99 protein-coding genes (2 of these 99 only partly in view) are annotated in these 111,850 nt (G+C 72.5%); 42 read left to right on the forward strand and 57 right to left on the reverse strand.

The features are described from left to right. The 4 genes from aspS to HJG45_RS15250 all read left to right on the forward strand — a co-directional run. Positions 1–1,699, forward strand: the 3' portion of a protein-coding gene (gene aspS, locus HJG45_RS15235) for an aspartate--tRNA ligase (protein ID WP_171612961.1). The gene continues 161 nt to the left of window position 1, outside the view; 1,699 of the gene's 1,860 nt are visible here — the last part of the coding sequence; the start codon falls outside the window, past its left edge; the stop codon is at positions 1,697–1,699. Between the two features lie 135 nt (positions 1,700–1,834). Then, positions 1,835–2,668, forward strand: a complete 834-nt coding sequence (locus HJG45_RS15240; RefSeq protein ID WP_254452544.1) for a cell envelope integrity EipB family protein — start codon at positions 1,835–1,837, stop codon at positions 2,666–2,668. Between the two features lie 200 nt (positions 2,669–2,868). Further along, positions 2,869–3,831, forward strand: coding sequence for an isopenicillin N synthase family oxygenase (locus HJG45_RS15245; protein ID WP_171612963.1), 963 nt, complete (start codon positions 2,869–2,871; stop codon positions 3,829–3,831). 16 nt (positions 3,832–3,847) lie between these two features. Next, the gene (locus tag HJG45_RS15250; protein ID WP_254452545.1) at positions 3,848–5,419 is read left to right on the forward strand and encodes an ABC transporter substrate-binding protein; all 1,572 of its coding nucleotides are present in this window, start codon (positions 3,848–3,850) and stop codon (positions 5,417–5,419) included. A 61-nt stretch (positions 5,420–5,480) separates the two neighbouring features. Here HJG45_RS15250 and HJG45_RS15255 read toward each other — a convergent pair whose 3' ends face one another. From HJG45_RS15255 to HJG45_RS28820, 6 genes are read right to left on the reverse strand one after another with little or no spacing between them, the layout of a single operon-like run. Beyond that, entirely contained in the window at positions 5,481–6,995 is a 1,515-nt protein-coding gene (locus HJG45_RS15255) for a Ppx/GppA family phosphatase (RefSeq protein ID WP_171613175.1), read from the reverse strand. 14 nt (positions 6,996–7,009) lie between these two features. Next, positions 7,010–9,193 carry an RNA degradosome polyphosphate kinase gene (locus HJG45_RS15260; protein WP_171612965.1) on the reverse strand — a complete coding sequence of 728 codons (2,184 nt, stop codon included), beginning with the start codon at positions 9,191–9,193 and terminating at the stop codon, positions 7,010–7,012. A 33-nt stretch (positions 9,194–9,226) separates the two neighbouring features. Next, complete coding sequence (locus tag HJG45_RS15265; RefSeq protein ID WP_171612966.1) at positions 9,227–9,988, reverse strand: HdaA/DnaA family protein; 762 nt, start codon at positions 9,986–9,988, stop codon at positions 9,227–9,229. Continuing rightward, positions 9,988–11,187, reverse strand: a complete 1,200-nt coding sequence (locus HJG45_RS15270) for an AI-2E family transporter (RefSeq protein WP_254452546.1) — start codon at positions 11,185–11,187, stop codon at positions 9,988–9,990. Before HJG45_RS15270 ends, HJG45_RS15265 begins: the two co-directional genes overlap by 1 nt. A gap of 7 nt (positions 11,188–11,194) precedes the next feature. After that, entirely contained in the window at positions 11,195–11,806 is a 612-nt protein-coding gene (locus HJG45_RS15275; RefSeq protein ID WP_254452547.1) for a CDP-alcohol phosphatidyltransferase family protein, read from the reverse strand. After that, entirely contained in the window at positions 11,790–12,581 is a 792-nt protein-coding gene (locus HJG45_RS28820) for a hypothetical protein (protein WP_254452548.1), read from the reverse strand. The genes HJG45_RS15275 and HJG45_RS28820 overlap by 17 nt, the downstream gene beginning before the upstream one ends. Before the next feature lie 263 nt (positions 12,582–12,844). On the opposite strand from HJG45_RS28820, the gene purM reads away from it, so the two are divergent. From purM to HJG45_RS15290, 3 genes are read left to right on the forward strand one after another with little or no spacing between them, the layout of a single operon-like run. Continuing rightward, a complete protein-coding gene (gene purM, locus HJG45_RS15280; protein ID WP_171613177.1) occupies positions 12,845–13,942 on the forward strand; it encodes a phosphoribosylformylglycinamidine cyclo-ligase in 1,098 nt (365 codons plus the stop codon). A gap of 1 nt (position 13,943) precedes the next feature. Next, a complete protein-coding gene (gene purN, locus HJG45_RS15285; protein WP_171612968.1) occupies positions 13,944–14,636 on the forward strand; it encodes a phosphoribosylglycinamide formyltransferase in 693 nt (230 codons plus the stop codon). Positions 14,637–14,647: 11 nt separating this feature from the next. Then, positions 14,648–14,803: a hypothetical protein gene (locus tag HJG45_RS15290; protein WP_171612969.1), complete on the forward strand. Its 156-nt coding sequence runs from the start codon at positions 14,648–14,650 to the stop codon at positions 14,801–14,803. A gap of 292 nt (positions 14,804–15,095) precedes the next feature. Here the strand turns inward: HJG45_RS15290 and HJG45_RS15295 are convergent, their stop codons facing one another. Continuing rightward, positions 15,096–16,022 carry a tripartite tricarboxylate transporter substrate binding protein gene (locus HJG45_RS15295; RefSeq protein ID WP_171612970.1) on the reverse strand — a complete coding sequence of 309 codons (927 nt, stop codon included), beginning with the start codon at positions 16,020–16,022 and terminating at the stop codon, positions 15,096–15,098. A gap of 118 nt (positions 16,023–16,140) precedes the next feature. Then, positions 16,141–16,563 (reverse strand): nucleoside-diphosphate kinase, encoded by a 423-nt coding sequence (ndk, locus tag HJG45_RS15300; protein ID WP_171612971.1) that lies wholly within the window; start codon positions 16,561–16,563, stop codon positions 16,141–16,143. A gap of 100 nt (positions 16,564–16,663) precedes the next feature. Here ndk and HJG45_RS15305 point away from each other — a divergent pair, with 100 nt between their 5' ends. Then, positions 16,664–16,846, forward strand: coding sequence for a hypothetical protein (locus HJG45_RS15305; protein WP_171612972.1), 183 nt, complete (start codon positions 16,664–16,666; stop codon positions 16,844–16,846). A gap of 243 nt (positions 16,847–17,089) precedes the next feature. Then, positions 17,090–18,955 carry an ABC-F family ATP-binding cassette domain-containing protein gene (locus HJG45_RS15310; protein ID WP_171612973.1) on the forward strand — a complete coding sequence of 622 codons (1,866 nt, stop codon included), beginning with the start codon at positions 17,090–17,092 and terminating at the stop codon, positions 18,953–18,955. Positions 18,956–19,096: 141 nt separating this feature from the next. Here the strand turns inward: HJG45_RS15310 and HJG45_RS15315 are convergent, their stop codons facing one another. Beyond that, the gene (locus HJG45_RS15315; protein ID WP_171612974.1) at positions 19,097–19,570 is read right to left on the reverse strand and encodes a DUF1203 domain-containing protein; all 474 of its coding nucleotides are present in this window, start codon (positions 19,568–19,570) and stop codon (positions 19,097–19,099) included. 297 nt (positions 19,571–19,867) lie between these two features. Here HJG45_RS15315 and HJG45_RS15320 point away from each other — a divergent pair, with 297 nt between their 5' ends. Further along, positions 19,868–20,206, forward strand: a complete 339-nt coding sequence (locus HJG45_RS15320) for a hypothetical protein (RefSeq protein WP_171612975.1) — start codon at positions 19,868–19,870, stop codon at positions 20,204–20,206. A gap of 325 nt (positions 20,207–20,531) precedes the next feature. Here HJG45_RS15320 and HJG45_RS15325 read toward each other — a convergent pair whose 3' ends face one another. From HJG45_RS15325 to HJG45_RS15345, 5 genes are all read right to left on the reverse strand, one after another. Further along, a complete protein-coding gene (locus HJG45_RS15325) occupies positions 20,532–21,500 on the reverse strand; it encodes a tripartite tricarboxylate transporter substrate binding protein (RefSeq protein ID WP_171612976.1) in 969 nt (322 codons plus the stop codon). A gap of 132 nt (positions 21,501–21,632) precedes the next feature. Then, a complete protein-coding gene (locus tag HJG45_RS15330) occupies positions 21,633–25,127 on the reverse strand; it encodes an AAA family ATPase (RefSeq protein ID WP_171612977.1) in 3,495 nt (1,164 codons plus the stop codon). Then, positions 25,124–26,347: a DNA repair exonuclease gene (locus HJG45_RS15335; RefSeq protein WP_171612978.1), complete on the reverse strand. Its 1,224-nt coding sequence runs from the start codon at positions 26,345–26,347 to the stop codon at positions 25,124–25,126. Before HJG45_RS15335 ends, HJG45_RS15330 begins: the two co-directional genes overlap by 4 nt. Before the next feature lie 30 nt (positions 26,348–26,377). Then, positions 26,378–27,370, reverse strand: coding sequence for an asparaginase (locus HJG45_RS15340; RefSeq protein ID WP_171612979.1), 993 nt, complete (start codon positions 27,368–27,370; stop codon positions 26,378–26,380). Further along, a complete protein-coding gene (locus HJG45_RS15345; protein ID WP_171612980.1) occupies positions 27,367–28,068 on the reverse strand; it encodes an isochorismatase family cysteine hydrolase in 702 nt (233 codons plus the stop codon). Before HJG45_RS15345 ends, HJG45_RS15340 begins: the two co-directional genes overlap by 4 nt. A gap of 184 nt (positions 28,069–28,252) precedes the next feature. Between HJG45_RS15345 and allE the strand changes: the two genes are divergently transcribed. The 3 genes from allE to HJG45_RS15360 are packed head-to-tail and all read left to right on the forward strand — an operon-like array spanning position 28,253 to position 30,947. Beyond that, on the forward strand, positions 28,253–29,020 hold the full coding sequence (gene allE, locus HJG45_RS15350) for a (S)-ureidoglycine aminohydrolase (protein WP_171612981.1): 768 nt from the start codon (positions 28,253–28,255) through the stop codon (positions 29,018–29,020). Between the two features lie 17 nt (positions 29,021–29,037). Then, on the forward strand, positions 29,038–29,937 hold the full coding sequence (locus HJG45_RS15355; RefSeq protein ID WP_171612982.1) for a fatty acid desaturase: 900 nt from the start codon (positions 29,038–29,040) through the stop codon (positions 29,935–29,937). Beyond that, a complete protein-coding gene (locus HJG45_RS15360; RefSeq protein ID WP_171612983.1) occupies positions 29,934–30,947 on the forward strand; it encodes an alpha/beta fold hydrolase in 1,014 nt (337 codons plus the stop codon). Before HJG45_RS15355 ends, HJG45_RS15360 begins: the two co-directional genes overlap by 4 nt. 38 nt (positions 30,948–30,985) lie before the next feature. Here the strand turns inward: HJG45_RS15360 and HJG45_RS15365 are convergent, their stop codons facing one another. Together HJG45_RS15365 and HJG45_RS15370 are read right to left on the reverse strand one after the other, a co-directional pair. Then, a complete protein-coding gene (locus HJG45_RS15365) occupies positions 30,986–31,177 on the reverse strand; it encodes a hypothetical protein (protein WP_171612984.1) in 192 nt (63 codons plus the stop codon). 22 nt (positions 31,178–31,199) lie between these two features. Then, a complete protein-coding gene (locus HJG45_RS15370) occupies positions 31,200–32,906 on the reverse strand; it encodes an FAD-dependent monooxygenase (RefSeq protein ID WP_171612985.1) in 1,707 nt (568 codons plus the stop codon). Positions 32,907–33,015: 109 nt separating this feature from the next. Between HJG45_RS15370 and HJG45_RS15375 the strand changes: the two genes are divergently transcribed. Continuing rightward, positions 33,016–33,783 carry a helix-turn-helix transcriptional regulator gene (locus HJG45_RS15375; protein WP_171612986.1) on the forward strand — a complete coding sequence of 256 codons (768 nt, stop codon included), beginning with the start codon at positions 33,016–33,018 and terminating at the stop codon, positions 33,781–33,783. Positions 33,784–33,807: 24 nt separating this feature from the next. Here HJG45_RS15375 and HJG45_RS15380 read toward each other — a convergent pair whose 3' ends face one another. Both HJG45_RS15380 and HJG45_RS15385 read right to left on the reverse strand, forming a co-directional pair. Continuing rightward, complete coding sequence (locus tag HJG45_RS15380; RefSeq protein ID WP_171612987.1) at positions 33,808–34,587, reverse strand: DUF305 domain-containing protein; 780 nt, start codon at positions 34,585–34,587, stop codon at positions 33,808–33,810. A 100-nt stretch (positions 34,588–34,687) separates the two neighbouring features. Continuing rightward, on the reverse strand, positions 34,688–35,194 hold the full coding sequence (locus HJG45_RS15385) for a hypothetical protein (protein WP_171612988.1): 507 nt from the start codon (positions 35,192–35,194) through the stop codon (positions 34,688–34,690). A 74-nt stretch (positions 35,195–35,268) separates the two neighbouring features. Here HJG45_RS15385 and phaZ point away from each other — a divergent pair, with 74 nt between their 5' ends. Together phaZ and folE are read left to right on the forward strand one after the other, a co-directional pair. Beyond that, positions 35,269–36,474: a polyhydroxyalkanoate depolymerase gene (gene phaZ / locus HJG45_RS15390; protein WP_171612989.1), complete on the forward strand. Its 1,206-nt coding sequence runs from the start codon at positions 35,269–35,271 to the stop codon at positions 36,472–36,474. A 308-nt stretch (positions 36,475–36,782) separates the two neighbouring features. Beyond that, positions 36,783–37,427 (forward strand): GTP cyclohydrolase I FolE, encoded by a 645-nt coding sequence (folE, locus tag HJG45_RS15395; RefSeq protein WP_368040602.1) that lies wholly within the window; start codon positions 36,783–36,785, stop codon positions 37,425–37,427. A gap of 54 nt (positions 37,428–37,481) precedes the next feature. Here the strand turns inward: folE and HJG45_RS15400 are convergent, their stop codons facing one another. Continuing rightward, a complete protein-coding gene (locus tag HJG45_RS15400) occupies positions 37,482–37,865 on the reverse strand; it encodes a RidA family protein (protein WP_217362932.1) in 384 nt (127 codons plus the stop codon). Between the two features lie 138 nt (positions 37,866–38,003). Next, positions 38,004–38,546, reverse strand: a complete 543-nt coding sequence (locus HJG45_RS15405; protein ID WP_171612991.1) for a ferritin-like domain-containing protein — start codon at positions 38,544–38,546, stop codon at positions 38,004–38,006. Positions 38,547–39,147: 601 nt separating this feature from the next. Here HJG45_RS15405 and HJG45_RS15410 point away from each other — a divergent pair. Continuing rightward, positions 39,148–40,167 carry an alpha/beta fold hydrolase gene (locus HJG45_RS15410; protein ID WP_217362933.1) on the forward strand — a complete coding sequence of 340 codons (1,020 nt, stop codon included), beginning with the start codon at positions 39,148–39,150 and terminating at the stop codon, positions 40,165–40,167. Positions 40,168–40,185: 18 nt separating this feature from the next. Here the strand turns inward: HJG45_RS15410 and HJG45_RS15415 are convergent, their stop codons facing one another. Next, the gene (locus tag HJG45_RS15415; protein ID WP_171612993.1) at positions 40,186–40,980 is read right to left on the reverse strand and encodes an SDR family NAD(P)-dependent oxidoreductase; all 795 of its coding nucleotides are present in this window, start codon (positions 40,978–40,980) and stop codon (positions 40,186–40,188) included. Positions 40,981–41,126: 146 nt separating this feature from the next. Between HJG45_RS15415 and HJG45_RS15420 the strand changes: the two genes are divergently transcribed. Then, positions 41,127–42,233 (forward strand): catalase family protein, encoded by a 1,107-nt coding sequence (locus HJG45_RS15420; protein ID WP_171612994.1) that lies wholly within the window; start codon positions 41,127–41,129, stop codon positions 42,231–42,233. A gap of 49 nt (positions 42,234–42,282) precedes the next feature. Beyond that, positions 42,283–44,574 carry an FdhF/YdeP family oxidoreductase gene (locus HJG45_RS15425; protein WP_171612995.1) on the forward strand — a complete coding sequence of 764 codons (2,292 nt, stop codon included), beginning with the start codon at positions 42,283–42,285 and terminating at the stop codon, positions 44,572–44,574. 153 nt (positions 44,575–44,727) lie between these two features. Here the strand turns inward: HJG45_RS15425 and HJG45_RS15430 are convergent, their stop codons facing one another. From HJG45_RS15430 to HJG45_RS15445, 4 genes are all read right to left on the reverse strand, one after another. Next, complete coding sequence (locus tag HJG45_RS15430) at positions 44,728–46,347, reverse strand: GMC family oxidoreductase (protein ID WP_171612996.1); 1,620 nt, start codon at positions 46,345–46,347, stop codon at positions 44,728–44,730. A gap of 88 nt (positions 46,348–46,435) precedes the next feature. Further along, positions 46,436–46,828, reverse strand: coding sequence for a hypothetical protein (locus HJG45_RS15435; RefSeq protein WP_171612997.1), 393 nt, complete (start codon positions 46,826–46,828; stop codon positions 46,436–46,438). Then, positions 46,828–47,784 carry a D-2-hydroxyacid dehydrogenase gene (locus tag HJG45_RS15440; RefSeq protein WP_171612998.1) on the reverse strand — a complete coding sequence of 319 codons (957 nt, stop codon included), beginning with the start codon at positions 47,782–47,784 and terminating at the stop codon, positions 46,828–46,830. Before HJG45_RS15440 ends, HJG45_RS15435 begins: the two co-directional genes overlap by 1 nt. A gap of 74 nt (positions 47,785–47,858) precedes the next feature. After that, the gene (locus HJG45_RS15445; RefSeq protein ID WP_171612999.1) at positions 47,859–49,100 is read right to left on the reverse strand and encodes an MFS transporter; all 1,242 of its coding nucleotides are present in this window, start codon (positions 49,098–49,100) and stop codon (positions 47,859–47,861) included. Positions 49,101–49,336: 236 nt separating this feature from the next. Here HJG45_RS15445 and HJG45_RS15450 point away from each other — a divergent pair, with 236 nt between their 5' ends. Genes HJG45_RS15450 through HJG45_RS15460 form a run of 3 tightly spaced genes read left to right on the forward strand, consistent with a single transcriptional unit; the run spans position 49,337 to position 53,200 of the window. After that, entirely contained in the window at positions 49,337–50,989 is a 1,653-nt protein-coding gene (locus HJG45_RS15450) for an NAD(P)/FAD-dependent oxidoreductase (RefSeq protein WP_171613000.1), read from the forward strand. A 10-nt stretch (positions 50,990–50,999) separates the two neighbouring features. Further along, a complete protein-coding gene (locus HJG45_RS15455; protein ID WP_171613001.1) occupies positions 51,000–52,172 on the forward strand; it encodes a serine hydrolase in 1,173 nt (390 codons plus the stop codon). Between the two features lie 53 nt (positions 52,173–52,225). Further along, positions 52,226–53,200, forward strand: a complete 975-nt coding sequence (locus tag HJG45_RS15460) for a tripartite tricarboxylate transporter substrate binding protein (protein ID WP_171613002.1) — start codon at positions 52,226–52,228, stop codon at positions 53,198–53,200. Positions 53,201–53,334: 134 nt separating this feature from the next. On the opposite strand, the gene HJG45_RS15465 is transcribed toward HJG45_RS15460, so the two are convergent. Together HJG45_RS15465 and HJG45_RS15470 are read right to left on the reverse strand one after the other, a co-directional pair. After that, entirely contained in the window at positions 53,335–54,234 is a 900-nt protein-coding gene (locus HJG45_RS15465; protein WP_171613003.1) for an LLM class F420-dependent oxidoreductase, read from the reverse strand. A 62-nt stretch (positions 54,235–54,296) separates the two neighbouring features. Beyond that, complete coding sequence (locus tag HJG45_RS15470) at positions 54,297–55,442, reverse strand: aminotransferase class V-fold PLP-dependent enzyme (protein WP_171613004.1); 1,146 nt, start codon at positions 55,440–55,442, stop codon at positions 54,297–54,299. 58 nt (positions 55,443–55,500) lie between these two features. Between HJG45_RS15470 and HJG45_RS15475 the strand changes: the two genes are divergently transcribed. Then, positions 55,501–56,328, forward strand: a complete 828-nt coding sequence (locus tag HJG45_RS15475) for a tryptophan 2,3-dioxygenase (protein ID WP_368040604.1) — start codon at positions 55,501–55,503, stop codon at positions 56,326–56,328. Positions 56,329–56,334: 6 nt separating this feature from the next. On the opposite strand, the gene HJG45_RS15480 is transcribed toward HJG45_RS15475, so the two are convergent. From HJG45_RS15480 to HJG45_RS15500, 5 genes are read right to left on the reverse strand one after another with little or no spacing between them, the layout of a single operon-like run. Further along, on the reverse strand, positions 56,335–56,730 hold the full coding sequence (locus HJG45_RS15480; protein WP_368040605.1) for a RidA family protein: 396 nt from the start codon (positions 56,728–56,730) through the stop codon (positions 56,335–56,337). Then, positions 56,727–58,370 carry a benzoate-CoA ligase family protein gene (locus tag HJG45_RS15485; protein WP_171613006.1) on the reverse strand — a complete coding sequence of 548 codons (1,644 nt, stop codon included), beginning with the start codon at positions 58,368–58,370 and terminating at the stop codon, positions 56,727–56,729. Before HJG45_RS15485 ends, HJG45_RS15480 begins: the two co-directional genes overlap by 4 nt. A 57-nt stretch (positions 58,371–58,427) precedes the next feature. Continuing rightward, on the reverse strand, positions 58,428–59,237 hold the full coding sequence (locus tag HJG45_RS15490; RefSeq protein ID WP_171613007.1) for an enoyl-CoA hydratase family protein: 810 nt from the start codon (positions 59,235–59,237) through the stop codon (positions 58,428–58,430). Further along, positions 59,234–59,746: a MarR family winged helix-turn-helix transcriptional regulator gene (locus HJG45_RS15495; protein WP_171613008.1), complete on the reverse strand. Its 513-nt coding sequence runs from the start codon at positions 59,744–59,746 to the stop codon at positions 59,234–59,236. Before HJG45_RS15495 ends, HJG45_RS15490 begins: the two co-directional genes overlap by 4 nt. Continuing rightward, entirely contained in the window at positions 59,746–60,528 is a 783-nt protein-coding gene (locus tag HJG45_RS15500) for an SDR family NAD(P)-dependent oxidoreductase (protein WP_171613009.1), read from the reverse strand. The genes HJG45_RS15495 and HJG45_RS15500 overlap by 1 nt, the downstream gene beginning before the upstream one ends. 115 nt (positions 60,529–60,643) lie before the next feature. Here HJG45_RS15500 and HJG45_RS15505 point away from each other — a divergent pair, with 115 nt between their 5' ends. Together HJG45_RS15505 and HJG45_RS15510 are read left to right on the forward strand one after the other, a co-directional pair. After that, positions 60,644–62,962, forward strand: a complete 2,319-nt coding sequence (locus HJG45_RS15505) for a bifunctional salicylyl-CoA 5-hydroxylase/oxidoreductase (protein WP_171613010.1) — start codon at positions 60,644–60,646, stop codon at positions 62,960–62,962. Between the two features lie 58 nt (positions 62,963–63,020). After that, a complete protein-coding gene (locus HJG45_RS15510) occupies positions 63,021–64,247 on the forward strand; it encodes a flavin-dependent oxidoreductase (RefSeq protein ID WP_254452549.1) in 1,227 nt (408 codons plus the stop codon). A gap of 182 nt (positions 64,248–64,429) precedes the next feature. On the opposite strand, the gene HJG45_RS15515 is transcribed toward HJG45_RS15510, so the two are convergent. The 10 genes from HJG45_RS15515 to HJG45_RS15560 all read right to left on the reverse strand — a co-directional run bounded on the left by HJG45_RS15515 (position 64,430) and on the right by HJG45_RS15560 (position 72,960). Next, positions 64,430–64,882, reverse strand: a complete 453-nt coding sequence (locus HJG45_RS15515) for a cupin domain-containing protein (protein ID WP_171613011.1) — start codon at positions 64,880–64,882, stop codon at positions 64,430–64,432. Positions 64,883–64,897: 15 nt separating this feature from the next. Next, positions 64,898–65,614 (reverse strand): ABC transporter ATP-binding protein, encoded by a 717-nt coding sequence (locus HJG45_RS15520; protein WP_171613012.1) that lies wholly within the window; start codon positions 65,612–65,614, stop codon positions 64,898–64,900. Next, positions 65,614–66,369, reverse strand: coding sequence for an ATP-binding cassette domain-containing protein (locus HJG45_RS15525; RefSeq protein ID WP_171613013.1), 756 nt, complete (start codon positions 66,367–66,369; stop codon positions 65,614–65,616). Before HJG45_RS15525 ends, HJG45_RS15520 begins: the two co-directional genes overlap by 1 nt. Then, the gene (locus HJG45_RS15530; protein ID WP_368040606.1) at positions 66,362–67,312 is read right to left on the reverse strand and encodes a branched-chain amino acid ABC transporter permease; all 951 of its coding nucleotides are present in this window, start codon (positions 67,310–67,312) and stop codon (positions 66,362–66,364) included. The genes HJG45_RS15525 and HJG45_RS15530 overlap by 8 nt, the downstream gene beginning before the upstream one ends. A gap of 5 nt (positions 67,313–67,317) precedes the next feature. Continuing rightward, a complete protein-coding gene (locus tag HJG45_RS15535) occupies positions 67,318–68,241 on the reverse strand; it encodes a branched-chain amino acid ABC transporter permease (RefSeq protein WP_368040607.1) in 924 nt (307 codons plus the stop codon). A gap of 10 nt (positions 68,242–68,251) precedes the next feature. Further along, the gene (locus HJG45_RS15540; RefSeq protein ID WP_171613014.1) at positions 68,252–69,433 is read right to left on the reverse strand and encodes an ABC transporter substrate-binding protein; all 1,182 of its coding nucleotides are present in this window, start codon (positions 69,431–69,433) and stop codon (positions 68,252–68,254) included. A gap of 45 nt (positions 69,434–69,478) precedes the next feature. Then, complete coding sequence (locus tag HJG45_RS15545) at positions 69,479–70,288, reverse strand: alpha/beta hydrolase (RefSeq protein ID WP_171613015.1); 810 nt, start codon at positions 70,286–70,288, stop codon at positions 69,479–69,481. Between the two features lie 40 nt (positions 70,289–70,328). Then, entirely contained in the window at positions 70,329–71,549 is a 1,221-nt protein-coding gene (locus HJG45_RS15550; RefSeq protein WP_171613016.1) for a CaiB/BaiF CoA-transferase family protein, read from the reverse strand. Then, the gene (locus tag HJG45_RS15555) at positions 71,546–72,478 is read right to left on the reverse strand and encodes a CoA ester lyase (RefSeq protein ID WP_171613183.1); all 933 of its coding nucleotides are present in this window, start codon (positions 72,476–72,478) and stop codon (positions 71,546–71,548) included. The genes HJG45_RS15550 and HJG45_RS15555 overlap by 4 nt, the downstream gene beginning before the upstream one ends. Before the next feature lie 149 nt (positions 72,479–72,627). Continuing rightward, positions 72,628–72,960: an SWIB/MDM2 domain-containing protein gene (locus HJG45_RS15560; protein WP_171613017.1), complete on the reverse strand. Its 333-nt coding sequence runs from the start codon at positions 72,958–72,960 to the stop codon at positions 72,628–72,630. A 300-nt stretch (positions 72,961–73,260) separates the two neighbouring features. On the opposite strand from HJG45_RS15560, the gene HJG45_RS15565 reads away from it, so the two are divergent. Genes HJG45_RS15565 through HJG45_RS15575 form a run of 3 tightly spaced genes read left to right on the forward strand, consistent with a single transcriptional unit; the run spans position 73,261 to position 77,856 of the window. After that, positions 73,261–74,397, forward strand: a complete 1,137-nt coding sequence (locus tag HJG45_RS15565) for an efflux RND transporter periplasmic adaptor subunit (RefSeq protein ID WP_217362936.1) — start codon at positions 73,261–73,263, stop codon at positions 74,395–74,397. Continuing rightward, positions 74,394–77,573: an efflux RND transporter permease subunit gene (locus HJG45_RS15570; RefSeq protein WP_368040608.1), complete on the forward strand. Its 3,180-nt coding sequence runs from the start codon at positions 74,394–74,396 to the stop codon at positions 77,571–77,573. The genes HJG45_RS15565 and HJG45_RS15570 overlap by 4 nt, the downstream gene beginning before the upstream one ends. Before the next feature lie 58 nt (positions 77,574–77,631). After that, positions 77,632–77,856: a hypothetical protein gene (locus HJG45_RS15575; protein WP_171613019.1), complete on the forward strand. Its 225-nt coding sequence runs from the start codon at positions 77,632–77,634 to the stop codon at positions 77,854–77,856. Positions 77,857–77,874: 18 nt separating this feature from the next. On the opposite strand, the gene HJG45_RS15580 is transcribed toward HJG45_RS15575, so the two are convergent. The 8 genes from HJG45_RS15580 to HJG45_RS15615 form a co-directional block, all read right to left on the reverse strand. Next, complete coding sequence (locus HJG45_RS15580) at positions 77,875–79,329, reverse strand: HWE histidine kinase domain-containing protein (RefSeq protein ID WP_171613020.1); 1,455 nt, start codon at positions 79,327–79,329, stop codon at positions 77,875–77,877. Beyond that, positions 79,326–79,799, reverse strand: a complete 474-nt coding sequence (locus HJG45_RS15585; protein ID WP_171613021.1) for a response regulator — start codon at positions 79,797–79,799, stop codon at positions 79,326–79,328. The genes HJG45_RS15580 and HJG45_RS15585 overlap by 4 nt, the downstream gene beginning before the upstream one ends. A gap of 1 nt (position 79,800) precedes the next feature. After that, positions 79,801–82,059 (reverse strand): ATP-binding protein, encoded by a 2,259-nt coding sequence (locus HJG45_RS15590; RefSeq protein WP_217362937.1) that lies wholly within the window; start codon positions 82,057–82,059, stop codon positions 79,801–79,803. Between the two features lie 421 nt (positions 82,060–82,480). Continuing rightward, complete coding sequence (locus HJG45_RS15595; RefSeq protein WP_217362938.1) at positions 82,481–85,186, reverse strand: histidine kinase dimerization/phosphoacceptor domain -containing protein; 2,706 nt, start codon at positions 85,184–85,186, stop codon at positions 82,481–82,483. A 388-nt stretch (positions 85,187–85,574) separates the two neighbouring features. After that, the gene (locus HJG45_RS15600) at positions 85,575–86,150 is read right to left on the reverse strand and encodes a hypothetical protein (protein WP_171613023.1); all 576 of its coding nucleotides are present in this window, start codon (positions 86,148–86,150) and stop codon (positions 85,575–85,577) included. Between the two features lie 143 nt (positions 86,151–86,293). Continuing rightward, on the reverse strand, positions 86,294–86,641 hold the full coding sequence (locus HJG45_RS15605; RefSeq protein ID WP_171613024.1) for a hypothetical protein: 348 nt from the start codon (positions 86,639–86,641) through the stop codon (positions 86,294–86,296). 116 nt (positions 86,642–86,757) lie between these two features. Continuing rightward, complete coding sequence (locus HJG45_RS15610) at positions 86,758–87,192, reverse strand: hypothetical protein (RefSeq protein ID WP_171613025.1); 435 nt, start codon at positions 87,190–87,192, stop codon at positions 86,758–86,760. 68 nt (positions 87,193–87,260) lie between these two features. Further along, positions 87,261–87,878 carry a hypothetical protein gene (locus HJG45_RS15615; protein ID WP_171613026.1) on the reverse strand — a complete coding sequence of 206 codons (618 nt, stop codon included), beginning with the start codon at positions 87,876–87,878 and terminating at the stop codon, positions 87,261–87,263. A gap of 195 nt (positions 87,879–88,073) precedes the next feature. On the opposite strand from HJG45_RS15615, the gene HJG45_RS15620 reads away from it, so the two are divergent. From HJG45_RS15620 to HJG45_RS15635, 4 genes are all read left to right on the forward strand, one after another. After that, entirely contained in the window at positions 88,074–89,477 is a 1,404-nt protein-coding gene (locus HJG45_RS15620) for a mechanosensitive ion channel family protein (RefSeq protein ID WP_171613027.1), read from the forward strand. A gap of 117 nt (positions 89,478–89,594) precedes the next feature. Beyond that, positions 89,595–90,317 (forward strand): OmpA family protein, encoded by a 723-nt coding sequence (locus HJG45_RS15625; RefSeq protein WP_171613028.1) that lies wholly within the window; start codon positions 89,595–89,597, stop codon positions 90,315–90,317. A 5-nt stretch (positions 90,318–90,322) separates the two neighbouring features. After that, the gene (locus HJG45_RS15630) at positions 90,323–90,661 is read left to right on the forward strand and encodes a hypothetical protein (RefSeq protein ID WP_171613029.1); all 339 of its coding nucleotides are present in this window, start codon (positions 90,323–90,325) and stop codon (positions 90,659–90,661) included. An 89-nt stretch (positions 90,662–90,750) separates the two neighbouring features. Further along, on the forward strand, positions 90,751–92,601 hold the full coding sequence (locus tag HJG45_RS15635) for an adenylate/guanylate cyclase domain-containing protein (RefSeq protein ID WP_171613030.1): 1,851 nt from the start codon (positions 90,751–90,753) through the stop codon (positions 92,599–92,601). Position 92,602: 1 nt separating this feature from the next. Here HJG45_RS15635 and HJG45_RS15640 read toward each other — a convergent pair whose 3' ends face one another. Both HJG45_RS15640 and HJG45_RS15645 read right to left on the reverse strand, forming a co-directional pair. Continuing rightward, positions 92,603–93,307: a Crp/Fnr family transcriptional regulator gene (locus HJG45_RS15640; RefSeq protein ID WP_171613031.1), complete on the reverse strand. Its 705-nt coding sequence runs from the start codon at positions 93,305–93,307 to the stop codon at positions 92,603–92,605. Positions 93,308–93,447: 140 nt separating this feature from the next. After that, on the reverse strand, positions 93,448–94,065 hold the full coding sequence (locus HJG45_RS15645; protein ID WP_171613032.1) for a hypothetical protein: 618 nt from the start codon (positions 94,063–94,065) through the stop codon (positions 93,448–93,450). Positions 94,066–94,417: 352 nt separating this feature from the next. Between HJG45_RS15645 and HJG45_RS15650 the strand changes: the two genes are divergently transcribed. Together HJG45_RS15650 and HJG45_RS15655 are read left to right on the forward strand one after the other, a co-directional pair. Beyond that, entirely contained in the window at positions 94,418–95,950 is a 1,533-nt protein-coding gene (locus HJG45_RS15650; protein WP_171613033.1) for a DUF4384 domain-containing protein, read from the forward strand. Next, complete coding sequence (locus HJG45_RS15655) at positions 95,947–98,505, forward strand: SUMF1/EgtB/PvdO family nonheme iron enzyme (RefSeq protein ID WP_171613034.1); 2,559 nt, start codon at positions 95,947–95,949, stop codon at positions 98,503–98,505. The genes HJG45_RS15650 and HJG45_RS15655 overlap by 4 nt, the downstream gene beginning before the upstream one ends. Before the next feature lie 118 nt (positions 98,506–98,623). Here HJG45_RS15655 and HJG45_RS15660 read toward each other — a convergent pair whose 3' ends face one another. Together HJG45_RS15660 and HJG45_RS15665 are read right to left on the reverse strand one after the other, a co-directional pair. Beyond that, positions 98,624–99,172 carry a DUF4399 domain-containing protein gene (locus tag HJG45_RS15660; RefSeq protein WP_171613035.1) on the reverse strand — a complete coding sequence of 183 codons (549 nt, stop codon included), beginning with the start codon at positions 99,170–99,172 and terminating at the stop codon, positions 98,624–98,626. 14 nt (positions 99,173–99,186) lie between these two features. Further along, entirely contained in the window at positions 99,187–99,546 is a 360-nt protein-coding gene (locus tag HJG45_RS15665; RefSeq protein ID WP_254452550.1) for a DUF4399 domain-containing protein, read from the reverse strand. Between the two features lie 292 nt (positions 99,547–99,838). Between HJG45_RS15665 and HJG45_RS15670 the strand changes: the two genes are divergently transcribed. Continuing rightward, complete coding sequence (locus HJG45_RS15670) at positions 99,839–100,987, forward strand: DUF4384 domain-containing protein (protein ID WP_171613037.1); 1,149 nt, start codon at positions 99,839–99,841, stop codon at positions 100,985–100,987. Between the two features lie 14 nt (positions 100,988–101,001). Here HJG45_RS15670 and HJG45_RS15675 read toward each other — a convergent pair whose 3' ends face one another. Beyond that, positions 101,002–102,543, reverse strand: coding sequence for an acyl-CoA carboxylase subunit beta (locus tag HJG45_RS15675; protein ID WP_171613038.1), 1,542 nt, complete (start codon positions 102,541–102,543; stop codon positions 101,002–101,004). After that, the gene (locus HJG45_RS15680) at positions 102,540–103,499 is read right to left on the reverse strand and encodes a tripartite tricarboxylate transporter substrate binding protein (protein WP_171613039.1); all 960 of its coding nucleotides are present in this window, start codon (positions 103,497–103,499) and stop codon (positions 102,540–102,542) included. Before HJG45_RS15680 ends, HJG45_RS15675 begins: the two co-directional genes overlap by 4 nt. Before the next feature lie 158 nt (positions 103,500–103,657). On the opposite strand from HJG45_RS15680, the gene HJG45_RS15685 reads away from it, so the two are divergent. Genes HJG45_RS15685 through HJG45_RS15715 form a run of 7 tightly spaced genes read left to right on the forward strand, consistent with a single transcriptional unit; the run spans position 103,658 to position 111,007 of the window. Next, positions 103,658–105,310: an AMP-binding protein gene (locus HJG45_RS15685; RefSeq protein ID WP_171613040.1), complete on the forward strand. Its 1,653-nt coding sequence runs from the start codon at positions 103,658–103,660 to the stop codon at positions 105,308–105,310. Beyond that, complete coding sequence (locus tag HJG45_RS15690) at positions 105,310–106,272, forward strand: tripartite tricarboxylate transporter substrate binding protein (RefSeq protein ID WP_171613041.1); 963 nt, start codon at positions 105,310–105,312, stop codon at positions 106,270–106,272. The genes HJG45_RS15685 and HJG45_RS15690 overlap by 1 nt, the downstream gene beginning before the upstream one ends. Next, positions 106,262–106,942, forward strand: a complete 681-nt coding sequence (locus HJG45_RS15695) for a nitroreductase (RefSeq protein WP_217362939.1) — start codon at positions 106,262–106,264, stop codon at positions 106,940–106,942. The genes HJG45_RS15690 and HJG45_RS15695 overlap by 11 nt, the downstream gene beginning before the upstream one ends. 12 nt (positions 106,943–106,954) lie before the next feature. Beyond that, positions 106,955–107,176: an acetyl-CoA carboxylase biotin carboxyl carrier protein subunit gene (locus HJG45_RS15700; protein WP_171613042.1), complete on the forward strand. Its 222-nt coding sequence runs from the start codon at positions 106,955–106,957 to the stop codon at positions 107,174–107,176. A gap of 5 nt (positions 107,177–107,181) precedes the next feature. Next, complete coding sequence (locus HJG45_RS15705) at positions 107,182–108,819, forward strand: AMP-binding protein (RefSeq protein ID WP_171613043.1); 1,638 nt, start codon at positions 107,182–107,184, stop codon at positions 108,817–108,819. Next, positions 108,819–109,457, forward strand: a complete 639-nt coding sequence (locus HJG45_RS15710) for a TetR/AcrR family transcriptional regulator (RefSeq protein WP_171613044.1) — start codon at positions 108,819–108,821, stop codon at positions 109,455–109,457. The genes HJG45_RS15705 and HJG45_RS15710 overlap by 1 nt, the downstream gene beginning before the upstream one ends. Then, positions 109,454–111,007, forward strand: a complete 1,554-nt coding sequence (locus HJG45_RS15715) for an acyl-CoA carboxylase subunit beta (RefSeq protein WP_171613045.1) — start codon at positions 109,454–109,456, stop codon at positions 111,005–111,007. The genes HJG45_RS15710 and HJG45_RS15715 overlap by 4 nt, the downstream gene beginning before the upstream one ends. A gap of 15 nt (positions 111,008–111,022) precedes the next feature. On the opposite strand, the gene HJG45_RS15720 is transcribed toward HJG45_RS15715, so the two are convergent. Continuing rightward, on the reverse strand, positions 111,023–111,850 hold the final stretch of the coding sequence (locus HJG45_RS15720; RefSeq protein WP_171613046.1) for a thiamine pyrophosphate-requiring protein. The gene runs 963 nt beyond the window's last position; 828 of the gene's 1,791 nt are visible here — the last part of the coding sequence; its start codon lies beyond the right edge, outside the window — the gene reads right to left on this strand; the stop codon is at positions 111,023–111,025.

Consider the following 111,850-nt stretch of genomic DNA (forward strand, 5'->3'; position numbering starts at 1 on the left):
GGGCTCGCCGGTCTTCGCCGCCGCCGACCGGCTGCGGCCGGAGAGCGTCGTCACCCTGACCGGCGAGGTGGTGCCGCGCGAGCCCGGCACCGTGAACCCGCGCCTGCCGACCGGCGAGATCGAGCTGCGGGTGCGCGAGCTCGCGGTGCAGTCCGAGGCCGGGGTGCTGCCGATCCAGGTGGCGGGCGAGGCGGAATTCCCCGAGGACCTGCGGCTGCGCTACCGCTTCCTCGACCTGCGGCGGGAGAAGCAGCACCGCAACATCCTGCTGCGCAGCCGGGTCATCACCTCGATCCGGCGGCGGATGATCGAGCAGGGCTTCACCGAGTTCCAGACGCCGATCCTGACGGCCTCCAGTCCGGAAGGCGCCCGCGACTACCTGGTGCCGTCCCGCCTGCATCCCGGCACCTTCTACGCCCTGCCGCAGGCGCCGCAGCAGTTCAAGCAACTCGCCATGGTGGCGGGCTTCGACCGCTACTTCCAGATCGCCCCCTGCTTCCGCGACGAGGCTTCCCGCGCCGACCGCTCGCCCGGAGAGTTCTATCAGCTCGACTTCGAGATGAGCTTCGTCACGCAGGAGGACGTCTTCGCCGCCATCGAACCGGTGCTGGCCGGCGTCTTCGAGGAATTCGCCGATTTCACCGGCACCCGGCGGGCGGTGACGCCGGCCCCCTTCCCGCGCATCCCCTTCGACACGGCGATGCTGGAATTCGGCTCCGACAAGCCGGACCTGCGCAACCCGCTGCGCATCCGCGACGTGACCGAGCAGTTCCGCGGTGGCGCCTTCGGCCTGTTCGCCCGCAACATCGAGAAGGGCGCGGTGGTGCGCGCCATCCCGGCGCCGGGCGCCGGCGGCAACCCGCGCAGCTTCTTCGACAAGCTGAACGAATGGGCGCGCGAGAGCGGCGCCGGGGGTCTCGGCTACATCACCTTCGCGAATGGCGAGCCGCAGGGCCCGATCGCCCGCAACCTCGAGCGCGAGCGGGCGATCGCCATCCGCGACGCGATAGGCCTGAAGGATGGCGACGCGGTCTTCTTCGCCTGCGACAAGGAAGCGGCGGCGGCCAAGTTCGCCGGCCAGGTCCGCACCCGGCTCGGCAACGAGCTCGGCTTGATCGAGAAGGACGCCTACCGCTTCTGCTGGGTCACCGACTTCCCGATGTACGAGCTGAACGAGGAGACCGGGCAGATCGACTTCAGCCACAATCCCTTCTCCATGCCGCAGGGGGAGCTGGAGGCGCTGAACAGCCAGGACCCGCTGACCATCAAGGCCTATCAGTACGACATCGTCTGCAACGGCATCGAGCTCTCCTCGGGCGCCATCCGTAACCACAGGCCGGACATCATGATCCGCGCCTTCGAGATCGCCGGCTACTCGGCGGAGGTGGTGGAGCAGCGTTTCGGCGGCATGCTGAACGCCTTCCGCTACGGCGCGCCGCCGCATGGCGGCTCGGCGCCGGGCATCGACCGCATTGTCATGCTGCTGGCCGACGAGCCGAACATCCGCGAGGTCATCCTCTTCCCGATGAACCAGCAGGCCGAGGACCTGATGATGGGCGCCCCGGCGCCGGTCGAGCCGGCCCGGCTGAAGGAGCTGCACATCCGCCTCGACCTGCCGCCGGCGAAGGGCCCCGGCGAAAAGGGTTCTGGCGAAAAAGGTTCCGGCGAGAAGGGTGCCGCGCCGGCCAAAGCCTCCTAGATCGATCCCTGGCTGTCCCTCGACAGCCCGGGCATGCTCCCGGAAGGTGATGACGGAGCCGCAGGCGTCCCGAGGGCCGATCCGCCCCGCGGCGCCCGGCTTCGGCTGCGATCGATGAACCGAAGGATCCACCCGATGCCGCTGCGTCGCTTCCTGATCGCCGCGTTGACCGTCCCCCTGGTCGCGCTCGGCGCGGCGGTCGCCCTGCCCGGCCGGGCGGCGGAGCCGGGCGTGGAGGCCATGGTCGGCCACCGCGCCGCCTATCGCCTCACCCTCGACAAGGTGCGCGACAATTCCGACATCGCCCGCGCCGAGGGCGTGATGCTCTACGAGGTGGTCGATTCCTGCGATGGCTGGGCGACGCGGCAACGCTTCCAGCTTCGCCTGACGGATCGCGACGGGCAGGATGTGGAGACCGCTTCCGACTATTCGACCTTCGAGACGAAGGACGGAAAGAAGATCCGATTCAGCCTCACCCAGACCAGCCAGGGCGCCGTTTCCCAGCGCGTCGCCGGCGAGGCGGAGGTGACGCCGGATGGCGGCACCGTCACCTATACCGAGCCGGAGCAGAAGGAGGAGGCGCTGCCCAAGGGCACGCTGCTGCCGATGCTCCACACCATCCGCAGCCTCGCCGCCGCGCGCGCCGGGACGCGCATGATGGTGGTGCCGCTCTTCGACGGCACCAGCCCGGACGGCGCGCAGGACACGACGACGGTGATCTCCGCCTGGACCCCGCCGCAGCCGAATGCCCGTTTCCCCGACCTGGCGAAGCTCGGCAGCGCGCGGATGCGCGTCGCCTTCTTCGACCGCAAGGATGATGGCTCGGGCGGCGGCGCCAGCGCGCCGGATTACGAGGTGGGGCTGCGTTACTACGAGAACGGCGTCGCCGACGAGATGTCGATGGATTTCGGCGAGTTCAGCGTGAACGGCGCCCTGCAGGAGCTGGCGATCCTGCCCAATCCCTGCTGAGGCCGGCACCGGCCACGCAGATCCCAGGCATCCCCGATGAAGCCCCGGCCCCGCGCCGGGGCTTTTTCGTTGCGTCGCCGGCCGGGGAATGCGGCGGGGCGGTTTGACGCATCGCAGCACGGCGTGATTACCTGCCTGTCAGGAACGCCTCCGCCACACGGTTCGAACAATCATACCCATACCCGTGCAGGAGACCCGCCATGGCCGCGGCAGCCGCAAACGCGTCCACCATTCCCGTCCTCGATCTCGGTCCCTACCTGGCCGGGGCGCCGGGCGCACTCGAGGCCACCGCCGCGCAGCTTCGCCATATCTGCGAGACCATCGGCTTCCTCTTCGTCGTGAACCACGGCGTGCCGGCCGGCCTGGTCGCCGAGACCTTCGAGGCGGCGGCGCGTTTCCACGCCCTGCCGCTGGAGGAGAAGCTGGCGGTGAAGGTGAACCCCGTGCTGCAGGGCTACATGCCGCTGCGCGGCAGCACCACCCGCACCTCCAGCCTCAGCACCGGCAACAAGCCGAACGAGAACGAGGCCTTCTTCATCAAGCGCAGCGGCGGCGATGCCGGTCCGGAGGACCGCTGGCCCGCCAGCCTGCCAGCATTCCGCGAGACGGCGCTGCGCTACTACGATGCGATGGACGGGCTGGCGCAGCGGATGCTGCCGCTCTACGCCACCGCGCTCGACCTGCCCGCCGACTATTTCGCGCCGCTCTGCGACACGCCGCTGACCGGCCTGCGGCTGACCCATTACCCGCCCGCCGCCTATGGCGCGAACGAGTACGGCATCGCCCCACACTCCGATTCCAGCTTCATCACCCTGCTGGCGCAGAACAAGGTGCCGGGGCTGCAGGTGCGCACGCCGGAGGGCGAATGGATCGACGCGCCGGTGGTGCCGGACAGCTTCGTCGTCAATACCGGCGACATCCTGCATCGCTGGAGCAACGGCCGCTTCATCTCCACGCCGCACCGCGCCTTCAACACCTCCGGCGGGCCGCGCTACGCCATCCCCTACTTCTTCCACCCCAATCCCGACACGCTGATCGACTGCCTGCCGAGCTGCGCCGTCTTCGGCGAGGCGCCGCGCTACGAGGCGATGACGACGGACCAATACATGGCCTGGTTCCGCGGGCAGAATTACGACCATGTCCGCAAGGCGAACGCGGCCTGAGGCGAGGCGCCCCGCCATGCGCCGCATGCGCCCGCTCCTCCTCGCCGTCGCGCTCGCCCTGCTGCCCTGCTTCGCTGGCGCGCAGGAGAAGACGCTCCGCGTCTCCCTGAACACCGAGCTGCAGGTGCTCGACCCGATTGTCACGACCATCAACGCGACGCGCGTCTTCGCCTACATGGTCTATGACACGCTGGTCGGCATCGACAGCGCCGGCCGCTACCATCCGCAGATGCTGGAAGGCTGGGAGGTGAGCGAGGACCGCCTCACCTGGCGCTTCCGCCTGCGCGAGGGACTGGAATTCTCCGACGGCACGCCGGTGACGGCGGAGGATTGCGTCGCCTCGATCCGCCGCTGGGCGAAGCGCGAGGCGCTCGGCCGCCTGATGCTCACCGGCGCCCGGGGCTTCGAGGTGGTGGATGCGCGCAGCTTCGTGCTGACCCTGAACCGGCCTTTCGCCTTCGTCATCGAGGCGCTCGGCAAGCCGGGCCACACCATTCCCGTCATCATGCCGGCACGGCTGGCCAACCTGCCGGCCGACAAGGCGGTCCCCGAGGTTGTCGGCTCCGGCCCGCTGCTGTTCCGCCAGGCGAGCTGGCGCCCGGGCGACCGCGCCGTCTTCGAGCGTAACCCGCGCTACCGCCCGCGCGCCGAGCCGCCGGACGGGCTGGCCGGCGGCAAGGCGATGAAGCTCGACCGCGTGGAGCTCATCAGCATGCCCGACCAGGCGACGCGCGTGGCGGCGCTGCAGGCGGGCGAGCTCGATATGCTCGAGATCGTGCCCTTCCACTTCATCCCCATGTTGCAGCGGAACCGCGGCATCACCATCGCCAGCCAGCGCGGCGTGGAGCAGATGGTCTCCATCCTCAACGTCAACCACGCCCAGCCGCCCTTCAACGACATCAAGGTCCGCCGCGCCCTGCAGGCGGCGATCGAGCAGCCGGACGTCATGGCCTCGCTCGGCCTGCCCGCCGGCATGTCGATGGAGTGCCACTCGATCTACATGTGCGACGCGCCCCTCACCAGCGATGCCGGCACCGGGGTGTACAAGGGCGCGGGCATCGAGCGCGCCAGGGCGCTGCTGAAGGAGAGCGGCTACAAGGGCGAGCCGGTCGTCTTCCTGCATGCGGAGAGCTCGGCGCTGCTCAACCCGATCGGGCTGGTCATGGCCGACCAATTGCAACGGGCGGGCTTCAACGTCGATCTGCGCACCTCGGACTATGCGACGGTGGCGCAGCGGCGGCTGAGCCGCGCGCCGGCGGAGGCCGGGGGCTGGAGCGTGGCGCCGATCGTCTGGAACGGCATCGACCTCATCAACCCGCTCGCCAATCCGGCGGTGTCCTATGACTGCTCGGAGTACAATCCGGGCTGGTATTGCGACGAGGAGACCAAGGGGCTGCTGGCGCAGGTGGCCGAAACCGCCGATCCGGCGGCGCAGAAGGCGATCGCGGCGAAGCTTCAGGCCGCCTTCCACCGCAACGTCAACTACGTGCTCGGGGGCCAATTCTCGGCGCCCGTCGCCTACCGCTCGGACCTCGCCGGCGTCGTGCCCTTCGCCTTCCCGGTCTTCTGGAACATCGCGCGGAAATAGCACCGATCGCGGTGGATGCGCGACCGGTGCATCCACCGCGATCGGGCCGCCCCTCGCAGCCTTAACCGTCCTCGACCACCACCACCGCCTCGAGCCCCAGCGCGGCGCCGAGCGCCTCCACCCGGCGCAGCACGCTGTCGCCGGCAAAGACGCCGCCGCCCTCGGCGAGGCGCAGCACCAGCCGGCCACCGTCCCGCCGCAACGAGACGCCGGCGAGCAGCGCCGGCGTGCCGCCGCAGAGCGTATAGGCAAGGCGCAGCGCCGCCGCGAGCGCCTCGGCCCGGCGGATCGCCGGGATGTCCAGCAGCACCCGGGTCGGCGCCATGAAGGGCGCGTTCGGCTCGGCCTCGTAGCGCAGCGCGGCGACCAGGGCGAGGAAGGCGCGGGCATGGTGGTCGAGCCCGACGCCGTTCTGCCGCAGCACCCGCAGGAAGGCCTGTTCGGCGCGGTATTCCGGATGGTCGTGGCTGCCGATATCGGAGAGCCAGCAGGCCGCCTCCCGCAGCTTGCGCGAGGCGCTGTCCTGCTCGGCGAAGACCGGATCGACCCAGGCGAGCAGCGCCGGCGGCAGGCCAGGATCGCGCCCCCAACGCAGCGCCAGCTCCCGCGCCGCCGCCAGCAACGGGTCCTCCGCCCGCGTCTCGGGCGGCAGCAGCCTGGCATACCAGCCCTCGCGCAGCCCATTGGCCGAGAAGACCACGCGCCCCGCCCCGGTCGCGCGCAACAGCCGCCGCAGCGCCACCGCCGCGAAGGGGAGGTCGCCGAGCCGCTTCTGCGGCGCGCCCGGCATGCGCTCGAGCGTCCGGCGCGAGGCGGCCATGACGACGCCGGCGAGATCGCGCGCCTCCTCCCGCCGCAGCACGTAGTGGTGGACGATGGCGAGCGGGTAGCCGGTCTGGGCGATGTGCATCCGCGCCAGCGCCCGCCACGCACCGCCGACGAGGTAGAGATCGCGCCCGGCGCCCTCCGCGAGCCAGGGCACGCCGCCGAGCTCCTTCTCGGCCACCGCCCGTGCCCGCACCACGTCGCCGCCCGCCCGCTCGGCGAGGCGGATGACGCCGAGCGGCAGCGAGGCGGCCCGGGTCGCGCGCCCCGTCTCCAGCCGCACCACCTCGAGGCTGCCGCCGCCGATATCGCCGAGAATGCCGTCGGCATCGGGAAAGCCGAGCAGCACGCCCTCGGCCGAGAGGGCGGCCTCCTGCTCGCCGGGCAGGATGCGGATCGGCACGCCGGGCAGCCGCTTCTGCAAGGCGGCGACGAAGCCCGGCCCGTTGCTCGCATCGCGCACCGCCGCCGTCGCCAGCACTTCCAGCGGTTCGGCATGCATGGCCCGTGCCACGGCCTGGTAGCGCGCGAGTACGGTGAGGGCCTGGCCGATCGCATCCTCGTTCAGGCGGCCGCTCGCCTGCAGCCCGCGGCCAAGGCCGAGAACGGCCTTCTCGTTGAAGATGGCGAGCGGGTTGCGCCCGGTGCCCTCGAAGATGACGAGGCGCACGGAATTCGAGCCGAGATCGACGACGCCGCTGCGGCCGGGGCTGCCGGCGGCGGGCCTGCTACCCGGATGGGAAGGAACCATGGTGTCCAAGCGGATCAGTCCTGTGCCACGCGATCCTGCCGGGCGCGGCGGCTGCCCTGCGTGGTCGTCCGCCGCAAGGCGCTGCCGCGGCCCGACAGCGAGGGGTTGGTCATGAAATACTCGTGCGCCGAGACCGGGTTCGCGCCGGGATCGACGCGCACCCATTCGCCGCCCGGCTGCAGCTGCCAGCTCTGCGCCGTGTCCTTCAGGTTCACCACCATGATCTGGTCGAGCACCTGTGCATGCACCGTGGGATTCTCCACCGGCACCAGCGTCTCGACGCGCCAGTCCATGTTCCGGGCCATCCAGTCGGCCGAGGAGATATAGACCCGGGCGCGCCGCGAGGGGAGGCGGTGGCCGTTGCCGAAGGCGATGATGCGCGAATGTTCCAGGAAACGCCCGACGATCGACTTCACCCGGATGGTCTCGGACAGGCCGGGGACGCCCGGCCGCAGGCAGCAGATGCCGCGCACCACGCAATCCACCTTCACCCCGGCCTGGCTCGCCCGGTAGAGCGCGTCGATGAGCTGGGTGTCGACCAGGCTGTTCATCTTCAGCCAGATGCCGGCCGGCTTGCCCTCGCGCGCGAAGCGGATCTCCTGCTCGATCAGGCCGAGCAGCGTCGGCCGCGTCGTCAGCGGCGAGAAGGCGAGCGCCTCCATCGTCTCCGGCCTTGCATAGCCGGTCATGTAGTTGAACAGCTTCTGCGCGTCCCGCGTCAGCGCCGGATCGGCGGTGAAGAAGGAAAGGTCGGTATAGATGCGCGCGGTCACCGGATGATAATTGCCGGTGCCGAAATGCGCGTAGGAGCGCAGCGCCACGCCCTCGCGGCGCACGACGAGGCTGACCTTGGCATGGGTCTTCAGCTCGACGAAGCCGAAGACCACCTGCACCCCGGCCGCCTCCAGCTCACGCGCGAGGGCGATGTTGCGCTCCTCGTCGAAGCGGGCCTTCAGCTCGACCATGGCGGTCACGCTCTTGCCGGATTCCGAGGCCTCGATCAGCGCCCGGGCGATCGGGCTGTCGCGGCTGGTGCGGTAGAGCGTCTGCTTGATGGCGACGACGTTCGGATCGCGCGCCGCCTGCCGCAGGAACTGCACCACCACGTCGAAGCTCTCATACGGATGGTGGACGATGATGTCCTTGGCGCGGATCGCCGCGAAGCAGTCGCCGCCGAAATCGAGGATCCGCTCCGGGAAGCGCGGGGTGTAGGGCGTGAAGAGCAGGTCGGGCCGGTCGTCGACGATGAGCTGCTTCAGGTCGGCGATGCCGAGCAGCCCGTCGACCACCACGACGCTGCCGGGCGAGGCGTCGAGCTCCTCGACGACGAACTCGACCATGTCGGCCGGCGTCGCGGCGGTGACGGTGAGGTGGATCGGCCGGCCGCGGCGGCGCCGCTTCAGCGCCGTCTCGTAGGACCGCACCAGGTCCTCCGCCTCCTCCTCGAACTCCACGTCGGTGTCGCGGATCAGCCGGAACAGCCCGTGCTCGGCCGGGATGAAGCCGGGGAAGAGCCGGCCGAGGGAGAGGGTGATCGCATCCTCGAGCAGCAGGAAGCGGATCACCTTCTCGCCCTCCGTCGCGGGCAGGCGGATGAAGCGGTCGATCTGCGGCGGCAGCGGCAGCAGCGCCCGCATGGTGCCGCCATCCTCCTCGCGCACCAGCTTCAGCACCATGCAAAGCGCGAGGTTGGTGATGAAAGGGAAGGGATGCGCCGGATCGACTGCGAGCGGCGTGAGCACCGGGAAGACCCGCTCCATGAACCAGTTCGAGAGCCAGTCCCGGTCGGCCTCGCTCAGCGCCTCGGGGGTCGCCAGCACCAGCCCGGCCGAGGCGAGCAGGCCGCGCAGCTCCCGCCACTCGCGCTGCTGGTCATCGATCAGCTCCTTCGCCCGCGCCAGGATCTCGGCCAGTTGCTGCGAGGGCGTACGGCCGTCCGGCGACAGGGTGGCGATGCCCGCCCGCTCCTGCCCGATCAGCCCGGCGACGCGGACGGAATAGAACTCGTCGAGGTTGGACGCCGAGATCGCCACGAAGCGCAGCCGCTCCAGCAGCGGGTGAGTCGCGTTCGCCGCCTCCTCCAGCACCCGGGTGTTGAAGTCGAGCCAGGAGAGCTCGCGGTTGATGAAGCGCGCCGGTTGATCAAGGGCGACCGCCGGCTCGGCCTCGGCGGATGGCAGCACTTCGGCGAGCGACATGGGATGGAGCCTCCGGCGTCGATGCCGCCGACCCTACAGCAGGGTCGGGGTCGACGGCCAATCGGCTTCCCTGACTGCCATCGAATCGTCATCCGCGATTGTTTCGGCAAGTTCCGGCCATTCCGCCAGCACCGCCCGCGCCAGGGCCCGGGTGACGCGGCCGCCGGCGGCGAGCGCGGCGCGGTCGAGCCGGGCCGCGGCCTCGGCCATGGCCGCCGCCTCGCGCGGCAGGCGGGCGAGCAGCCAGTCCTGTACGCCGCGCTCGACGCGGAGTTGGCGCAGCCGGAAATGCCGCCGCAGCAGGGCGGCGAGCAGCGCATCGCTTGGCGGATGCAGCGCCACGGCCCCCATGGCGCGCAGTCGGCTGCGCAGGTCGGGCAGCCCGACGCGCCAGCGGGCCGGCGCCTCCCGCCCCGCGAGCAGCAGGCGCTGGCCACGCTCGGCGCAGAGGTTGAGCAGGTGCAGCAGCGCCTCCTCCTCCGGCGCGCAATCCGCATCGTCGAGGACGAGGCCGGCGCCGGCCGGCACCTCGGGCAGGCCGCGCAGCGCGAGGCCGTCCATCGCCGGCCAGCGCCGCGCCGCGGCGAGGCCGCGCAGCATGTGCGTCTTGCCGGTCGCCGCCGGCCCGTAGAGGCCGAGCCGCCCGCCGGGCCAGCGATCCGGCCGCTGCAGCCAGGCGAGCGCCTCGGCATTGGAGCCGTCCTCCAGCACCTCCTCCTCCGCCCAGGTCGCGGCGATGGGCAGGGGCAAGGCGAGCTGCCGCGGCGGGATGGGCGGGCGGTCCTCCGGTGGCATCAAAGCCCCGTGCGTGGCGGGTCGAGATAGAGCGGGCTCTCGAGGTAGCGCCGCAGCCAGTAGCGGGCGATGACGCCGGCCACCGCCGCGATCGGCACGGCGAGCAGCACGCCGAGGAAGCCGAAGGCGACGCCGCCGGCGAAGAGGGCGAAGATCACCCAGACCGCGTGCAGCTCCACCCGGTCGCCGAGCAGGCGTGGATAGATGATGTAGCCCTCGACCACCTGCCCGGTGAGGAAGATGGCGAGCACCGTCAGCACCCCGTTCCAGGTGCCGAATTGCGCCAGCGCCAGGCCGAGCGCCGTCAGCAGCCCGGTGATGGAGCCGATATAGGGGATGAAGGACAGGATGCCGGAAAGCAGCCCGACGGTCAGGCCAAGCTCGAGCCCGATCGCCGAGAGCGCGGCGGCGTAGTAGACGGCGAGCAGCGCGCAGCAAAGAAGCTGCCCGCGCAGCCAGGCCGAGAGCAGGCGGTCGGTGTCGCGGGCGAGCTGGCGCAGCGTCGAGGCGGAGCGCCGCGGCAGCCAGGCATCCACGCGCAGCACCATGCGCGGCCAGTCGCGCAGCAGGTAGAAGGCGACGACCGGCGTCACCGTGACCAGGGTGAAGACGTTGAACAGCGCGACGCCGCCGCCGAGCAGCCGCGCGACCGAGGTGCCGAGCCAGGAGATGATCGCCCCGGCCTGGCCCACCGCGAGGTCCTGCAGCCGCGTGTCGAAGACATCCGGGCCGAGCCGGGCGGAGAGCAGGATCAGCGCGTCCCGCACCGCCTGGCCGACGCCGATCACGTAGCTCGGCAGGCGTTGCAGCAGCACCGTCACCTGCGAGATCAGCAGCGGGTAGAGCAGCAGCAGGCCGAGCAGCGCCACCGCCACCATGCCGAGCACCAGCAGCAACGCGGCCAGGCCGCGCGGCAGGCCGATGCGGCTCAGCCGGGCCGCCACCGGGTCGAGGAAATAGGCGATCACCGCCGCCAGCACGAAGGGCGTCAGGATCTGCGAGAACAGCCAGAGGGCGAGCAGCAGGGCGGCCCCGAGCCCGGCGAAGAGCGCGATGCGCTGGCCGCGGGTGGAGACGCGCGCCGCCCCGGCCGGCCGCGCCGGCTCCGGCCGGGGCCGCAACGGCGGCGGCGGCGCATCAGCGGGCATGCCGCCCGCCGGGGGTCGCGCCACGCCGCGCTCGGCGGGCAGCCGCGTCATCGCCGCCTCACGGCGCATCCGGCGTCGCGCGCGGACGCCGCAGGGTCGCGGCGACGTAGAGGGCGCCCGAGGCGAAGGTGGAGAGCGCGACGGCCCAGATCATCAGCCTCAGCAGGCCGCTCGCGGAGAGGCCGAAGCCCGCCAGCAGCAGGGCGAGCGCGGCGAGGGCGATCTGCAGCGCAGTGTTCACCTTGGAGACGATGAGCGGGCGGATCGCCGGCGGCTGGCCCAGCACCCAGAGCACGAGCACGCCGCCGACGATCAGCAGGTCGCGGAAGACGACCAGGATCGCCAGCCAGTCCGGCAGCACGCCGATGGCGGCGAGGGTGACATAGACCGAGACCAGCAGCGCCTTGTCCGCCACCGGGTCGAGCAGGGCGCCAAGCGCGCTGCGGGCGTTCCGCGCCCGCGCCAGCCAGCCATCGACGGCGTCCGAGATGCCGGCGCCGACGAAGAGCAGGAAAGCGAGGTCGAGCCGGTGCTGCAGGATCAGCCAGACGGTTGCCGGCACGGCGCAGAGCCGCGCCAGGGTGATGAGGTTGGGCAGGGTGACGAGCACGGCGGGCGCCGCACCCTCCGGCTCCCCACCCTCCCGCCCGGGCTCAAGGCCCGCTGGCAAGGACCAGACGCCAGGCTTCGCCCGGCCGCGGCCCGGCGGCGGGGGCGAGTTGGATGCCGAGCCCGGCGAGGTCGCCGGCCGCGACCTCCGTCGGCACCCGCAGCCCGAGCCGCACCCGGGCCGCATCCACCGCGATGGCGCGGAGCTCGACCGAGGCCACCGGGCCCGCGCCCTTCAGCCGCCGCAGCAATTCCAGCCACTCGCCCATGGAATGATAGATGGCGACGGCATCCACCCAATTCGAGGCCGGCCCGCCGGGCGAGGCTCCGCCTGCCACCGGGGCCGGCGCGGGCGGCGCCAGCCCCGGCACCCGGCCGGCCAGCGCGCTCCGCACCCGGTTGCCGTTGAAATTCACGGTGATCCGGCCGGCATAGCGGGTCGGGGAGGTGCGCTCCTGCTCGATGACGATCGAGTTCACCATGTTGTCTATCTGCGAATCGGAGAGGTTCGGCGCCGTGGTCCCCGCCTCGGTGGCGAGCTTCTCCCAGGCGGCGCGGCGGCCGGCGGCCAGCGCGCGCTCCTTCGCCAGCACGCCGTTCTCGGCGCTCGCCTCGGCCGGGATGCCGCGTTGGGTGAGGTTCAGCGTCGGGCCGGCCGATTCGGGCGGCGTGACCAGCCCAACAGATGGTGCGGTGGCCGGCTCGGCGGGAAGCTGCGCCGCGGCGGGGAATGCGGCCCCGAATGCGACCGCCAGCGCTCCTGCCAACACGACCGCCAGGCGGCCTGCCCTGCCGCGCGCCATGCCTGCCGCCCCAACCCTGCGGATCCCCGCCATCGGCCCTCTCCTGCCCCGGGATCGCCCCCGGCCGCAACCTTGTCCGCGCCGTGGGCCCCGCCTCGCGCCGGGACCGCCGATGCGGTTCGACTGGACCGTGAGCGACCGGCGCGGCCAAGCTGGCCGCAGCCGGCGGATGCCGGTCTGGACACGGCCTGCATCCGAGGCCAGCGAGTCTCTGGACTCCGGCGCGCGGCGCGCGTAGGGCGCGGCGACCACGGCCGTGACGCCGCCTTGAATCCCATAGCCGATCGGAGGCCGCCCTGACCAGTTCCCCTGATGTCACGTCCGGTACGAATGCCGGCGGCAGCCTGACCTATCGCGAGGCCGGGGTGGATATCGAGGCCGGCGATGCGCTGGTCGAGGCGATCAAGCCCCTGGCGAAGTCGACCGACCGCCGCGGCACGATGGGCGGGCTGGGCGGTTTCGGCGCGCTGTTCGACCTGAAGGCCGCGGGCTTCGCCGATCCGGTCCTCGTCTCCTCGACCGATGGCGTCGGCACCAAGCTGCGCCTGGCGATCGAGGCCGGGCGGCATGCGACGGTCGGCATCGACCTGGTGGCGATGTGCGTCAACGACCTCGTGGTGCAGGGGGCGGAGCCGCTCTTCTTCCTCGACTACTTCGCCACCGGCCGGCTGCAGCCGGACCAGGCGCGCGACGTCATCGCCGGCATCGCCGCCGGCTGCCGCGAGGCCGGCTGCGCCCTGGTCGGCGGCGAGACGGCGGAGATGCCGGGCATGTATGCCGCGGGCGATTACGACCTCGCGGGCTTCGCCGTCGGCGCGGCGGAGCGCGGGGCGCTGCTGCCGAAGCCGGTCGGGCCGGGCGACGTGCTGCTCGGCCTCGCCAGCAGCGGCGTGCATTCCAACGGCTTCTCCCTGGTGCGGCGGGTGGTCGCGGCCGGCGGGGCGGCGCTCGACGCCGCCGCCCCCTTCGCCCCCGGCCAGACCCTGGCCGAGGCGCTGCTGGCGCCGACGCGCCTCTATGTGCGGCCGCTGCTCGCCTTGCACCGCGCCGGGCTGCTGAAGGCGGCGGCGCACATCACCGGCGGCGGCCTGCCGGGCAACCTGCCGCGGGTGCTGCCCAAGGGCGTCACCGCGGTGATCGACGCCACCGCCTGGCCGGTGCCGCCGGTCTTCGCCTGGCTCGCCCGTACCGGCAATGTCGCGGCGGATGAGATGCTGCGGGTCTTCAACTGCGGCATCGGCATGGTCGCCGTGGTCGCGGCGGCCGAGGCCGAGGCGGCGATGCGGCAGCTCACCAAGGCGGGCGAGCGCGTCTTCCGCATCGGCGCGCTGGAGGCCGGCGCCGGGCCGGCCGGGCTGCGCATCGAGAAGCTGCCCGCCGCCTGGCCGCGCTGAGATGCCGCGCCTGCGCACCGCCATCCTGATCTCCGGCCGCGGCTCCAACATGGCGGCGCTGTTGGCCGCCGCGCGTGACCCGGCCTATCCGGCCGAGATCGCCCTGGTGCTGTCGAACCGCGCCGAGGCGGCCGGTCTCGCCCGCGCCGCCGAGGCCGGCGTGCCGACCGCCGTGATCGAGAGCCGGGCGCATCGCGGCGACCGCGCCGGCTTCGAGGCGGCGATGCAGGCGGTGCTGGAGCGGCACGGCATCGGGCTGATCGCGCTCGCCGGCTTCATGCGCGTCCTCACCCCAGGCTTCGTCGAGCGCTGGGCTGGCCGGCTGGTGAACATCCACCCCTCGCTGCTGCCCGCCTTCCCCGGGCTCGAGACGCATGAGCGGGCGCTCGCCGCCGGCGTGCGGCTGCATGGCTGCACCGTGCACCTCGTCAGCGCCGGGGTGGATGAGGGGCCGATCCTCGTGCAGGCCGCGGTGCCGGTGCTGCCGGCGGACACGCCCGACTCGCTCGCCGCCCGGGTGCTGGCGGAGGAGCACCGGATCTATCCGGCGGCGCTGGCCTGGCTGGCGGCGGGCCGGGTGCGGGTGGAGGCGGGCCGCGTCACCGTGGCCGATGCCCCGGCGCCGCAGGCCGCGCTCGTCAACCCCTTGCCGGAACCCGCGCCGCTTCCTACACCCTCGCACCGGATCGGATGAGGGAAGCGGCCGTGGCCCAGCAGGAGAGCTACGATTTTTCGGCGGTCGAGGCGAAGGACATCATCGCCGACCGCGAGCGCGGCTGGGTGGGCTTCACCAAATTCCTCACCTGGGCGATCATCATCACCGCCGTGGTGCTGCTCGGCCTGCTGATCTTCGTCGCCTGAGCCGGCGCGGCTGGCCCAAGGGCTGGCCGCCGCCTTGCGTCCCGAACACTGTCGTTCGCGGGGTTGAGCCGTGCCTTCAGCGCGCTTCTGGCCTAGTTGCGTCTATCAGAACCGTCGCTGCCCGTTGCCCTGCCGCGGCAGGCTGTGGCGTGCTCAGGGCATGAGGCGAATCACGCCCCCCCGCAAAGCCGCGAAGCGGTTTTGCGGGGAATCCTAATCGACATAGGCCTCGGCGGCCCGGACCACCTCGCCCCAGGCCAACCGCTCGCGCCGGCCGAACGCCGCCAGTTCCTCACGGCGTCGAGGGCTGCGGCACCGCCCCCTGCTGCCGCACCACCTCGATGAAGGCCGGCGCCCGCATCGCCTCCCGCACCGCCTCGTTCAGCCGGTCGAGGACCGGCCGCGGCGTCCGCGCCGGGGCATAGATCGCCTTCCACAGGCCCGAGGTAAGATCGATCCCGAAGCCGGTGACCGGCGGCGCGCCGGGCAGGATGGCAAGCGGCCCTTCGGCGACCACTGCGACCGCGCGCGTCCGGCCGTCCCGCGTCAGGCTCTCCGCCCCGCCGGCCGGCAACGCCATGCAATCCACCTGCCCGGCCATGATCGCCTGCATCGCCGGCGACTGGCTGGTGAAGGGGACGTGCAGCATCTCCACCCCCTTGGCGCGCAGGATGCGCTCCATCGCCAGGTGCGAGGTGCTGGCAACGCCCCAGGAGGCGAAGGTGAGCTGACCGGGCGCCCTCTCCCCGGCGGCGAGCAGCGCCGGGAAGTCGCGCAGGCCAGGCTGCGAGGGCCCGACCACGACGGCGAAGGGGAAATGCGCGACCAGGCTGATCGGCGCGAAGTCGCGCTCCGGATCATAGTGCAGCGCGCGGTAGGAGCTCGGGTTGATCGCCTGGGTGTCGACGATCCCCATCCAGAGCGTGCTGCCATCCGGCGCCGCCCGCGCCGCCGCGGCAGCGCCGACGCCCCCTCCGGCCCCGGGGCGGTTCTCCACCACCACCGGCTGGCCGAGCACCGGGCTGAGCGCCTGCGCCATGGCGCGGCTGACGATGTCGTTCAGCCCGCCCGGCGCGAAGCCCGAGAGGATGCGGACGGGCCGGTCGACCATGGCGGCCCGGGCAGGGCTGCCGATCGCGGCGGCGATGAGGACGGGGGCAACCAGCGGCAGGCCGAGGCCGGCGCCGAGCAGGGCACGGCGGGGGGTGGGAGGGGACATGGGGTCTCCAGCATCAGGGCCGAGACCGGCATTTCCATTTCCCCACGCCCGGCAGGGTGCCGCGCCACCCCTCCCCGATCAAGGGCCTGATCGGAAGGCGATGGCGCGGCGGCGCGGCTCAGCCGACGATCTCGATGCCCGAGAAGAAGAAGGCCACCTCGGTCGCGGCATTCTCGGCGCTGTCGGAGCCGTGCACGCTGTTCGCCTCGATGCTCTCGGCGAATTCCTTGCGGATGGTCCCCGGCGCGGCATTGGCCGGGTTGGTCGCGCCCATAATCTCGCGGTTCTTCGCGACGGCGTTCTCGCCCTCCAGCACCTGCACCACCACCGGGCCGGAGGTCATGAAGGCGACCAGGTCCTTGTAGAAGGGCCGCTCCTTGTGGACGGCGTAGAAGGCGCCGGCCTGGGCCTCGGACAGGTGCAGCCGCTTCTGGGCGACGATGCGCAGGCCCGCCTCCTCGAACTTGGCGTTGATCTTGCCGGTCAGGTTCCGGCGCGTCGCGTCCGGCTTCAGGATGGAGAGGGTGCGCTCGACGGTCATGGGATGTTCCTTCGGGGTTCCGGGGAGTCGGGCCGCCGGATAGGCGGGGTTCCCGATGGATGCAAGCCCAACCCGACGCGGCCCGGCGCGTTGAGGCGGCATGAGCGACGACCGGCGCACCCAGGACCCGAAGCCCCGCCAGGGCTATATTCCCCGCCCGCCAAGCCAGGCCGATCTCGACCTGGTCAGCGGCCAGCAGGGCATGATCGAGGATGAGTGGAGCGGCGAGCCGCCGAAGCCGGCCGCCCAGCCGGTGACGAAGACCGAGCCGCCGCCCGGCTGACCGGCCCCTCGCGGCCTGGCCATCGGTGGCCATAGCGGCGTCACGAGCCCTGGTGCGACAACGCAAAACGCGGCGCATGATCCGCCAGTGGCTGGGATCATCATGGGCTGCGTGGTAAGCGGCTGACCCTCCGCTGCGGAACCGGGCCAGGGCCATTCGCGTGCCGCCGCCGAGCGAGAGGCCAGCATCGCCGGTTGGAATGCTGCTCACCTTCCGCCGCGATCCGCTGTAGAAGCGCCGGCCATGACCATCCTCGCCATCCGTGACCTCACGCTCCGCATCGCCGGCCGTGCCCTGCTGGAGGGCGCCGATCTCGGCGTGGATCCCGGCCGCAAGATCGGGCTCGTCGGACGGAACGGCGCCGGCAAGTCCACCCTGCTGCGCGCCATCATCGGCGAGATCCAGCCCGATGGCGGCGAGATCCGCCTCGCCGCCCGCGCCCGGCTCGGCCATGTGGCGCAGGAGGCGCCGGGCGGCCCGGCCAACCTGCTGGAGACGGTGCTGGCCGCCGATGCCGAACGGGCGGCGCTGCTGGCCGAGGCCGAGGGTCAACCAGAGCCGCACCGGCTGGGCGAGATCCACGAGCGGCTGATCGCCATCGGCGCCGAGAGCGCTCCGGCCCGCGCCGCTACCATCCTCGCCGGGCTCGGCTTCGACGCCGCGGCGCAGGCGCGGCCGATCGCCGAGTTCTCCGGCGGCTGGCGCATGCGCGTGGCGCTCGCCCGCGCCCTCTTCCTCGAGCCTGACCTGCTGCTGCTGGACGAGCCGACCAACCATCTCGACCTTGAGGCGACGCTCTGGCTGGAGGGCTGGCTGCAGCGCTTCCCCGGCGCGGCGATCGTCGTCAGCCACGACCGCGGGCTGCTCGACCGCTGCGTCGACGCCATCGCGCATCTCGATCGCGGCCGGATCACCTTCTATCCGGGCGGCTTCGAGAATTTCGTCCGCGTCCGCGCCGAGCGGCAGGCGCAGCAACTAGCGCAGAACGAGAAGCTCATCGCCGAGCGGGCCCGCATCCAGACCTTCGTCGACCGCTTCCGCGCCAAGGCCACAAAGGCGCGGCAGGCGCAGTCCCGCCTGAAGGCGCTGGAGCGCATGCCGGCGATCGAGGCGGTGGTCGAGGATACGGTGACGCGCTTCGCCTTCCCCGAGCCGACCGCCCTGCCGCCGCCAGTGCTCTCCATCAGCCGCGGCAGCGCCGGCTATGATGGGCGCATCGTGCTGCAGGGGCTGAACCTGCGGCTCGACCAGGAGGACCGCATCGCCCTGCTCGGCGCCAATGGCAACGGCAAGTCCACCCTGGCGAAGCTGCTGGCCGGGCGGCTCGACCTCATGGCCGGGGAGATGCACCGGGCGCCGAAGCTCCGCGTCGGCTATTTCGCGCAGCACCAGTCGGAGGAGCTGGATCCGCGCGGCACGCCGCTCTCCCACATGCAGGCGGCGCTGCCGCGGGCGACGGAGACGCAGTGCCGCAGCCAGCTCGCCCGCTTCGGCCTGGATGCCGACCGCGCCGAGACGCTGATCGGCGCCTGCTCGGGCGGCGAGAAGGCGCGGCTGCTGCTCGCCCTCTGCACGCGCGAGGCGCCGCACCTGCTCATCCTGGACGAGCCGACCAACCATCTCGACATCGACGCGCGCGAGGCGCTGGTCAAGGCGCTCGCCGAATATGGCGGCGCCGTCGTGCTCATCACCCACGACCCGCATCTGGTCGAGCTGGCAGCGGACCGGCTCTGGCTGGTCGCCGACGGCACGGTGCGGAGCTTCGAGGGCGATCTCGACGAGTACCGCGCGCTGCTCGCCGAGCGCGCCCGCGGGCCGGCGAAGCTCGAGGCCGCGCCGACGCGGCGCGACGAGCGGCGCGAGCGGGCCGAGGCGCGCACCGCCCTCGCCCCGCTGCGCGAGCGGCTGAAGCGCGTCGAGGCGCAGCTCGGCAAGCTGCAGGCGGAGGCGGCGACCATCGACGGCGCGCTGAACGACCCGCGGCTTTACGCCAACAACAATGCCGAACTCGTCACCCGCGCCACGGCGCGGCGCGCCGTCATCGCGCGCGAGGTCGAGGCGCTGGAGACGGAGTGGCTGGAGCTGCAGGAGAAGCTCGAGCTCGCCTGAGCAAAGCAGAACTTGTAGTGCCTTTCGCGACCCGCTGCCTGTTGCCCTGCCGCGGCTTCGCCACGATAGGCTGTGACGCCCCTTGGGCCCGGGGGACTCCATGGGGCCCCGCAAAGCCGCGAAGCGGTTTGTGGGGCGTTCCTACAGGCGCTCCACGGCCGTCAGCAGGCAGCCCGGCCGGGCGGTGTGGATGTTGATCCAGCGCGCCCGCGCATCCGCCAGCGCGCGTTCGAGCGCCGGCGCGACCGAGGCGCCCTCACTCACCGCCCCCAGCGCGTAGAGGCACAGCCCCGCCGCATCATAGGCGCGGACCGAGACGAGGCCATTGGCCAGCACGATCGGCGCGATCTCGTCGCGCGCGGTGAAGCGGGTGCAATCGCGCGCATGCAGGAAGATCGGGCTCGGCGTCCAATAGACGCCCTGCGGGTTCGGCAGGTGGTAGCTGCCGAGCAGCATCGCCTCGCCCGCCTCGCCCAATTGCAGGCAATGCCGGCAGGGGAAGCCGGGCCCGTCGACGAGGCGGCGATGCAGCGCCAGGCCGCGGTCGTCATGGCCGGTGGCGCGCCAGCGTGTCGCGGTCTCGGTCGGGATGGGGAGGCAACGGAAACCGGGCATGGCGGGGTGCTCCTTCGGTGCGGCATTCCCGCTCGGCCGGGCCGATGCCGCCATCCGCCGGTTGCGTCGCTGCGTACGGGTGGTCGCAACGTCTCCCTGGTGGCTCCCACAGGCGCGATCCGGTGTCGGAACCAAACGCCCATTGCTTCCTCTGCATGCAGCGCACGCCTGCCATGTCATCAGCCTGGCAAATCATCGGCATCCACGATCAGCATTGGGATGATGGGGGAATAAGGCGCATCTCAACTGGCGAAAGGGCGGCACGAACGCCCTGACACACCAAAGGACGTTTTCATTATGTTTCGCACCATGCTTCTCGCTTCCTCCCTCGCGCTGGGCCTGACGGGCGCCGCGCTGGCCCAGGGCGGACCGCGGATGGTTGGTGGCGGCCCGGATGCCCAGGTGGTCTACGACGCGCCGGTGGACAACGTGGTCGGCGGCGGCACCGCCACCATCGTCGGCGGCGCCAATGACCAGCGCCTCGTCTATGGCGGTGGCCTGACCACGATCGCGCCGAACGGCATGGTCGCCGAGATCGTCGGCGAGGCCGGCAACCGGCACGTGATCTACCATCCGGCCGCCCAGGCCAATAACGCCGGCCTCTATGCCAGCAGCGTGCGCGGTCAGCGCGGCTGAGGGCCCGGTCGCGTCGGAGCCGGCGCGATCCTGACCAGGACCTGCCCCAAGGATCCTCATCGGAGCAGCCCCTGCCGCGTCGCGGCAGGGGCTGGTGCCGTTCCGGCTCCACAAGCCAGCGGGCAGGTCACATTCCTCCATCCGGTTGGGGGGAATGTGCCCTAAAGCGTGATCGCTTGAGGTGGACTCACCGAAAAGCGTGCGTCACGCGATCAAACAACGGCCTGGACCACGATCCGCGACCCTGTGTGAGCGGATCATGGTCTAGCGCGATCCGTGTCGGTGGATTGCCTCCCGATACGGTCACGCACCGGGCCTGGAAGCCTCAGTTCAGTTTCAGCCCCAGCTTCTCGATCATCGCCCGGTCCTCGGCGACCTGCTGGCGGACGAAGGCGGCGTATTCCTCAGGGCCCTTGTACATCACCGGCATGTCGAAGCGCTCCAGCACCGCCAGATGCGCCGGATCCTCCAGCGCCGGGCGGAAGACATCGTGCACCGCCCGCACCAGACCGGGATCCATGTTTTTCGGCCCGGCGATGCCGTAGGGCGAGGCGCTGACGATGTCGATGCCGACCTCGCGCAGGGTCGGCGTCTCCGGGAAGCGCTTCGCCCGCTGGTCGCCCCAGGTGACCAGCAGCCGCGCCCGGCCGTCCTCGACCAGTTGCGCCCAGCCGCTGCTGTCGGCCAGCGCGTCGATCTGGCCGCCGAGCAGGGCATTCATGTTCTCGGCAAAGCCGCGGAAGGGGACATGCGTCCAGTCGATCCCCCGCTCGGCGGCGATGCGCTCCATCGTCAGGTGCAGCGAGGTGCCGATGCCGGGCGAGCCGTAATTCAGCTTGCCGGGATTGGCCTTCGCGTAGTCGAGGAATTCCGGGAAGGTCTTCCAGGGGGCGTCGGTGCGGACGACGACGCCGAAGAGATAGCCGCAGAGATGGATGATGTAGGTGAAGTCGTTCACCGGATCGTACATCGGCCGGGTCGACATCAGCGGCGTGCGCCAGACCGTGACCGGCATCTGGCCGAGCGTGTAGCCGTCCGGCTTCTCGTTCAGCATCGCCTGCGCGCCGAGGATGCCGCCAGCGCCCGACTTGTTCTCGACCACCACCGGCTGGCCGATGCGGCGGGAGGCGGCGTCGCAGAGGGCGCGCATCTGTACGTCGGTCGTGCCGCCCGGTGCCCAGGGCACGAACATCCGCAGCGGGCGGCTCGGGAAGGCAGGTTGGCCGAGGGCGGGCGCGGTAAGGGCGGCGGCGCCGAGCGCCAGCGTGGCGCGACGGCCGAAGAGGGGAAGCATGGCTGTCGTCTCCCGGTGGGACGGCGTCGGGACGCGTGGCGCCGCGACGGATTGGCGTTCGGGGCAGAACGCCGGGGGGCTGTAGAACAGGCCCCCTCCCGGGGCAATGCCCTGGGCGCGGACGGGCCCCGCTCAGGCGGCGGAACGCGCCGCCAGGCCGCCCGCCTGCGCCGGCAGGCGCTGCAAATGCACCCCGGCCTGCCGCGCCGCCAGGGCGGCGATATGGTCGTGATGGGTGAAGAGGATCACCTGGGTCCTCGCGCCGAGTTGTGCCAGCAAATCGAGCGCCGCGGCGGCCCGGGCATCATCGAAATGCACCAGGAGATCGTCGGCGACGAAGGGCAGCGGCGCGGCATGCGCGGCATGGTGCTCGATCCAGGCGACGCGCAGCGCCAAGTAGAGTTGGTCGCGCGTGCCCTCGCTGAGCGCCTCGACGGCGCAGTCGCTGCCATCGCTGCGCACCGCCCGCAGCAGCACCCGCCCCTTCTCGTCCTCCTCGGCGGCGAGCCGGGCATAGCGGCCGCCGGTCAGCAGGGCGAAATGCCCGCCGGCCGCCCGCAGCAGCGGCGTCTGCTGCTCGTTGCGGAAGCGGTCGATGCCGGCCTGCAGCAGGCGCCGCGCCAGGTGCAGCCGGCCGTAGCGCTCGGCGGCGCCGCGGGCCTCGGCAAGGGCCTGCTCAGCGGCCTGGGCATGCGCCGCGGCGTCGCGGCCGCGCTGCATCCCGGCCAGCCGCTCCTCCACCGTCGCCTGCTCGCCGCCGAGCCGGCGCAGCCCCTCGGCGAGCGCCACCTGCTCACCCTCGATGGCGGCGAGCCGCGCCTGGGCGGCATCGGCATCGAGGCTCGCCGCCTCGGCCCGCAACTCTGCCTCGGCGAGGCCATCCCCCTGCTCGGCCAGGAGCCGTTCGAGCGCAGCGAGTTCGGCCTCCAGCCCGTCGCGGCGCCGCGCCTCGCCGATCGCGGCCTCCAGCGCGGCCTCGTCGGCGAGGCCGGCCGCCGCCTGCAAGGCCGCGATCTCGGCGCCGGCTGCCGCGCCGCGCCGCTCGGCCGCTGCCGCCGCCGCGGCATGGGCGGCGGTCTCCGCGTCGAGCCGCGCCGCCTCCTCCGCCGTCTTCCGCGCGGCCTCCAGGCGCCGGGACAGGCCCTGCGCCAGCACCGCGGGCGTCGCCTCTGCCGCGGCCTCCGGCAGGCGCGCCAGCACCGCGCGCAGCCCCGTCTCGAAGCCGGCGATGACCTCCTCCAGCGCGGCGATGCGCTGCTCGGCCGCGCGCCAGGCCTGCGCCGCCTCGGCGATGCGCGCCCAGGCGGCGAGCGCCGCCTCGACCCTGTCGGTCTCCGCCATGGGCGGCAGGCCGAGCGAGGCCAGCGCCTCGGCCCAGCCCGCTTCCAGCGCCGCCACGGCGCGCGCCGCCTCCGCCGCCGCCTCGCGCCGGCCGGGCAGCCGCGCCTCCTCCGCGGCCAGGGCCTCGGCGCGGGCGCGATGCGCCAGCAGCGCCGCTTCCGCCTCGCGGCAGGCCTCGTCCGCCGCCGCCAGCAGCGGGGCGAGCGCCGCGCCCTCCGGCGCCGGGGCGAAAAGACTGGCCAGGGCGCCCCGGGCGGCCTCGCGCCGGGCGGCGAGCTCGGCACAGGCCTGCCGCGCCTCGCGCTCGGTGGCGGCGCGGGCCAGCACCCCCTCGCGCGCCCGCCGCCATTCCGTCATCGCCTCCGGCGCGGCGGGGCGCAGGCCGGCAGCGGCCCAGAGCGCCTCCCAGCCGGCCCGGGCCTCGGCGAGCCCGGCCTCGGCCGCCTGCCGCGCCGCCGCCGCCGCATCCCGCCGGCGCTGCGCCTGCACCAGCCGCGCCTGCCGCAGCGCGTAGTCGGCGACCCGCTGCGCCTCCTCCGCCCGCCGGTCGGCGAGACGGTCGGCGGCATCGCCCAGGGCCTCGAATTCCGCCGTCGCGGCCGGCCCGGCCGCCACACCGTCTTCCAGCCCGCGCCGCAGCCGCCGCCAGGCGGCATCGCGCGCCGTCCGCGCCGCCGCCACCGCCTCGCGCGTCGGCACCGCGCCATCGGCGGCAAGGCTGGCGGCGAGCGCCGCCTGCTCGGCCTCGAGCGCCTCGATTTCGGCGGCCAGCCCGGCCTCCTCCTCCCGCGCCCGCTCCCGCCCCTGCTCCGCGGCGGCGAGGCGGCCGGCGGCGGCGGCCTCCTCGGCCAGCAGTGGCAGCGGGCAGGCGGCGAGCGCCGCGGCATCGCCCTGCCAGAGCGGCAGCGCGGCCAGGGCGGCCCTCGCCTCCTCCGCCGCCCGGTCCAGGGCGTGCCGGGCGCGCTCCAGCTCGCGGTCCAGCGGGCCCTCGCCGCGCGCCGCCTCGATCGCCCGGCGCAGGGGCCTGGAGGGTGGCGGCGCCGGCAGGGCGGCGAGCGCGGCGGATGCGGCATCGCGCTGCCGCTCGGCCTCGCGCAGGTCGCGCAGGACATGCGCCTGCCGGGCCTGGCACGTCGCCCGCTCGGTCAGCAGGGCCTGGGCGCGGCGTCGGTCCGACTCGGGCGGCAGCCGCTCGCGCAGGGATTCGACCGGCTCGGCGGCGCCCAGCTCGCGCGCCGCCGCCTCGGCCGCGGCGCGGTAGTCGGCGCGTTCCGCCCGCAGCCGGGGCAGCTCGGCCTCGGCCTGCAGCAGCAGCGGGCGCTGCGCCGCCAGGGTGTCGATGCCGTCCTGCACCGCGAGGACGGCCGGGTCCTCGGCCAGGGCGGCCCGGGCCACGGCGAGGCGCCTCGCCACCTCGGCCTCCCGCGCCGCATCCTGCGCCGCCGCGCGCCGGGCCTCGGCGGCCTGGCGCAGCCGTTCCTCGGTGCCGGCGGGCAGGCGGGGCGCTGCGGCGACCGCGGCCAGCGCCTCCCGCACCCGGTCGAGCTCGGCGAGGCGCGGCCGCACCCGGCGGATGCGCTGCAGCCGGCTGGCCTCGGCGACCAGGGCCTGGTTCTCCGCCCTGGCCCGCGCCACTGCCTGCAGGATGGCCTCTCGCGCCGCGACCGCCTCCTCCCAGTCGCGCGGGCGGATGGCCGCCTCCTCGGCCTCGCGGCGCGCCTGCTGCCAGGCCTCGAGCGCCGCAGCGAAGCGGCGGGCGGTGCGGCGGTCGCCGACCAGCGACTTCGCTTCCTCCTCCAGCCGGCCGAGCGCCTTGTGGAGCTGCGGCATCCCCATGCCGGCGAGCAGGCTCTCGCCCGCCTCGCCGCCGCTTTCGAGCAGGCTGCGGCCGCCGCGGCGCAGCCGCTCGCCATCCAGGCCGAAGCCGCGCTCGAAGAGCTCGCGGCTGGCGCCGCCGAGGAAGCGGCGCAGCGCCTCCTCCGGCAGGGGGTTCTCCGCGGCGTCGAGCAGCGTGCCCTGGCGGCCCTTGCGGCGTTGGAATCCGGCCTGCCGGCCCTCCTCATCGGCCAGGGTGAAGCCGATGCGGAGCGCCTTCGCCTCGTGCAGGAAGTCGCGGCTGGTCTGATGGCGGAAGCCGAACAGCGCGTCGGCGATCGCCTCCAGCGCGGTGGACTTCCCCGCCTCGTTGGCCCCCTGCACCACGTGCAGCGTCGCGCCGGCCGGAAAATCGAGCGTCAGGTCGGTGAGATGGCCGTAGCGCAGCAGGTCGAGGCGCAGCAGCCTCATGATGCCTCCGCTGCCTCCAGGGCGCGGGCGACCTCGGCCCAGGCATCCTCGGCCAGCGCCCGCAGGGCGGCGGCATCGCCGGGCAGGTCGAGCCCCTCGCGCGCCGCGGCGGGCAGCTTCTGCCGCAGCGATTCGAAATGTGCCAGCAGCTCGCCGAGCAGGGCCTGATCCTCGAGCCCCGCCGCGAAGGCCTCCCGCAGCGGCTGCCACGCCCCCTCGGCCTCGGCGCGAACGGGCCGGGTGCGCAGCTTCACCGATTCCACCCAGAGCGTGCCGCCGGCCTGGATGGCGGCGTTGCGGCATTCGGCGGCCAACGATTCGGTGTCGCCGAGCAGCGCGGCATGCAGCGGCGTGGCGCCGCGCAGCGTGATGCGGGCCAGCATCGGCCGGTCCTCGGCGCCGGCGAGCGCCGCCCGCACCGCCTCACCCATCCGCGCCTGCAGGGCAAGGATATCCGCCCCCTCGGCATCCACCTCCACCGCCGCCCAGCGCAGCGTGTCGACCGCCCGGTGCTCCACCGCGACCACGCGGCCATCCTCGACCGTGACGATGCTGCAGCCCTTGGCGCCGGTCTCCTTCGGGTGCCGGCCCTGGATGTTGCCGGGGAAGACCACCCAGGGCTGCTCGCAGAGCACGCGGCGGGCATGGATATGGCCGAGCGCCCAGTAGTCGTAGCCCTTCAGCCGCAGGGCGCCGAGCTGGCAGGGGGCATAGGTCTCGTGCTCGCCCGGCTCCTCGCCCGAGGTGTGCAGCACGCCGATATTGACGAGGCCGGGCAGCGGCGCCCGGTAGCCGGCCGAGAGGTCCTCCGGCACCGCCCGGTTCGGGAAGGAATGCCCGTGCAGGACGATGCCGAGCTCGGGCAGCGGGAAGCTCTCGCAGGTGCGGGAGGAGAATTCCCGGACATTCTCCGGCGCCTTCAGCGCCCGGGTGATGACCGAGCGGGCATCGTGGTTGCCGCGCAGCAGGAAGCAGGGGCGCCGCAGCCGCGCCATCTGCTCGGCGAAGAAAAGGCCGGTCGAGAAATCCTTCCAGTCGCCGTCATAGAGATCGCCGGCGATGACGACGAAGGCGACATCCTCGGCGATCGCCAGGTCGATCAGGGCGGCGAAGGCGCGCCGCGTGACGTCGCGCAGCAGCGCGGCCGGCAGGTCCGCCCGCGCCTGCAGCCCGGCGAGCGGGCTGTCGAGATGGATATCGGCGGCGTGCAGGAACTTCATGACGGGGACGCCGCCCCCCTCCTCGGGGAATCAGTACATGGCGAAGATCCGGGCAATCTCTGCCGGATCGCGCGTCACCGTCAAGGCAAGCGCGAGGAGGATGCGGGCTTTTTGCGGGTTAAGGTTGTCGGCGGGAAGGAAGCCGGCCTCGGCCAGCTTGCTGGTGGGGAAGACCCGGCCGCTGCCGGCCCGGGTGGACTGCACCACGATCACCCCCCTGGCGCGCGCCTCCCGCAGCGCCTCGGCATCGCCCGGGGTGACGAAGCCGGGCGCGAAGCCGGCGGCGACGATGCCCTCGGCGCCGGCGGCGAGGAAGGCCCGCACGGCGGTGCCGTCGGCCCCGGCATGGCTGTAGGCGATATCGACCCGCGGCAGCGCCGCCAGCCGGCGGATGTCGAACTCGGTCTCTGGCGCCAGCCGCCGCAGCGGCCGGCGGTACCAGGCCAGCCCGTCGCCATCGGCATGGCCGAGCACGCCGACATCCGGGCTGCGGAAGGTCTGCATGCGGCCGGTCGAGGTCTTGGTCACCTCCCGCGCCGCCTGGATCTCGTCGTTCAGCAGCACCAGCGCGCCGAGGCCGCGCGCCTCCTCGCTCGCCGCGACCCGCACCGCGTTGACGAGGTTCAGCCCGGCATCGGTGGACAGCGCCGAGGCCGGGCGCTGCGAGCCCACCACCACCACGGGCACCGGCACCTTCAACGCGAGGGAGAGGAAATAGGCCGTCTCCTCCAGCGAGGCGGTGCCATGGCCGATGACGATGCCGGCGAGGCCGGGCGTCTCGGCCACCACCCGGTCGCAGAGCAGGACCAGCTCCTTCCACTCGGTCCAGCCGATCTGCGGCGAGGGCACGTTGCGGTAGGGCACCGCGAAGACCTCGGCGACCTGCTGCACCTCGGGGAAGCGGTCGAGGATGCCGTCCGCCTGCAGCATGACGCCGTTGGCGCCGTAGTTGACGGTGTCCAGCGGCCCCTTGCCGATCGAGGCGATGGTCCCGCCGGTGCCGATGAAGGCGATCTTCCTCATGCCGCGTCCCTGGCAAGGGTGGTGGTGAACCCGGCGATGCATTCATCCACCGTCAGCACGTCGCCGAATTGCAGGTAGAAGGCGATCAGGCTCGCCGCATGCTCGGCATCCGTCACCGCGGCGCAGCCATCGCTGACCATCACGGTGCGGAAGTTCAGCATCATGGCGTCGCGGGCGCTGCTCTCGCAGCAGACATTGGTCACCGTGCCGGTGATCAGCACCGTGTCGATCCCCCGCGCGCGCAGCCGCGCCGGCAGGTCGGAGCCGCCCTGGATGAAGGCGCTGTAGCGGTATTTCCGCACCACCTCGTCGCCCGGCCGCACATCGAGCCCCGGCCAGAGCGCGTTGCCCTCCGTCCCCTCGCTCATCGCCGCGGCGCGGCGGGCGCGGGCGGCCGGCGTCGCCATGTCCTGCATGACGGACCATTCGGTCTCGCAGCGGGCGTCGAAGGTGTTCTGGATCCAGTAGACGGCGCCGCCGGCCGCCCGCAGCGCCGCCGCGAGCTGGTTCACCTTGGGCACGACATGCTCGGCCATCGGGCACCAGGCATGCGCCAGGTCCTCGCGCATGAAGCCGTTCTGCAGATCGACCACGACGAGGGCGGTCCGGCCGGCCTCGAGCCGGGCGAAGGGGTGCGGCGTGCCGCAACGGGCGGCGACCCGGGCCTGGATGCTCTCGGGCAGGGTGAAGGGGTGCATGCTGACGCTCCCGGCATAGACAGGGCCGGCGCGGCGATCCTCGGCCGGCTCTGGCGGCCGGTGCCGCAGCCTAGCCCGGCCAGGCCGAGGCGGAAACTCCCCGCCCGTTCCCCGGCAGGCCCGATTCCTGCTAGGCCAAAGTGAGCTAGGCCAAGCCGAGCCCCCCGCTGCCCGGAGCCCCCGCATGCCCGCCTTCGTCCCGCCCGGCGTCATTGGCCACAACCGCAGTCTCTTCGCGCGCAACTACGCCCTCCTGCCGCCGGAGGGCATGTTCCCCAGCCTGCTCCCTGGGCTGCGCGACGCCCAGGTCTACTACCAGGCGACGCCGCGCATGGGCGCCCGCTTCGCCCAGGGGACGCTGGAGGTCTTCCCGGGCGGCGGCACGCGGGAACCGCGGGAGGACGGGCTGGAGCATTTCGTCTACGTGCTGTCCGGCACGCTCGCCGTCGCGGCGGGGCGGGAGAGCGCCTCCCTCGCCCCGGGCGGCTTCGCCTATATCCCGGCCGGCACCGGCTTCTCCTTCCGCAACCGGGGCGAGGCGACGGTGCGCGCAGTCTGGATCAAGCGGCGCTATGTGGCGGCGCCGGGCTACGGCGCGCCGGCGCTCCGCTTCGGTAGCCGCGAGACGGTGCCGCGCACCACCGTCGATGACAGCGGCCGCTGGCGGCAATACCTGCTCGGCACCGCCGACATGACCATGGATTTCGAGATGAACGTCATGGGCTTCGCGCCCGGGACGCATTTCCACTGCGTCGAGACCCATGTCTTCGAGCATGGGCTGGTGATGCTGGAGGGCCAGGGGCTGCAATTGCTCGACCGCGACTGGCACGAGCTCTGGGCCGGCGATTTCGTCTGGATGGCCAGCTTCGTGCCGCAGCAATTCTATTGCACGGGCTGGGAGGGCGCTGCCTACCTCCTCTACAAGGACGTCAACCGCGACGTAGAGTTGTGAGCAGGGGAGCTGTGAGCATGAGCGCTGCGACGATGGAGGCCCCTGGCGCGGGTGCGATGAAGACCCTCGCCACGCGCTCGGATGCGGCGGGGCTGCGGCACCTGGCGATCCATGTGGCGCTGCTGCTGGCGACAGGCGCGCTGGTGGCGCTGGCGCCGGGCTGGTGGGCGGTGCCGGCGATGCTGCTGCTTGGCCTGGTGCAGGCGGCGCTCTTCGCGCCCTTCCACGAGACCTCGCACTACACCGCCTTCGCCAGCCGCCGCCTGAACGCCGTGGTCGGCTGGCTGTCCGGCCTGCCGGCGCTGTACAATTGGCATTTCTACCAGCTCTACCACACCGCGCATCACCGCTTCACCCAGGACCCCGAGCGCGACCCGGAGCTGTCCACGCCGCCGCCGGAGACGCGCGGCGGCTACCTGCTGCGCGTGCTTTCCCTGCCCTATTGGCGCTTCCGCCTCGCCGTGCTGCGGGACGGGCTGCGCGGCGACCTTTCGGCCTATCCCTATATCGGCGCGGCGGCGGCGCCGCGGGTGATCCGCAGCATCCGCGCCGAGGTGGCGGTGCTGGCCGGCGGCGCGCTCCTCGCCGGCCTCGTCTTCGGCTGGCAGGCGCCGCTGCTCTTCTGGGTGGGGCCGCAGCTCCTCGCCCAGCCCTTCCTGCGGCTCTACCTGCTGGCCGAGCACACCGGCTGCAGCACCGACCGCAACGGGCTGACCAACACGCGGACCGTGCTCACCACCCCGGTGCTGCGGCTGCTGATGTGGAACATGCCCTACCACGCCGAGCACCACCTCTATCCCTTCATCCCCTTCCATCGCCTGGCCGAGGCGCATGCGGTGCTGAAGGCGCAGCTCGCGCATCTGCAGCCCGGCTATGCCCGCTTCCATGCCGATCTGGTGCGGAGCCTGCGGCCGTGAGCTGGGCGCAGGAGGAGGGCGTCTTCCGCCTTGGCGACCTGCCCCTGCACTGCGGCGGCACGCTGCCGGAGGCGCGGATCGTCTGGAAGACGCATGGCAGGCTCTCGCCGGCGCGCGACAACGTCGTGCTCTACCCGACCAGCTACGGTGCGCAGCACCCGGACCTCGAATGGCTGATCGGGCCGGAGGGCATCCTCGACCCGACGCGCTGGTTCATCGTCATCCCCAACATGTTCACGGGCGGCCTCTCCTCCTCGCCCTCGAACACGCCCGACTGGCCGGGGCTGGTCACGGCCTGGGACAATGTCGCGGCGCAGCGCCGGCTGCTGCGCGAGACCTGGGGCATCGAGCGCCTGCACGCCGTCTATGGCTGGTCGATGGGGGCGCAGCAGGCCTATCACTGGGCCGCCGCGCATCCGGCCGAGGTGGCGCGCATCGTGGTCAATTGCGGCAGCGCCCGCACCGCGGTGCACAACCGCGTCTTCCTCGCCGGGCTGATGGCGACGCTGGAGGCCGCGCCAGAATTTGACGGCGCGGTGCGGTTCCGCGCACAGCCGCGAAAGGCGCTGCGGGCCTTCGGGCGGATCTATGCAGGCTGGGCGCTGAGCCAGGATTTCTATCGCGCCGGGCTGCATCTCTCGGCCCTCGGCGCACCGGATTTGGACACCTTCCTGGTGCGGGACTGGGAGCAGCGCTTCGCCCGCCGCGACGCCGCCGACCTGCTGGCGCAGCTCCGCACCTGGGAGGCCGGCGACATCGCCGACCATCCGCGCTACGGCGGCGAGCTGGCGCGGGCGCTGGCCGCGATCGAGGCCCGGGTGCTGCTGATGCCGGGCGAGACCGACCTCTACTTCCGGGTCGCCGACAATGCGGCCGAGCTGCCGCATCTCCGGCATGGCAGGCTGCTGCCGATCCCGAGCATCTGGGGCCATCGCGCCGGCAACCCGCAGCCGAACCCGCCGGATGCCGATTTCATCCGCAACGCGGTGCGCGCGCTGCTGGAGAGCTGAGCGCTGCGAGCCGGCTGCCCGGCGCGACGCGTTGGGGATCACTCCAGGTCCCGCGCCGCCGCCGCCAGCGCCGCCATGACCTCAGCCGGGTCCTCGGCGAGGTTGGCGAGCGCCAGGCTCAGCTTGGCGAGGAAAAGCGGGCGGCGTTCTTCCGGCAGGGCGTCCAGCGTCTCCGCCAGCCGGTCATAGACCTCCTCCAGGCCGGCGGCGCTCAGGCGTTTCGGCAGCATGGCGGGTCTCTCCGGCGGGGCGTCAGGCGGCATGAAGGTCGAGCCCCGCCGCGCGCCGCAGCGCGGCGGCGAGCGCGGCCGCATCCGGCCGTCGCCAGCGGGCGCAGACATGCATGTCGGGCCGGATGAGATAGGCACTGCCCGGCGCGGCGGCATAGCGCGCGGCGGCGCGGCCCTCGGGATCGGGTAGCGGCGTGCCGGCCCCGCCGGATGCCTCCCCCGCCCCGATCAGCAGCACCCGCACCGGGACCGGCAGGCCTGGGACGGCGGCGAGCAGGGCGGCGAGGCCGGCATCCGGCCCCTCGGGCCCGATGAAGGCGAGCAGGGTGAAATCGGTGCCGAGGTGGTCGTAGAGATGGCCCGCGCCCAGCCGTGCATCCACCGCCGCCGCCCCTGGTGCCGGCCCTGTCGTCGGCCCCTTGGCGAAGTCCCCGACATCCGGCGTGGTCAGCGGCGAGGCGGCGTAGTCGTGCGGCCGCGCGGTGCGCCAGTGCAGCAGCTCCTTGCAGAACCCCTCGCTGAGCGTGAAGGAGAGCACGGCGTCGCGCAGCAGCCGGAAGCCCTCGCTCGGCGGCGTCATGAAGCGGGTGCTGCGTCCCGCCTCCTCGCAGATCTCGCGCGCCGCGGCGACGCGTTCGGCGGAATAGCTGCGGAGCAGCGCCGCCGGCGCCTGGCCGAGGGCGACGCGGGCCAGCCGCCAAGCCAGCGCATCGGCATCCTGGATGCCGGTATTGGCGCCGCGCACGCCGAAGATCGGCAGCAGATGCGCCGCGTCGCCGGCGAAGCAGACCCGGCCGTGCAGGTAATCGGCCAGCGTCAGCGTGCTCGCCGAATAGACCGCGGCCCAGTCGATCTTCCAGGGCACCGGGCGGCCGATCATGCCGAGGATCGCCTCGATCCGCCCGGCGAGCCGCGCCGGGTCCAGCGCCGTCTCCGCCGTCTCGCCCTCGGGCAGGCGGAAGTCGAGACGCCAGATCCCCTCCGGCTCGCGGTGGACCAGCACGTTGTTGCCGGGATTCCAATCCGGGTCGAAGAAGCAGAGCCGCTCGGTCGGCAGGCCGAGATCGGCGCGGATGTCGGCGATGACGAAGCTGCCGGCATAGGCCCGCCCCTCCATGCGCAGGCCGAGCATCCGGCGCAGTGCCGAGCGGCCGCCATCGGCCGCCACCACCCAGCCGGCGCGCAGGTCGTACTCGCCCTCCGGCGTGTCGACCCGCAGCACCGCCCCCGCCGCATCCTGGGCGAGGCCGACGACCCGGCTGCCCCAGCGCAGCTCGACCCGCGGCTCCCGCGCGATGGCCGCGACGAGATACTCCTCGATATACTGCTGCTGGATGTTCAGCCCCGGGAGGAAGCGCTCATCGGCATCGTGCGGCATCTCCATCCGGTAGACCTCCCGGCCGCGATAGAAGGAGCGGCCGCTCGACCAGGGCAGGCCCTTGGCGAGGAAGGGGCCGGCGAGCCCGGCCGCCTGCAGGATCTGCTGGCTGCGGCGGGTCAGCACGATGGCGCGGCTGCCGAGCGAGACCTGCCGCTCGGATTCCAGCAGCACGCAGCGGCAGCCCTGCCGGGCGAGGAGCAGCGCGGTCAACAACCCGACCGGCCCGCCGCCGACCACAGCGACCGGCACCGCCTCGCCGCCGCCGTCGAGCTCCGGCGGGCGGCGGAAGGGATGGACCTGGTAGCGGTACCAGATCGAGGGGCGGGGCTGGCTCTCCGGCTGGTGCATGGGCGCGTCCTCCTCGCGGCGCGGGATGCATAGGCCGGCGGGAGGGGCGGCGTCTGTCCCTTCGGCGGGGGACAGCGCCACCGGGGAGGCGCCGGCCAGGGCGCCCGCGATGCTGCGGCCGGCGCCGCTGGCCGAGGAGCTGGCGCGGGTGGTGGCGGCGCTCGGCCGGCCCGGCTTCCTCGGCGCCTTCACCGGGGCCTGCGACGCGCTCTTCGCCGCCGACCAGGTCACCGCCTTCGCCGTGGCGCCCGAGGGCGTGCGCTGCCTCGTCGCGCATCGCCCGCGCGGCCAGCGCCTGGTCGAGGCGCTGTGCCGCGACTACGCCGCCGCCTGGCACCGGCGGGACCCGCTGCTGCGGGCGGCGGGGTCCGCGACGCCGTCCCCAGGGCTGTCCATGCAGGCCGTGGCGGCGGCGGCGATCCCGGATGCCGACTACCGTGCCCGGCTCTTCGCCACGGTCGGCCTGGGCGGCAAGATCGCCGTGGTGCTGCAGGGGCCGGCCGGGGCGCCGCGGCGGGTGCTGACCTGGAACCTCTATTTCCGCAGCCGCGCCGGCAATGCCATGGCGCGGGCGGCGGCGCGGCTCGCCGAGGCGGGGCCGGTGCTGGCCGCGGCGCTCGAGCGGCACGACGCGCTGACCGGGGCCGGCGAGGGGCAACTCGGCGGCAGGCTGCGGGAGCTCTGCCCCGGCCTCTCGCCGCGCGAGCTCGAGGTGGCGGTGCGCATCGCCGCCGGGCAGGGCGTGGCGGAGATCGCCGCCGCGCTCGGCCTCGGCCCGCAGACGGTGATCACCTTCCGCCGCCGCGCCTATGCCAAGCTCGGCGTGGCCAGCCGCGCCGGGCTCTTCGCGCGCTGCCTCGGCCTGATGCCGGGCTGAGACACGCCGCCGCTTGGTCCACCTTCAGGGCGCCGCGCCATGCCTGTGGCCGGCATGCGGATCGGCGCCGCCATGCTGCATGCCCTCCATGCCATGCACCATGCCGGGTGGCACCGCGACCGCCGTGGCATCCCCGGGATAGGCGGCGATGATGCGGCGCATCAGCGCGATCTCCTGGGTCTGGTCGGTGACGATGTCGGTGTTCATCAGGCCGAGGAAGCCGTTGCGCGCCTGCGGATCAGCGAGATAGCCGCGCGCCATCTCGACCGCTGCCTGGTGGTGGACGATCATCGCCTTGGCGAACTGCACGTCCCGCGTCGTGACCGGGCCGACCGCCGCGGTCAGCGGTCCCGGCATGGGCGAGCGGAGGAAGCGTTGCATCTGCGCCATCCCCTCGGTCGCGACAGGCTGCAGCTGGAGCTGTACCAGGCCGAGATCGAGTTGCAGCGGCGGCCGGTCGAGGTTGCGCGCGACCTCGTCGAGCAGGCCGATCTCGAATTCCTGGTTGCGGATGATGCCGCACGCCAGGGCCCGCAGCATCGGGCTGCCGGCGCCGGCATCGGCGAGGTAGTCACGGCTCATCGACAGCGCCCCGGCATGGTGCGGCCGCATGCCGGCGACATAGGCCTGGTCGGCCTGGCGCGCAGCCGGATCGACCGGCGCGTACCAGGTGCTCGGCACCGGCGCGGCGGCGGGGTCGTAGCCATCCTCGATGGCGGCCCGGGCAGATGGGGCCAGGATAGGCGCGGCGGCGAGCAGCAGCGCGGCTAGGGCAGCGCGGCTGGGATGCGGCAGGCGGGTCATGCGTCTGATCCTCTTGGGACGGGCGGCATGCGGGGCAGGCGCGTGCGGGCCCGTCCTCCGTCGTAGCGGCAGCGGAAGCGGGGCTAGGGCTGGTTTGGGATCAGCCGAGACGCGGCGGCTTCCGCGCGGGCGGCACGGCGCGGCCGGGTGGGACCAGCGGCGGGGTGGCGGGCCGTGCCGCGGCGGCCAGGAGTGGTCCGGGCAGGGCGAGCAGCGGCGGCGCGCCTTGCAGCCCGGCGCAGCCCGCGGCGGCGCAGCAGCCGGCCGGCGGTCCGCCATCCTCGTGATGGCAGGGCGGCGCGGCATGATGCGTCGTCTGGGCCGGGATGGCATGCGCCGCGGCATGGCCCGGACAGGGCGCGGCCATCGGCTCGTCAGGGGATGGGAGCGCCTCGGTCTGGACAGGGGTCGCGGCGGGGGTCACGGCGGGGGCTGCGGCGGCCATCCCGTGTCGCGCCGCCCCGGCGGGCAGGATCAGCAGGACGAGGGCGAGCAGGGCCGTGACGACCCGCCGCATCCCGCCTCCCCATCCCCTGCCCCGCATGACCCGCTCCTCCGGCACGCAGCGCTCCCGCGTCTGCAGCGGCAGGATGCGGCTTCCCATCATGGGAAGGTCAAGACCGCTCGCTGCCACCGGGCGCCTTGCACGTTACAGTCGGACCCCGTCGCAGGATTCTCGCCTTGCTCTACCATCTCTTCGAGGCTCAGGAGGCCTGGCTGGCCCGGTTGCGGCCCGCCGCCCGCCAGGCCGCGGGACTGCTGCGCGGCTCACCCAGCCGGCCGCCGCTGCGGCATGCCGCGGCGCTGCTCGAGCTCGCCCAGAACCTCGGCACCACCCATCGCAAGCCCGAATTCGGCCTCGATCGCCTCGCCATCGACGGCGCTGAGCTGGTGGTGCGGGAGGAGACGGTGCGGACCGCGCCCTTCGGCCGGCTGCTCCGCTTCGTGAAGGAGGGCGTCGCACCGGGTCCGAAGCTGCTGGTCGTCGCGCCGCTGTCCGGACATTTCGCCACGCGGCTGCGCGATACCGTGGCGGCCTTGGTGCCGGCGCATGACGTGCACGTGACGGACTGGACGGATGCCCGCTGCGTGCCGCTCGCCGAGGGACCCTTCGGGCTGGACGCGCTGGTGGCGCAGCTCCTCGCCTGGCTCGAGGCGCTGGGGCCGGGGACGCATCTGCTCGCCGTCTCGCAGCCGGCCGTGGCGGCGCTGGCGGTGACCGCGCTGATGGCCGAGGCCGGGCATCCGTCCCGGCCGCGCAGCCTGACGCTGATCGGCGGCCCCATCGACCCGCGCATCGACCCGACGCCGGAGGCGGCGCTGGCGCGGGCGCTGCCGATCACCTGGTTCGAGGCGGCCGAGGTCGCCCGCGTGCCGGCGCCCCATCCCGGATGCGGCCGGCTGGTGCGGCCCGGGGCGCAGCAGATGGCCGCCTCGGTGCTGGCCGACCTGCCGCTGCACCTGCTGGCGCAGCTCGCCCAGTGGCAGAACCTCGCCCTCGGGCAGACGGCGGCGGCGGCGGCGCACCGGCAGCGCTACGACGAGCTGCGGGCGGTGATGGACGTGCCGGCCGAGCTCTATCTCGACACCATCCGCCGCATCTTCCAGACGGCGGAGCTGGCCGAGGGGCGGATGCGCTGGGGCGGCGGGCCGGTGCGGCCGGCGGCGATCCGCGACACCGCCCTGCTGGTGATCGAGGGCGAGCGGGATGCGAGCTGCCCGCCCGGCCAGGGCAGCGCCGCCCTCGCCCTCTGCAGCGGCCTGCCGGCGGGGCTGCGGCAGCACCACCTGCAGCCCGGCGCCGGGCATGACACGCTGTTCGAGGGCCCGGCCTGGCGGGCCGAGATCTGCCCCCTGGTCGCCGCACTGATCCGCTGCCGCGGCTGAGCGCGCCCGCTTCCGGCGGCTGCGGCCGGGGGTGTCACCGGCCTGTGACGGCCGCCAGGGGCAAGGCAGGGCTGCAACCGGTGCAAGGGCCATCGGGCTGCCACGACCGACGGACGCGCTATCCTCTGCGCCGGCGCCATCCAACCTCCCGCCATCCCTCTCCCAGGTGCTCGCCCGCTGGCATGGCGGCATCCCGCACCGGCGGTTGCATCCGCCAGCGGATCGACCCATCTCCGCAGCGAGGGGCGCCAGGGGCCGGCGGATCGGCTGGCCCGAAAGACGCCCGAGACGAGCCGAGGATCAGCATCGTGAACATCCACCGTCCCCAGCGCGCCGACATCGCCCCGGTCGAGACCTCGCCGGAGCGGCGCCCGAGCCGGGCGGAGGCGGAGGCGGCGGTGCGCACCCTGCTGCGCTGGGCCGGCGACAACCCGGGGCGCGAGGGGCTGCGCGACACGCCGGCGCGGGTGGCCCGGGCCTATGGGGAGTTCTTCGCCGGCTACGGGCTCGATCCGGTGGAGGTGCTCGCCCGCTCCTTCGAGGAGACCGAGGGCTATGACGAGATGGTCGTGCTGCGCGACATCCGCGTCGAGAGCCATTGCGAGCACCACCTCGTGCCGATCATCGGCCGGGCGCACATCGCCTATCTTCCGGCCGGCCGCGTGGTCGGCATCAGCAAGCTCGCCCGCGTGCTGGAGATCTATGCCAAGCGGCTGCAGATCCAGGAGAAGCTCACCGCCCAGGTGGCGAATTGCATCGACGAGGTCCTGCGGCCGCGCGGCGTCGCCGTGGTGATCGAGGCCTCGCACCAGTGCATGGCGACGCGCGGCGTCCACCAGCCGGGCGTCTCCATGGTGACCAGCCGCATGCTCGGCGCCTTCCGCGACGATGCCGCAACGCGGCGCGAATTCCTGGCGATCATCACCGCGCGCCGTGCCGAGGCGGTGGGGTGACGCCCTGGCCGGCGCGGCCCGCCCTGCATCCTCCCCCTTCGTCCGGGGCCGTGATCAATCGGACGCCTCGGCCTCCACCTCGACCAGGAAGCGTGGATCCGCCAGCCCAGCGACGATGAGCAGCGTGCTGGCCGAGCGGTGCTCGCCCATCCAGGCGCCGCGCTTCGTCCGCCAAGGGACGATCAGCGCCGGATCGGTGAGGAACACCGTCATCTTCACGAGATTGGCCGGCGTCATGCCATGCGCGTCCAGGATGGCGCCGAGATTGGCCAGCGCCTGGTCGATCTGTGCCTCGCCGCCCTCGGCGATGCGGCCATCCGGCGCGGTGCCAACCTGGCCGGAGATGACGAGGCGGCGGGTCGCGTCGCGCACCAGCACGGCATGGGAATAGCTGCCCGGCTTGTGCACCGTCGGCGGGTTGGACATCTCGAGCGGCACCGACTTTTCCTCCCTGTGGCCTGTTGCTTCCGGATGCCGAGGATAGGCGGGATCGCGGCGGGATGCGATGCATCCCGCCGAACGGCATCTCGCCGGGATGCGGCAGGGTGGGCGCCGGCACGGCCCACCCCCACGGCCTCAGCCCGACTTGCCACCCGCGCGGCGCTTGTCCTCCGCCCCTGCGGCGCCCTGCAAGGCCTTGATCGCGGCGGGATTGATCTCGCTCTCGCCCAGCTCGGTGAGGAGCGTATCGGTCTTCTTCTCCTCCTGCAGCGTCTCCGCCAGGAGATCGGCCAGCTCCGTCTGCCCGGCGGCCTTCGCCAGCGCGGTCAGGGTGCCGTAGGAGGCGATCTCGTAATGCTCGACCTTCTGGATCGCGGCGGTCAGGAGCATGTCGTAGAGGGGGCCCTTCTCCTCATCCTCCAGCTCGTGCTGCGCCTCCTCGACAATGCCGCGCATCGCCTCGCAGAGCTTCCGACCAGGCCTGCCGCCGAGCATCTCGAGCGCCTTCTCGAGGCGCTCGACCTGGCCTTCGGTCTCCTCGGCATGCGCCTGCAACGCGTCCTTCAGCGAGGGGCTGCTCACCTTCTTCGCCAGGCGGGACATCGCGCGCAGCCCCTGGCGCTCCGCGCTGTAGGCGTCACGTAGTTGCTCGACCATCAGCTTGTTCAAATTGTCCATGGACGGGGATGCCCTTCTTGCGGCGTGGGATGGATGACGAGCGGGCCGGACGGGATCGCGCCGCCGGGGGAGCGAGCACTGAAGCGGCCGGTGCGATCGACGGGATCGACCATGACTGCGTCTCCGAATGCGTCCGTGGGCGGGCCGTGCAGCCGCATCCCAGCAACGCGACTGACCACGGCAGCGACGAAGACGGCGAGACGTCACAAGTCAGATAGCAGCGATGCGGAATAAAAATCGAACCATATGTAGAATTTCTACATGCAACCATTGTCCCGGCAAGAACTCGCGCCGGATTGCACCCCCCACTTTGTTGAAACAATTCCTGGCACATCGACACGCAGGGCGGTGCTGACGCGCCTGTTCCCTGGCTGACCTTGCTCGCCGCGCCATCCTGCGTGGAACCGGCAAGCCGGTGCGCTGTTCCTTGCGCCGCACCATGCTGCCCCATCATGCTGCCCGAAGGGGGAGGGGCAGCGCTCAACCAGCCCCGGCGAGGCTGGCCCTTCGCTTCAGCCCGGAGCGGCCGGGCTCGGCACGGCCGGGGCCACCGCACCGCCCGGCCCCGCGCATGACGGATGCGCAAGACAGGATACCGGTATTGAACTCCTTTCTCTCCCTCAGGCCAGGCGCGACCGGCCGCACCGCCCTCATCGGCGCCGCCCTTCTCAGCGCGCTGGCCGTCGTGAACCATGCCGCCGCGCGCCGGGCGGAACGCCGGCACCCGCCCCGGGGCCGCTTCATCGAGGTGGACGGGGTGCGGCTGCACTACACCGATCGCGGCGCCGGCAGGCCCGTCGTCCTGCTGCACGGCAATGCCGTGACGGGCGATGACTACGACACCAGCGGCTTGGCCGGGCGACTGCTCGAGAGCCATCGGGTCATCATCTTCGACCGTCCCGGCTTCGGCCACAGCCAGCGTCCGCACGGTCGCCTGTGGACGGCGATGGAGCAGGCCGAGTTGCTGCATCGCGCCTTGCGGCAGCTTGGGGTGGAGCGGCCGGTCGTGGTCGGCCATTCCTGGGGTGCCATCGTCGCGCTCTCGCTGGCGGCGCGGCATCCGGCCGATATGGCGGGCCTCGTCCTGCTGTCGGGCTATTATTTCTGGACCCTGCGGCCGGACGTGCTGCTGGTCCTGCCGGGGGCGATTCCCATCCTCGGGGACGTCCTGCGCCACACCGTCTCGCCCTGGCTGGGTCGCCTCCTGATGCCGCTGCTGAAGCGCGCCATGTTCTCGCCGCGGCCGATCCCGGCGCGGTTCCGGGCGGAATACTCGGATGCGATGGCGCTGCGCCCCTCGCAGATCCGGGCGACCTCGGTCGATGGCGCGTTGATGATCCCGGGCGCGCTGATGAACCGCGAGTCCTACGATGAGCTCTCCATGCCCGTGGTCATCATGGCCGGGGATGGCGACAAGGTGGTCTTCCCGCGCAGCGCCAGGCGGCTGCAGGCCCGCATCCCGGGCAGCCACCTGCAGATCGTCGAAGGGGTGGGGCACATGATCCACCATGCCGTGCCCGGACGGGTGGCGGAGATGGTCGAACGCGTCCTCGGCGCCTCCGGCGGCTCCGCTGGCGAGCGGCCCCGGCCGGTCCTGGAGACGATGGGCCGGGCCGCCTGATGCCGTGGCGGCCCTGCCTCAGCGCGTCGCCGCGGTCAGCCCGCCATCCACCACCAGCTCGGTGCCGGTGATGTACTTGGCCTCGTCCGAGGCGAGGAAGAGCGCGGCATGCGCCACGTCCCAGCCCTCGCCCATATGGCCGATCGGCACCTGCCCGTTGCGCCGGGCGATGAAGCCCTCAAGGTCGCCGCCGGCGAACTCCTCCGCCAGCTTCGTCACCAGCGGCGTGTGCATCAGCCCGGGCAGCACGCAGTTCAGCCGGATGCCGCGCGGCGCATAGGTGATGGCGGTGGTCTTGCTGAAATGGATCAGCCCGGCCTTGGCGGCGCAATAGGCCGCCTGCGGCTTGCCGGTGTAGCGGATGCCGGCTGTGGAGGCGATGCTGACCACCGCGCCCTTCCCCTGCCGCTCCATCACCGGCAGCACCGCGCGGCAGCAGAGAAAGGCGCTGCGCAGGTTCACCGCCATCTGCCGGTCCCAGAGCCCGACCTCCATCTCGCCGGCGGTGGCGGGCTCGGACTTGCCGACATTGTTGACCAGGATGTCGATGCGGCCGAAGCGCTCGAGGCAGGCGGCGACCAGCGCCTCCACCTCGCGCTCCTCGGTGACGTCGCCGCGGGCGATGACGCAGGCGCCGCCCTCGCCCTCGATGATTGCCTGGGTCTCGCGCGCCGCCGCCTCGTTGCGGTCGACGCCGAAGATCCGCGCGCCCTGTCGGGCGAAGAGCACGGCGATGGACTTGCCGTTGCCCCATCCCGGCCCGACCGAGCCGCAGCCGGTCAGGAACACCACCTTGTCGGTCAGGCTGAGCATGCATCCTCCCTCGTGCCGGATTGCCGGTGGCCAGACTGCGCCAGCGGGAGCGATGGCGCGAGACCGTGTCCGCCGGGCCCGGCAACAGCGCCGGCCCTGCCACGTTGTCCCCGGCACCTCTCGCACCGTCCACTGAAAGGCCCTCGATGCCGCAGGCTGCCTGCCCTGTGCCGCTCCGCTACGACCCTGGCTTCGAACGCCCCGAGCCCGGGGAGGCGGACACCACCGAGGGGCTGGTCGAGACGATGCGCGGCATCGCCGAGACGACCTTCGCCGATGGCGGCGCGCCGTTGCGCAGCGTGCATGCGAAGAGCCACGGGCTGCTGCAGGGCGAGATGACCGTGGCGGAAGGGCTGCCCGCCATCCTGGCGCAGGGGCTCTTCGCGAAGCCCGGCACCTATCGCGTGGTGCTGCGCTTCTCGACCAATCCCGGCGACATCCTGGACGACAGCGTCTCCGTCCCGCGCGGCCTCGCCGTGAAGGTGGTGGGGGTGGCGGGGGAGCGGCTGCCCGGCTCGGAAGGCGAGGCGACGCAGGATTTCGTCCTGGTCAACAGCCCCGCCTTCGCCGCGGCCAGTGCGAAGCAGTTCCTCGGCAATGCCAGGCTGCTGGCCAGGACCACCGACCGGGCGCCGGGCGCGAAGAAGGTGCTCTCCGCGGTGCTGCGCGGCACCGAGGCGGCGCTGGAGGCGGTGGGCGGGAAGAGCGCCATGCTCACCCAGCTCGGCGGCCATCCCAACACGCATATCCTCGGCGAGACCTTCCACAGCCAGACGCCCTATCTCCACGGTCCCTATATGGCGAAGTTCTCAATCGCCCCCGTCTCGCCGGCCCTGCGGGCGCTGACCGGCAAGCCGATCGAGGTCGCCGGCCGGCCCAATGCGCTGCGCGAGGAGGTGGCCGCCTATTTCGCCGTGAAGGAAGCCTGCTGGGAGCTGCGCGTGCAGCTCTGCACCGACTGCGAGACCATGCCGATCGAGGACCCGTCGGTGCCCTGGCCGGAGAAGGCCAACCCGCATTTGCCGGTCGCGCGCATCACCGTGCCGCCGCAACCCTCCTGGGACGAGGCGCGATCCCGCGCCGTCGATCTCGGCATGGCCTTCAGCCCCTGGCACGGGCTGGCGGCGCACCGGCCGCTCGGCGCCGTCAACCGCGCCCGCAAGCCGGCCTACGAGATGTCCGCCGGCTTCCGCGCCGCCCATGGCGGCTGCCCGATGCAGGAGCCGCGGAACGCCGCCGAGGTGCCGATCTGACCCCCTTTTCCTCTCCGGCCGCCACCTGCCGGGACAACAGGGTTCCGAGATGACAGACAAGGCAAGGATCGCCGCTTATTCGGGGCCGGCAGGCGGCTGGGGTTCGCTGCGCTCGGTCGAGGAGCGGCTTCTCGAGGAGCACCGCCTGGCCAGCGGCAATGCGGTGCTGCTGCGGCAGAACAAGCCGGAGGGCTATTCCTGCGTCTCCTGTTCCTGGGCGAAGCCGGCCAAGCCGCGCGCCTTCGAATACTGCGAGAACGGCGCCAAGGCCACGGCCTGGGAGATCACCCGCAAGCGGGTGCCGCGCGACTTCTTCGCGCAGCACAGCATCGCCGAGCTGCGCCGCTGGTCGGACCATGACCTGGAAGCGGCGGGCCGGCTGCTGCATCCGATGCGGCTCGACCATGCTGCCGGCCATTGGGTGCCGGTGGCCTGGGAGGATGCCTTCCGCGAGATCGGCCGCGAGCTGCGCGCCCTCGACCCGCGCAGCACCGTCTTCTACGCCTCCGGCCGGGCCTCGCTGGAGACCTCCTACATGTGGGGCCTCTTCGCCCGGCTCTACGGGCACAACAACCTGCCCGACAGCTCCAACATGTGCCACGAGAGCACCTCGGTCGGGCTGCCGGAATCGATTGGCGCGCCGGTCGGCACCGTCACCCTCGAGGATTTCGCCGCGACGGACTGCATCCTCGCCTTCGGCCAGAATGTCGGCAGCAACAGCCCGCGCATGCTGCACCCGCTGCAGGAAGCGGTGCGGCGCGGCGTGCCGATCCTCACCTTCAACCCGCTGCGGGAGCGGGGCTGGGAACGCTTTACCAACCCGCAATCGCCCCGCGAGATGCTGACCGGGGCGGAGACGCGCATCTCCGCGCGCTACCACCAGCTGCGGGCGGGCGGCGATTCTGCGGCCATCCTCGGCCTCTGCAAGGCGCTGCTGGAGGGCGATGCAAAGGCCCGCGCGGCCGGCAAGCCGGCCTGGATCGACCATGCTTTCATCGCCGAGCATACCGAGGGCTTCGACGCCTTCGCCGCCGCGGCGATGGGTACGCCCTGGGAGGTGTTGGAGGCGCATTCCGGCCTCGCCCGCACGGCGCTGGCCGGGACGGCAGCCATCTATGCCCGCTCCCGCGCCGCGATCGGCCTCTACGGCATGGGGCTGACGCAGCACCGCAAGGGCGTCGAGAACGTGCGGATGCTGGTGAACCTGCTGCTGATGCGTGGCAATATCGGCAAGCCGGGCGCCGGCGTGCTGCCGGTGCGAGGCCATTCCAACGTGCAGGGCCAGCGCACGGTCGGCATCACCGAGAAGCCGAAGCTGGTGCCGCTCGACACCCTGGCGAAGCAATACGGCTTCACGCCGCCGCAGGAGACCGGCATGAACACCGTCGAGGCCTGCGAGGGCATCATCGACGGCCGCGTCCGCGCCTTCCTCGGCCTCGGCGGCAATTTCCTGCGCGCGGTGCCGGAGACCGCGGCGATGGAGGCGGCCTGGCCGCGGCTGCGGCTGACGGTGCAGGTGGCGACCAAGCTCAATCGCGGGCACCTCTTCAACGGCGAGGTCGCCTTCCTGCTGCCCTGCCTCGGCCGGATCGAGCGCGACGAGCAGGCGAGCGGACCGCAATTCGTCACCTGCGAGGACACGATGACGAAGATCCATCCGAGCCATGGCCAGGTGCCGCCGGCCGGATCGCGCCTGCGCTCGGAGCCGGCGATCGTCGCCGGCATCGCCCAGGCGACGCTGCCGCCCAACCCGCGCCTGCCCTGGGCGGAATGGGTCGGCGATTACAGCCGCGTGCGGGACGCCATCGCTGCGACCTATCCCGAGGCCTTCCACGACTTCAACGCCCGCATCACCCGCGAGCGCGGCTTCCACCGCCCCCTGCCGGCGCGGCAGCGGGTCTGGAAGACGAAGAGCGGCAAGGCGAGCTTCCTCACCCCGTCGACGCTGGAGGAGGACCCCGACACGGCGACGACGGCGCCGGAGGTGCTGCAGCTCGTCACGCTGCGCTCCAACGACCAGTTCAACACCACGATCTACGGCCATGGCGACCGCTTCCGCGGCGTGCATGGCACGCGCATGGTGCTGTTCGTCAACCGCGCGGATGCGGCGCGCCTCGGCCTCGCCGAGGGCGCGACGGTGGCGTTGGAGACGGCGGTGGAGGATGGCATCTGTCGCCGGGTCGAGGGCTTCCGCGTCACCGCCTATGACATCCCGCCGGGCTGCTGCGCCGCCTACTACCCCGAATGCAACCCACTGATCCCGCTCTGGCACCATGCCGAGGGGAGCAAGGTGCCGGCCGCGAAATCGGTGCCGGTGCGCATCCGGCCCATGTCGACCTGATGTTGGGCGCACGAACGTCCGGCTTGCGGCCCGCAGGGCCGAGTGCCCGAATGGGCGCCGCCGCAAGTGCGGCGAAGCCAAGCCGCTGGAAGCGGCGCCCGGCGTTTGAGGGACACGAAGGTGAAACCTTCGGGGGCGCGGCATAAGCCAACCTCAGGCGGCGGCGTCCTCCAGGATCATCGCCGCCGCCTTCTCGCCGATCATGATCGAGGGCGCGTTGGTGTTGCCGGCGACCACCGCCGGCATGATGGAGGCATCGGCCACCCGCAGCCCGCCCACGCCGTGCACGCGCAGCCGCGGATCGACGACGCTGTTGCTGCCGGTGCCCATGGCGCAGCTGCCGGCCGGGTGGTGGTTGGTCACGCCGGACTCCCGGACATAGCGTTCGAGATCGGCCTCGGTGACATAGCCGGGGCCGGGGAAGATCTCCTCCGCCACATAGGGCGCGAGGGCGGGCTGCTGCACCAGGCGGCGGGCGAGCTGAGCGCCGGCCACCATCGCCCGCATGTCGTAGTCGGAGCCGAGGAAGCCGAAGGTGATCGCCGGCGCGGCCAGTGGATCGGGGCTGGCCAGCCGCACCGTGCCGCGGCCATCGGGCGAGAGATGCACCGGGCCGAGGGTGAAGCCCGGAAAGGGATGCGCCACCACGCGGGTGCCGGAGCGCTCCAGCGTGCTCCATTCCAGCAGGTTGATCTGCAGGTCCGGCCGCTCCAGCCGCGGATCGGTGCGGGTGAAGAGGCCGGCGCGGATGCCGTTCACCGCCATCGGCCCGCCGCGGCCGAGGCCGTAGCGCATCGCCGCGGCGATCTTGCGCGGCCAGCTCCGCTCCAGGTCGTTGAAGGTGATGGGCCGGGTGCAGCGCCACTGCATGTAGAGCGCGAAATGGTCGTGCAGGTTGGCGCCGACCGCCGGCATGTCGCGCGCCACCGCGACGCCCAAGGCCTGCAGGTGGTCCGCCGGGCCGAGGCCCGAGAGCTGCAGGAGCTGCGGCGAGCCATAGGCGCCGCCGGAGACGATCACCTCCCGCCGCGCCCGCGCCGTGCGGCGCCCGGCCGGCGACTGGTACTCGATGCCGCAGGCCCGGCCCTGCTCCAGCAGCACCCGCGTCGCCTGGCACATTGTGCGGATGATGAGGTTCGGGCGGCCGCGGGCGGGGCGCAGATAGGCGCGGGCGGTGCTGAAGCGGCGCCGGCCCCCGGTGGTGCACTGGTAGTAGCCGGCGCCTTCCTGCCGGGCGCCGTTGAAATCCGGGTTGCGCGGGATGCCGGCCTGCTCGGCGGCGGCGATCATCGCCTCGGCGAGCTCGGACCGCTCGGCCTGGTTGGAGACGGTGAGCGGGCCGCCGGTGCCGTGGAACTCGCAGGTGCCGCGCTCCTGGTTTTCCGCCTTGCGGAAATAGGGCAGCACCGAATCCCAGTCCCAGCCGGTGCAGCCGCGCTGCCGCCAGCCGTCGTAGTCGCGCGGATGGCCGCGCATGTAGACCATGCCGTTGATCGAGCTGGTGCCGCCTAGCGTCTTGCCGCGCGGGACGTACATGCGCCGGCCGCCGAGCCGCTCATGCGGCGCGCTCTCGAATTTCCAGTTCACCTTCGGGTTCACATAGGTACGGGCGAAGCCGAGGGGGATGTGGATCCAGGGGTTGCGGTCCGGCGGCCCGGCCTCGAGCAGCAGCACGCGGTGCCGGCCATCCTCGGAGAGCCGGGCGGCGACCACGGCGCCCGCCGAGCCCGCCCCGGTGACGATGAAGTCGAATTCCTCCGCCGCGTCGGCCATGCGCTTCCCACCCTTGTTCGTTGTCTTGGCGGGAAGCCTATCAGCGGTGGCCGCGGCAGCGGAAGCCGGCCGGCCTTGATCCTGCATCTCAATCCTTCACCGGGTAGTCCGCCAGCTCCGGCCGCATCGCCTCGATGACGAAATCGACGAAAGCCTCGGGCAGGTCGAGCCAGAATTCGCGGTCGGAATAGGCGCCGATCTCGGCCGCCAGCCCCCGCCCCCGGGCCCATTCGGCGAGGCGTTCCAGCGCCGCCCGTGGCGCCTCGTCGAGGAAGGAGACCTGCGAGCGCAGCTTGTCGGCATCCCGGCCCGGCGTCTCGCTACGGCTGAACTGCAGGTCGACATTGGCGCCGGGCTGGCGCAGCCAGACGGCGCGGGCGGTGCGGCGCAGCTCGACGAAGCCGAGCTCGCCGCGCAGCATCTCCACCACCGTGTCGAAATGCCGGGCATCGAGCCGGTTGGCGGCGTGGTTCAGGCGCATCAGTAGCCGACCGAGCGGTTCACCAGCTGCAGCAGCGGCCGGTCGTCCAGGAAGCGCCCGAGATTGTCGACGAAGAGCCGGGCCACCGCCCGGTCGCGCTCCGGATGCAGCCCGCCCATATGCGGCACCACCAGGATGCCCGGCGTGGTCCAGAAGGGGTGGCTCTCCGGCAGCGGCTCCTCGCGGAAGACGTCGAGCACCGCGCCGGCGATGCGCTTCTCCGTCACCGCCGCGATCAGGTCGGCGTCGCGGATGGCGCTGCCGCGGCCGAAATTCAGCAGCCAGGCGCCGGGCTTCATGCGGGCGAGGCGCTCGGCCTGGATGAAATCCTCGGTCTCCGGCGTCGCCGGCAGGAGCAGCAGCAGGAAATCCGCCCGCTCCACCACCTGGTCGGCCTGCGCCGGCGGCAGCACCTCGATGCCGGGCAGCGGCGCCGGGTTGCGGCGGGTGCCGATGACCTGCATGCGGAAGGCGGCGGCGAGGCGCGCCACCTCCTGCCCGATGGCGCCGAGGCCGAGGATGCCGAGTACCTTGCCGCTCAGCGGCATCGCCACCTGCCGGGTCCAGCGGCGCTGCTTCTGCGCCTCGGCGATGGCGGCATAAGGCTTGGCGATGTGCAGGATGGCGCCGAGGATGTTCTCCGGCATGGACTCGCCATGGGTGCCGCGGGCGCAGGTGAGCGCCAGGCCGGGCGGCAGGTCGGGCAGCGCCAGCCAGCCCTCGACGCCGGCGGTGAGCGATTGCGCCCAGCGCAGCTTCGGCATCCGCGGCAGCAGGCCGGGCGGCATGCCCCAGGCGAGCAGCGCCTCCGTCGCCGCGAGCTGCGCCTCGCTCGGCCGTTCCTTGCGCGGCAGGCTCTCGACGTCGAGGCGCGGGCCGAGGCCGGCAGCGGCGATGGCCTCGAGATAGGGGCCGGGATTGTCGTGCCAGATCAGCAGGCGGGTGGGGTTCGGCATCGGACGCTCCGTCATTCTCGCCCCGAAGCCTATCCCCGCCCCGCGGGGTCAACCAGCCCGCGCCCTTGGCGGACTCACACAGCCCGCGCCCTTGGCGGGCGACGCAGCATGTAGAAAGCCAGCGAGCCAAGCGCATAGGCGAGGATGGAGCCGATGAAGGCGACGCGGTAGCTGCCCGAGACGTCGAAGATGAAGCCCGCCGCCCAGGAGCCGATGGCGGCGCCGAGGCCGGAGCCGATGGTGATGACGCCGAGGATGGTGCCGAGCCGCGGCCCGGGGAAGAGATCGGCGGTCTTGGCGGTGATGGCCGGGCCGCGCGCGCCCCAGGTCAGGCCGAAGAAGCAGGCATGCAGCCAGAGCAGCAGGTGGTCGCCCGGCCCGGTGATGGCGAGGGCGCAGAACACCCCGACGATGGAGATGCCATAGGCCAGCAGCGCCGAGTATTCCCGGCCGATATAGTCGGAGAGGGTGCCGGTCGCCACCACGCCGGGCATGGCGAGGAAGCTACCCATGCCGAGCACGCCCGCGGCGTAGAGCGGGTCGAAGCCGACATCGACCGCGAAGGCGATCTGGTGCAGCGAGACCAGGAAGCTGCCGATGCTGGTCAGCATGTAGACCAGGAAGAGCAGCCAGAATTGCGGCGTGCGGATCGCCTCGGCGAGGGTCCAGGGCCGCTCGACCGCGCCGAGGCCCGGCCCGCCCGCGGTTGGCGCCGCGCCGGCGCGGCGGTTGCCGAAGACGAAGGCGAGCGGCAACAGCACCGCTCCGGCGACCGCCGCCGCGGCCAAATAGGCGCCGCGCCAGCCGAGGCTCTCGATCGTCGCCTGGCTCGCCGGCGCCGAGGCGGCGCGGCCGGAGGCATTGGCCGATTGCAGAACCGAGATCGCCATGCCGCGCCGCCGGGGAAAGAGCCGCGAGACCAGCGGCACGAAGACCAGCAGCCCGATGCAATTCGCCCCGAAGGTGATCACCACGCCGTAGAGGAACACCATCTGCCACAGCGCATGGGCATGGGCGCTGCCGATGAGGCCGAGCACCAGCAGCCCCCCGCCGAGCAGCACCATCCGGCGGGCGCCGAGCCGGTCCACCATGCCGCCGACCAGCGGCGAGCTGAGGCCGCCGACCAGCTGCCCGACCGAATAGGCGACCGAGCTCTCCGCCCGCGACCAGCCGAAATCGGCGACGAAGGCGAGCAGGAAGACGGTGTAGGAGTGCATCACGCTGGCGCCGACCATGAAGGCCAGGAAGGCGGCGCCGAGGATCAGCCAGGCCCGGTCCCTGACGGGCGGCGGCGGGGACTCGGGCGGTGCGGGCATGCCGGCATGGTAGGTGCGGGCTGCGCGGCAAGTCCAACCCGCCTCCCGCCGCCATGTCGCCCCCGGTGGTTTGCAGGGCCGGGCGGCCAGGGTCTACTCTTGCTACCGGACCGGCCGGGAGGGCCGGCGCCGGGGAGAGAACGCCAGCAGAGGCGCCGTGCCGCACCGCACCGGCGGCCCCATGCGGCTCCCCATGCGTCCCCCGGCCCCATTGCTGCATGGAGGAACGTCGCACCATGTCCGCCACCCTCGAAGCAACCGCCCCGGCGGCCGCCCAGGCGCTCGACTTCGATGCCATCATCATCGGGGCGGGCATGTCGGGCCTGTATCAGCTTCTCCGCCTGCGCCAGCTCGGCCTGCGCGTCCGGGTCTTCGAGGCCGGCACCGGCGTCGGCGGCACCTGGTACTGGAACCGCTATCCCGGCGCCCGCTTCGATTCCGAGAGCTATTCCTACGGCTATTCCTTTTCGAAGGAGCTGCTCGAGGAATGGAGCTGGTCGGAGCATTTCGCGCCGCAGCCGGAGACGCAGCGCTACCTCAATTTCGTCGCCGACAAGTTCGACCTCCACCGCGACATCCAGTTCAAGGCCCGCGTCGCCTCGGCGCACTGGCAGGGGGCGGAAGGGCAGGAGCAGGGCCGCCACTGGGCGGTGACGCTCGAGGATGGCAGCCGCCACACCGCGCGCCACCTCATCACCGCGATCGGCGTGCTCTCGGCCCCGACCCTGCCGCGCTTCGAGGGCATCGACACCTTCCAGGGCCAGTCCTTCCACACCGCCCGCTGGCCGCATGAGCCGGTGGATTTCCGCGGCAAGCGCGTCGCGGTGATCGGCACCGGGGCGACGGGTGTGCAGACCATCCAGGAGGTGGCGAAGACCGCCGGGCACCTCACGGTGTTCCAACGCACGCCCAATTGGTGCGCGCCGCTGCACAACCGGCCGATCACCGAGGAGGAGCAGCGGGAGATCAAGGCCGGCTATCCGGAGATCTTCCGGCGCTGCCAGGAGACCTTCTCCTGCTTCATGCACACGCCCGACCCGCGCGGCACCTTCGAGGTCTCGAAGGAGGAGCGCGAGGCTTTCTACGAGACGCTCTACGCCTCCCCCGGCTTCGGCATCTGGGTCGGCAATTTCCGCGACATGCTGACCGACCGGGCGGCGAACAAGGAGATCTCCGACTTCGTCGCCAACAAGATCCGCCAGCGGGTGAAGGACCCGAAGGTGGCGGAGATGCTGATCCCGAAGAATCACGGCTTCGGCACCCGCCGCGTGCCGCTCGAGACCCGCTACTACGAGGTCTACAACCAGCCCAACGTCCTGCTGGTGGACAGCAAGGCGACGCCGATCGAGCGCATCACCCCGACCGGCATCAAGACCAGCGAGGCCGAGTATCCCTTCGACATCATCATCTACGCCACCGGCTTCGACGCCATCACCGGCGCCTTCGACCGCATCGACATCCGGGGCTGCGACGGGAAGCGGCTGAAGGATCGCTGGGCGCATGGGCCGGAGACCTTCATGGGCATGATGGTCGAGGGCTTCCCCAACATGCTCATGCTGATGGGCCCGCATACCGCGCTCGGCAACATCCCGCGCAGCATCGAGTACAACGTGGACTGGGTGACGCGGCTGCTGCGCTTCATGCAGGAGAAGGGCCTCACCTTCGCCGAGGCACGGCCGGAGGCGGTGCAGGCCTGGACGGACCATGTGAAGCTGGTCGGCGCCGGGCTGCTCTCGACCGAGGTGGATAGCTGGATGACCGGCATCAACAGCAATGTCGAGGGCAAGCAGACCCGCATCATCGCCCGCTACAGCGGCAGCGCCCCGGAATACCGCGCCTGGTGCGACGCGGTGGCCGACAAGGGCTATCCTGACCTCGTCCTCGCCTGAGGCGGCGCCGATGACCACGACCGCCGCGATCGATCAGGTGCTGCGCCAGGCGGTGGAGAGCGGCGCGGTGCCGGGTGTCGTCGCCCTCGCCGCCGACCGTGACGGCCCGATCTACGAGGGCGCCTTCGGCCGCCGCAGTCTCGCCGGCCCGACGCCGATGACGCCGGACACGGTGTTCTGGGTCGCCTCCATGACCAAGGCGGTGACCTCGGTCGCCGCCATGCAGCTCGTCGAGGAGGGGCGGCTCTCGCTCGATGCCCCGCTCGGCCCGCTGCTGCCCGGCCTCGCCGCGCCGCAGGTGCTGGAGGGCTTCGCCCCTGACGGCACGCCGTGCCTGCGGCCGGCGCGCCGGCCGATCACGCTGCGCCATCTCCTCACCCACACCGCCGGCTTCGCCTACAACACCTGGAACGCCGATATCGGCCGCTACATGGAGGCGACCGGCCTGCCGGCGCCGCGCAGCGGCAGGTTGGTCTCGCTGGAGGCGCCTCTGGTGCGCGAGCCGGGGGAGCGCTGGGAATACAGCATCGCCACCGACTGGGTCGGCCGCGCGGTGGAGGCGGCGAGCGGTGAGCGGCTGGAACGCTACGTCTTCGCCCGCATCCTGGAGCCTCTCGGCATGCAGGACAGCGGCTTCGTCCCCGGACCAGCCCAGCGCGCCCGCCGCGCCGGGACGCATCAGCGCGGCGAGGATGGCCGGCTCACGCCGATCGACTTCGCCCTGCCGGAGGCGCCGGAGTTCTTCGGCGGCGGCGGCGGGCTGCTCTCCACCGGACCGGACTATCTCCGCTTCCTGCGCATGCTGCTCGGCGGCGGCCGGCTGGACGGCGCGCAGGTGCTGCGGCCGGAGACGGTGGCCGAGATGGGCCGCAACCAGATCGGCACCCTCGCCTTCCAGCCGCTGCGCAGCGTGCTGCCGGCGATCTCCCGCGACTGCGATCCCTTCCCCGGCACGGTCTGCCGCTGGGGGCTCGGCTTCCTCATCAACGAGACCGACATCCCCGGCCGCCGCGCCGCCGGCGGCCTGGCCTGGGCCGGGCTCGGCAATACCTGGTTCTGGCTCGATCCGCGGCGCGGCCTCGCCGGGCTGCTGCTGACGCAGATCCTGCCCTTCGCCGACCCTGCGGTGCTCGACCTCTTCGCCGGCTTCGAGACCGCCCTTTACGCCTCGCGGGCCGGCTGATGGCCGGGCCGCTGGCGCCGCGCTGAAGGATCCACGCTCGGGAGGAGACCGCCATGCCCGGGACCACGCGTCGTCGCCTGCTCGCCGTCCCTGCCCTGCTGGCCGGCGCCGCCCGGGCCGATCCCGGCTTCCCGGCCCGCCCGCTCACCTGGATCGTCCCTTTCGCCGCCGGCGGAATCACCGATACCAGCGCCCGGATGCTGGCGCAGCGCATGGGCGACCATCTCGGCCAACCGGTGGTGGTGGAGAACCGGCCCGGCGCCGGCGGTACCATCGGCGCCGAGGCCGTGGCGCGCAGCGCGCCGGATGGCCACACCCTGCTCTATGGCAGCCAGGGGCCGATCGCCGCGGCGCCGGCCATGCTGCGCAACCTTCGTTACGACCCGCTGCGTGACCTGGCTCCGGTGCACGGCATCGCCGCCTCGCCGCATCTCATCGTCACCGGGCCGCAGCAGCCCTGGCGCAACCTGGCCGAGCTGGTGGCGGCGGCGCGGGCGCGGCCGGAGGGGCTGACCTATGCCTCGCCCGGCGTTGGCACCTCGCCGCATCTCGCGGCGGAGGGGCTGATGCAGGCGACCGGCACCCGGCTGGTGCACGCCCCCTATGCCAATGGCACCCAGGCGCTGAACGACGTCATCAGCGGCCGGGTGGAGGTCATGTGGGACTATCCGCTGACCAGCATGGCGCATGTGCGGGAGGGACGGCTGCGGGCCCTGGCGGTGACCGACGCGCAGAGGGTGCGGCTGGCGCCCGAGGTGCCGACCGTCGCCGAGGCCGGGCTGCCTGGGGCCGAGGCGCTGCCCTGGGCGGCGCTCTTCGTCGCTGGCCGCAGCCCGGAGCCTGCCATTGCCCGCCTCGCCGCGGCACTGCGGGCGGCGATGGCCGAGCCGCGGGTGCAGGAATTCTTCGACGGCACCGCCACCGTGCTCTGGCCGCAGATGGATGCGCCGGCGCTGCGCGGCTTCCTGGCCGAAGAGCTGCCGCGCGTCGCCGGGCTGATCGCCCGATCCGGGGCGAAGCCAGGCTAAGAAATCCCCACGACACCGCTGCGCGGCGTCGCGGGGGCCCCGGGATGCGCTCCTGGTCGAAGATTCGCCACAGCCTGCCGCGGCGAAGCCGCGGCAGGGCAACGGGAGGCGACTGGATCGGCGCGGCGGTGCCGCTACAGGACATCCGCCACGGCGTCGCGGAATTGGCGCATCGCCGCCAGGTGCTCGGCGGCGCTGCGGCCGGGGATACGGCGGTGGTGGCGGCGGTTGAAGGTGGTGGTCAGCGTCAGATGCGTCGCGCCGAGGCGCTTCCAGTAGCGCGCCTCCTCGCGCCAGGCGGCCGCGTCGCCGCTGCCGGGCGAGATCCAGACCTCGAGCCCGACCGCGGCCGGGTCGCGCCCTGCCGCCTCCGTCAGGCCGCGCAGCCGGGCGAGTTCTCCCTCGATCGCGGCGCCGGGCGGGTAGACATTCATGATCCATCCGTCGCCGAGCCGGGCGATGCGCTCCAGCGTCTGCTCGACATGGCCGCCGAACCAGACCGGGATGCGGCGATGCACCGGCAGCGGGTTGATGCCCGCATCCTCGATGCGGTGCCAGCGCCCGGCGAAGCTGACATGCGGCTCCGCCCAGAGGCGCTGCATCACCTCCACCTGCTCGGCCGAGCGGCGGCCGCGATTGGCGAAATTCTCGTTCAGCCCGGTGAACTCGACAGGATTCCACCCGACGCCGACACCGAGGCGGAACCGCCCGCCGCAGAGCACGTCGAGGCTCGCCGCCTGCTTGGCGACCAGCACCGCCTGGCGCTGCGCCAGGATCAGCACCTGGGTCGAGAATTCGGTCTCCGGCCGGCAGAACCCGGCGAGGAAGCCGAAGCAGACGAAGGGGTCGTGGAACAGGTCGGCCGAGGTGTTGCGGTCGCCCCAATCGGGCCGCGAGGCGGCATTCACCCCGAGCACATGGTCCGGCAGGCCGAGATTGCTGTAGCCGAATTCCTCCGTCGCCCCGGCGAGGTCGCGGACCGCATTGGGCTCGCCGCCGATATCGACCAGCGGCAGCATGACACCGAGACGCATGCGACCCTCCCCCCTTCGATGCAGGATGCAGGCTGGGCCGTCCCGGCGCCGCGGTCCAGCGTCTATAGGGAGCGCAGCCGGGTCAGCAGGCGGTCCACTTCCGCCTCGGTGTGATAGAGGCCGAAGCCGAAGCGCAGGCGGCGGCCGCGCCGGTCGGTGACGATCCCGGCGGCGGCGAGCCGTGCCTGCCAGGCCTCGGCTTCCTCCAGGTCGAAGGCGAGGAAATTGCCGCGTCGGCGCTCGGCGAGCGGCACCACCAGCCGCGCCGGATCGAGCCCGGTGCCGGGCAGACCGGCGACGAAGCGCGCCTGCAAGGCATGGCTATGGGCATGGATGGCGCCGGCATCGAGGCCGAGCCCGGCCAGCCAGTCCATGGCCGCATTCAGCCGGTACAGGCCGGAAGGGTCGAAGGTGGCGCCCATGAAGCGCCAGCCATCCGCCGCATAGCCAACGCCATCGCCGCCCCCGGCCAGGGCGCCGAAGCCGGCGAACCAGCCGGTGACGCGCGGCCGCGGCAGCCAGCCGGGCGGGGCGTGCAGGAAGCAGGCGCCCTCGCCCGCCATGGCGTATTTGTAGCCGCCGGCGAGGTAGAAGGCGCGGTCGGCGAGGCTGGCGAGATCGACCGGCTTCGCCAGGAAGGCGTGGTAGCCATCGATCACCAGCACCGCCTCGCCCGCCGCCGCGGCCAGCGCCGCGAACCCCTCCTGGGCATAGCCGCTGTGGAAGAAGACCTCGCTGCTCCAGATCAGGTCGAAGCCCTGCGGCGCCGTCTCGACCAGGCGCGGCAGGCAGTCCGGGCCGGGCTCGCTCGGGATGCGGGTGACGGTGACCAGCCCCTCCTCCTCCAGCCGCGCGAGCTGGCGGGCGAGGCTGTGGAACTCGCCATCCGTGGTCAGCAGGCGCGGCGGGCGACGCGCCGGCAGGGAGGAGAGCAGGCGCAGCACGAATTCATGCGTATTGGGCGCAAAGGCGATGGTCGTCGGATCGGACAGCGCCAGGTGCCGCGCGATATGCCGCTGCGCCGCCTGCCAGATCGGGCCGAGCACATGCTCCCACTTATCGTCCTGCAAGCGGGCCGCATCGTCCCAGGCGGCGAGCTGCGCTTCACGCGTTACGTCGGGCCAGGGATGGTGGCTGTGCGCGGCGACATGCAGCCGCTCCGGTTCGGCGCCGAGGAAGCGGGAAAAATGCGCGCGCAGGTCCAGCATGGTTTTCCCCTCGCCTGTTCGTTTAAGCTTGAACCATAGACCCGCAAGGAGGGTTGCCGTGGTCGAAGGCGTCGAGACCGATTTCAGCCGCCGCATGAGCTATGGTGACTACCTGCAGCTCGACCGGCTGCTCTCCGCCCAGGCGCCGCTCTCCGGCCGGCATGACGAGACGCTGTTCATCATCATCCACCAGGTGCAGGAGCTATGGATGAAGCTCTTCGGCCATGAGCTGGCGCTGGTGATGGACTGCCTGCGGCAGGACGCGCTGCGCCCGGCCTTCAAGGCCTTCGCCCGCATCGCCCGGGTGCAGGCGCAGCTCATCGGCGCCTGGGACGTGCTGACCACCATGACGCCGCATGACTACTTGGCCTTCCGCGACAGCCTCGGCAGCTCCTCCGGCTTCCAGTCCTGGCAGTACCGGCTGCTGGAGCTGCAACTCGGCGCGCGCGATCCCTTCATGCTGCAGCCGCATCGCCACCGGCCGGAGCTGCTGGCGCCGCTCGAGGCCGCGCTGCGGGCCCCTTCCCTCTATGACGAGGCGCTGCGGCTGCTGGCCCGCCGCGGCCTGCCGGTGCCGCAGGCGGTGCTGGCGCGCGACGTGGCGCAGCCGCATGCGCCCGATGCCGGCGTCGCCGCCGCCTGGGCCGAGGTCTACGAACAGGCGGCTGCGCATTTCGACCTCTACGAGCTGGCCGAGGAGCTGGTCGATCTCGACGACGCCTTCCAGACCTGGCGCTTCCGCCACCGGCAGGTGGTGGAGCGCATCATCGGCCGCCGTCCCGGCACCGGCGGGTCGAGCGGCGTCGCCTATCTGCAGGCGGCGCTGGAGCGTCGCTTCTTCCCCGAGCTCTGGTCCGTGCGCACGCAGATCAAAGCTCCGCGCTGAAGCGGTTCAATCCGGCAGGATCGCCGTCGCCTCGATCTCGACCCGCGCCTCCGGCTCGACCAGCGCCGCCACCTGCACCAGCGTCATGGCGGGGAAATGCCGGCCCATCACGCCGCGATAGGCGGGGCCGAGAGCGGCGAGGCTGTCGCGGTACTCGGCGATGTCCGTCACGTACCAGGTGAGGCGGCCGATATGCTCCGCCCGCCCGCCCGCCTCGGCCAGCACGGCGAGGATGTTGCGCAGCGCCTGCTCCACCTGGGCGACGAGGCCGGTTGGGAAGCGTCCCTCCGCATCCCATCCCACCTGGCCGCCGACCAGCACCACGCGGCCCTGCCCCTCCATGCCGTTGGCATAGCCCTTCGGCACGGGCCAGTCCGGCGGTTGCAACCGACGGAGGGTCACGCCGCACCTTCCATCGCCGCCTGGGCGCGCAGGGCGAAGCGCTGCAGCTTACCGGTGCCGGTGCGCGGCAGGGCGGCGACGAATTCCACGGCGCGGGGATATTTGTAGGGCGCGATCACCGCTTTCACATGCTCCTGCAAGGCGCGGACGAGGGCGGCATCGCTGGCCAGGCCCGGCTGCAGCACCACATAGGCCTTCACGATCGTCCCGCGCTCGGCATCCGGCGCGCCAACCACGCCGCATTCCCGCACCGCCGGATGCGCGAGCAGCGCCGCCTCCACCTCCGGCCCGGCGATGTTGTAGCCGGCCGAGACGATCATGTCGTCGCTGCGCGCCTGGTACCAGAAATAGCCGTCCTCGTCCTGGATGTAGGTGTCGCCAGTGATGTTCCAGCCGCGCTCGACATACTGCGCCTGCCGCGGATCGGCGAGGTAGCGGCAGCCGGTCGGGCCGCGCACCGCGAGCCGACCGGGCGTGCCGCGCGGCACCTCCTCGCCCTCCGGGCCGATCACCTTCGCCTCGTAGCCCGGCACCGGCAGGCCGGTGGCGCCGGGCCGCAGCGTCTCCTCCGGGGCGCCGATGAAGATGTGCAGCATCTCGGTGGCGCCGATGCCCTCCATGATGGAAAGGCCCGTCGCGCGCTGCCAGGCTTCGAAGACCGGCTTCGGCAGCGCCTCCCCGGCCGAGACGCAGCGCCGCAACGAGGCGAGGTCATGCGCCGCCGCGGCCGGCGCCATGGCGCGCCAGGCGGTGGGCGCGGTGAAACAGACCGTCGCGCGGTGGCGGGCAATGGCCGGCAGCAGTTCCTCCGGCCCCGCCTTCTCCAGCAGCACCGTGGTGGCGCCGATGCGGAAGGGAAACAGCACCAGCCCGCCGAGGCCGAAAGTGAAAGCGAGCGGCGGCGAACCGATGAAGACATCCTCCGGCCGCGGCCGCAGCACCTCCTGCCCGTAGCTGTCGCAGACCGCGAGCATGTCGCGGTGGAAATGCATGGTGCCCTTGGGCTCGCCGGTGGTGCCGGAGGTGAAGCCGATCAGGCAGACATCCTCGGCCGCCGTGTCGCAGGCTGAGAAATCCGGTGGCGCGGCGGCGCAGAGGGATTCCAGCGCGCCATTCCCCCAGCAGGTGAGATGGCGCAGGTCCGGCGCCTCCGCCGCTGCCCGTTGCAGCTCTTCCAGCAGCCGGGCATCGCAGAGGGCGTGGCTGATGCGCGCCTTGCGCAGCATCTGGCCGATCTCCTTCGCCCGCAGCAGCGGCATGGTGGCGACCACCACCCCGCCCGCCTTCAGCACGGCGAAATAGGCGGCGACCATCCAGGCGGTGTTGGCGCCGCGCAGCAGCACGCGGTTGCCGGGCACCAGGCCCTGCCGGTGCACCAGCACATGCGCGATGCGGTTCACCCGCTCGGCAAGCTGGCGATAGGTGAGCGTCTCGGTCGGCGTGACCACGGCCGGATGGTCGCCGCGCGCGACCAAGTTGCGGTCGAGCAGCTCGGTCGCGCAGTTCAGCCGCGCCGGATAGCGAAGCTGCGGCAGGGTGAAGCGCAGCTCCGGCCACTGCGCCCGCGGCGGCAGGTTGTCGCGCGCGAAGCTGTCGAGATGCGCGCTCGGCACCCCGGTATCGAAGCCCATGCCATCCATCGCCGCCTCCAGCCGGTTGCGCCGCGTGACCTGCCTCCCCTCCCCCGAAGGGTGTTCCTAATCGCCCTTGAACTCTGGCCGTCGCTTGGCCACGAACCCTTCGTAGGCGCGGCGGAAATCGCCTGTCGTCATGCAGAGCGCCTGGGCCACCGCCTCGGCCTCGATCGCCTGCTCGACCGACATGGCCCATTCCATCTGCAGCATCCGCTTGGTCATGGCATGGGCGAAGCCGGGGCCCTCGGCGAGCTCCCGCGCCAGTGCCGCCGCGGCGTCGGCCAGCGCGTCCGGCGGGTGCAGCGCGTTGAAGAAGCCCCAGGCCAGCCCCTCCTCGGCGCTCATCGCCCGGCCGAGATAGAGCAGCTCGCTGGCCCGCCCCTGGCCGATGATCCGCGGCAGAATGGCGCAGGCCCCCATGTCGCAGCCGGCGAGGCCGACGCGGTTGAAGAGGAAGGCGGTCCTCGCCCGCGGCGTCGCCAGCCGCAGATCCGCCGCCATGGCGATGATGGCGCCCGCTCCCGCCGCGACGCCATCGACCGCGGCGATGATCGGCTGCGGGCAGGCGCGCATCGCCTTGACCAGCTCCCCGGTCATGGCGGTGAACTGCATCAGCCCCCTGGTGTCCCGCTCGAGCAGCGGGCCGATGATCTCGTGCACATCGCCGCCCGAGCAGAAATTCCCGCCCGCCCCGGCGATGGTGAAGACCCGCACCGCCTCATCCTGCGCCGCCTTGCGGAACAGCCCGGCGAGCTCGGCATAGCTCTCGAAGGTCAGCGGGTTCTTGCGCTCCGGCCGGTCCAGGGTGATGACCGCGACCGCATCCTCGACGCTGAGCCGAAAATGCTCGGCATGATGACCGGCGATGCTCATGCCTCCTCCCCCTCCAGCCCGGCCCGCACGCTCGCCTTGGCGCGACCGAGCAGGGCATGCAGCGCGGCGCGCTCCGCCGGGGCGAGGCCGGTCAGCAATTCGGCGATCCAGTCCTCATGCACCCGCGACTGCCGGGCGAATTCGCGGCGGCCGCGCGCGGTCAGGCGCAGGGTCTGGGCGCGCCGGTCGGTCGGACTCACCCGCCGCTCGATCAGCCCCTCCTCCTCCAGCCGGGCGGCGAGGCCGGTGACATTGCCGTTGCTGACCATCATCCGGCGCGAGACCTCGCCGAGCGTCAGCCCGCCCGGCGCCCGCTCGAGCTGCGCCAGCAGGTCGAAGCGCGGCAGGGTGGTGTCGAACTCCCGCCGCAGCCGGCGGCGGATCTCCGCCTCGATCAGAGTGGTGCAGGTCAGCAGCCGCAGCCAGAGCCGCAGCTCGTCCTTGTGGCCGGGCGGCGCGCCGGCCAGCGCCGTCTCGGCATCGACATGCCGGGTGAGGTCGTCGGGCATCAGACCTCGCCTCCGGCGATCGGGATGGCGGCGCCGTTGACCGCCGCGGCGCCGGGCAGGCAGAGGAACAGTGCGGCGGCTGCCACCTCCTCCGGCCGCACCAGCCGCCCCTGCGGGTTGTGGCGGGCGAGGCTGGCGCGCGCCGCCGCCGCATCACGCCCGGTCCGGCGGGTGATGGTGCCGATGCTGGCATCGAGCAGCGGTGTCTCGGTGAAGCCGGGGCAGAGGGCGTTCACCGTCACGTCGCGCCCCGCTACTTCCAGCGCCAGTGCCCGCACTAGGCCGAGCAGCCCGTGCTTCGCCGCCGCATAGGCCGCGACATAGCGATAGCCCTTCAGCGCCGCGGTGGAGGCGACGGCGATGATGCGCCCCTCCCCCGCCGCCAGCATGCCGGGCAGCACCGCGCGCATCACCGCGGCGGCGCCGAGCAGGTTGACCGCGAGCATGCGCTGCCAGAGTGCGTCGTCGCTCTCAAGGAAGGGCGCGCTCTCGGCGGCGCCGGCGGCGTGCACCAGGATGTCGCAGGGCGGCAGGTCCGGCAACGGGCCGGTGATGTCGGCGGCGATGGCCTGCTGCGCCGCACCCGCCGCCACCGCCTCCCGCAGCATCGCCTCGCGCCGGCCGAGCAGCGTCACCGTGGCGCCGGCCTCGGTCAGCGCCCGGGCGCAGGCGAGGCCGATGCCGCTGCCGCCGCCGGTGACCAGCGCGCGCCGCGCCGCGAGCGGCGACGCGGCCTCCGGTGCCCGGCCAGGATGCGGTCCAGGATGCGGCAAGGCGTCCATGCCCTCTCCTCGATGCTTGAAGCCTAAAACATCCCGTCGCCGGCCCGCAATGCCGGATTGCGGTTGCCGCACGAATGCTTGAAGCCTAAAATATCCGACAGCAGGAGGCGACCCGATGCGCATTGCGATCATCGGCGGGGGACCCGCCGGGCTCTATTTCGCCATCCTCATGCAGCGCGACCATCTCGGGGCTCGCATCACGGTGGTGGAGCGGAACCGGCCCGAGGACAGCTTCGGCTTCGGCGTGGTGTTCAGCGATGCGACGTTGGACGCCTTCGCCGCCGCCGATCCGCCGAGCTATCGCGCCATCACCGACAGCTTCGCCTATTGGGACGATGTCGAGATCCATGCCCGCGGCGCGGTGCACCGGATCGGCGGCAACGGCTTCTGCGGCAGCGCCCGCACCACGCTGCTGCGCCTGCTGCAGGATCGCGCCCGCGGTCTCGGCGTCGAGCTGCGCTTCGGGGTGGAGGCGCGGCCGGAGGATTTCCCCGAGGCCGACCTCGTCGTCGCGGCGGACGGCATCAACAGCCCGATCCGCCACCGCTTCGCCGCGGACTTCCGGCCGGAGACCGGCCTCCGCCCCAACCGCTTCGCCTGGATGGGCTCGACCCGTCCCTTCGACGCCTTCACCTTCTTCTTCAAGGAGCGGCCGGAGGGCATCTTCATCGCCCATTGCTACCAGTACGCCCCGGGCGCCAGCACCTGGGTTCTGGAGACGGACCCCGAAACCTTCGCCCGTGCCGGGCTCGATTCCATGGACGAGGCGGCAAGCGCCCGCTTCCTGGAAGGGGTCTTCGCCGAGGAATTGCAGGGCCACCGCCTGCTGACGAACCGCTCCCACTGGCGGCAATTCCCGCAGATCCGCTGCGGCCGCTGGGTGCGCGGCAACCTCGTGCTGCTCGGCGACGCCAAGGCCAGCGCGCATTTCTCCATCGGCAGCGGCACCAAACTCGCCATGGAGGATGCGATCGCGCTGCACCGCGCCTTCCGCGACGGGGGCGGCGTGGCGGAGAGCCTCGCCCGCTTCGAGGCAGAACGGCGCGAGGAGGTGGAGAAGACCCAGCACGCCGCCGATGTCTCGCTGGTCTGGTTCGAGCATGTGCGGCGCTTCTGGCGCATGCAGCCGGTGCGCTTCGCCTTCGGGCTGATGACCCGCAGCAAGGCGATCACCTGGGACAACCTGGCGCTGCGCGCGCCGGATTTCGTCGCCGAGACCCAGGCGGCCTTCGCGGCGGAAGCGGGTGGCGACCCGGCGAAGCCGCCGATGTTCCAGCCCTTACGGCTGCGCGGCATGGAGCTCGCCAATCGCGTCGTCGTCTCGCCCATGTGCATGTACTCGGCCGAGGAAGGCTTGCCGGGTGACTTCCACCTGATGCATTACGGCGCCCGCGCCGCCGGCGGCGCCGGGCTGATCTTCACCGAGATGACCTGCGTCTCGCCCACCGCCCGCATCACCCCGGGCTGCGCCGGGCTGTGGAACGACGCGCAGGAGGTGGCCTGGGCGCGCATCCTGCGGCTGGTGCATGCGCAGGGCCCGGTGCGGATGGCGCTGCAGCTCGGCCATGCCGGCCGCAAGGGCGCGACGCGGCTGATGTGGGAGGGCATGGACCGGCCGCTGGCCGAGGGCGCCTGGCCGATCCTCTCTGCCAGCCCCCTGCCCTACTACCCAGACAGCCAGGTGCCGCGCGAGATGAGCCGCGCCGACATGGATGCGGTCATCGCGGATTTCGTCGCCGCCGCCAGGCGCGGCGCGCGGGCGGGCTTCGACATGCTGGAGCTGCACTGCGCCCATGGCTATCTGCTGGCGAGCTTCCTCTCGCCGCTGACCAATCGCCGCCGGGATGAGTATGGCGGCCCGGTGGAGAACCGGCTGCGCTTCCCGCTCGAGCTGTTCCGGGCGCTGCGCGAGGCCTGGCCGGCGGACCGGCCCCTCTCGGTGCGCCTCTCCGCCACCGACTGGGCGGATGGCGGCATCACGGATGCTGATACGCTCGCCATCGCCCGCGCCTTCGCCGCGGCGGGCTGCGACCTGATCGACGTCTCGACCGGCCAGACCGTGCAGGATGCCGCGCCGGTCTATGGTCGCATGTTCCAGGTGCCCTGGTCCGACATGATCCGGCAGGAGGCGGGCATCGCCACCATGTGCGTCGGCAACATCACCAGCGCCGACCAGGTGAACACCATCCTCGCCGCTGGCCGCGCCGATCTGGTGGCGCTGGCCCGGCCGCACCTGACCGACCCGGCCTTCACCCTCCGCGCTGCGGCGCAGTGCGGCGTCGCCGACATTGCCTGCCCGGTGCAATATGGCTGGGGCAAGGACGCGCTGCTGCGCAACGCCGCGAAGGAACAGGAGGAGCTGCGCGAGCTGCGGCTGAAGGCGCGGCCGCGCCGTCACGCCCCGCTCTCCCCTCTCCCGCGCGCCGCCGAATAGGGGCAGGATCGAGCCTGCCGGGCGCTCGCGCGTCCCGGCGGCAACCGGGATGCGGAGGATGCGCATGCATGTCCTGATCGCCGGCGGCGGGATCGGCGGCCTCACCCTTGCCCTGATGCTGCAGCAGCGCGGCATCGCCTGCACGGTGCTGGAGGCGGCGCCGGAGGTGCGGGAGCTCGGCGTCGGCATCAACAACCTGCCGCATTGCGTCGCGGAGTGGGAGGCGCTCGGCCTGCTGCCGGAGCTCGACCGCATCGCCATCCGCACGCGCGAGCTGCGCTACCTCAACCATCTTGGCCAGACCCTGTGGCAGGAGGCGCGCGGCACCTATGCCGGGCATGCGCTGCCGCAATTCTCCACCCATCGCGGAAGGCTGCACGGGATGCTCTGGCGCGCCGTCGAGGCCAGGCTGCCGGCGGGCGCGCTGCGCACCGGGCATCGCCTCGCTGCCGTCGAGCAGGATGCCGCGGGCGTCACCGCGCGCTTCGCCACGGGGACGGGCCACGAGACGCTCCGCGGCGAGGTGCTGGTCGGCGCCGACGGCATCCATTCGGCGCTGCGGGCGATGCTGCACCCGGCCGATGCCGGCATCCGCTGGCAGGGCGTGATGATGTGGCGCGGCGCACTGGACTGGCCGGCCTATGAAACCGGCGACGTGATGTTCATCGCCGGCGACCTGAAGACCAAATTCGTCTTCTATCCCGTCGGCCCCGGCAGCAGGCCGGATCGCCGGCTGACCAACTGGGTGGTCTATTCCCGCCTGGCGACAGGCGAGAGGCCGCCGCCGCAGCGCGAGGATTGGTCGCGGCCCGGCCGGCTTGAGGACGTGCTGCCGCTGGCGCAGCGGCTGAAGTTGCCCTTCCTTGATGTCGAGGCGCTGGTCCGCGCCTCGCCGCAGCGGCTGGAATACCCGATGTGCGACCGCGACCCGCTGCCCTGGTGGAGCGAGGGGCGGGTGACGCTGCTCGGCGACGCGGCGCATGCGATGTATCCGGTCGGCTCCAACGGCGCCTCGCAGGCAGTGCTGGATGCGCGGGCGCTGGCCGATGCGCTGGCGGCGCAGCCGGCCGAGCAGGCGCTGAAGGCCTATGAGGCGGAGCGGCTGCCGAAGACCGCGGCGATCTGCGCCAGCAACCGCAAGGGCGGGCCGGAACGGGTGATCGACGTCTTCGGCGAGCTGGCACCGGATGGCTTCGGGCGGATCGAGGAGGTGATCCCGCCCGAGGATGTCGCGGCGATCGTCCGCGGCTATGCCCAGCTCGCCGGCTTCGCCCTGCCGCTGTGATATCAGTCGCGCCGTTGATGGTGATCCATCAACGGCCCCTCAATCGCCGGGCGGGTTGCTCTGCAACCCTTGGCTACGCGGCACAAGCCGCGGCGCCCATTCGGGCGCTCGGCATGAATGAAGCATTCATTCCTGCCGCTGGCAGGAGATCCTCTCGCAACCTGGTAGGGCGCCCTGCCCGCTCATCCCGGCGGGGGGAGGAAGTCCACCTCATGCGCCGCGGAGAGCCGCACCACCTCCTCCACATCGGTGAGGTCATGCAGCGACCGGAACAGGTCGTGCAGCTTGCGGGCCGGAGTCACCCAGAAGAAGGCGCGGGCCGGCGCCCCGCTCTCGTTGAAATAGCCATGCATGATGCCGCGCGGCATGCGCACCAGGTCGCCGGCCGAGGCGTGGTGCGTCTGCCCATCGAGGATCAGCTTCCAGGTCCCCTCCAGCATCAGGATGTACTCGTCCTGCGTGGGATGGATGTGCGGCGGCACGAAGGTGCCGGGCGGGCTCACCGCCTCGAAGGCGAAGCTGTCGCCGGTCGATTGCTTCGGATAGTAGGTCTGGCCGAGGATATTCCAGACCGTGCCCTCCGCGCCGTCGAAGCCGGTGCCGGCGCGGGTGATGCCTGCGGTCTCCGCTGTCATGCTGCTGTCCCTTCCTCAGACATGCAGGTAAGTCTCGCGCAGCTCCGGGGCCGCCGCCAGGGCCTCGGTGCTGCCGCTCCAGGCGACCTGCCCCTTCTCGATCACCACATGCCGGTCGGCGAGGCGCATGACGGCGGAGAGCGTCTTGTCGATTAGCAGGATCGCCTGGCCCTCCTGCTTCAGCCGCGCCAGCACCGCCCAGATCTCGGCGCGGATCAGCGGCGCCAGCCCCTCCGTCGCCTCGTCGAGGATGAGCAGCCGCGGATTGGTCATCAGCGCCCGGCCGATCGCCAGCATCTGCTGCTCGCCGCCCGAGAGCTGCGCGCCGAGGTTGCGCTGCCGCTCGGCAAGGCGGGGGAAGAGCCGGTAGACCGCCGGCAGGGTCCAGCGCGGCGTGCCGCCGGCGCGGTTGGCGGCCGTCGCGGTCAGATTCTCCTCGACGCTCAGCGTTGGGAAGACCTGGCGCCCCTCCGGCACCAGGCCGATGCCCTGCCGCGCTACCCGATGCGGCGGCTGGCCGGCGAGGTCCTGCCCCGCGAACAGCACGCGGCCGCCCTGCAGCTGCCCGCCGCAGGCCGGCAGCAGCCCCATGATGGCGCGCACCGTCGTCGTCTTGCCCATGCCGTTGCGGCCGAGCAGGGTGACGACCTCGCCGGCACCGATGGCGAAGCCGATGCCGCCGAGCACCTGGCTGCTGCCATAGCCGGCGCGGAGATCCTCGACCCGCAGCATCAGGCCGCCTCGTCCTCGCCCAGATAGGCGTCGCGGACCGCCGGATCGGCTCGAATCGCCGCCGGCGCGCCGCTCGCCAGCAGCCGCCCCTGCACCAGCACGGAGATGCGGTCGGCGAGGGTGAAGACCGCCGGCATGTCGTGCTCCACCAGCAGGATGGCGTAGCGCCCGCGCAGCCCCTGCAGCAGGGCGATGAGGCGCTCGGCCTCCTCCGGCCCAGTGCCGGCCAGCGGCTCGTCGAGCAGCAGCAGCCGCGGCTCCATCGCCAGCGCGATGGCGAGCTCGAGCTGCCGCCGCTCGCCATGCGAGAGCGCCGCCGCCGGCACCGCCGCGCGCCCGGCGAGGCCGGTCCGCGCCAGCGCCGCCATCGCCACCTCGTTCAGCGCCGCCTCGCCCGCCGCCGGCCGCAGGAAGCGGAAGGAGGAGCCGCTGCGCGCCTGCACGGCGAGCGCGACATTCTCGAGCGCCGAGAAGCCGGGCAGCACGGAGGTGATCTGGAAGCTGCGCGCCAGGCCGAGCCGCGCCCGGCGGGCCAGCGGCAGCGCTGTGACATCCTGGCCGGCGAAGAGCACCCGGCCGGCATCCGGCCGCAGGGTGCCGCTGATCTGGTGGATCAGCGTCGTCTTGCCGGCACCGTTCGGGCCGATGACGGCATGGATCTCGCCCGGCATCACATCGAGCGAAACATCAACCGTCACCGTCAGCCCGCCGAAGCGCTTGCGCAGCCCGTCGAGGCGCAGCACCGGCTCAGCCACGGCGGCGCATCCCGGCGAGTTGCGCCGGCAACCCGACCAGCCCGCCGCGCAGGAACAGCACGGCGAGCACCAGCAGCGGGCCGAGCAGCAGCCGCCAATGCGTCGTCAGATGCCCGAGCCATTCCTCCAGCAGCAGCAGGGCGAGCGTGCCGAGCACCGCGCCGAAGGGGCTGCCGAGACCGCCGAGGATCACCATGAACAGCAGCTCGCCCGAGCGCTGCCAGGCGAGGAAGGAAGGGGCGACGAACTCCGTCGCATTCGCCAGCAGGAAGCCGGCGAGCCCGGCCATGCCGCCGGCGATGCCATAAGCGAGAAGGCGATAGGGGTAGGGCGAGAGCCCGACCGCCTGCACGCGCAGCGGGTTCTCCCGCGCCGCCCGCAGCACCCGCCCAAAGCGCGAGGCCAGCAGCATGCGGCAGGCCAAGTAGGCGCCGGCCAGCAGGGCGAGGCAGAGATAGTGGAAGCCCAGCCGGCTCTCCAGCCAGCGCGTGCCGGCGAGGGTGCTGCGGCCATAGAGCGTGTAGCCGTCATCGCCGCCATAGCCGGCGAGGGAGGCGGCGGTGAAGAAGGCCATCTGCCCGAAGGCCAGGGTGATCATGATGAAAGGCACGCCGGCCGTGCGCAGCGCGACCGCGCCGGTGAGCAGCGCGAAGAGCGCCGCGCCGCCGATGGCGACCGGCGCGACGACCAGCGCCTCCGTCACCCGCGCATCGTCGAGCGCCACCACTGCATAGGCGCCGATGCCGAGCATGGCGGCATGGCCGAGGCTGACCAGCCCGGCGCCGCCGACGACGAGCCAGAGCGAGAGGGCAGCGAGGCCGAGGATCATGCCGCGCGCCAGCAGCGTCATCACCCAGCCCTCGCCTAGGCCGAGGAGCGGCGCCGCCGCCAGCAGGGCGAAGACGAGGAGCGGCAGCGCCGCGGCGCGCAACGCCGAGACCACCCCGCCTAGCCCGCCCGCGCCGGGAAAAGGCCGCGCGGCCGCACCGCGAGGATCAGCGCCATGGCGATGTAGACCAGCATGGAGCCGATCGAGGCCCCGGCCTGCCGCGCCGGGGAGGGCGCCAGGACGAGGCGCAGCAGCTCCGGCAACAGCGAGCGGCCGAGCGTCTCCACCAGTCCGACCAGCAGCGCCGCGAGGAAGGCGCCGCGCACGCTGCCGATGCCGCCGATGACGATGACGACGAAGGCTAGGATGAGCACCGTGTCGCCCATCCCCGGCTCGACCGAGAGGATGGGCGCCGCCATCATCCCGGCGAAGCCCGCCAGCATGGCGCCGATGCCGAAGACCAGCAGGAAGAGCCGACTGGTATCGATGCCGAGCGCCGCCAGCATCGGCCGGTTGCTCGCCCCGGCCCGCACCAGCGCCCCGGCCCGCGTATGCTCGACCAGCAGCCAGAGCAGCCCGGCCGTGGCGAGGCCGGCGGCGAGGATCGCCAAGCGATAGAGCGGGTATTGCAGCCCGGGCATCAGCGTGATGCCGCCCTCCAGCAGCGCTGGGGTTGCGACCTGCAATGGTGCGCTGCCCCAGAGCAGCGTCACCGCCTCGTTCAGGGTGAGGATGACGCCGAAGGTCGCCAGCACCTGCGCCAGGTGGTCGCGGTCGTAGAGATGTCGGAAGATGAGGAATTCCAGCGCCAAGCCACAGGCGAGCGTCGCCGGCAGGGCGAGCAGCAGGCCGAGCCAGAAGCTGCCCGTCGCCGCGGCGAGGCTGGCGCCGAGATAGGCGCCCAGCATGTACTGCACGCCATGCGCGAGGTTGATGACATCCATCACCCCGAAGACCAGGGTGAGGCCGGCCGCGACGAGGAAGAGAAGGATGCCGAATTGCAGGCCGTTCAGCGCCTGCACCAGCATGAGCTGCGTCGTCACGCCGTGGCCGTCAGCGCATGCGGCACTCGACCGCCCAGGGATCGGTGTCGTTCTCCAGCACCTTGCGCACCGTCTCGGTCTGGAACTTGCCGTCCGGCCGCTTCGCCACCTGGCAGAGCCAGAAATCCTGCACCGGATAGTGGTTGGCGCCGAAGCGGAAATTGCCGCGCACCGACTGGAACTCGGCGGCGCGGATCGCCGCGCGCAGCGCGTCCTTGTCGGCGAGCTTGCCGCCGGTCTTGCGGATGGCGCTGTCGAGCAGCATGGCGGCGTCGTAGCTCTGCGCCGCGTAGCTGCCGGGCACATAGCCATGGGCGGCCTCGAAATCCGCGACGAAGCGCCGGTTGGCGGCATTCTCCATGTTCGGCGCCCAGGGCGCCGCGGAATAGAAGCCGACCGCCGCATCGCCCTGCGCCGGCAGCGTCGCCTCGTCCACCGTGAAGGTCGAGAGGAAGGGAATGCTGGCGAGGCCGGCCTGGCGGTATTGCCGCACCAGGTTCACGCCGAGCCCGCCCGGCATGAAGGTGAAGATGGCATCCGGCTTGCTTGCCGCGATCTTCGCCAGCTCGGCGGAGAAATCGAGCTGGTTGAGCGGGACATAGACCTCGTCCGCCACTTCGCCCTTGAAGCGGCTCTTGAAGCCGGCCGCGGCGTCGCGCCCGGCCTGGTAATTCGGCGTCATGACGAAGACGCGGCCGTATTTGCTGTCGGTCGCCGCCTGGCCCATGACGGAATGGACCTGGTCGTTGTTGTAGGAGGTGGTGAAGAAATACGGGTTGCAGCCGCGCCCGGCGAAGGTGGAGGGCCCGGCGTTGGTCGAGATGAGGAAGGTGTTTGTCTCGGTCACCGGCCGCATGATGGCGGCCAGGATGTTCGAGAAGACGACGCCGGCGACGATATCGACCTTGTCGCGCTCCAGCGCCGCCCGCACCTTGGTGACGGCGACTTCCGGCCGCAGCTCGTCGTCGATCATCACCACCTCGGCCGGCAGGCCGCCGAGCTTGCCGCCTGTATGCTTCAGCCCCTGCAGGAAGCCGTCCCGAAGCTGCGTGCCGAGCGCCGCCTGCGGCCCGGTCTGCACCGCGACGAGGCCGATCTTCACGCTCGCACCCTGGGCCCGGGCGCGGATCGCCGGCAGCGCCAGGGGTCCCGCCGCCGCAACGCCCAGCACTGCGCGCCTGCCGATCGCCATGCCCATCCCCTCCGTCCACGTGGCGATTAGTTTAGGCTTCAATCGTCACCGGACCGCAAGGGCCATGGCGGCGGCGCGACGCGCGAGCGAGCTGTCCGACTCGGCGAGCGGGGCGATGACAGTGAAATGATCGCGCGCCGGCAATTCCTCCGAGGTCCCGCCCCAGGCGGCGGCGAAGTCGCGCGCCTGACGGCGGAACTCGTCGCTCTCGGCGCTGCCGACCACGGCATGCAAGGTACCGCCGGGCGGGGGCAGGTAGCGCGGCGAGAAGGCGCGCGCCATCTCCGGCGTCAGGTGCAGGGCGGCGGCGATCGTCGTCGGCAATAGCGGCTCGAGCTCGAAGACGCCCGAGATCGGCAGGCCCGCCGGCACAAGATCGGCCGGCAGCCGCGCATCCTGGGCGCGCCAGTCGGTGGCCATCAGCATCGCGGTCAGATGGCCACCGGCGGAATGGCCGCTCGCCAGCAGCCGGCGCCCGGTGCGGCGGTGCAGCAGCAGCGCCGCCGCGCGCATCTGCCCGATGATCGCCTCCAGCGTCACCTGCGGGCAGAGATCATAGGAGGGAATGGCGACGGCCACGCCCCGCGCCAGCAACCCGCGCGCCAGATGCGAGAAGAAGCTGCGGTCCAGTGCCTGCCAGTAGCCGCCATGGATGAAGAGGGCGGTGGGCCAGTCCTCGCCGGGTCCGGGGCGGAACAGGTCGAGCCGCTCCCGCTCCCCGGGACCATAGGGCAGGCCGAGTTCGGCCTCCCGCCATGCCGCGCGGAAGGCGGCCGCGTCGCGCTGCCAGCCCGCGATGATCGCCGGGTGTTCCGGCACCCGCGCCCGGTTGTCGTATTCGGCCTGTGCGTCCATGCCGCCATTGCAGCGCCGGGGCGCCGCGCCGGCAAGCGGTTCAGATCGCGCCGTCCCGGCGCAGGGCAGCGATCGCCTCGGCGGCGAGGCCGAGCCGCTCCCGCAGCACCGCCTCGGTATCGGCGCCGCGGGCGCGGCCGGCATGGCGCAGCGCGGCCGGCGTCTCGGTCAGGCGCGGCACCGGCGCGGGCAGCACCAGCTCGCCCACCCGCGGATCGACCAGGCGCAGCAGGTTGCCGCGGGCGGCGACATGCGGATCGGCGAAGATGTCGGCGATGCTGTTGATCGGCCCCCAGGGCACGCCGGCCGCATCGCAGATGGCACCGAGCGCCTCCATGCCCAGCCCCGCCGCCCAGTCGGCGACCAGGCCGTTGACCTCGCCGCGGGCGGCGATGCGCTGCGCCGTGGTGGCGAAGCGGTCCGGCCCGGCGAGCTCCGGCTTGCCCATGGCCTCGGCCAGCCGCGCGAAGATCTTATCGCTGGTGCAGGCGATGGCGACCCAGCGGCCATCCGCGGTCTGCCAATGGCCGTGCGGCACCACGGTCGGCACATCCGCCCCCATGCGCTCCCGCACCACGCCGTGCCGGGCATAGGCGGGCGCGGTCTCGTCGAGCAGGCGGAAGACGGATTCGTAAAGGCCGATATCGACATCCTGGCCCCGGCCGCTGCGCTCGGCGACGCGCAGCGCCAGCATGACGCCGAGCGCCCCCCAGAGGCCGGAGAGGTAGTCGGCGAGCGAGGTCGAGCCGGGCACCACCGGCTTGCCGTCCGGCTCGCCGGCCAGGTAGCTCAGCCCGCCGAAGCCATGCGCCACGCGGGCGAAGCCGGGCAGGCCGCGCTTTGGCCCGGTCTGGCCATAGGCGCTGACCCGCAGCACGACGAGGCGTGGGTTGATCGCGCGCAGGCTGTCCGGCGAGAGGTCCCACTTTTCCAGCGTGCCGGGGCGGAAATTCTCCAGCACCACATCGACCTGCGCGACCAGCCGGCGGAACAGCGCCGCGCCTTCCGGATGCCGCAGGTCGAGCGTCATGCACTGCTTGTTGCGGGCCTCGCTCAGCCAGACGAGGGTGTCGCCGCATTCGGTCGGGGTGCCGAAGGCGCGCATCGGGTCGCCGAGTCGCGGGTGCTCGATCTTGATGACCGTGGCGCCGAAATCGGCCAGCACCGTGCCGGCGAAGGGCGCGGCGAGGAAGGTGGCGATGTCGAGCACCGTGACGCCGGCGAGCGGTTGCGGCAGCGCCGCCGTCTCCCCGGCGCTCATGCCGCCTCTCCCGCTTGCTGCAGGATCTCGCGCGCCATGCGCGCATGCACCGCATCGAGCATCACGCCCCCCTCCCCCGTCGCCCCGGCGCCCGCCGCCTCCGCCCGCGCCAGCAGCGCCAGAACCTGCCGCGCCCAGGCGACGCGCGCGGCATCGGGCGCGAAGACCTCGTTGATCACCGCGAGCTGGTCCGGATGGATCGCCCATTTCCCGGCATAGCCGAGCGCCCGGCCCCTGAGCGCGGCGGCGCGCAGCCCCGCGGCGTCGCGGTAATCGGCATAGACCGCATCGATGGGCAGCAACCCCTCGGCGCGGCAGGCATTGGCGATCCGGGCCAGGGCATAATGCCATTGGTCGAGCACCACCGGCGGCGCCTCCGGCGTCGCGCCGGGCATCGCATAGTCCGGGTTCGGCCGCCCGACCGTCGCATCCGGCGTCCGCATCGCCGCCATGTAGTCGCCGAGGCCGAAGATCATCGTCTCGAGCCGCGGATGCGCCGCGGCGATGGCCTCGGCCTGGCCGATGCCGCGCGGCGTCTCCACCAGCGCGGCGATGCCGATGCGCCGGCCCGGGCCGCGGGCCTGTTCGATGCCGTCCAGCAGCGCGGCGAGGAAGCGGATGTCGAAGGCATCCTCGGCCTTCGGCAGCACGATGCGGTCAAGCCGCGGGCAGGCGGTCGCCACCTCCACGATATCGCGGTGGCACCAGGGCGTACCAATGCCGTTTACCCGCACCGAGAGGATGCGGTCGCCCCAGTTCAATCGGTTGATGGCGGCGATGGCCTGACTGCGCGCGACATCCTTCTGGTCCGCCGCGACGCCATCTTCGAGGTCGAGCACCACGGCATCAGCCCCACTCGCCGCGGCCCGGGCGAAGAAACGCTCGGTGCTGGCCGGGACCGAGAGTTCGCTGCGCTGGTGCCGGCCCATGGCGGTCACGCTCGCCGCCCCGGCCGGTTCTGCCGGACCCGATCCATCATGCCGATGCCTCCCTCCCGTCCGCCTGGGACGTGCCGGAAAAGGGAAGCCCGGTTAACGAAACTGGGCAAGCGCGCGCCCCGTCAGGGCGCGCCGGAGAGCTATTTCAGGTGCTGGGCAATGTGCTTGTTCATTTCGAACATCGTCACCTTGTCCTTGCCGAACACCTTGCGCAGCACGTCATCAGCCATGATCTCGCGCCGGTCGTCCGGGTTCTGCAAGTTGTGGGTCTTGATATAGGTCCAGACCTTGCTGACGACCTCGGCGCGCGGCAGCGGCCCCTCCCCAACCACCGCCGCCAGTTCTGGCGAGGGGGTGAGCGGCTGTTGCAACGCGCTCGGCGTCTTGCGCGCCGTCTTCTTCTCCGTATCGGGTTTGGCGGCGGTCTTCGCGCTCGCCTTCTTCTTCGGGGCTGTTGGCTGGCTGCCCGCCATCCTGTCCTCCAGCGTGCTCGATTGATGCGGGAGCGGTCTACCCGCCCATGTTGTCACGAACGCTGCCGGTACGGCTTCGGTTCACTTTCGGGGCCGATGCGACAGTCGCGTGATAAATGCGAAAGGATGGGCCAGGGGCGCCAACCCGCCAGCGGCATCGGCGTTCCCCACACGGGACCTTCCTCGACAATGCAGAGCGGACGCGCCCGCGCTGGCGCCCTTCTTATCCTTAGCCTGATCGCCGTCGGCTTCGGCGCCTGGCGCCTGCTCGGCGGACGAGGGGCAGATGCCCAGGCCCCGGTGGCCAAGGCGCCGGTGACCGTCACCCTCACCGCGGCCGAGCGGCGCGACGTACCGATTTGGCGGAATGGCCTCGGCAATGTCCAGGCCTTCCAGACCGTCACCGTTCGCAGCCGGGTGGACGGCCAGTTGCAGCGCATCGCTTTCACCGAAGGCCAGGACGTGCGGCAGGGGGACTTCCTGGCGCAGATCGATCCGCGCTCCTTCCAGGCGGCGCTGGATCAGGCCGTGGCGCAGAAGGCACGGGACGAGGCGCAGCTCGCCAATGCCCGGCTCGACCTGCAGCGCTACCAGACCCTGTCGCGCAGCGAAGGCGCCTCGAAACAGCAGCTCGACACCCAGCGCGCGCAGGTCGCGCAGTTCGAGGCCACGGTGCAGGCCGATGCGGCGAATATCGACAGCGCCCGCACCCAGCTCGACCACACCCGCATCACCGCGCCGATCTCCGGCCGGCTCGGCGTGCGGCTGGTCGATGCGGGCAACATCGTGCATGCCAGCGACACCACCGGCCTCGTCGTCATCGCCCAGATTCACCCGATCGCCCTCTTCCTCACCCTGCCGCAGGACGACCTGACCACGGTGCTGCGGCGCCAGCGCGAGGCAATGGGCCGTCGACCGGGGGCGGGCAGCCCGGCCGCCCCGCCCTCCGCCCCCTCCCCCGCGCCCGGTCTGCCGCCTGACGAGCCGAGCGAGCCGCCCGATGGCGGGCTGCCGGTGCAGGCCCTCGCCCAGGACGGTCAGTTGCTTGCGGAGGGGAGGCTGTTGCTGGCCGACAACCGCATTGACCCGGCCAGCGGCACGATCCAGTTGAAGGCCGCCTTTCCCAATCCCGACGACGCGCTCTGGCCCGGCCAGCTCGTCGGAGCGCGGCTGCTGCTCGAGACGCGGCGCGACGCGGTGACGGTGCCGGCGGCGGCGGTGCAGCGCGGCCGCGACGGCCCCTTCACCTATGTGCTGCAGCCCGACCAAACCGTGGCGCTGCGCCAGCTCCGCCTCGGCCCCGTCACCGATGGCATGGCGGTCATCGAAGCGGGCGTCGCGGCCGGCGAGCAGGTGGTGACCGACGGCTTCTACCGCCTGCGCCCCGGCGCCCGGGTGGCGTCGGCGGCGCCGCAGCCGGCGGGGCCGGGGACGTGACGCAGGCGCCGGCAGCCGGACCGGGCCCGGCTGGCATCTCCGGCCTCTTCATCCGGCGGCCGGTCGCCACCGCGCTGCTGATGCTCGCAGCCGTGCTGCTTGGCGCGGTCTGCTACCCGCTGCTGCCGGTCGCGCCGCTGCCGCAGGTGGAGTTCCCGACCATCCAGGTCACGGTGACCTATCCCGGCGCCAGCCCGGAGACCATGGCGAGCGCCGTCGCCACGCCGCTCGAGCGGCAGTTCGCCCAGATTCCGGGCGTCAGCCAGATCGTCTCGACCAGCGCGCTCGGCAATACCAGCATCGCCGTGCAATTCGTCCTCTCGCGCAACATCGATGCCGCGGCGCAGGACATCCAGACCGCCATCAACCAGGCCGGCGGCCAGTTGCCGACCGACCTGCCGCAGCCGCCGCTCTATCGCAAGCTGAACCCCGCCGACCCGCCCATCGTCATCATTTCGGTGCAGTCGGAGGTCTACCCGATCGACAAGGTGGACGACTACGCCGATACCCGCATCGCCCAGCAGCTCTCGCAGATCCAGGGCGTCGGCCAGGTGAACATCACCGGCGAGCAGAAGCCCTCCATGCGCATCCGGCTGGACCCCGATCGCGTGGCGGCGCTCGGCCTCGACCTCGAGGATGTGCGGGCCGTGGTGAACAACGCGACGGTCGATCGTCCCAAGGGCAGCTTCGACGGGCCGCGCCAGGCCTTCGCGGTGCTCGCCAACGACCAGGTCCTCGGCGCGAAGCGATGGCAGGACGTGGTCATTGCCTACCGCACTGGCGCGCCGGTGCGGCTCGGTGATATCGGTGAGGCGGTGGACGCGCCGGAGAACCGGCTGATCGGCGCCTGGCAGAATGGCCGCCGCGGCGTCGCGCTGGTGGTGTTCAAGCAGCCCGGCGCCAATGTGGTGGAGGTGGTCGGGCGCATCCGCGATGCGCTGCCGGCGCTGCGCGCCGCGGTGCCGCCGGCGGTCGACGTGCAGGTGGTGAGCGACCGGACGACGACGATCCGCGCCTCGGTCGCGGATGTCGAGGCCACACTCGCCCTCACCTTCGTCCTGGTCATCCTCGTCGTCTTCGTCTTCCTGCGCGACTGGCGCGCCACGGTGCCCCCGGCGCTGGTGGTGCTGGTCGCCGTCATCGGCGCCGTCGCGGGGATGTACGCCGCCGGCTTCAGCCTCGACAACCTCTCCCTGATGGCGCTGGTGATCGCCGTCGGCTTCGTGGTCGATGACGGCATCGTGGTGCTGGAGAACATCTATCGCCGCATCGAGGAGGGCGAGGCGCCGACCGAGGCGGCGCTGCGTGGCTCGGGCGAGATCGGCTTCACCGTCCTCGCCATCAGCATCTCGCTCATCGCGGTCTTCATACCGCTGCTCTTCATGGGCTCGGTGATCGGCCGGCTGTTCCGCGAGTTCGCGCTCGTTGTCACCGGCACGATCCTGCTCTCGGTGGTGGTGTCGCTCACGCTGGTGCCGGCCCTCGCGGCGCGGCTGCTGCGTCCGCGGGAGACAAAGGGGGAGGCGGAACCGGAGCGGTCCGGCCTCGGCCTGCTGCGGCGGATCGACCATGGGCTCGAACGCGGCTTCGCGGCGGTCGAGAGGGTCTATGCTGCGACGCTCGACCGCGTCCTCGGGCACCAGCGGCTGACGCTGCTGGTCTTCGGTGCCACCCTCGCCGCGACGGTCGCGCTCTATGTCTTCATCCCGAAAGGGTTCTTCCCGCAGCAGGATACCGGCTTCGTCATCGGGACGGCGGAAGCCTCGCCCGACACCTCCTTCGCCGCCATGTCAGAGAAGCAGCAGGCGCTGATGCGGTTGATCCGCGAGGATCCCGCCGTGGCGAATGTCCTTGCCACCGCGGGCGCGACCGGCGGCACCCAGACCTCGAATACCGGCCGCTTCTTCATCGACCTGAAGCCGCATGCCGAGCGCGATGCGAGCGCAAGCGAGGTGATCGGCCGGCTACGGCGGAAGCTGCAGGCGGTGCCGGGCGTCACGCTCTACCTGCAGGCGGCGCAGGACATCAACCTTTCGGCCCGCGGCTCCCGCACGCAGTACCAGTACGTGCTGCGCGACGCTGATCTCGACGAGCTGAACCTTTGGGCCGGGCGGATGCTGGATCGATTGCGCGGCCTGCCGCAGCTGACCGACGTGGCGACCGACCAGCAGCCCGGCGGCCTTACCGCGCGGCTCGTCATCAACCGCGAGCAGGCGGCACGCTTCGGCATCCAACCGCGGCTGATCGACGATACCCTGGCCGATGCCTTCGGCCAGCGGGTGATCGCCCAGTGGTTCACCCAGCTCACCTACTACCATGTGGTGATGGAGGTCGATCCGGCCCTGCAGGCGGATCCGCAGGCGGCGCTACAGCGGATCTGGCTGCAATCGCCGACCACCGGCAGCCGGGTGCCGCTCTCGACCTTCGTCACCGTCGACACGTCCGGCACGGCCTATCTCTCGATCAGCCACCTGAACCAGTTCCCGGCGGTCACGCTCTCCTTCAACCTGGCGCCCGGCACCTCCCTCGGCGAGGCGACGGTGGCGATCGACCAGCTACGGACGGAGCTCGGCGCGCCCGCCTCGGTGCAGGGCGTCTTCCAGGGCAATGCCCAGGCCTTCGGCGCGGCGCTGGCGAACCAGCCCTATCTGATCGCGGCGGCGGTGGTCGCGGTCTACATCATCCTCGGCATGCTCTACGAGAGCACCATCCACCCGCTCACCATCCTCTCGACCCTGCCCTCGGCCGGGCTGGGCGCCCTCGTCACGCTCTGGCTCTTCGGCTTCGGTCTCGACGTGATGGGGCTGATCGGGATCATCCTGCTCATCGGCATCGTGAAGAAGAACGGCATCATCCTCGTCGACTTTGCCCTCCAGGCGGAGCGGCGGGATGGGGCGGAAGCGGTGCAGGCGATCCGCGAGGCCTGCCTGAAGCGCTTCCGCCCGATCATGATGACGACCATGGCGGCGGTGCTCGGGGCGGTTCCCCTCGCGCTCGGCCTCGGCACCGGGGCGGAGCTGCGACAGCCGCTCGGTTGCGCCATGATCGGCGGGTTGCTGGTCAGCCAGGCGCTGACGCTCTTCACCACGCCGGTCGTCTACATCGCGCTGCACCGGCTGACCGAGCGGCGCGCCCGGCCGCACGGCACCGCGGCCGCGCTCGGCCAGGCGGATTGAGTCGGCGCACAGGATCTGCTCTATGAGCCGCCGATCCGCATGGGGGAGAGCGAGAGCGATGGCCGCGGAGGGTCCTGTCTATCTGCGCTGGCGCGCCGGACGCCCGGCACCGGAGGAGGAGCGCTTCGACACGCTGGATGCTGCGCTGGATGCGGTCGAGGCCCGCTGGGAGAGCCTGCAACACCAGGCCCCGCAGATCCTCGACACCCGCCGGCTGCTGCTGCTTAGCACGAGCGAGCTGCTGGAGATGGCCGCGGAGGAGGGCGACCCTCCCTCGGGCTGATACCCGCGGCCCGGCCGCTCAGACCGGCCGCATGGCCGGCTCGTCGCCGGCCCAGCCCGCGAGCGGCAGGTCGAGATCGCAAACGAGGCCGGATGGGGCCCAGGTCAGGGACACCGTGCCGCCGAGCTGCATGCGCACCGTGCCGTCGAGAACCCGGCCGCCAAAGCCGCGCCGCGTCGGTCTGCCCGGCACGGCGGGGCCGCCCGTCTCGGCCCAGCGAAGGCGAAGCTGGGCAGTGTCATCCTGTGCCTTCTCGACCGACCAGGTCACCGTCACGCACCCCGCCGCCTCGGACAGGGCGCCGTACTTCACGGCATTGGTCGCCAGCTCGTGCATCGCCATGGTCAGGGGCTGGGTGACCCTGGCCGGCAGGACGACCGCCGGGCCCGCCATGACGGCCCGGCGCCCATCGCCAAGAAAGGGGGCGAGTTCGCCCTCCAGCAGGACCCGCAGATCGGCCCCGGTCCAGGCATCCTCGGCCAGCAGCGTCTGCACCCGCGCCAGCGCCGCCACCCGCCCCTCGACCGCCCGGACATAGCCCGGCAGGTCCGCCGTCCGGGTCAGCCGCAGCACGGACTGCACCACCGCGAGTGCATTCTTCGCCCGGTGGTTCACCTCCCGCATCAGCAGCACCAACCGTTCCTCGGCCAGCTTGCGCTCGGTGACGTCGAGCGAGACGCCTGCCATGCCGAGCGCCGTGCCGTCGGGCGCATAGCTCGGGCGGCTGCGGAGCTGGACCCAGCGGACCTCGCCGCTGGGCCGCACCACCCGGTATTCGTCGTCGCAATCCTCGCCCTGGGCGATCGCGCGCGCCATCGTCGCCTGCATCCGCTCGCGGTCCTCGGGATGGACCGCGGCACGCAGATCGGCCTCGGTCAGCGGCGTGTCCGGCGGCTGGCCGAAATCCGCCCGGCAGGTCGGCGAGGCATTCAGCCGGTCGCTGCGCAGGTCGAGCTCCCAGGCACCGAGCCGCCCGGCATCGAGAGCGAGGCGCAACCGGGCCTCGCTCTCGCGCAGCGATGCCTGCGCCGCGCGCTGGCCCGCCAGAGCCTCCGCCATGGCGCGCCGCAGCACGATCGCCAGGCGCGCGAGCCGCTGCTTGACCACGTAGTCGGTGGCGCCGCGCCGGACCGCATCCACGGCCGCCTCCTCGCCCAGGGTGCCGGAGACGAAGATGAAGGGAATGCCGGGCGCTCCGTCACGCGCCATGTCGAGCGCCGCGAGCCCGTCGAAGGCGGGCACGACATAGTCTGCGATGATCGCGTCGAAGCCGCCCGCCGCCAGCGCAGCGGCGTAGTCGTCGCGCGACGCCACCAGGTGGATATCGCAGGACAGGCCCGACCGCGCCAGATGCTCCGCGATCAGCGCCGCATCGATCGGACTGTCCTCGAGATGCAGGAGGCGCAGCGGCGTCCCCAGGGGCGCCCCGTGGGAATCCCCCGAGGATGCCTCGGATTCAGACGGCCCCGTCACGCGCCCGGCTCGGCCTCCGGTGCGTCGCGCCCCTCGCGCGGAAGCTCGTTCAACACTGCCCAGAAGGCGCCGATATCGCGGACTGCCTCGAAGAATTCGCGGTGGCCGACGGGCTTCACGACGAAGGCGTTGACGCCGAGCCCGTAGCTCCGCACCAGATCCTGCTCCTCGCGCGAGGAGGTGAGCATCACCACCGGGACATGCCGGATCCGCGCATCGTTGCGAATCTGCTCGAGCACCTCCAGCCCGTCGACCCGCAGCAGCTTGATGTCGAGCAGCACCACGGCCGGCAGCAGCGCCTCGCTCTCGTCCGGGGCGTTGCTGCGGCGTTGCAGGATGTCGAGCGCCTCCACCCCGTCGCGGGCGACCACCACGGGATTTGCCAACCTGGACCGCTCCAGGGCGATCAGGGTCAACTCCACATCGTTCGGGCTGTCCTCCACGAGCAGGATCGGCCGCAGCTGCGCCATGTCATATCGTCTCCTTCACGGGCGCGCCGCGCACTGGCAAGGTGAAGTGGAATGTTGCACCCTCGCCGAGCCGACCCTCGGCCCAGCTCCGGCCGCCATGGCGCTCGACGATGCGCCGCACATTGGCCAGGCCGATCCCGACGCCCTCGAACTCCTCCGGGCGATGGAGGCGCTGGAACACGCCGAACAGCTTGTGCGCATAGGCCATGTCGATGCCGGCCCCATTGTCGCGCACACTGAAGATGTATTCGTTCTTCTCTAATCTGCAACCGACCTCGATGACGGCCGGATCCCTCCCCCGCGTATATTTTAGTGCGTTCGAGAGCAGGTTCTGGAACACCTGCCGCAGCATGGCGGGGTCGGTCCAGATACCCGGCAAGGGGCCGATCCGCCATTCGACCGGTCGCCCGGCCTGTTCCAGCTCGAGCGAGCGGATCACCTCGCCGGCCAGCACCCCGGCCTCGAATTCCAGCGGCACCAGGGCGGACCGGCCCATCTGCGAGAAGGCGAGCAGCGAATCCACCAGCCGACCGGCCGTTTCCGCGGCCTGGCCGATGGTGCCGAGGTAACGGCGGCCGCGCTCGCCGAGCCTGTCGCCTTCCTGCTCGCGCAGCAGCTCCGTGAAGCCGACGATATGGCGGAAGGGCGCGCGCAGGTCGTGCGAGACCGAGTAGGAGAAGGCCGCCAGTTCGCGGTTCACCTGCTCCAGCCGGCCGGCCAGCGCCGCGCGCTCCTCGGCGGCACGCAGGACGACGCCAACGATGGCATTGCGCAGATTCCCCGCGGCCTCGATCTCCGCCGCGCTCCAGGCCGCCGAGCGTCCTCGTACCGTCTCCGCCCAGGCGGCGAAGGAGCGGCGCGGATGCAGCCGCCCGGGCGTGGCTTCGAGCTCGCCCGGCTTGCGCGGATCGCCGCCCCACCGAACGGTGCTGACCACCTCGGGCCGGAACCAGACCACGAAGCTCGGATGCAGCCGGGACACCGCAATCGCCAGCACGCCGCTCGCGGTTCCGGCCATGGCCGCCGCATCGGGCAGGACAGCGCCGAGGGACTCGGTCGCAAAGACCTCCTCCGGCCCGCGCGCCGCGATCCAGTCGGTGATGCGCCGCAGCGCGTCCTCGGGCGGCGTGCGGCCGATGCGGGTGCAGCCCCGCTCGGTCACCACCGCGGCGCCGGTCGCCGCGGTCAGCCCGAGCAGGTCGTCCGGATGGGCGAGCAGCCCCGCGGCAAAATCCTGGGCCGCCGCCATGCGCGCGAGCAGCCGCCCTTCGATATCCCGCAGCCGGGCCCGCGCCTCGGCATGCGCCATCTCCTCGCGGGCCGTGACGCGGAGGGCGAAGATCTGGCCGACCAGGTCGCAGGCATTCCGCGCCGCAAAAGACAGCTGGCGGGGCTCGGCATGGTGGCAGGAGATCAGCCCCCAGAGCCCGCCATCCCCGCGCAGCACGGAGACCGACATCGAGGCCGGCGTGCCCATGTTGCGCATGTATTCCAGATGCACCGGCGAGACGCTGCGCAGCCCGGCATAGGTCAGGTCGAGCGGCGGCGCGTCGCTGGGGGCGAGGATCGGCACCGGCACGTAGCCTGCATCGGCGATCAGGCGCTGCGGGTTGATCTCATAGAGCCGGCGCGCCTGGGCGGGGATGTCGGCGGCGGGAAAGCGCAGGCCGAGATAGGAGGGCAGGCGCCCGTTGCCGTCCTCGGCCAGCACGACGCCGTCCCAATGCGGCTCGAAACGATAGACCAGGACGCGATCGAAGCCGGTGATGCGGCGGACCGTCGCGGCAGCCAGGCCGGCCAGCTCGTCGATCCCCGCCACGCGGCCGAGTCGGGCGAAGGCCTCGCGCAGGCCGGGATAGAAGGTCTCCAGCGTTGCCCCAGCCTCCGGGCCCGGGCTTCCGGCCTCCGCCTCGAATTCCAGGATCACATGGCCATCCGGCGCGCGATGCCCGATCGCCTGCAGCGCTGGGCCGGCCAGGTCGGGGAGGCGGCCGAGCTGCATCTGCCCGGTCTCCGGCAGGCGGCGCAGCGCATCCGGCAGCGCCGCGAAGGGCTCGCCCGCGAAAAGCTCGGCGATCGGCTGGCCGAAGGCGGCCGGCAGCCCGGGCCGCAGCAGGGCGGCGGCGCTGGCGCTGGCATGGCTCAGCCGCAACGCCTCGCCCGCGAAGGCGAGGAGGTGGCCATGCGGCTGGATGCTGCCGGGGATGTGGTTGGGTTCGCGGTCGCAGCCGATGGTCGGATCGGCCGGCGGCGACGCCATGCCCGACGTCATGGCGCCGCCACCAGGTCGATGCCGGGCGTCGCGCGGCGCCGGACGGGTTTCCAGTGCGACGCGGCCGTTGCGCCTCGCCGTGGTCGCGGCGCCCGACATCCCTCTCCCGGGCTTCGCGGAATGGCCAGGCAGGCAGCGGATCGGCCGGCCGCTGGAAACAGGGACTGGAGCATCCTCCCTTCACCCGGGTTCACGGCAAATGCTCCAGCCTGTTGTTTCGAAGGCATCGTCACCCGATCCGGCGGGTCCAGCGATCGGGTCTTGATCTAGAACCTGATCGGTTCACCCGGGTTCATGGCCCATGTTCAGGAGCGGTGCCGAACCGCGCGATTTGCGCGCTTCGGCAGCATGTCCAGGGCGGGCGATCCGGGTCGCAGACGCCACTGCCCCGCCGGTGGCGGGCGACGGCTCAGGCCGCGACGGTGATGCAGGTGCCGGGCGTGCCGAGCGCCGTCACCTCCATCGCCGCTCCGACGCGCTCGAGCATCGCCCGGACCAGCCGCATCCCGAGACCGCCGCCATCCGTGCGCGCGCGGCTGTCCCAGTCCTGCGGCAGGCCGCGGCCGAAGTCGCAGACCGTCATCTCGACCCCGCCCACCGGGCGGGACCGCACGTGGACCTCCACCCGGCCCGGCTCCTCGGGCGCATAGGCGTATTTCAGCGCATTGGTGACGAGTTCGGCGGCGACGAGCGAGAGGGCGACCGCCGTGCGGCTCGGCACCATTACCCCCCGCTCGGCATTGACATCGAGGCGCCGGTCCGCGCCCGCCATGCCGACCGCAAGATCGTCGCAGAGCCGCCGCAGCGTCTCGCCGAGGTCGACATTCTCGATATCCTCGGAGTCCTGCAGGCTGTCATGCACCCGCGCCACGCTCATCACCCGCGCATAGGTGTCGTCGAAGGCGGCCGCCGCCTGCGGGTCCTTCACCCGCCGCGCCTGCAGCCGCATCACGCTGGCCACGATCTGCAGCGAGTTCTTGACCCGGTGATCCACCTCGCGCGCCAGCACCTCCTTCTGCTCGAGCGCCCGGGCGAGCACTTCCTGCTTGGCGGTGAGCTCGGCGATGCGGCGGCCCTGACGCAGGATGATGCCGGCGATCCCGGCGGCGAAGGCCTCGGCCGTCGTGACCTGCCAGGGTGCCCAGGGTGCCGAATGGCCCCGCCGTTCCTCGACCCACCGTTCGAAGGACCGGCGGGGCAGCACCGCCTGGGTGGCGCTGTCCGCCAGTACCGGCTTGCGCGGGTCACCGCCCCAGACCACGGTCGAGACGACCTCCGGCCGGAACCAGAGCAGCACGTAGTCCCGCTCCGCCTCGCGGCCGAGCAAGACCGCCAGCAGGCCGCTCGCCTCGCCCTGCCAGGTTGCGGCCGGCGGGAAATGCGCTGCGAGCTGATCGGTCGCAAAGGCGCGGCGCCCCGCCGGCAGGCTCTGCCGCAGCCAATCCGCCAGGGCCGGCAGCATCGCGGCCGGCGGCGTCCGGCCGAGCGGCGCGATCCGGCCCTCGCCCACCACCGCCGCGCCTGTGGCGCCGAAGAGGTCGAGCAGCGTCGTCTCGCCCGTGGTGGCGCCATCGGTCAGCGCCGCGACGAAATCGTCCGAGGCCGCCATGCGCTCGAGCAGGGCGTTGCGCACCTCGAGGGAGGTCTCGTGCTCGCGCCAGATGGCGCGGCTCTCGAGCTCCTGGATGCGTAGCGCGAAGGCATCGGCGACCACCCCCGCCAGCGCCCGCGTCTCCGGCGTGACGTAGTGCGGCCGGCGGTGATGCCCGATCACCAGGCCCCAGAGCCGTCCCTCGACCAGGATCGAGAGCGACATCGAGCCGTTGACGCCGAGGTTGCGCTGATATTCGAGGTGGATCGGCGACAGCGCCCGGGTCTGGGCGAAGCTGAGATCGACCGTCTCATTGCCCGCCCTCGGCTCCGCCCGCACCGCCGAGGGCACGGCGTCGCGGTCGACGACGAAGCGCGCCGGGGCGCGGGCATAGAGCGCGCGGGCCTGGGACGGGATGTCGGAGGCGGGGAAGCGCAGGCCCAGCAGGGACCGATCCCAATCGGAGACCTTGTCCTCGGCGATCGCCTCGCCGTTCCAGTCCGGATCGAAGCGGTAGACCAGCAGGCGCTCGAAGCCGGTCATGGCGTGCAGTTCGTGCACCGTGACGGCCGCGGCATCGAGCAGGCTGCGCGACGCGCGCAGCCGGGCGATGGCGGCCTGCGCCTGCATGGCGCTTGCGGCATGAAAATCCTCGGGCTGCTCCGGCACCCGCTCCAGCTCCACCACCAGCCGGCCATCGTGCAGGTGGACGGTCGCCAGGCAGGTCACCCCGCGCTGGCCGAGCCGCAGCGTGTCGCGCCACGGATGGGCAGGGTCGTGCAGCGCGCCGGTCTCGAGCGCCGCACGGATCGCCTGCACCGCCGGGACCGGCAGGGCGATGGCGAGCCCATGGCCGATGATCTCCTCCGGACCGGCGCCATCGAGCAGGTCGGCGAGGCTGTCGCTGCAGGCACGCACCTTGAGGCCCGGCGTCGTCGGGTCGCATGCCAGCATCGCCGCATGCGGCTGCACGGCGCCGGCGAGATGGATCGGCTCGCGCTCGCAGATATCCGGATCGACGGGCTCGGCCCGGGCGCGCCGGGCCACGGCGTCCTGGGCGCGATCGGCCGCCAGGCGGTGCCGCGTGGGCGGCAGGGTGCCGAGCACCCGATGCATGATCCAGTAGCGCCCGGGCCGGCTGGACTGGCGCAGATGCACCTCGACGCGCAACGGCTGCGGCTCGAAGCCGAAGGTGAAGTGGAACCGCTCGTTCAGCGCGCCGGACCGGATGCCTTCGAGGAACCGGCCATGGAAGGCCGGCAGGTTGGTGCAGGGCGCGATCTCATGGAAGAAGTCGCGGCCGAGCATGGCAGCGGCCAGCCGGCCGGAGAGGCGGCTCTCCATGGCGTTGTAGAACAGCACCCGGCCCCCGCCATCGAGCTGGATCACGCCGAAGGGCAGCGCATCGAGCTCGGCGGGGCTGAGCTGGTCGAGCTGCGCCAGCACGGCGGCGATCTCGGCCTCCACGGCGTCCTGCGGCAGCGCCTCGCCCTCCCCGCTCACCATGACCGGGCGATCCGCCATGCGGCCAGCGGATCGCGGGGCGATGCGCTGGCCGGGCGGCCCAACGACGTCAGCCGCATGCGCGCCGGATCGGCAGCCCGTGCCGTTCGTGCGTCGCCTCGATAGGCTGGCCGCCACGGCAGCCATCCGCAACGGGCCCGGCGTCGCGCCCGCCGGCCGACTGGCCCCGATCTTCCCGTTCCGCCCAGCCCGAGAAAACGCCATCTGGTTTCGACATGGGCTTCCACAATAACGGCCCGCGAGGGGCGATGCCCATGGATGGACGCGTTGGGCCGAACAAATATGGACCTGCGATGGGCGCTCGCCAATTCTTCCGTGGTCAATACGAGGACAGTTCGACCTGTTTTGGTACTGTCCGGCGAAGCTGTGCGCGATCCCGTTGCATGGCTCAGCGTGCCTGCACCGGCGCGCTCTGGACGATATTGCCATTGCCATCGACGACATTGACCGCGCCGCCGCCGTTGCGCCTGGTCCGGCCGCCCACCGTCGCCACCTGCTGCTGCGCGGTCGGCCCGCCGGCCGCCCCGGCGCCCTGGAGCTGGACGAGGTTGTTGCTGCCGTTGGTCACCGCGACCGGGGCCTCGAAGCGGTTCACCACGCGGGTGCGCTGGTCGAGGATGATCTGGGTGAAGACCGGGTCCGGCGCCGGCGGGGGCGGCGGCTGCCGGCTGGCGGCCTTCGGCTGGCCGAAGGCGAAGCCTTCGAGATAGCCGCCATCGCCGCGCAGCCTGGCGATCATCTCCTGGTGGCGCAGCCGCCGCTCGGCCGGCGTCGGCGTGACCTGCAGGTCGCTCGCGGTGATGCCGGGAAAGGTGAAGGGCAGCGGCCGCGCCAGACCCCGCGGGCCGCCGGAGGCGAGGGCCTGCGAGGAGAGGCTGAGGCCGCCACTGTCCTGCGCCGGCGCCGGAACCGGCGCCGTCAGGGCGAGGGCGAGCAGAACCAGGGCGGGACGCAGGGAACGCATGGTGGAACTCCTTCCTCGGCAATGGCGGAAGACTGGCCCTGCGAGGCGGTGGCGGCTGTGGCATGGGCCACAGGGGAAGGCGGATTCCCCGATAGCGGGATGCGCCGACCGGCCCCGACGCAGCGACCCGCCGCCTGCCGGCCTCAGTCCTCGAGATCGAGATCCAGCCGCTCGGTGCGCAGCCGCAGCCGGCCGGCCTCCCGCTCGAGCTGCAGCCGTCCCGCGGCGCCCTGGCGTTCCAGCCACAGCCGCCGGGCGGACGCCTGATCGGCCGGCTCGGGCTTGCGGGCGCCGAATTCCTGGACGACCTCGCCCTTGCCGGAGACGCAGACGGTGCGGCCATCGACCGTCTGGCAGCTCATGCCGCCGGAGCCGGAGCAGGTGACGTTCCCGTTCACCGAACGGCATTGCATGGTCTCGGCCGCGGCCGGCAGGCAGAGCGGGCCGGCGCCGAGCAGGACGAGGGAAGCAAGCCGGAAGGCGCGATGCATGATGGGCTCCTTGCAATCGGCATCAGGAGAAAGGCCAGGGCGCCGGACGCGATCCGTCCCGGCATGGGGATGCCGGGACGGCACCGCCTCGGCGGCCCGGTTCGGCGCGACCCGGTTCAACGCCCCGTCTGGGCCAGGATCCGCTGCCCGGCCTGGCTGCCCCGGCCGGCGGCGACATTGACGCCGCGCGCCAGGTTGGTGGTGGCCAGCACCCCGCGCGCGCCGGCCGTCTCGATCGACTGCTCGGCGCGGGCGCGCGAGCCGACGGAGAGGTTCACCCCGACCGTCGCCTGGGTGCTGACCAGCGGTCGGCAGCCGGTGCCGGCATTGGTGCCGAGCTGCTGCCAGGCCTGGGACCCCGCTCCGAGGGCCCGGTTCACTCCGACGGTGACGCTGGTCTGGGACAGCCGGCAGCCGCTCCGGTCGAAGCTCTCGACCCGGTCGAGCACCGCGTCCGGCCCCCGGAGCCGGACGCCGCCATAGTCCTGCGCCCGGGCGGGCAGCACGGCGCAGAGGGCGAGCGCCGCGGCGGTAAGCGTGACACGCATCATGGCGCGAATCTCCTGGCTGTGCGGTTGAAGGTCCCGGCGCCCCGTTCAGGCGCCGGGACCGACGCGGCTCACTGGCCGCCGATGGTGACGACCTGCTGGTCGGCGAAGGCGCCCTTGCCGAGGGCGCCGTTGCGGTTGTTGCCGCCATAGACCTTGTCGAGGCTGCCGCGGCCGACGGCGCTGCCGCCCATGGTCAGCACCTGCTGCTGCGCGCTGCTGTTGCGGCCGAGGGCAGCGTTCAGGTTCTGCCCGCCATGGACCGAGCTCTGCGCCCCGCGACCCACCGCCGTGCCGCCCAGCGTCGTCACCGATTGCCCGGCGAAGCTGTTCACGCCCCGCGCCAGGTTGGCGTTGCTGCCGCCCAGCACGTAGCTCGACGCACCACGCCCGATCGCCGTGCCGCCCACCGTCGTGCCGTCCTGCAGCGCCATGCTGCCCCGGCCCAGCGCCATGTTGCGGTTGTCCCCGCCCAGCGTCACCGACCGGCCGCCCGCCCGCGCCATGCCGCCGATCGTCGTCGCGCTCTGCCCGGCGAAGCTGTTCTTGCCCACCGCCGTGTTCACGTTGCCGCCGCCGCGGGTGATGCTCACCCCGCCGCTCTGCAGGCCTTCCGCCTGCGCCACGCTCGCCACCGAGGCAACGCCCGCCAGCAGGGCCAGGGCAGCGGGGAGGATCATTTTGCGCATCTCGAGGGTCCTTCTCTCTGTCTCTCTCCAGGGCGCCAGCCCCCCGGGAACCACCCCCAGGCGCCAGCGGTCGCTCTCGACACCCAGACCCTACAAACCCACCGCCATCCCCCCTGTGAGCCACACCACACCACCCAGCACTTTTCGCAGAAGGCCAGATGAGGGCAGGATTCCTCCGCCCCCTGCGGAGCTGCCATGCCGCCGACCAGCCTGCGTCCCCTGATCGGCCCGGCGGCGCTCACCGGCGCCTGCTTCCTGCTGCAGGCCGCCCTGCCACTGCTCGGCGGCCCTGCCGTGCCGGCGCTGCCGCGCACGACGCTCGGCGCCGTCGCCGGGATCGGCGCCTGGCTCGGCCTCGCCTGGAGCGGCGCGCGGCTCTTCGACCTGCTGCTGCTGCGGGCAACGCAGGCGGCGCGGCGCGGCACCCCCTATCCGCGGCTGCTCTCGGATATGGTGCGGGCGCTGCTCTTCCTCGCGGCGGGGGCGGCGATCCTGATGCTGGTCTTCGACCAGTCGGCGCTCGGCCTTCTCACCACCTCCGGCGTCGCGGTCGCGGTCATCGGCTTCGCGCTGCGCAACATCATCAGCGACCTCTTCTCCGGCATCGCGCTCGGCATCGACGCGCCCTACCGCATCGGCGACTGGATCGAGACCGCCGAGGGCTGCACCGGCCGCGTCGTCGAGGTGAGCTGGCGCACAACGCGGCTGGTGACGCGCGAGGGCGTGACGCTGACCGTGCCGAACGGGCTGATCGCCGCGCATCGCCTGGTGAATTACGGCGCCGCCGGACGCTTCCGCGCCAGCCTGCGCCTCGCCCTCGATCCGGCGCTGCCGGCGGAGCGGGCGAAGCGCTTGCTGCTCGGTGCCGCGCTCGATGCCGAGCGGCAGGTGCCGGGGCTGGCCGCGGATGTGCAGCTACAGGAATTCGCGGATGGCGCCGCGATCTACATGCTGCGCTTCCAGGTGCCCGATTTCGGCAGCGAGGCCGCCTGCCGCGACGCCGTCGCCACCGCCGCGCTGCGCGCCTTGCAGCATGCCGGCCTCGGCCCCGCCCGTCCGGCCCGCGCGCTGCAGCTCGAACGCGCCGCGCCCCGGCGATCGCCGCGCGCGGTGCTGCTGCAGCGGAGCGCCCTCTTCGGCGATTTCCCGCCTGAGGAGCGGTCGGCGCTGGAATCCATGATGCAGGAGCGGGCGCTGCCGCGCGGCGCGACGGTGGTGCGGCAGGGCGAGGCCGGCGACAGCCTCTTCCTGCTCGCCGAGGGGGCGCTCGAGGTGCGGGTCCGTCGGGACGGCATGGACATCCCACCCGACCGCATGGGGCCGGGCGAGGTGTTCGGCGAGATGTCGCTGCTCACCGGCCAGCCGCGCAGCGCGACCGTGACGGCCGCCACCGAGGCGCTGGTCTTCGAGTTGCGGCGCGAGCATCTCGACCCGGTGCTGCGCCGGCGGCCGGAGCTGGCCGAGAAGCTCGCGACGATCATGGCCGGGCGGCAGGCGCGCAATGCCCGGGCGGCGGCGGGCGAGCCGCTGGCCGAGCCCGGCCTGCCGCAGCGGGAGGACCTGCTCGGCCGGCTGCGCGCCTTCTTCGGCCTGGCCTGATCCGCCGCGCGGCTTTCTCGCCGCCGGTGTGGCCTGCTTCACAGCCGCCGCCGCGCCCCGGCGGCAGTCTCTGGGCATCGGCACAAGCCGCCACCGTGAGAGAGAGGGGTTCGCACCATGTCGCAGGTCCGTCACCGCATCGCCGGCCTCGCCGCCCTGGCCTCGGTCCTGCTCGGCGGCTCGGCCCTGGCGCAGGAGGTGCGCATCTTCGAGGAGGCGCCGCCGCTCGAGTTGCTGCGCAGCATCATGGTGCCGGACTCCCGCCCCGGGCTGAGCCGCCGCATCGTCCTCGGCGCCCCGGCCGCCGATGCTGCCCCGGCCGCGCAAGCGCAGGAGGCCCCGTCCCCCGCCCCCATGCCGCTGGCCGCCGCCATGGAGGCCGAGCCGGAGCCCACCGCCGAGCCGGCGCCGCGCCGGCCCCGCCGCCGCGCCGCGCCGAGCACCCAGCTCGCCGCCGCCGGCAACACCCTGCCCCTGCCCGCCGCCCCGGCCGCCGAGGCGCCCGCCGCCGGCAGCATCGGCTTCCGCATCAACTTCGCCATGAACTCCGATGCGGTGCCGGCGAGCGCCCATGCCTTCCTCGACCGCGTCGGCGAGCTGATGCGCGACCAGCCGCAGCTCAAGCTGCAGGTCGAGGGCCATACCGATGCGTTCGGCCCCGACGACTACAACCTGCAGCTCTCGCAGCGCCGCGCCGCGGCCGTCGCCTACTACCTGATGCAGCGCCAGGGGGTGGAGATGACCCGCCTGGTGGTGCTCGGTCTTGGCGAGGGCGTGCCGCTCACCACGAACGGCTACGATCCGCGCAACCGCCGGGTCCAGTTCGTGCGGGTGGAGTAGGGTGGATGCCCGCCCGCCGCACGCCGATCCTGCCGCTGGCCGTGCTGGGATTGCTCCTCCTCGCCCTGCCCGCCGCGGCGCGGGTGGTCGAGGTGGCGCCCGGCGCGGCGGCGGAGCGGGGCGGCACGCCGCCCTCCGGCCAGGGCGCGCCCTGCAGCTGCACCGCCTTCCTGCCGCTCTTTCCCTTCGGCTGGTACAGCCTGTCCGATGCCGAGTTGCAGCGCCGCTGGACCGCCCCGTTGCAGGCCGCCATCATCGCCGAGCGGGCGCGCTGGCGCGCGGCGCGCATCGCCGGACGGCCGCGCTTCGGGCAGACGCCGCCATCGCTGCGCCGCGCACGATAGAGCAAATGATCGCGCGGAGCGCTCTCAGCAGGGCGTGACGCGCGCGGGCCGGCGGTGGCCATTGCCTGCCGCCCCCGCCCGCGCCGAGGATGCGGGTTTTCCAGGGCGAGGAGGCGATGGCCCGGCGGATGCGCGATGCGGCGCGGGCGGCGCTCGTCCTGGCCATGGCGACCGGGCTGGGCCTGGCGCTGGTGCAGCCGCCCATGCCCCTCGCCGCGGCGGAGCGGCTGTTCCAGGCGGCGGCGCTGCGCTGGCTGGCGCCCGTCGCGCCGCCGCATCCGCGGCTGGTGCTGATCGGCATCACCGAGGAAACGCTGGCCGCCTTTCCCTACCGTTCCCCGGTCGATCGCGGCTTCCTCGCCGGGCTGGTCGACCGGCTCGCCGCCGCGGGGGTGGTGGCGATCGGCCTCGACATCCTGCTCGACCGTCCGACCGAGCCGGCCAAGGATGCGGCGCTGCGCGCGGCGATCGCCCGGCAGGCGGTGCCGACGGTGCTCGTCAGCCTTGGTCCGGAGACGCCGCTGCCGCCCGAACGGGCGGCGGTGCTGCAGGGCTTCGCCCAGGGCGCCCCGACCGGCGACGCCAACCTGGCCCGCGACCGGTTCGACGGGCTGGTGCGGGTGCATCGGCCGCGCCATCCGGCGACGGGCGAGCCGAGCTTCCCGGCCGCCCTCGCCGCGGCGATCGGCACAGCGCCGCCCCGCGAGCCCTTCACCATGACTTGGCGGCGGACGGCGCTGGGCCCGGCCGCGCCGCTCTATCCGGCCGAGGCGGTGCCGCTGCTGCCGGCCGACTGGCTGCGCGGCCGGGTGGCGCTGATCGGCAGCCTGGTGCCCGGCACGGACGAGCATCGCAGCCTCGGCTCGGCCTTCGGGCCGCCGAGCTTCGGCGTCGAGATCCATGCCCAGGTGCTGGCGCAGATCCTCGACGGCATGGCCGGCGCCGGCATCGCCGGTTGGCAGGCCGGACTCGCCACCTTCGGCCTGTCGCTGCTCGGCCTGCTGGTCGGGCTGCGGCTCGCCGGGCGCCGGCTGATCCTGGCGCTCGGCCTGCTCGGCCTCGCCTGGCCCGGGGCGGTGCTGGCGGCAACGGCGGCCGGGCATCCCGGCTGGCCGGCCCTGGCGCCGGTCCTCGCCGGCCTCCTCGCCGGCGGCCTGGCGCGCGCCGTCGCGGGCGCGGCCGAGCGGCGCGACCGGGCGGTGCTGCACAGCCTCTTCGCCCGCTTCCTGAGCGCCCCCGTCGCCGAGGCGCTGCTGCGCGACCGCGAGCTCTTCCTCGCCGGCGGCCGACCGAAGCCGCAGGAGCTGACCGCGACCGTGCTCTTCGCCGACATCGCCGGCTTCACCACGATCTGCGAGCGCCTGCCGCCGGAGCCGCTGATCGACTGGCTCGACCGCTACATGGACACGATGGTGCAGGTGGTGACGGCGCATGAGGGCGTGGTGCTGCGCTTCATCGGCGACGGCATCCTCGCCGCCTTCGGCGTGCCGGTGCCGCGCCGCGACCCGGCGGCGATCGCCCGCGACGCCGAGGCCGCGGCGCGCTGCGCCCTTGCGATGGAGCAGGCGATGGCGGCGCTGAATGCCGGCTGGCGCGAGGCCGGCCTGCCGGAGGCGGGGCTGCGCATCGGCATCCATACCGGGCCGCTGATCGCGGGCAGCCTCGGCCATGGCGAGCGGATGGAGTTCTGCCTGCTCGGCGACACGGCGAATGTCGGGGCGCGGCTGGAGCAGCTCGGCAAGCAGCATGGCGGCGCGGGGCCCGGCGCCTGCACCATCATCCTCGGCGAGCCGAGCTGGCGCCTGCTGGCGGGCAGCCTGCCCGGCCTGCCGATCGGCAGCGTGGCGCTGCGCAACCGGGGCGCGCCGATGGCGGCCTGGCGGATCGATTCCTGCGCGGTGGCGAGGCTGGACAAGGCGCCGAGCCTGGAGATGCGCTGACTCACCCCTCGGCGGTGGCGATCTCCTGCAGCACGGCGCGGTCGCGGATGACGAGGAAGCCGCCCTCGGCCTGCAGGTGGCCGGCGCGGATCCAGTCGTTCAGGTGCTTGTTCACGCTCTCCCGCGAGGCGCCGATCAGGTTGCCGATCTGCTGCTGCGACAGCTTGATGTTGAGCCTGAGGCCGCCCGGCACCGGCTGGCCGAAGGTCTCGGCGAGGCGGAGCAGGCCGCTCGCCAGGCGCGAGGGCGCCTCGCGCAACAGCGCATCCTCGAGATGTGCGCTGGTCTGGCGCAGCTTCTGGCAGAGCGCGGCCAGCAGGCGGGACAGGGCCTCGGGGTTGCCGGCGAGGAAGGGAAGGAAGCGGTCGCGCTCCAGCACCAGCAGGTCGCTCTCCTCGAGCGCCACGGCATCGGCGGTGCGCGGCTGGCCGTCGAGGATGGCGATCTCGCCGAAGATGCCGCCGGTATCGATGATGTTGAGCAGCAGCTCGCGCCCATCCGGCGAGATGGTGCAGATCTTCACCCGGCCGCGGATGACGGCCATCATGCTGGTGCCGGGATCGCCCTTCTGGAAGATCACCGCGCCCCGCCTGTGCCGCGCCAGATGCGCGGAGGCGGCGAGGCGGCGGAGGTCGTCGCGCTGCAGGTGCCGCAGGATCGGGTGGCCGGCCAGGATCGCTTCCCGGTGCTGCTCCGCGATCGCCATGCCCGCCTCCCGGCGCCGTTGCGACACGAGATTGGACGCCGCGCCGGCCGAGGGCAAGCCTGGCCCCGGAGGCGAAGGCGGGATGCGCCCGGGCCGGTCAGGCCGGGCGCATCCCCTTCCCTGGCGTCAACCCTCTGGCCTCACTGGCCGCCGATGGTGACGACCTGCTGGTCGGCGAAGGCGCCCTTGCCGAGGGCGGCGTTGCGGTTGTTGCCGCCATAGACCTTGTCGAGGCTGCCGCGGCCGACGGCGCTGCCGCCCATGGTCAGCACCTGCTGCTGCGCGCTGCTGTTGCGGCCGAGGGCAGCGTTCAGGTTCTGCCCGCCATGGACCGAGCTCTGCGCCCCGCGACCCACCGCCGTGCCGCCCAGCGTCGTCACCGATTGCCCGGCGAAGCTGTTCACGCCCCGCGCCAGGTTGGCGTTGCTGCCGCCCAGCACGTAGCTCGACGCACCACGCCCGATCGCCGTGCCGCCCACCGTCGTGCCGTCCTGCAGCGCCATGCTGCCACGCCCGGCCGCCAGGTTGCGGTTGTCCCCGCCCAGCGTCACCGACCGGCCACCCCCCCGCGCCATGCCGCCGATCGTCGTCGCGCTCTGCCCGGCGAAGCTGTTCTTGCCCACCGCCGTGTTCACGTTGCCGCCGCCGCGGGTGATGCTCACCCCGCCGCTCTGCAGGCCTTCCGCCTGCGCCACGCTCGCCACCGAGGCAACGCCCGCCAGCAGGGCCAGGGCAGCGGGGAGGATCATTTTGCGCATCTCGAGGGTCCTTCTCTCTGTCTCTCTCCAGGGCGCCAGCCCCCCGGGAACCACCCCCAGGCGCCAGCGGTCGCTCTCGACACCCAGACCCTACAAACCCACCGCCATCCCCCCTGTGAGCCACACCACACCACCCAGCACTTTTCGCAGAAGGCCAGATGAGCGTTTTTCCTCCCTCGGCCCTCAACTTTTCAGCCAAGCCGCCTGCCTGTTCCACGCCCTTGTGCCGCTCAACGAGAATTGCGCCCGGACTGCGACGCAGTGCACAGCGCGACACCCCTCTCCTGGTCCCTTCTGCTATCGGTTCCGGAGGCGATGCGGCTGGCCGCCGGGAGGAGACGAGGAGCGAGCCATGGCGCGGACCAATCCCACCCCAGCGGGCAGACGATGGCGAAGCCTGGCACTGGGCCTGGCGACGCTGCTCGGCGCCTGCCATCCGCGGCCGGAGACGAGCTTCGACGCGCAGCAGCCCCGCACGGCGGCGGTGCGCAACATCGGCAGCTTCACCGAATCGCTGCGCTGCATGGACGACCTCTTTGCCTCGCAGGGCAAGCGCGACATCTACATCACCACCGCCGGCATCCCGGATGCCACCGGGCTGATCGCGACCGGCACCAAGGAGATGTTCATCAGCGCGGTGTCGCGCATGTCGGCCAAGAGCGGCGCCTTCCGCTTCGTCGATTACGACATCACCCAGCTCGACGTGCAGATCCTCTCGGAACTGGTCGGGCTCAACCAGGAATTCGTCGCGCCGAGCTATTACGTGCGCGGCGCCATCACCCAGCTCGACAGCAACGTCCTCTCCTCCTCGAAGAGCGCCGGCCTGTCGCTGGCCAGGCTCGATCTCGGCGTCTCCAGCGACCAGGTGGTCTCCGTCATCTCGATGGACCTCAATGTCGCCAAGCTGACGACGCGGCAGATCCTGCCCGGCATCTCGGCGAACAACTCCATCGCCGTGGTGCGCTCCGGCCGCGGCGCCGATGTCGGCGGCCTGATCGGCAAGGCCGGCCTTTCCTTCAGCGTCTCGCTCGACAAATCGGAAGGTTTCGCCCAGGCGGTGCGCAACCTGGTTGAGCTCTCAACCATCGAGGTGCTCGGCAAGCTGGCGCGCGTCCCCTACTGGGAATGCCTCTCGATCGAGCCGACCAACCCGGCCTTCCGCACCGAGGCCCGGCAATGGTTCGACCTGATGGGGCCGACGGAGCGCCAGCGCTTCGTCGAGGCGGCGCTGGTCCGCGCCGGCTACGCCCCGGGCGGCAGCGGCGACCTCTCGCCGGCGATCGCCCGCTACCAGGCCGCGAACGACCTGGTGCCGAGCGGGCGGATGGATTTCGACCTCTACTACCGCCTGCTCGCCAGCGATCCCGGGCGTGGCCGCGGCGGCGCGGCAGCGGCGGCAGCCAGGGCCCCTGTCCCGGCGGTGCCGGTCGCGGAACCCGCGGCGGCCCCGGCGACGCCGCCGCGCCTCCTCCTCACCACCGCCCGCGGCGCGCGGCCCAGCTTCCGGGTCGGCGACGCCATGGTGCTGCAGGCGCGGTCGGTCGGGGATGCCTATCTCTACTGCTACTACCAGGACGGCAGCGGCGAGGTCTCCCGCATCTTCCCCAACCGCTTCCAGCCGGATGCGCTGGTCGCAGGCGGGCGGTCGGTGGAGGTGCCGCCGGCCGGCGGCACCTTCGCCATCCGCTTCGACCGGCCGGGCACGGAGCAGGTGGCCTGCCTCGCCGCTGACCGGGAGGTCGGGCTGTTGCTCCCCGCCGCCCTGAAGCGGCAGGATCTCGAGCCGTTGCCGCTCGCCAGCCTGGACGAGGTCGCGGCGCGTTTCCGCGGCATCGCCGGCGTCCGCGTCGAGGATGCCCGGCTCCCGATCGAGGTGACCCGATGAGGCACGGAGCGCATGCGCGCGGCACTTCGGTGCGCTGGGCCTGGCTGCTGCTCTTCCTGGTGATGCCGGTGGTCCTCGCCCCCGTCCCGGGGCCGGCGCAACCGGCGCCGCAGCCCGATCGCCGCATCGCGCTGGTAATCGGCATCGGCACCTATCAGAGCGCGCCGGCCCTGGCCAATCCGGTGAACGACGCGCGCGCGATCGGCGAGGCGCTGCGGCGGCTGAATTTCGAGGTGGACGAGGTCTTCGACCCGGATTTCCGCAAGCTCACCCGCGCGGTGCGGGAGTTCGGCATCAAGGCGCAAAAGGCCGATGTGACGGTGGTCTACTATGCCGGCCACGGCGTGCAGGTGGGGCGGGAGAACTACCTGCTGCCCGCCGATGCGCGGCTCGAGCGCGAGCGCGACCTGCTCTACGAGGCCCTGCCGCTCGAGCTCGTCCTCGGCGAGGCGTCGCAGGCGCGCAAGATCGGCATCGTCCTGCTCGATGCCTGCCGCAACAACCCCTTCGTTGACCGCATGTCGCGCTCGATGACCATCGCCGGCCGCGGCTCGGCCTCGCCCGGCCTCGCCCGCGTCGACAACGTGCCGCGCAACACCATGGTGGTGATGGCCACCAAGGCCGACCAGATCGCCGAGGATGGCGGCGGCGACCACAGCCCCTTCGCGGACGCGCTGCTGGCGCATTTCCAGATCCCCGGCCTCGAGCTCAGCCTGTTCTTCCGCAGCCTGCGCGACACGGTGCTGCGGGCGACGGGCAACCGGCAGGAGCCCTACATCTTCAGCTCCCTCGGCGCCGAGCCCTTCTATTTCTACCCGCGCCCGCCCAACCGGCCGCCGGTCCTCGCCTCCATCCCGGCGCTCGAGCTGCGCGACAGCGCCGGGCCGACCGCGCTGCCCATCGCCCGCCCCACCGATCCCGACCAGGATCCGCTCTCGGTCCGCATCACCGGCCTGCCGCGCTCGGGCGAGGTGCGCGTCGAGGGGCGGCCGGTCGCGCCCGGCGCGGTCTATGCCGCCGACCGCTTCGCCACGGCCACCTACAAGCCGGATGGCGCCGCCACCGGGCCGGTCGGCACGCTCGACATCCTGGTGGAGGACGGACGGGGCGGCAGCGCCATGGGCAGCCTCGCCATCACCGTCTTGCCCTCCAACCGCCCGCCGCTGGTCGAGACGCCGCGCAAGCTGCGGATCTATACCGGCGGCCTGGAGATCGCCCGGCCGGAGGATCCGGATGGCGACCGGGTGAGCGTGCTGATCCGCAGCCTGCCGCGCGGCATCCTGCGCAACGGCGCCGCGGTGCTGCGCGGCGGCGAGCGGCTGCGGCCGGAGGAGCTGGCGGGACTGGTCTATGTCCCCGAGCCCGGCTTCGGCGGCCCCGCCGGCAGCCTCGTCTACCAGGCCGAGGACAGCCGTGGCGGCCGCGCCGAGGGCACGCTCGAGATCGAGGTGATGGATGCCGCCGAGGCGGCGGCGCAGCTCGCCGAGACGGCGTTGTGGGAGAGGCTGCGCAGCACCGGCCGCGTCGAGGATGTCGAGGCCTTCCTGCGGCTCTATCCGGACTCCCGCTTCGCCGCATCGGCGCAGCGCCGGCTGGCCGAGCTGCGTGGACCGGCCGAGCCTGGCCGCGCGCCGGGCGGGGCGGCGGCACCGCTCGCCCTCGCCGTCCCAACGCCCACGCCCGCCCCGGCGCCGCCGGCCCGCGTTCCCGCGGCGCCGGCGGCCGCGGCCGAGCCGGTGCAGGCCGCGCCGCGCGCCGGCGCGGACCGGTTGGCCGGGCTGCAGGGCCGGCCAGGGACCGAGCCGCGCGCCATGCCGGCGCCGCCCCCGGCGACGGCGGGCGGCAAGTATTTCCAGGATTGCCCGACCTGCCCCTGGATGGTTCGCCTGCCCGCCGGCACGCTGCAGATGGGCCATGGGGCGCATGACGCCGCGGCGCGGCCGGTGCGCGCGGTCACGCTGCGCGGCTTCGCCCTGGGCCAGTACCCGGTCACCGTCGCCGAGTGGAAGGCTTGCGCGGCGCAGGGCGGCTGCGGCGCCCTGCCGCGGCTGATGCTGGCCGAGGACAGCACGCCGCTGCATAACGTCAGCTGGGAGGACGCGCAGCAATACATCGCCTGGCTGTCCAAGGTGACCGGCCGGGCCTATCGGCTGCCGAGCGAGGCCGAGTGGGAATACGCCGCTCGGGCCGGCACCCAGACGCGCTACTGGTGGGGCGACCAGCTCGGCATCGGCCTGGCCAATTGCGCCGATTGCGGCGGCACGCAGGATCCGCGCGGGCCGATGCCGGTGGACAGCTTCCAGCCCAACGCCTTCGGGCTGCACGGCATGCTCGGCGGCGTCGCGCAATGGGTGCAGGATTGCTGGGTGCCGACCTATGCGGGCGCACCGAATGACGGCTCGGCGCGCGAGCAGCGCGGCTGCATGCGGCGGGTGCTGCGCGGGGGGTCCTACCGGTCCGGACGCGACGAGATCCTGCCGGTCGCGCGCAACTTCTACGACGCGCCCGTGCGCTACCAGGCGAACGGCTTCCGCGTGGCGCGCAATCTGGATTGATATCGCCGGCCCTCATGCACGACCGCATGAGGGCCCCGTTCCGCGTCTCCTTGGCGCCGGGCGCAGACCCGCGGTCTGCCTGGCTTCACGCCATCGCGCGGCGGCCCGGCCCCCCGGCCTATGGCGCCGAGCGGGCCGAGACGGCCTGCGGCTTGCCCGGGCGTACCGTGATGGTGATGCGCTTCGACATCACCGGCGGATCGTGCGGCACATGGTCCGCATCGCCCATCAGCAGTTGCAGCGTGTGCGTCCCGGGCGGCAGTTCCAGCATGGTCTCGGTCTGGCCGAGGCCGAAATGCAAGTGGTTGCGGTCGTTCGGGATCGGCTTGTTCAGGTCCGGCAGGTCGACATCGATCAGCAGGTGATGGTGGCCGGTATTCGCCTTGCTGACGCCCGCCGGGGCGACGCCGAAATTGCGGGTGCCGAACCAGAGCTTGAAGCGCGTGCCGTAGATCACCTGCCGGTCCTGCGGCCAGCCGATATAGACATAGGCATCGGGCGGCGCGGCCTGGCGCTGGCGCGGCGCCTCCGCCCCGGTCGGGGTCAGTGTCGGAGCGGGCGTCGCGGCGGGCGGTTCATGCGCGTGGTCGGCCGGCTTGTCCTGGCCCCGGGCCGCCACGGGAAGGGCGGCTGCGCCGAGCAGCAGGAGGCGTCGCGGGAAGGCCATCGCCTGTCTCCTTCTCAGCTGCCGGTGGCGGGCAGGACGGTGACGGTGATCCGCTTGCTCATCAGCGGCGGATCGTGCGGCACATGGTTCTCGTCGCCGAGCAGCATCTGCAGCGTGTGCTTCCCGGGCGGCAGGTCGAGCCGCGCCTCGGTCTGGCCGAGGCCGAAATGCAGGTGGTTGCGGTCGTTCGGGATCGGCTTGTTCAGGTCCGGCAGATCGACATCGATCAGCAGGTGGTGGTGGCCGGTCATCGGCTTCTCGACGCCGGCCGGCGCGATGCCGCCCTCGCTCAGACCCATGCGCACCCAGAAGCCACCGCGCACCACCTGCCCGTCGGCCGGCCAGATGATGTAGACCTTGGCATTCTCCGGCATCGGGTGGCGCTGCGCGAATGCAGCGGGTCCGGGCCACAACGGGGCGATCCCGAGGCCTGCCCCCAGGCCTGCCCCCAGCCCGGCAAGGAATTGCGCGCGCGTCATCCTGACACCCCCCTTTGTCGGCGGCCCATCCGGCGCGGCCCGCAACACCCTATGTTGCATCGGACTGCACGCCGTGATTCCCGGAATTACAAGGAAAGTTTGCGGGAAAGCGGCGGCCGGCGCTGTGAGCTGCTTCACAGCGCGTGCGGCCGGGACGGCGCAGGCTGCGCGGATGAGGAGACAGGCCATGATGCTGCGAAGGCTTCCGGCGATCGCCGCGGCGTTGCTGCTCGGCTGGGCCGCGCCGGGCGTGGCGCGGGCGGCGGAGAGCGCGGTCCTGCTCGGCGCGACCGCTCCGGGCTATGCCCCCGGCATGGTGCTCGGCGCCGGCGACCGGCTGACGGTGCCCGAGGGGGCCAGCGTCACGCTGCTGCTGCGCTCCGGCCAGATGCTGCGGCTGCGCGGCCCGCTCGAGACCGCTCTCGACCGCATCGAACCGGTGCGGCCGGACGGCTCCGCCGCCGCTCTGGCCGAGGCCTTCCGCCTGCGCGGCATCGATGCCAGCGCCATCGGCGCGACCCGCACCGCCTCGCTCGGCCGCCGCGCTCCCCGGTCCGCCGAGGTCTCGGTCGAGCTCGAGCGGTCCGGCACCTGGTGCGTCGGCGGCGCCGACACGGTCTGGCTGGCGCGCCCGGCGACGGAGCCGGCGGAGCTCGGCCTGCGCCGCCGCGGCAACCTGCGCCGCATCGCCTGGCCGGCCGGCGCGGCGCGGGTCGAATGGCCCGCCGACCTGCCGATCGAGGATGGCGACACCTTCGAGGTGCTGGCGGATGGCCGGGCGCGGGCGACGCTGACCTTCCGCACCCTGCCGGCCGCGGCCGGCAGCGAGGGCGCGGAGATCGCCGAGGGCATGCTGCTCGGCTGCCGCGAGCAGAACGAGGCGGCGCTGCGCCGCCTCGCCCGGGCCAGCCTCACGCCCGAGCTCTGGCTCAGCACCGAGCGCGGCCGCGCGCCGGTTTATGCGCCGGGCGAGCGGATCGGCCTGGTGGCGATGGCCGACGCCGATGGCTGGCTCTACTGCGTCTCGACCCGCGCTGATGGCGGCGCGGTGGCGGTCTTCCCCGCCGGGGCGACCGGCGGCGCGCGTCTGCCGGCCGGCATGCCGGAGCGCATGCCCGGCCCGCGGCAGGCGAGCCCGCTGCAGGCCGGGCCGCGCGGGATGCAGGAGGTCTCCTGCTGGCTCGCCGACCGCGATATCGGGCCGGAGCTGCCGCATGCGCTGCTCGATCCCGCCGGCACGCGGCTGCCGGAGCGGCTGGCCGCCGACATCCCCGGCGCCTTCGCCGGCATCGGCGGCCGCATGGCACGCGCCACGCTCTCGATCCGGGTGGAGTGAGGCCGGCCGTCCCCTCAGCAGGGCTCAATCAGGCGCTTGCGGCCGTTGCGCGCCGGTGGCGCCGGCAAGCCCCGGAGCACCCTGGCGAGGATGCCGCGCGTCTCGGCCGGGTCGATAACGTCGTCATAGGCGAAGCGGCCGGCGACCTCGAGCGCGGTGTTGTAGGCGCGCAGCTCCTCGGTGCGGCGGCGGTGCAGCGCGGCGCGCTCGGCCGGGTCCTCCACCGCCGCGAGCTCGTGGCGGTGAATGATGTTGGCCGCGCCCTCCAGCCCCATGCCGCCGAACTCGGCGGTCGGCCAGGCGAGCAGGATGCTCGGATGCAGCGGCCGCGAGCCCATGATGTAGTAGCCGAGGCCATAGGCCTTGCGCAGCACCACGGTCAGCAGCGGGATCGTGGCATTGGCCAGCGCCGTCAGCATGCGGGCGCTGCGGCGGACCAGATTGGTCTTCTCGATCTCCGGCCCCACCATCAGCCCCGGCGTGTCGCAGAGCACCAGCAGCGGGATGTCGAAGGCGTCGCAGACCTGGATGAAGCGCGCCGCCTTGTCGGCGGCCGGGCCGTCGATGGCGCCGGCGAGGAACATCGGCTGGTTGGCGATGACGCCGACCGCCCGCCCCTCGATGCGGAACAGCGCCGTCACCATGGCGCGGCCATAGCCGGGCTTCAGCTCCAGCACGCTGCCGCGATCGGCGATGCCCTGGATCACCTTGCGTACGTCATAGGCGCGGCGCGGGCTCTCCGGCACGATGTCGCGCAGCGCCGCGGCATCGGGCGCCTCGCCCGGCGCGGCGGGCGGCCCGAAATAGCCGAGATACTGCCGCGCCGCCTCGATCGCCGCCGCCTCGTCCTCCACCACCAGATCCACCGCGCCGGAAGCCGCATGCACGGCGGCCGGGCCGATCTCCTCCGGCGTCAGCTTCAGGCCGAGCGCCGCCTCGACCAGCGGCGGACCGGCCATGCCCATGCAGGCCTCGCGCGTCGCGATCAGCAGGTCGCACATGCCGGCCAGGTTGGCATGGCCGGCGAAGGCGCGGCCGGGGACGATGCCGATGGTCGGCACCAGGCCCGAGAGCCGGGCGAAGGTGACGAAGGTGGAGGAGGCGCCGCGCCCCTCCACCTTCATGTCGTGCGGCCGCGCCCCGCCGCCATCCAGCCAGCAGACCACCGGCAGGCGGTGCTGCTCGGCATGCGCCAGCATGCGGCCGATCTTCGCGTGGTTGTTGGCGCTCTGCGTGCCGGCATACACCGTGTAATCATAGGCGACGATATCGACGGCGCGGCCGCCCATCTGCGCCATGCCCATGACCAGGCCATCGGCGGCGCCGGCCATGCCGGCCAGCGCCGGGCGCACCAGCCCGCCATATTCGACGAAGCTGTCGGGATCGGCGAGCGCCGCGATCGCTTCCCGCGCCGTCCAGCGGCCGCGCCGCCGCTGCTTCGCCACCGCCTCCGGCCGCGCCGCATCGAGGATTGCCGCCCGCGCCTGCAGCACCGCCTGCAGCGCCGAACCTGGCTTGCCGCCCTCGCCATCCGCCATGCCGTCCTGCTCCGTCATTGCGCCCGGATATCCGCGGCCTGGATCACGCCGCGAAAGGTGGCGCGGTTCTCCTCCATCAGCGCGTTCAGCGCCGCGGAGCCCGCGAAGCGCGGCACCAGCCCGTTCTCCATGAGCTTCTCCCGCACCTTCGGCTCGTCGACCGCCTGCCGCACCGCTGCCTCCCACCGCCCGATGACGCTCTCCGGCAGGCCGCGCGGGGCGCAGAGCCCGAACCAGGCATAGGTCTCGAAGCCCGGCACGTCGCGGGCGATGAGCGGCACATCGGGGAAGAAGGTCTGCGCCAGCGGATCGCCGAGGCCGATCAGCCGCAGGCTGCCCTGGCGGATCTGGCCGATGGTGTCGCCGAGATTGGTGATGGTGAAGCCGATCCGCCCGCTGACGATGTCGAGCAACGCCGGCTGCGAGCCGCGATAGGGCACGTGGATCATGTCCGTGCCGGTCTTCTGCTTCAGCAGCTCGCTCGCCAGGTGCTGCACCGAGCCGATGCCGGGTGAGGCATAGCCGATCTGTCCCGGCGCCTGCCGCGCCGCGGCGAGGATGTCGTTGATGCCGTGCCAGGGGCTGTTCGGCGCCACGACGAGGCCGAAGGTGGTGCGGGCCATCATGGCGAGGCCCATCAGCTCCTTCGCCGGGTTCACCGGCAGGCGCAGGCCCGGCAGTTCGGTGACGATGGTCATGTTGCCGGTGGTGCAGAACAGCACGGTATGGCCGTCTGGCGGGCTCTTCGCCGCCGCCTCGGCGGCGACCAGGCCATTGGCGCCGGTGCGGTTCTCGACCACGACCGGTTGGCCGAGCAAGGGCGAGACGGTATCGGCGAGCAGCCGCGCCGCGATATCGCCCGAGCCGCCCGGCGCAAAGCCGTAGAGCATGCGGATCGGGCGGTCCGGAAATTCCGCCCGGGCAATGGCGGGCCAGAGCAGCAGCGCCATGGCGATCCCGATAAGCGCCCGCATCGGCCCGTCCTCCCCTGCGCCGCCTTGCCGCGGCTGCACGTTGTCAGACCATCCTGCCGGGGTCAGGCGACCGCGCCAAGACATACTTGCTAGCCAGCCAGCAAAATGCCTAGGCTGCCAGGACGCGGCCGCCGCGGCGGGCCGCAGGGAGGAATGCCATGCCTGGCCACGCCGTGGCTGAAGCCCTGGCCGAGCCGCGCCTCGACCCGCGCATGCCGCCGCTCGATCGCTGCGTGCTGCGCCCCCTGCTCGAGCGCCATGCACGGGACCGGCCGGGGAAGGAAGCGGTCGCCTTCGAGAACGGGCCGAACTGGACCTATGCCGAGCTGCGGGCGCGCGTCGCTTCCGTCGCCGCCGGGCTGCAGCGCCAGGGGTTGCGCCAGGGCGACCACCTGCTGATCTGGCTGCCGAACGGTCCCGAGGCGCTGCTGCTCTGGTTCGCCGCCAATTGGCTCGGCGCGGTGCAGGTGCCGCTCAACATCAGCTATCGCGGCCGCATCCTCGAGCATGTGCTCGGCCTCGCCGATGCGGCGCTGCTGGTCGCGGATGCCGCGTTGCTGGAGCGGCTGGAGGGGATCGCCCTGCCGCCGATGCTGCGCCGGGTCGCGGTGCATGGCGGCCCGGCCCGGCCCGTCGCCGGGCTCGATGGCTTCGACGCGACGGAGATCCTAGCCGCGACCGGGGAGCCGGCGCCGCCGCCGCGCCCGATCATGCCCTGGGACACCCAGAGCATGATCTACACGTCCGGCACCACCGGCCCGTCCAAGGGCGTGCTCTGCTCCTACATGCACTACACCAGCAGCGGCATGGCCTTCCCCTTCGTGCGCGAGGCGGATCGCGGCCTGGTCACCCTGCCGCTGTTCCACATGGGCGGCACCGGCTCGGTCTATCGCTACCTGCTGCACGGCGCCACGCTGGTGGTCGCCGAGGCGTTCCGCACCGGCAGCTTCTGGGAGGTGGTGCGGCGGCACCGGATCACCTGCGCCTCCCTGCTTGGCGCCATGACCGCCTTCCTGGTGAAGGCCCCGCCCTCGCCGCGCGACCGCGACCACCCGCTGCGGGCGCTGACCATCGTGCCGCTGACCGAGGAGGCGACGCTCTTCCGCGAGCGCTTCGGCGTCGAGGTCTGGACCACCTTCAACATGACGGAGATCGCCTGCCCGATCTTCAGCGAGGCGAACCCGACGCGCATCGGCAGTTGCGGCCGGCCGCGCCCCGGCATCGCCGCCCGCATCGTCGACGAGCATGATTGCGAGGTGCCGGTCGGTGCGGTGGGCGAGCTGGTGCTGCGCAGCGAGGCGCCCTGGTCCATGAACCACGGCTACCACCGCAACCCGGAGGCGACGGCCCGCGCTTGGCGCAATGGCTGGTTCCATACCGGCGACGCCTTCCGCCGCGACGCGGCCGGCGAGTTCTACTTCGTCGACCGCATGAAGGATGCGATCCGCCGGCGCGGTGAGAACATCTCCTCCTTCGAGGTGGAGGCCGAGCTCTGCGCCCATCCGGCGGTGCGGGAGGCGGCAGTGGTCGCCGTGCCGAGCGAGTTCGCCGAGGACGAGGTGCTGGCGATCCTCGCCCCCGTCCCCGGCGCGACCATCGAGCCGCGGGAGCTGATCGCCTTCCTCGCGCCGCGCCTGCCGCATTTCATGGTGCCGCGCTACTTGCGCATCCTGCCCGAACTGCCGAAGACGCTGACCGCCAAGGTCGAGAAGCACCGGCTGCGGGCGGAGGGGATCACGCCCGATACCTGGGACCGCGAGGCGGCCGGGCTGCGCCTGCGCCGCGAGAGCCTGGCGCGGGAGGCCGGGTGATGCGCGCCCGCCGCCTCCTCCTGCTCGGCCTCCTCGTCCTGCCCGTCGCGGCGCGGGCCGAGGAGCCCGCGGCCCGGCCGCCGCGGCTGATGGCCGGTTTCGCCGCCGGCGGCACGCTCGACATCCTCGCCCGGCTGATGGCCGAGGGGATGACGCCGCTGCTCGGCCAACGGGTGATCGTCGAGAACCGGCCCGGCGCCAACGGCATGATCGCGGCGGAGGCCGTGGCGCGCGGCGCCGCCGATGGCACGACGCTGCTGGTCTGCCCGACGGGCAGCATGACCATCAGCCCGCAGCTTCCCGACCTGACCCTGCCGATCGACCCGGTGCAGGACCTCGTCCCCGTCGCCAACATGATCACCACCCAGCATGCGATGGTGGTCGCGGCGAAGGCGCCCTGGCGCAGCGTGGCGGAGCTGGTCGACGCGGCGCGCGCGCAGCCGGGCACGGTCAGCTACGCCACCGCCGGCGCCGGCTCCGGCCAGCAATTGTCGGGGGCCTGGCTGGCGCGGCTCACCGGCACGGAGATGGTGCCGGTGCCCTATCGTGGCATGGCGCCCGCCATGCCCGACATCATCGCCGGCCGCACCGGCTTCGCCATCACCAATATCGGCGACGTCGCCGGGCAGCTCGCCAGCGGCGACCTCCGGCTGTTGGCGGTGGCGAGCGCCGGCGACTCGCCGCTCTTCCCCGGCGCGCCCTTCCTCGGCGATCTCGTGCCGGGCATGGAGGTGAGCACCTGGATCGGCCTCTGCGGCCCGCGCGGCGTGCCGGCGCCGGTGGTCGCCCGCTGGTCGGCGGCGGTGCGGCAGGCGCTGGAGAGCCCCGCCATCCGCAGCCGCCTGCTGGAGAGCGGCATGATCCCGCGCTACGAGGATGCCGCCGCCTTCGCCCGCACCATGGCGGCGGACCGGGCGAAATGGGGCAGCGTGATCCGGGAGGCGAAGATCCGTGCCGACTGAGCCGGCGATGCTGGAGGCGCTGCTGCAGCGCCGCATGAGCTGCCGCGGCTTCCGACCCGAGCCGCTGCCGCGGACGCTGATCGAGCGCATCCTGACGATGGCGCAGCGCACGCCCTCCTGGACCAACAGCCAGCCCTGGCAGGTGGAGCTGCTCTCCGGCCCGGCGCTGGAGCGCTTCCGGGCCGCGCTGCACGCCCATGCCGCGGGAGGCGCGGCGCCGACGCCCGACATCCCCTTCCCGCGCGACTATCGCGGCGTCTACCGCGAGCGGCGCCGCGAGACCGGCTTCGGCCTCTATGGCGCGCTTGGCATCGGGCGCGAGGACATGGCGGCGCGGAACCGTCAGGCGCTGGAGAATTTCCGCCTCTTCGGCGCGCCGCACCTGGCCCTCGTCACCAGCGACGAGGCGCTCGGGACCTATGGCGCGGTGGATTGCGGCGGCTATGTCGCCACCTTCATGCTGGCGGCCGAGGCGCTCGGCGTCGCCAGCATCGCCCAGGCCGCCATCGCCGGGCATGCCGGCTTCGTCCGGGCGCAGCTCGGCCTGCCGGCGGACCGGCAGCTCGTCTGCGGCATCGCCTTCGGCACCGCCGATGCCGACCACCCCGCCAACGCCTTCCGCACCGGCCGCGCCGGGCTCGCGGAGGCGGTCACCTGGCATGATGATTAGGATGAAGTCCCCATGGCCGTGATCCGCGTGAATTCCGAGATGGCCGGCAGCATCTGGAAGCTGCTGGTGGCGATCGGCGACGAGGTGGCGGAGGGCGCCGACCTGCTGCTGCTGGAATCGATGAAGATGGAGATCCCGGTCGCCGCCCCGGCCAAGGGCAAGGTGGCGGAGATCCGCGTCGAGGAGGGTGAGACGGTCTCCGAGGGCCAGCTCCTGCTGGTCCTGGCCGGCTAGGCGGCATGGCCGCGCCCGGCGCCGATCCGCGGCTGCCCGCGGCGGCGGACTGCGTGCTGCGCGCCCTTGTCGACCAGCGCGCCGCGACGGTGCCGGGGCGGCTCTATGCCCTGTTCGACACCGATGGCACGCGCTGGACCTATGCCGATCTGGCGCATTGGACGCGGCGCTTCGCCGCCGGCTTCCAGCGCCTCGGCGTGCGGCAGGGCGACATCGTGCTCACCTGGCTGCCGAACGGGCCGCATGCCCTCGCCGCCTGGTTCGGGCTGAACTATCTCGGCGCCGTCTCCATGCCGGTGAACACCGCCTATCGCGGCGCGCTGCTGCAGCATGTGGTGCGACTCTCCGGCGCTCGGCTGCTGGTCGGCGATGCCCGGCTGCTGCCGCGCCTGGCCGAGATCGAGACCGGCCCGCTGCGGCAGCTGGTCGCCATCGGCGAGGCGGCGACGCCGTTCGGCGACCTCGCGCCGCTGCCCGAGGCGGCGCTGACCGGGGTCGGCGAGGAGTCCGACCCGCCGCCGCGCCCCATCCAGCCCTGGGATACGATGGCGGCGATCCTCACCTCCGGCACAACCGGCCCATCCAAGGCCGTGCTCTGCTCCTATGCGCAGTGGTGGGCGGCGGCGAAGGCGCATACCTATCTGGACGCCGAGGACCGGCAGATGGTGACGCTGCCACTCTTCCATGTCGGCGGCACCTCGCCCTGCTTCAACGCGCTGGTCCGCGGCGGCTCCATCGCCATGGTCTCCGCCTTCGACACGCGCAGCTTCTGGGATTCGGTGCGGCGCACCGGTACCACGGCGATGACGGTGCTCGGCACCATGGCCTCCTTCCTGGCGAGCCAACCGCCCACGCCACAGGACCGCGACCATCCGCTGAAGAAGACGGTGATCATCCCGCTGAACCAGGCGGCGCTCGCCTTCGGCCGGCGCTTCGGCGTGGAGTGGTACAGCACCTACAACATGACCGAGCTTTCCTGCCCGATCTTCACCGACCGCAACCCGGAGGCGCTCGGCAGCTGCGGCCGGGTGCGGCCGGGCTACGAGGCGCGGGTGGTGGACAAGAACGATTGCGAGCTGCCGCCGGAAGCGGTGGGCGAGCTGGTGCTGCGCAGCGACATGCCCTGGGCGCTCAACCATGGCTATCACGGCAATCCGGAGGCGACGGCGCGCGCCTGGCGCAATGGCTGGTTCCACACCGGCGACGCCTTCCGCCGCGATGCCGAGGGCAATTTCTACTTCGTCGACCGGCTGAAGGACGCCATCCGCCGCCGCGGCGAGAACATCTCCTCCTTCGAGGTGGAGCGCGAGATCGCGGCGCATCCCGATATCCGCGAGGCCGCCGTCGTGCCGGTGCCGGGCGAGCATGGCGAGGACGAGATCCTCGCCGTCCTCTCCCGCGTCCCGGGCCGCGCGCCAGACCCGGCCGTCCTCATCGAATTCCTGCGGCCCCGCCTCGCACATTTCATGATCCCGCGCTTCATCCGCTTCGTCGAGGCGCTGCCGATGACGCCGACCCAGAAGGTCGAGAAGCACCTCCTCCGCGCCGCCGGCCTGACGCCCGATACCTGGGACCGGGAGGCGGCCGGCCTCCGCATCCGCCGCGATCGGCTCGAGGCGGCGCCGCTCGGGCCACCCGGCTGATGCAGCCGCAGCCCGCCACGGCGCCGCGCCGCACCCAGCAGGACCGGCGCTCCGCCTCCGACGGCCGGCTGCTGGCGGCGGCGCTGCGCCTCGTCGCGCGCGGCGGCTCGGCCGGCACCAGCCTCGCCGCCATCGGGCTGGAGGCCGGCTTCAGCCGCGGCCTGCCGGTGGAGCGCTTCGGCAGCAAGGTGGCGCTGCTGCAAGCGCTGATCGACCGCATGGAGGCCTGGGCGGAGGAGAACGTCTTCGCCGGCCTGCCGGAGGAGAGCGGCCTCGACGGGCTGCTCGCCCGCGTCGCGGCGCATTTCCACGGCTGCATGGCGGGGCCGGAGGCGGTCGGCGCGCTCTACATCCTGTGCATGGAATCGCTCACCGTGGTGCCGGAGCTGCGGCCGCGCCTCGCCGCTTATTTCCAGGGCTACCGGCGGGCCTTCGAGCATCACATCCGCTGCGGCCAGCGGAAGGGCGAGATCCGGGCCGAGCTCGACCCCGCGGTCGAGGCCTCGCTGGTGCTCGGCCTGATCCGCGGCCTGGTGACGCAATGGCTGCTCGACCGCGAGTCGATCGACCTGCGGCTGGCCACGCGGGCGGCGCTCGAGAGCTGCCGCCGCTCGCTGCGCGCCGAGGCCCACGCATGAGCGGCACGGACCGCCTCGCCGCGGTCGAGCGCGCCCGGGCGGCGCTGCAGGATGCGGCGCGGGGCGAAGCGCTCGCCCGGCAGCGTGGGCGCGGCAAGATGACGGCGCGGGAGCGCGTCGCCGCGCTGCTCGATGCCGGCAGCTTCCGCGAGATCGGCGGCTTCGCCCTGGCCGAGGCGGATGGCGCGGGCCCACCGCCGCAGCCGGCCGATGGCGTCGTCACCGGTGCCGGCCGGGTCGAGGGACGTGCCGTCGCCGTGCTGGCGCAGGACTTCAGCGTCGCGGGCGGCAGCATCGGCCGCATCGGCACGGCGAAGACGGTGCATGCGGTGGAGACCGCCATCGCCCGCGGCCTGCCGCTGGTGATGCTGCTCGACGGCGGCGGCCACCGCATCCAGGACGGCCAGGACGCCCGCAGCTTCGCCCATGCCAGCCCGCTGATCCGCACCCTTGCCCGCGCCTCGGGCTGGGTGCCGCTGGTCGCGCTCATGCTCGGCCCCGGCTTCGCCGCGCCGACCAATTTCGCCGGCTTCTCCGATCTCGTCGTCATGGTGAACGGCCTCGCCACCATGGGCATGGCCGGGCCCGCTTTGGTGAAGGCGGCGACCGGCGAGGTGCTGGACCAGGAAGCGCTCGGCGGCGCGGCGCTGCAGGCCGGAGCGCATGGCCTGGCGGATCTCGCCGTGGAGAGCGAGGCCGAGGCGCTGGCCCTGGCCCGCCGCTTCCTCGGCTACCTCCCCGCCAATGCCCGCGCCGCGCCGCCCTGCCTGCCCTGCGACGATCCGGCGGAGCGGCGCGAGGAGGCGCTGCTGACGCTGGTGCCGGAGGACCGCCGCAAGGGCTTCGACGTGCGCGAGGCCATCGCCGGCATCGCCGATCGCGGCAGCATGCTCGAGCTGAAGCCGCGCCATGCGGCGAACATGGTCACCGCCCTCGCCCGCCTCGACGGCCAGCCGGTCGGCATCCTCGCCAACCAGTCGCTGCGGCTCGGCGGCATCATCGATGCGGCAGCGGCCGAGAAGGGGGCGCGCTTCATCGCCTTCTGCGACGCCTTCGGCCTGCCGCTGGTCTCGCTGATCGACGTGCCGGGCTTCCTCATCGGCTCCGCCGCCGAGCGCAGCCGCCTCGGCCGGCGCAGCGCCAAGCTGCCCTTCGAATGGGCGCATGCGACGGTGCCCCGCATCTCCATCGTGCTGCGCAAGGGCTACGGCCTCGGCTACATCGCCATGGCGGGCGGCCGCAGCATGGAGGCGGACGCCGCCTTCGCCTGGCCGAGCGCGGAGATCTGCGCCATGTCGATCGAGGGTTCGGTCGACATCGCCCATCGCCGGGCGATCGAGGCGGCGCCCGACCCGGCGGCGCACCGCCAGGCGCTGATCGACGGCATCCGCGCCCGCACTGGCGCGCTGCGCGCGGCGGAGGGCTTCGGCCTCGATGACGTGATCGACCCACGCGAAACCCGCGCGCGAATCATAGAGGTGCTGCGGCAGTGTAAGAGCCGCACGCATGGCGGGCTGCCGCCGAAGAAGCGGGGCATTCCGCCGATCTGATGCCGCCCGGGCCGGCTACTTCTTGCCCGGCAACACGCTGCTCAGCACCTGCTTCGCGGTGTTGACGATCACGCTGCCCTCCTCCGGATCGGGGCTGAGCAGGGTGGAGGTGAAGGCCTTCATCTGCGCCAGGGTGATGTGCGGCGGCAGCGGCGGTACGTTAGGGTCGGTCCTGACCTCCAGCACCACCGGCCGGTCCGCCGCCAGCGCCTCCTCCCAGGCCGAGCCGAGCCGGTCGGGATCCTCGACGAGGATGCCGCGCAGCCCGATCAGCTCGGCGAAGCGGTGATAGGGGACGTCGGGGATGCTCTGCGTCGCCTCGAATTTCGGGTCGCCCTCCTGCACCCGCTGCTCCCAGGTTACCTGGTTCAGGTCCTGGTTGTTGAAGACGCAGCAGACCCAGGTTGGACTGGCCCAGTCTTTCCAGTACTTCGCCACGGTGATCAGCTCGGCCATGTTGTTCATCTGCATGGCGCCGTCGCCGACCAGGGCGATGACCGGCCGGTCGGGATGCGCGAGCTTGGCGGCGATCGCATAGGGCACCGCCGCGCCCATCGAGGCGAGGCCGCCGGAGAGCGAGGCCATCATGCCGCGGCGCATCTTCACGTCCCGCGCATACCAGTTGGCGCAGGAGCCGCTGTCGCTGGTGACGATGGCCCGCTCCGGCAGGCGCGGCGAGAGCTCCCAGGTCACCCGCTGCGGGTTCACCGGCTTGGCCGGCTGCATCGCCCGGTCCTCCAGCACGCCCCACCAGTCGCGCACCTCCTTCTCGATGCCCTCGCGCCAGGAACGGTCCTGCTTCTGCTCGAGCAGCGGCAGCAGCGCCCGCAGCGTCTCCGCGCT

Source organism: Roseicella sp. DB1501 (assembly GCF_013112485.1).
Classification (GTDB): Bacteria; Pseudomonadota; Alphaproteobacteria; order Acetobacterales; family Acetobacteraceae; genus Paracraurococcus.

What these genes read in the sequence shown, in the direction of transcription:
- HJG45_RS15485 (WP_171613006.1), bottom strand. Translation starts at nt 58,370, where the DNA reads ATGGATGGCATGGGCTTCGATACCGGGGTGCCGAGCGCGCATCTCGAC.
- HJG45_RS15710 (WP_171613044.1), top strand. Translation starts at nt 108,819, where the DNA reads ATGCAGCCGCAGCCCGCCACGGCGCCGCGCCGCACCCAGCAGGACCGG.
- HJG45_RS15500 (WP_171613009.1), bottom strand. Translation starts at nt 60,528, where the DNA reads ATGGACGCCTTGCCGCATCCTGGACCGCATCCTGGCCGGGCACCGGAG.
- HJG45_RS15250 (WP_254452545.1), top strand. Translation starts at nt 3,848, where the DNA reads ATGCGCCGCATGCGCCCGCTCCTCCTCGCCGTCGCGCTCGCCCTGCTG.
- HJG45_RS15370 (WP_171612985.1), bottom strand. Translation starts at nt 32,906, where the DNA reads ATGCACCAGCCGGAGAGCCAGCCCCGCCCCTCGATCTGGTACCGCTAC.
- HJG45_RS15655 (WP_171613034.1), top strand. Translation starts at nt 95,947, where the DNA reads ATGAGGCACGGAGCGCATGCGCGCGGCACTTCGGTGCGCTGGGCCTGG.
- HJG45_RS15460 (WP_171613002.1), top strand. Translation starts at nt 52,226, where the DNA reads ATGCCCGGGACCACGCGTCGTCGCCTGCTCGCCGTCCCTGCCCTGCTG.
- HJG45_RS15445 (WP_171612999.1), bottom strand. Translation starts at nt 49,100, where the DNA reads ATGCCCGCACCGCCCGAGTCCCCGCCGCCGCCCGTCAGGGACCGGGCC.
- HJG45_RS15650 (WP_171613033.1), top strand. Translation starts at nt 94,418, where the DNA reads ATGGCGCGGACCAATCCCACCCCAGCGGGCAGACGATGGCGAAGCCTG.
- HJG45_RS15265 (WP_171612966.1), bottom strand. Translation starts at nt 9,988, where the DNA reads ATGCCACCGGAGGACCGCCCGCCCATCCCGCCGCGGCAGCTCGCCTTG.
- HJG45_RS15405 (WP_171612991.1), bottom strand. Translation starts at nt 38,546, where the DNA reads ATGGACAATTTGAACAAGCTGATGGTCGAGCAACTACGTGACGCCTAC.
- HJG45_RS15260 (WP_171612965.1), bottom strand. Translation starts at nt 9,193, where the DNA reads ATGTCGCTCGCCGAAGTGCTGCCATCCGCCGAGGCCGAGCCGGCGGTC.
- HJG45_RS15380 (WP_171612987.1), bottom strand. Translation starts at nt 34,587, where the DNA reads ATGACCCGCCTGCCGCATCCCAGCCGCGCTGCCCTAGCCGCGCTGCTG.
- HJG45_RS15575 (WP_171613019.1), top strand. Translation starts at nt 77,632, where the DNA reads ATGGCCGCGGAGGGTCCTGTCTATCTGCGCTGGCGCGCCGGACGCCCG.
- HJG45_RS15520 (WP_171613012.1), bottom strand. Translation starts at nt 65,614, where the DNA reads ATGCTGCGGGTCGAGGATCTCCGCGCCGGCTATGGCAGCAGCCAGGTG.
- HJG45_RS15320 (WP_171612975.1), top strand. Translation starts at nt 19,868, where the DNA reads ATGTTTCGCACCATGCTTCTCGCTTCCTCCCTCGCGCTGGGCCTGACG.
- HJG45_RS15305 (WP_171612972.1), top strand. Translation starts at nt 16,664, where the DNA reads ATGAGCGACGACCGGCGCACCCAGGACCCGAAGCCCCGCCAGGGCTAT.
- HJG45_RS15505 (WP_171613010.1), top strand. Translation starts at nt 60,644, where the DNA reads ATGCGCATTGCGATCATCGGCGGGGGACCCGCCGGGCTCTATTTCGCC.
- HJG45_RS15440 (WP_171612998.1), bottom strand. Translation starts at nt 47,784, where the DNA reads ATGCCGAACCCCACCCGCCTGCTGATCTGGCACGACAATCCCGGCCCC.
- HJG45_RS15600 (WP_171613023.1), bottom strand. Translation starts at nt 86,150, where the DNA reads ATGCGTTCCCTGCGTCCCGCCCTGGTTCTGCTCGCCCTCGCCCTGACG.
- HJG45_RS15340 (WP_171612979.1), bottom strand. Translation starts at nt 27,370, where the DNA reads ATGAGGAAGATCGCCTTCATCGGCACCGGCGGGACCATCGCCTCGATC.
- HJG45_RS15425 (WP_171612995.1), top strand. Translation starts at nt 42,283, where the DNA reads ATGACAGACAAGGCAAGGATCGCCGCTTATTCGGGGCCGGCAGGCGGC.
- HJG45_RS15435 (WP_171612997.1), bottom strand. Translation starts at nt 46,828, where the DNA reads ATGCGCCTGAACCACGCCGCCAACCGGCTCGATGCCCGGCATTTCGAC.
- HJG45_RS15240 (WP_254452544.1), top strand. Translation starts at nt 1,835, where the DNA reads ATGCCGCTGCGTCGCTTCCTGATCGCCGCGTTGACCGTCCCCCTGGTC.
- HJG45_RS15495 (WP_171613008.1), bottom strand. Translation starts at nt 59,746, where the DNA reads ATGCCCGACGACCTCACCCGGCATGTCGATGCCGAGACGGCGCTGGCC.
- HJG45_RS15325 (WP_171612976.1), bottom strand. Translation starts at nt 21,500, where the DNA reads ATGCTTCCCCTCTTCGGCCGTCGCGCCACGCTGGCGCTCGGCGCCGCC.
- HJG45_RS15345 (WP_171612980.1), bottom strand. Translation starts at nt 28,068, where the DNA reads ATGCACCCCTTCACCCTGCCCGAGAGCATCCAGGCCCGGGTCGCCGCC.
- HJG45_RS15550 (WP_171613016.1), bottom strand. Translation starts at nt 71,549, where the DNA reads ATGAGCGCCGGGGAGACGGCGGCGCTGCCGCAACCGCTCGCCGGCGTC.
- HJG45_RS15270 (WP_254452546.1), bottom strand. Translation starts at nt 11,187, where the DNA reads ATGACGCGGCTGCCCGCCGAGCGCGGCGTGGCGCGACCCCCGGCGGGC.
- HJG45_RS15310 (WP_171612973.1), top strand. Translation starts at nt 17,090, where the DNA reads ATGACCATCCTCGCCATCCGTGACCTCACGCTCCGCATCGCCGGCCGT.
- HJG45_RS15605 (WP_171613024.1), bottom strand. Translation starts at nt 86,641, where the DNA reads ATGCATCGCGCCTTCCGGCTTGCTTCCCTCGTCCTGCTCGGCGCCGGC.
- HJG45_RS15595 (WP_217362938.1), bottom strand. Translation starts at nt 85,186, where the DNA reads ATGGCGGATCGCCCGGTCATGGTGAGCGGGGAGGGCGAGGCGCTGCCG.
- HJG45_RS15685 (WP_171613040.1), top strand. Translation starts at nt 103,658, where the DNA reads ATGCCTGGCCACGCCGTGGCTGAAGCCCTGGCCGAGCCGCGCCTCGAC.
- HJG45_RS15315 (WP_171612974.1), bottom strand. Translation starts at nt 19,570, where the DNA reads ATGCCCGGTTTCCGTTGCCTCCCCATCCCGACCGAGACCGCGACACGC.
- HJG45_RS15255 (WP_171613175.1), bottom strand. Translation starts at nt 6,995, where the DNA reads ATGGTTCCTTCCCATCCGGGTAGCAGGCCCGCCGCCGGCAGCCCCGGC.
- HJG45_RS15555 (WP_171613183.1), bottom strand. Translation starts at nt 72,478, where the DNA reads ATGGGCCGGCACCAGCGCAGCGAACTCTCGGTCCCGGCCAGCACCGAG.
- HJG45_RS15640 (WP_171613031.1), bottom strand. Translation starts at nt 93,307, where the DNA reads ATGGCGATCGCGGAGCAGCACCGGGAAGCGATCCTGGCCGGCCACCCG.
- HJG45_RS15645 (WP_171613032.1), bottom strand. Translation starts at nt 94,065, where the DNA reads ATGCGCAAAATGATCCTCCCCGCTGCCCTGGCCCTGCTGGCGGGCGTT.
- HJG45_RS15375 (WP_171612986.1), top strand. Translation starts at nt 33,016, where the DNA reads ATGCTGCGGCCGGCGCCGCTGGCCGAGGAGCTGGCGCGGGTGGTGGCG.
- HJG45_RS15615 (WP_171613026.1), bottom strand. Translation starts at nt 87,878, where the DNA reads ATGCGCAAAATGATCCTCCCCGCTGCCCTGGCCCTGCTGGCGGGCGTT.
- HJG45_RS15335 (WP_171612978.1), bottom strand. Translation starts at nt 26,347, where the DNA reads ATGAAGTTCCTGCACGCCGCCGATATCCATCTCGACAGCCCGCTCGCC.
- HJG45_RS15690 (WP_171613041.1), top strand. Translation starts at nt 105,310, where the DNA reads ATGCGCGCCCGCCGCCTCCTCCTGCTCGGCCTCCTCGTCCTGCCCGTC.
- HJG45_RS15490 (WP_171613007.1), bottom strand. Translation starts at nt 59,237, where the DNA reads ATGAGCATCGCCGGTCATCATGCCGAGCATTTTCGGCTCAGCGTCGAG.
- HJG45_RS15545 (WP_171613015.1), bottom strand. Translation starts at nt 70,288, where the DNA reads ATGGACGCACAGGCCGAATACGACAACCGGGCGCGGGTGCCGGAACAC.
- HJG45_RS15620 (WP_171613027.1), top strand. Translation starts at nt 88,074, where the DNA reads ATGCCGCCGACCAGCCTGCGTCCCCTGATCGGCCCGGCGGCGCTCACC.
- HJG45_RS15365 (WP_171612984.1), bottom strand. Translation starts at nt 31,177, where the DNA reads ATGCTGCCGAAACGCCTGAGCGCCGCCGGCCTGGAGGAGGTCTATGAC.
- HJG45_RS15680 (WP_171613039.1), bottom strand. Translation starts at nt 103,499, where the DNA reads ATGCGGGCGCTTATCGGGATCGCCATGGCGCTGCTGCTCTGGCCCGCC.
- purN (WP_171612968.1), top strand. Translation starts at nt 13,944, where the DNA reads ATGCCGCGCCTGCGCACCGCCATCCTGATCTCCGGCCGCGGCTCCAAC.
- HJG45_RS15515 (WP_171613011.1), bottom strand. Translation starts at nt 64,882, where the DNA reads ATGACAGCGGAGACCGCAGGCATCACCCGCGCCGGCACCGGCTTCGAC.
- HJG45_RS15715 (WP_171613045.1), top strand. Translation starts at nt 109,454, where the DNA reads ATGAGCGGCACGGACCGCCTCGCCGCGGTCGAGCGCGCCCGGGCGGCG.
- HJG45_RS15705 (WP_171613043.1), top strand. Translation starts at nt 107,182, where the DNA reads ATGGCCGCGCCCGGCGCCGATCCGCGGCTGCCCGCGGCGGCGGACTGC.
- HJG45_RS15665 (WP_254452550.1), bottom strand. Translation starts at nt 99,546, where the DNA reads ATGCCGGAGAATGCCAAGGTCTACATCATCTGGCCGGCCGACGGGCAG.
- HJG45_RS15465 (WP_171613003.1), bottom strand. Translation starts at nt 54,234, where the DNA reads ATGCGTCTCGGTGTCATGCTGCCGCTGGTCGATATCGGCGGCGAGCCC.
- HJG45_RS15635 (WP_171613030.1), top strand. Translation starts at nt 90,751, where the DNA reads ATGCGGGTTTTCCAGGGCGAGGAGGCGATGGCCCGGCGGATGCGCGAT.
- HJG45_RS15540 (WP_171613014.1), bottom strand. Translation starts at nt 69,433, where the DNA reads ATGGCGATCGGCAGGCGCGCAGTGCTGGGCGTTGCGGCGGCGGGACCC.
- HJG45_RS15590 (WP_217362937.1), bottom strand. Translation starts at nt 82,059, where the DNA reads ATGGCGTCGCCGCCGGCCGATCCGACCATCGGCTGCGACCGCGAACCC.
- HJG45_RS28820 (WP_254452548.1), bottom strand. Translation starts at nt 12,581, where the DNA reads ATGGCGGGGATCCGCAGGGTTGGGGCGGCAGGCATGGCGCGCGGCAGG.
- HJG45_RS15560 (WP_171613017.1), bottom strand. Translation starts at nt 72,960, where the DNA reads ATGGCGGGCAGCCAGCCAACAGCCCCGAAGAAGAAGGCGAGCGCGAAG.
- HJG45_RS15430 (WP_171612996.1), bottom strand. Translation starts at nt 46,347, where the DNA reads ATGGCCGACGCGGCGGAGGAATTCGACTTCATCGTCACCGGGGCGGGC.
- HJG45_RS15355 (WP_171612982.1), top strand. Translation starts at nt 29,038, where the DNA reads ATGAGCGCTGCGACGATGGAGGCCCCTGGCGCGGGTGCGATGAAGACC.
- ndk (WP_171612971.1), bottom strand. Translation starts at nt 16,563, where the DNA reads ATGACCGTCGAGCGCACCCTCTCCATCCTGAAGCCGGACGCGACGCGC.
- HJG45_RS15675 (WP_171613038.1), bottom strand. Translation starts at nt 102,543, where the DNA reads ATGACGGAGCAGGACGGCATGGCGGATGGCGAGGGCGGCAAGCCAGGT.
- HJG45_RS15415 (WP_171612993.1), bottom strand. Translation starts at nt 40,980, where the DNA reads ATGCTCAGCCTGACCGACAAGGTGGTGTTCCTGACCGGCTGCGGCTCG.
- HJG45_RS15625 (WP_171613028.1), top strand. Translation starts at nt 89,595, where the DNA reads ATGTCGCAGGTCCGTCACCGCATCGCCGGCCTCGCCGCCCTGGCCTCG.
- HJG45_RS15295 (WP_171612970.1), bottom strand. Translation starts at nt 16,022, where the DNA reads ATGTCCCCTCCCACCCCCCGCCGTGCCCTGCTCGGCGCCGGCCTCGGC.
- allE (WP_171612981.1), top strand. Translation starts at nt 28,253, where the DNA reads ATGCCCGCCTTCGTCCCGCCCGGCGTCATTGGCCACAACCGCAGTCTC.
- HJG45_RS15585 (WP_171613021.1), bottom strand. Translation starts at nt 79,799, where the DNA reads ATGGCGCAGCTGCGGCCGATCCTGCTCGTGGAGGACAGCCCGAACGAT.
- HJG45_RS15330 (WP_171612977.1), bottom strand. Translation starts at nt 25,127, where the DNA reads ATGAGGCTGCTGCGCCTCGACCTGCTGCGCTACGGCCATCTCACCGAC.
- HJG45_RS15245 (WP_171612963.1), top strand. Translation starts at nt 2,869, where the DNA reads ATGGCCGCGGCAGCCGCAAACGCGTCCACCATTCCCGTCCTCGATCTC.
- HJG45_RS15630 (WP_171613029.1), top strand. Translation starts at nt 90,323, where the DNA reads ATGCCCGCCCGCCGCACGCCGATCCTGCCGCTGGCCGTGCTGGGATTG.
- HJG45_RS15420 (WP_171612994.1), top strand. Translation starts at nt 41,127, where the DNA reads ATGCCGCAGGCTGCCTGCCCTGTGCCGCTCCGCTACGACCCTGGCTTC.
- HJG45_RS15450 (WP_171613000.1), top strand. Translation starts at nt 49,337, where the DNA reads ATGTCCGCCACCCTCGAAGCAACCGCCCCGGCGGCCGCCCAGGCGCTC.
- HJG45_RS15660 (WP_171613035.1), bottom strand. Translation starts at nt 99,172, where the DNA reads ATGGCCTTCCCGCGACGCCTCCTGCTGCTCGGCGCAGCCGCCCTTCCC.
- HJG45_RS15455 (WP_171613001.1), top strand. Translation starts at nt 51,000, where the DNA reads ATGACCACGACCGCCGCGATCGATCAGGTGCTGCGCCAGGCGGTGGAG.
- HJG45_RS15700 (WP_171613042.1), top strand. Translation starts at nt 106,955, where the DNA reads ATGGCCGTGATCCGCGTGAATTCCGAGATGGCCGGCAGCATCTGGAAG.
- HJG45_RS15510 (WP_254452549.1), top strand. Translation starts at nt 63,021, where the DNA reads ATGCGCATGCATGTCCTGATCGCCGGCGGCGGGATCGGCGGCCTCACC.
- HJG45_RS15670 (WP_171613037.1), top strand. Translation starts at nt 99,839, where the DNA reads ATGATGCTGCGAAGGCTTCCGGCGATCGCCGCGGCGTTGCTGCTCGGC.
- HJG45_RS15470 (WP_171613004.1), bottom strand. Translation starts at nt 55,442, where the DNA reads ATGCTGGACCTGCGCGCGCATTTTTCCCGCTTCCTCGGCGCCGAACCG.
- HJG45_RS15385 (WP_171612988.1), bottom strand. Translation starts at nt 35,194, where the DNA reads ATGATGGGAAGCCGCATCCTGCCGCTGCAGACGCGGGAGCGCTGCGTG.
- HJG45_RS15610 (WP_171613025.1), bottom strand. Translation starts at nt 87,192, where the DNA reads ATGATGCGTGTCACGCTTACCGCCGCGGCGCTCGCCCTCTGCGCCGTG.